The organism is Synechococcus sp. 1G10 (assembly GCF_002252625.1).
GTDB lineage: Bacteria > Cyanobacteriota > Cyanobacteriia > PCC-6307 > Cyanobiaceae > Regnicoccus_A.
Genome location: NZ_NQKW01000010.1, coordinates 1 through 87,286 on the forward strand (window position 1 = coordinate 1; position 87,286 = coordinate 87,286).

General features: G+C 66.8%; 97 protein-coding genes and 5 tRNA genes. 53 read left to right on the forward strand and 49 right to left on the reverse strand.

Going from position 1 to position 87,286, the window contains the following annotated elements:
• Window positions 1–376 precede the first annotated feature (376 nt).
• Together CJZ82_RS10325 and CJZ82_RS10330 are read left to right on the forward strand one after the other, a co-directional pair.
• The gene (locus CJZ82_RS10325; protein WP_233130189.1) at window positions 377–706 is read left to right on the forward strand and encodes an alpha/beta family hydrolase; all 330 of its coding nucleotides are present in this window, start codon (window positions 377–379) and stop codon (window positions 704–706) included.
• A 90-nt stretch (window positions 707–796) separates the two neighbouring features.
• Window positions 797–1,429, forward strand: coding sequence for a flavin reductase family protein (locus tag CJZ82_RS10330; protein ID WP_094555703.1), 633 nt, complete (start codon window positions 797–799; stop codon window positions 1,427–1,429).
• A gap of 460 nt (window positions 1,430–1,889) precedes the next feature.
• Here the strand turns inward: CJZ82_RS10330 and CJZ82_RS10335 are convergent, their stop codons facing one another.
• The 9 genes from CJZ82_RS10335 to hisF all read right to left on the reverse strand — a co-directional run bounded on the left by CJZ82_RS10335 (window position 1,890) and on the right by hisF (window position 8,270).
• The gene (locus CJZ82_RS10335) at window positions 1,890–2,078 is read right to left on the reverse strand and encodes a hypothetical protein (RefSeq protein ID WP_094555704.1); all 189 of its coding nucleotides are present in this window, start codon (window positions 2,076–2,078) and stop codon (window positions 1,890–1,892) included.
• 207 nt (window positions 2,079–2,285) lie between these two features.
• A tRNA-Ser gene (locus CJZ82_RS10340) sits at window positions 2,286–2,370 on the reverse strand.
• Window positions 2,371–2,460: 90 nt separating this feature from the next.
• Window positions 2,461–4,530, reverse strand: coding sequence for a ComEC/Rec2 family competence protein (locus CJZ82_RS10345; protein ID WP_094555705.1), 2,070 nt, complete (start codon window positions 4,528–4,530; stop codon window positions 2,461–2,463).
• 89 nt (window positions 4,531–4,619) lie between these two features.
• Entirely contained in the window at window positions 4,620–4,799 is a 180-nt protein-coding gene (locus CJZ82_RS10350) for a hypothetical protein (RefSeq protein WP_094555706.1), read from the reverse strand.
• A gap of 24 nt (window positions 4,800–4,823) precedes the next feature.
• Window positions 4,824–5,732 carry a glycine--tRNA ligase subunit alpha gene (gene glyQ, locus CJZ82_RS10355; protein WP_094555789.1) on the reverse strand — a complete coding sequence of 303 codons (909 nt, stop codon included), beginning with the start codon at window positions 5,730–5,732 and terminating at the stop codon, window positions 4,824–4,826.
• A 58-nt stretch (window positions 5,733–5,790) separates the two neighbouring features.
• On the reverse strand, window positions 5,791–6,255 hold the full coding sequence (lysM, locus tag CJZ82_RS10360; protein WP_094555707.1) for a peptidoglycan-binding protein LysM: 465 nt from the start codon (window positions 6,253–6,255) through the stop codon (window positions 5,791–5,793).
• Window positions 6,256–6,282: 27 nt separating this feature from the next.
• Entirely contained in the window at window positions 6,283–6,996 is a 714-nt protein-coding gene (ubiE, locus tag CJZ82_RS10365; RefSeq protein WP_094555708.1) for a bifunctional demethylmenaquinone methyltransferase/2-methoxy-6-polyprenyl-1,4-benzoquinol methylase UbiE, read from the reverse strand.
• Window positions 6,997–7,020: 24 nt separating this feature from the next.
• The gene (locus tag CJZ82_RS10370) at window positions 7,021–7,365 is read right to left on the reverse strand and encodes a hypothetical protein (RefSeq protein ID WP_094555709.1); all 345 of its coding nucleotides are present in this window, start codon (window positions 7,363–7,365) and stop codon (window positions 7,021–7,023) included.
• Window positions 7,366–7,406: 41 nt separating this feature from the next.
• On the reverse strand, window positions 7,407–8,270 hold the full coding sequence (hisF, locus tag CJZ82_RS10375; RefSeq protein ID WP_233130190.1) for an imidazole glycerol phosphate synthase subunit HisF: 864 nt from the start codon (window positions 8,268–8,270) through the stop codon (window positions 7,407–7,409).
• Window positions 8,271–8,315: 45 nt separating this feature from the next.
• Between hisF and CJZ82_RS10380 the strand changes: the two genes are divergently transcribed.
• The 3 genes from CJZ82_RS10380 to CJZ82_RS10390 are packed head-to-tail and all read left to right on the forward strand — an operon-like array spanning window position 8,316 to window position 11,668.
• The gene (locus tag CJZ82_RS10380) at window positions 8,316–8,549 is read left to right on the forward strand and encodes a DUF2862 domain-containing protein (protein ID WP_094555710.1); all 234 of its coding nucleotides are present in this window, start codon (window positions 8,316–8,318) and stop codon (window positions 8,547–8,549) included.
• 1 nt (window position 8,550) lies between these two features.
• A complete protein-coding gene (gene chlG, locus CJZ82_RS10385) occupies window positions 8,551–9,534 on the forward strand; it encodes a chlorophyll synthase ChlG (protein ID WP_094555711.1) in 984 nt (327 codons plus the stop codon).
• Between the two features lie 7 nt (window positions 9,535–9,541).
• A complete protein-coding gene (locus CJZ82_RS10390; protein WP_094555712.1) occupies window positions 9,542–11,668 on the forward strand; it encodes a PBP1A family penicillin-binding protein in 2,127 nt (708 codons plus the stop codon).
• A gap of 19 nt (window positions 11,669–11,687) precedes the next feature.
• Here CJZ82_RS10390 and CJZ82_RS10395 read toward each other — a convergent pair whose 3' ends face one another.
• Both CJZ82_RS10395 and CJZ82_RS10400 read right to left on the reverse strand, forming a co-directional pair.
• Window positions 11,688–13,058 carry a 16S rRNA (cytosine(967)-C(5))-methyltransferase gene (locus CJZ82_RS10395; RefSeq protein WP_094555790.1) on the reverse strand — a complete coding sequence of 457 codons (1,371 nt, stop codon included), beginning with the start codon at window positions 13,056–13,058 and terminating at the stop codon, window positions 11,688–11,690.
• Window positions 13,055–13,393: an MGMT family protein gene (locus CJZ82_RS10400; protein ID WP_094555713.1), complete on the reverse strand. Its 339-nt coding sequence runs from the start codon at window positions 13,391–13,393 to the stop codon at window positions 13,055–13,057. The genes CJZ82_RS10395 and CJZ82_RS10400 overlap by 4 nt, the downstream gene beginning before the upstream one ends.
• A 132-nt stretch (window positions 13,394–13,525) precedes the next feature.
• On the opposite strand from CJZ82_RS10400, the gene CJZ82_RS10405 reads away from it, so the two are divergent.
• The gene (locus tag CJZ82_RS10405; RefSeq protein WP_094555714.1) at window positions 13,526–14,671 is read left to right on the forward strand and encodes a S1C family serine protease; all 1,146 of its coding nucleotides are present in this window, start codon (window positions 13,526–13,528) and stop codon (window positions 14,669–14,671) included.
• A gap of 43 nt (window positions 14,672–14,714) precedes the next feature.
• Window positions 14,715–15,404, forward strand: coding sequence for a tRNA (guanosine(18)-2'-O)-methyltransferase TrmH (trmH, locus tag CJZ82_RS10410; protein ID WP_094555715.1), 690 nt, complete (start codon window positions 14,715–14,717; stop codon window positions 15,402–15,404).
• 63 nt (window positions 15,405–15,467) lie between these two features.
• On the opposite strand, the gene CJZ82_RS10415 is transcribed toward trmH, so the two are convergent.
• Entirely contained in the window at window positions 15,468–15,728 is a 261-nt protein-coding gene (locus CJZ82_RS10415) for a hypothetical protein (protein WP_094555716.1), read from the reverse strand.
• Between the two features lie 253 nt (window positions 15,729–15,981).
• On the opposite strand from CJZ82_RS10415, the gene CJZ82_RS19480 reads away from it, so the two are divergent.
• Window positions 15,982–16,605, forward strand: a complete 624-nt coding sequence (locus CJZ82_RS19480) for a prepilin-type N-terminal cleavage/methylation domain-containing protein (protein ID WP_304442170.1) — start codon at window positions 15,982–15,984, stop codon at window positions 16,603–16,605.
• 54 nt (window positions 16,606–16,659) lie between these two features.
• Here the strand turns inward: CJZ82_RS19480 and CJZ82_RS10425 are convergent, their stop codons facing one another.
• Window positions 16,660–17,541: an ABC transporter permease gene (locus CJZ82_RS10425; protein ID WP_094555717.1), complete on the reverse strand. Its 882-nt coding sequence runs from the start codon at window positions 17,539–17,541 to the stop codon at window positions 16,660–16,662.
• 148 nt (window positions 17,542–17,689) lie between these two features.
• Between CJZ82_RS10425 and CJZ82_RS10430 the strand changes: the two genes are divergently transcribed.
• The gene (locus CJZ82_RS10430) at window positions 17,690–17,887 is read left to right on the forward strand and encodes a hypothetical protein (protein WP_233130191.1); all 198 of its coding nucleotides are present in this window, start codon (window positions 17,690–17,692) and stop codon (window positions 17,885–17,887) included.
• A 124-nt stretch (window positions 17,888–18,011) separates the two neighbouring features.
• Here CJZ82_RS10430 and CJZ82_RS17895 read toward each other — a convergent pair whose 3' ends face one another.
• The 6 genes from CJZ82_RS17895 to CJZ82_RS10460 all read right to left on the reverse strand — a co-directional run bounded on the left by CJZ82_RS17895 (window position 18,012) and on the right by CJZ82_RS10460 (window position 21,209).
• Entirely contained in the window at window positions 18,012–18,215 is a 204-nt protein-coding gene (locus tag CJZ82_RS17895; protein ID WP_143593629.1) for a hypothetical protein, read from the reverse strand.
• 136 nt (window positions 18,216–18,351) lie between these two features.
• Entirely contained in the window at window positions 18,352–18,804 is a 453-nt protein-coding gene (locus tag CJZ82_RS10440; protein ID WP_255380889.1) for a transposase, read from the reverse strand.
• A gap of 287 nt (window positions 18,805–19,091) precedes the next feature.
• A complete protein-coding gene (locus tag CJZ82_RS10445) occupies window positions 19,092–19,754 on the reverse strand; it encodes a type II secretion system protein J (RefSeq protein ID WP_143593630.1) in 663 nt (220 codons plus the stop codon).
• Window positions 19,755–19,759: 5 nt separating this feature from the next.
• Window positions 19,760–20,299: a GspH/FimT family pseudopilin gene (locus CJZ82_RS10450; protein WP_094555722.1), complete on the reverse strand. Its 540-nt coding sequence runs from the start codon at window positions 20,297–20,299 to the stop codon at window positions 19,760–19,762.
• Window positions 20,296–20,721 (reverse strand): hypothetical protein, encoded by a 426-nt coding sequence (locus tag CJZ82_RS10455; RefSeq protein WP_094555723.1) that lies wholly within the window; start codon window positions 20,719–20,721, stop codon window positions 20,296–20,298. Before CJZ82_RS10455 ends, CJZ82_RS10450 begins: the two co-directional genes overlap by 4 nt.
• Entirely contained in the window at window positions 20,718–21,209 is a 492-nt protein-coding gene (locus tag CJZ82_RS10460; RefSeq protein WP_233130192.1) for a hypothetical protein, read from the reverse strand. The genes CJZ82_RS10455 and CJZ82_RS10460 overlap by 4 nt, the downstream gene beginning before the upstream one ends.
• Window positions 21,210–21,657: 448 nt before the next feature.
• Between CJZ82_RS10460 and CJZ82_RS10465 the strand changes: the two genes are divergently transcribed.
• The gene (locus CJZ82_RS10465; RefSeq protein ID WP_094555725.1) at window positions 21,658–21,855 is read left to right on the forward strand and encodes a type II toxin-antitoxin system VapB family antitoxin; all 198 of its coding nucleotides are present in this window, start codon (window positions 21,658–21,660) and stop codon (window positions 21,853–21,855) included.
• Window positions 21,852–22,208 carry a type II toxin-antitoxin system VapC family toxin gene (locus tag CJZ82_RS10470; protein ID WP_094555726.1) on the forward strand — a complete coding sequence of 119 codons (357 nt, stop codon included), beginning with the start codon at window positions 21,852–21,854 and terminating at the stop codon, window positions 22,206–22,208. The genes CJZ82_RS10465 and CJZ82_RS10470 overlap by 4 nt, the downstream gene beginning before the upstream one ends.
• Here the strand turns inward: CJZ82_RS10470 and CJZ82_RS10475 are convergent.
• From CJZ82_RS10475 to lepA, 9 genes are all read right to left on the reverse strand, one after another.
• The gene (locus tag CJZ82_RS10475) at window positions 22,202–22,564 is read right to left on the reverse strand and encodes a nucleotidyltransferase domain-containing protein (protein WP_198949732.1); all 363 of its coding nucleotides are present in this window, start codon (window positions 22,562–22,564) and stop codon (window positions 22,202–22,204) included. The genes CJZ82_RS10470 and CJZ82_RS10475 overlap by 7 nt on opposite strands.
• A 40-nt stretch (window positions 22,565–22,604) precedes the next feature.
• Window positions 22,605–23,234, reverse strand: coding sequence for a Uma2 family endonuclease (locus tag CJZ82_RS10480; protein ID WP_094555728.1), 630 nt, complete (start codon window positions 23,232–23,234; stop codon window positions 22,605–22,607).
• Between the two features lie 66 nt (window positions 23,235–23,300).
• Window positions 23,301–23,702, reverse strand: coding sequence for a type II toxin-antitoxin system VapC family toxin (locus CJZ82_RS10485; RefSeq protein WP_094555729.1), 402 nt, complete (start codon window positions 23,700–23,702; stop codon window positions 23,301–23,303).
• 177 nt (window positions 23,703–23,879) lie between these two features.
• Window positions 23,880–24,188: a hypothetical protein gene (locus CJZ82_RS18405; protein ID WP_158218550.1), complete on the reverse strand. Its 309-nt coding sequence runs from the start codon at window positions 24,186–24,188 to the stop codon at window positions 23,880–23,882.
• The gene (locus CJZ82_RS10495) at window positions 24,185–25,066 is read right to left on the reverse strand and encodes a TauD/TfdA family dioxygenase (RefSeq protein ID WP_158218551.1); all 882 of its coding nucleotides are present in this window, start codon (window positions 25,064–25,066) and stop codon (window positions 24,185–24,187) included. The genes CJZ82_RS18405 and CJZ82_RS10495 overlap by 4 nt, the downstream gene beginning before the upstream one ends.
• A 23-nt stretch (window positions 25,067–25,089) precedes the next feature.
• Entirely contained in the window at window positions 25,090–26,295 is a 1,206-nt protein-coding gene (locus CJZ82_RS10500; protein WP_094555731.1) for a cytochrome P450, read from the reverse strand.
• Window positions 26,292–26,780 carry a hypothetical protein gene (locus tag CJZ82_RS17900; protein ID WP_143593632.1) on the reverse strand — a complete coding sequence of 163 codons (489 nt, stop codon included), beginning with the start codon at window positions 26,778–26,780 and terminating at the stop codon, window positions 26,292–26,294. The genes CJZ82_RS10500 and CJZ82_RS17900 overlap by 4 nt, the downstream gene beginning before the upstream one ends.
• Window positions 26,773–28,680: a hypothetical protein gene (locus CJZ82_RS10510; RefSeq protein ID WP_158218552.1), complete on the reverse strand. Its 1,908-nt coding sequence runs from the start codon at window positions 28,678–28,680 to the stop codon at window positions 26,773–26,775. Before CJZ82_RS10510 ends, CJZ82_RS17900 begins: the two co-directional genes overlap by 8 nt.
• A 65-nt stretch (window positions 28,681–28,745) precedes the next feature.
• Window positions 28,746–30,554 carry a translation elongation factor 4 gene (lepA, locus tag CJZ82_RS10515; protein WP_094555734.1) on the reverse strand — a complete coding sequence of 603 codons (1,809 nt, stop codon included), beginning with the start codon at window positions 30,552–30,554 and terminating at the stop codon, window positions 28,746–28,748.
• A gap of 166 nt (window positions 30,555–30,720) precedes the next feature.
• On the opposite strand from lepA, the gene CJZ82_RS18410 reads away from it, so the two are divergent.
• From CJZ82_RS18410 to CJZ82_RS10555, 8 genes are all read left to right on the forward strand, one after another.
• Window positions 30,721–31,086 carry a UPF0175 family protein gene (locus CJZ82_RS18410; protein ID WP_158218553.1) on the forward strand — a complete coding sequence of 122 codons (366 nt, stop codon included), beginning with the start codon at window positions 30,721–30,723 and terminating at the stop codon, window positions 31,084–31,086.
• Window positions 31,050–31,610, forward strand: a complete 561-nt coding sequence (locus tag CJZ82_RS10525) for a DUF3368 domain-containing protein (RefSeq protein WP_143593634.1) — start codon at window positions 31,050–31,052, stop codon at window positions 31,608–31,610. The genes CJZ82_RS18410 and CJZ82_RS10525 overlap by 37 nt, the downstream gene beginning before the upstream one ends.
• A gap of 80 nt (window positions 31,611–31,690) precedes the next feature.
• Window positions 31,691–31,948 carry a NifU family protein gene (locus tag CJZ82_RS10530; RefSeq protein ID WP_094555736.1) on the forward strand — a complete coding sequence of 86 codons (258 nt, stop codon included), beginning with the start codon at window positions 31,691–31,693 and terminating at the stop codon, window positions 31,946–31,948.
• Between the two features lie 65 nt (window positions 31,949–32,013).
• Window positions 32,014–33,306 (forward strand): serine--tRNA ligase, encoded by a 1,293-nt coding sequence (serS, locus tag CJZ82_RS10535; RefSeq protein ID WP_094555737.1) that lies wholly within the window; start codon window positions 32,014–32,016, stop codon window positions 33,304–33,306.
• Between the two features lie 68 nt (window positions 33,307–33,374).
• Window positions 33,375–34,463, forward strand: a complete 1,089-nt coding sequence (gene rseP, locus CJZ82_RS10540) for an RIP metalloprotease RseP (RefSeq protein WP_094555738.1) — start codon at window positions 33,375–33,377, stop codon at window positions 34,461–34,463.
• A 1-nt stretch (window position 34,464) separates the two neighbouring features.
• Window positions 34,465–35,151: an endonuclease III gene (gene nth / locus CJZ82_RS10545; RefSeq protein WP_094555739.1), complete on the forward strand. Its 687-nt coding sequence runs from the start codon at window positions 34,465–34,467 to the stop codon at window positions 35,149–35,151.
• A 34-nt stretch (window positions 35,152–35,185) separates the two neighbouring features.
• Window positions 35,186–35,488 (forward strand): 30S ribosomal protein S14, encoded by a 303-nt coding sequence (rpsN, locus tag CJZ82_RS10550; protein ID WP_094555740.1) that lies wholly within the window; start codon window positions 35,186–35,188, stop codon window positions 35,486–35,488.
• Window positions 35,489–35,611: 123 nt separating this feature from the next.
• On the forward strand, window positions 35,612–37,735 hold the full coding sequence (locus tag CJZ82_RS10555) for a polyribonucleotide nucleotidyltransferase (protein ID WP_094555741.1): 2,124 nt from the start codon (window positions 35,612–35,614) through the stop codon (window positions 37,733–37,735).
• Window positions 37,736–38,005: 270 nt separating this feature from the next.
• Here CJZ82_RS10555 and CJZ82_RS10560 read toward each other — a convergent pair whose 3' ends face one another.
• On the reverse strand, window positions 38,006–38,941 hold the full coding sequence (locus CJZ82_RS10560) for a 3'(2'),5'-bisphosphate nucleotidase CysQ (RefSeq protein ID WP_094555742.1): 936 nt from the start codon (window positions 38,939–38,941) through the stop codon (window positions 38,006–38,008).
• On the opposite strand from CJZ82_RS10560, the gene rsmI reads away from it, so the two are divergent.
• Window positions 38,940–39,824, forward strand: coding sequence for a 16S rRNA (cytidine(1402)-2'-O)-methyltransferase (gene rsmI / locus CJZ82_RS10565; RefSeq protein WP_094555743.1), 885 nt, complete (start codon window positions 38,940–38,942; stop codon window positions 39,822–39,824). The two genes, CJZ82_RS10560 and rsmI, sit on opposite strands and share 2 nt — an antisense overlap.
• Before the next feature lie 81 nt (window positions 39,825–39,905).
• A complete protein-coding gene (locus CJZ82_RS10570; RefSeq protein ID WP_094555792.1) occupies window positions 39,906–40,148 on the forward strand; it encodes a hypothetical protein in 243 nt (80 codons plus the stop codon).
• Here the strand turns inward: CJZ82_RS10570 and CJZ82_RS10575 are convergent.
• Window positions 40,127–40,954, reverse strand: coding sequence for a helix-turn-helix domain-containing protein (locus CJZ82_RS10575; RefSeq protein WP_094555744.1), 828 nt, complete (start codon window positions 40,952–40,954; stop codon window positions 40,127–40,129). The genes CJZ82_RS10570 and CJZ82_RS10575 overlap by 22 nt on opposite strands.
• Window positions 40,955–40,994: 40 nt before the next feature.
• On the opposite strand from CJZ82_RS10575, the gene CJZ82_RS10580 reads away from it, so the two are divergent.
• Window positions 40,995–41,068: transfer RNA gene (locus CJZ82_RS10580), tRNA-Arg, on the forward strand.
• Between the two features lie 143 nt (window positions 41,069–41,211).
• Window positions 41,212–41,700, forward strand: a complete 489-nt coding sequence (locus CJZ82_RS10585; RefSeq protein WP_094555745.1) for a cupin domain-containing protein — start codon at window positions 41,212–41,214, stop codon at window positions 41,698–41,700.
• On the opposite strand, the gene CJZ82_RS10590 is transcribed toward CJZ82_RS10585, so the two are convergent.
• Both CJZ82_RS10590 and CJZ82_RS10595 read right to left on the reverse strand, forming a co-directional pair.
• Complete coding sequence (locus tag CJZ82_RS10590) at window positions 41,615–42,412, reverse strand: acyl-CoA desaturase (protein WP_233130193.1); 798 nt, start codon at window positions 42,410–42,412, stop codon at window positions 41,615–41,617. The genes CJZ82_RS10585 and CJZ82_RS10590 overlap by 86 nt on opposite strands.
• Window positions 42,413–42,520: 108 nt before the next feature.
• Window positions 42,521–43,294 (reverse strand): Coq4 family protein, encoded by a 774-nt coding sequence (locus tag CJZ82_RS10595; protein WP_094555747.1) that lies wholly within the window; start codon window positions 43,292–43,294, stop codon window positions 42,521–42,523.
• A 262-nt stretch (window positions 43,295–43,556) separates the two neighbouring features.
• Between CJZ82_RS10595 and CJZ82_RS10600 the strand changes: the two genes are divergently transcribed.
• The 14 genes from CJZ82_RS10600 to hypE all read left to right on the forward strand — a co-directional run bounded on the left by CJZ82_RS10600 (window position 43,557) and on the right by hypE (window position 59,587).
• A complete protein-coding gene (locus CJZ82_RS10600; RefSeq protein WP_094555748.1) occupies window positions 43,557–44,105 on the forward strand; it encodes an NAD(P)H-dependent oxidoreductase subunit E in 549 nt (182 codons plus the stop codon).
• Window positions 44,102–45,709, forward strand: coding sequence for a NuoF family protein (locus tag CJZ82_RS10605; protein ID WP_094555749.1), 1,608 nt, complete (start codon window positions 44,102–44,104; stop codon window positions 45,707–45,709). Before CJZ82_RS10600 ends, CJZ82_RS10605 begins: the two co-directional genes overlap by 4 nt.
• The gene (gene hoxU / locus CJZ82_RS10610; RefSeq protein ID WP_094555750.1) at window positions 45,706–46,425 is read left to right on the forward strand and encodes a bidirectional hydrogenase complex protein HoxU; all 720 of its coding nucleotides are present in this window, start codon (window positions 45,706–45,708) and stop codon (window positions 46,423–46,425) included. Before CJZ82_RS10605 ends, hoxU begins: the two co-directional genes overlap by 4 nt.
• Window positions 46,422–47,054 carry an oxidoreductase gene (locus CJZ82_RS10615; RefSeq protein WP_094555751.1) on the forward strand — a complete coding sequence of 211 codons (633 nt, stop codon included), beginning with the start codon at window positions 46,422–46,424 and terminating at the stop codon, window positions 47,052–47,054. The genes hoxU and CJZ82_RS10615 overlap by 4 nt, the downstream gene beginning before the upstream one ends.
• Window positions 47,055–47,083: 29 nt before the next feature.
• Window positions 47,084–48,523, forward strand: coding sequence for a Ni/Fe hydrogenase subunit alpha (locus CJZ82_RS10620; protein ID WP_094555752.1), 1,440 nt, complete (start codon window positions 47,084–47,086; stop codon window positions 48,521–48,523).
• Window positions 48,520–48,993: a hydrogenase maturation protease gene (locus tag CJZ82_RS10625; protein ID WP_158218554.1), complete on the forward strand. Its 474-nt coding sequence runs from the start codon at window positions 48,520–48,522 to the stop codon at window positions 48,991–48,993. Before CJZ82_RS10620 ends, CJZ82_RS10625 begins: the two co-directional genes overlap by 4 nt.
• Window positions 48,986–49,351, forward strand: a complete 366-nt coding sequence (gene hypA / locus CJZ82_RS10630) for a hydrogenase maturation nickel metallochaperone HypA (protein WP_094555754.1) — start codon at window positions 48,986–48,988, stop codon at window positions 49,349–49,351. Before CJZ82_RS10625 ends, hypA begins: the two co-directional genes overlap by 8 nt.
• A 122-nt stretch (window positions 49,352–49,473) precedes the next feature.
• A complete protein-coding gene (gene hypB, locus CJZ82_RS10635; RefSeq protein WP_094555755.1) occupies window positions 49,474–50,196 on the forward strand; it encodes a hydrogenase nickel incorporation protein HypB in 723 nt (240 codons plus the stop codon).
• Window positions 50,193–52,700, forward strand: coding sequence for a carbamoyltransferase HypF (gene hypF / locus CJZ82_RS10640; RefSeq protein WP_094555756.1), 2,508 nt, complete (start codon window positions 50,193–50,195; stop codon window positions 52,698–52,700). Before hypB ends, hypF begins: the two co-directional genes overlap by 4 nt.
• Complete coding sequence (locus CJZ82_RS10645; protein WP_094555757.1) at window positions 52,636–52,872, forward strand: HypC/HybG/HupF family hydrogenase formation chaperone; 237 nt, start codon at window positions 52,636–52,638, stop codon at window positions 52,870–52,872. Before hypF ends, CJZ82_RS10645 begins: the two co-directional genes overlap by 65 nt.
• Window positions 52,869–56,471, forward strand: coding sequence for a pyruvate:ferredoxin (flavodoxin) oxidoreductase (nifJ, locus tag CJZ82_RS10650; RefSeq protein ID WP_094555758.1), 3,603 nt, complete (start codon window positions 52,869–52,871; stop codon window positions 56,469–56,471). Before CJZ82_RS10645 ends, nifJ begins: the two co-directional genes overlap by 4 nt.
• Window positions 56,468–57,523: a dihydroorotate dehydrogenase-like protein gene (locus CJZ82_RS10655; RefSeq protein WP_094555759.1), complete on the forward strand. Its 1,056-nt coding sequence runs from the start codon at window positions 56,468–56,470 to the stop codon at window positions 57,521–57,523. The genes nifJ and CJZ82_RS10655 overlap by 4 nt, the downstream gene beginning before the upstream one ends.
• Complete coding sequence (gene hypD / locus CJZ82_RS10660) at window positions 57,520–58,590, forward strand: hydrogenase formation protein HypD (RefSeq protein ID WP_094555760.1); 1,071 nt, start codon at window positions 57,520–57,522, stop codon at window positions 58,588–58,590. Before CJZ82_RS10655 ends, hypD begins: the two co-directional genes overlap by 4 nt.
• Complete coding sequence (gene hypE, locus CJZ82_RS10665; RefSeq protein WP_094555761.1) at window positions 58,583–59,587, forward strand: hydrogenase expression/formation protein HypE; 1,005 nt, start codon at window positions 58,583–58,585, stop codon at window positions 59,585–59,587. Before hypD ends, hypE begins: the two co-directional genes overlap by 8 nt.
• Window positions 59,588–60,161: 574 nt before the next feature.
• Here hypE and gluQRS read toward each other — a convergent pair.
• The 3 genes from gluQRS to CJZ82_RS10680 form a co-directional block, all read right to left on the reverse strand.
• Entirely contained in the window at window positions 60,162–61,121 is a 960-nt protein-coding gene (gene gluQRS / locus CJZ82_RS10670) for a tRNA glutamyl-Q(34) synthetase GluQRS (protein ID WP_369820047.1), read from the reverse strand.
• A gap of 3 nt (window positions 61,122–61,124) precedes the next feature.
• Entirely contained in the window at window positions 61,125–61,400 is a 276-nt protein-coding gene (locus tag CJZ82_RS10675; RefSeq protein ID WP_094555763.1) for an HU family DNA-binding protein, read from the reverse strand.
• A gap of 202 nt (window positions 61,401–61,602) precedes the next feature.
• On the reverse strand, window positions 61,603–62,298 hold the full coding sequence (locus CJZ82_RS10680) for an MBL fold metallo-hydrolase (protein WP_233130194.1): 696 nt from the start codon (window positions 62,296–62,298) through the stop codon (window positions 61,603–61,605).
• Window positions 62,299–62,361: 63 nt separating this feature from the next.
• Between CJZ82_RS10680 and CJZ82_RS10685 the strand changes: the two genes are divergently transcribed.
• The gene (locus CJZ82_RS10685) at window positions 62,362–64,437 is read left to right on the forward strand and encodes a glycogen-debranching protein (RefSeq protein ID WP_094555765.1); all 2,076 of its coding nucleotides are present in this window, start codon (window positions 62,362–62,364) and stop codon (window positions 64,435–64,437) included.
• A gap of 7 nt (window positions 64,438–64,444) precedes the next feature.
• On the opposite strand, the gene CJZ82_RS10690 is transcribed toward CJZ82_RS10685, so the two are convergent.
• A tRNA-Gly gene (locus CJZ82_RS10690) sits at window positions 64,445–64,515 on the reverse strand.
• 99 nt (window positions 64,516–64,614) lie between these two features.
• On the opposite strand from CJZ82_RS10690, the gene CJZ82_RS10695 reads away from it, so the two are divergent.
• From CJZ82_RS10695 to plsY, 5 genes are all read left to right on the forward strand, one after another.
• Entirely contained in the window at window positions 64,615–66,027 is a 1,413-nt protein-coding gene (locus CJZ82_RS10695; protein ID WP_094555793.1) for an MFS transporter, read from the forward strand.
• On the forward strand, window positions 66,024–66,773 hold the full coding sequence (locus CJZ82_RS10700; RefSeq protein WP_094555766.1) for an ABC transporter permease: 750 nt from the start codon (window positions 66,024–66,026) through the stop codon (window positions 66,771–66,773). The genes CJZ82_RS10695 and CJZ82_RS10700 overlap by 4 nt, the downstream gene beginning before the upstream one ends.
• 78 nt (window positions 66,774–66,851) lie before the next feature.
• Entirely contained in the window at window positions 66,852–67,307 is a 456-nt protein-coding gene (locus CJZ82_RS10705) for a DUF3119 family protein (RefSeq protein ID WP_094555767.1), read from the forward strand.
• On the forward strand, window positions 67,304–68,257 hold the full coding sequence (locus tag CJZ82_RS10710; RefSeq protein WP_094555768.1) for a DUF3086 domain-containing protein: 954 nt from the start codon (window positions 67,304–67,306) through the stop codon (window positions 68,255–68,257). Before CJZ82_RS10705 ends, CJZ82_RS10710 begins: the two co-directional genes overlap by 4 nt.
• Window positions 68,254–68,895: a glycerol-3-phosphate 1-O-acyltransferase PlsY gene (plsY, locus tag CJZ82_RS10715; RefSeq protein WP_094555769.1), complete on the forward strand. Its 642-nt coding sequence runs from the start codon at window positions 68,254–68,256 to the stop codon at window positions 68,893–68,895. Before CJZ82_RS10710 ends, plsY begins: the two co-directional genes overlap by 4 nt.
• Window positions 68,896–68,923: 28 nt before the next feature.
• Here plsY and proC read toward each other — a convergent pair whose 3' ends face one another.
• The 7 genes from proC to CJZ82_RS10750 all read right to left on the reverse strand — a co-directional run bounded on the left by proC (window position 68,924) and on the right by CJZ82_RS10750 (window position 74,376).
• Window positions 68,924–69,697, reverse strand: a complete 774-nt coding sequence (gene proC / locus CJZ82_RS10720; RefSeq protein WP_233130195.1) for a pyrroline-5-carboxylate reductase — start codon at window positions 69,695–69,697, stop codon at window positions 68,924–68,926.
• 35 nt (window positions 69,698–69,732) lie between these two features.
• Entirely contained in the window at window positions 69,733–70,332 is a 600-nt protein-coding gene (locus CJZ82_RS10725; protein ID WP_094555771.1) for a cell division protein SepF, read from the reverse strand.
• Window positions 70,333–70,426: 94 nt separating this feature from the next.
• On the reverse strand, window positions 70,427–71,074 hold the full coding sequence (locus CJZ82_RS10730; RefSeq protein ID WP_094555772.1) for a YggS family pyridoxal phosphate-dependent enzyme: 648 nt from the start codon (window positions 71,072–71,074) through the stop codon (window positions 70,427–70,429).
• A 6-nt stretch (window positions 71,075–71,080) separates the two neighbouring features.
• A complete protein-coding gene (locus CJZ82_RS10735; protein WP_094555773.1) occupies window positions 71,081–71,359 on the reverse strand; it encodes a PipX family protein in 279 nt (92 codons plus the stop codon).
• A gap of 22 nt (window positions 71,360–71,381) precedes the next feature.
• The gene (locus tag CJZ82_RS10740) at window positions 71,382–72,314 is read right to left on the reverse strand and encodes a CbiQ family ECF transporter T component (protein WP_094555774.1); all 933 of its coding nucleotides are present in this window, start codon (window positions 72,312–72,314) and stop codon (window positions 71,382–71,384) included.
• Window positions 72,315–72,327: 13 nt separating this feature from the next.
• Complete coding sequence (der, locus tag CJZ82_RS10745; RefSeq protein ID WP_094555775.1) at window positions 72,328–73,695, reverse strand: ribosome biogenesis GTPase Der; 1,368 nt, start codon at window positions 73,693–73,695, stop codon at window positions 72,328–72,330.
• A 159-nt stretch (window positions 73,696–73,854) separates the two neighbouring features.
• Window positions 73,855–74,376, reverse strand: a complete 522-nt coding sequence (locus CJZ82_RS10750) for a DUF1823 family protein (protein ID WP_094555776.1) — start codon at window positions 74,374–74,376, stop codon at window positions 73,855–73,857.
• Here CJZ82_RS10750 and dusB point away from each other — a divergent pair.
• Entirely contained in the window at window positions 74,375–75,394 is a 1,020-nt protein-coding gene (gene dusB, locus CJZ82_RS10755; RefSeq protein WP_094555794.1) for a tRNA dihydrouridine synthase DusB, read from the forward strand. The two genes, CJZ82_RS10750 and dusB, sit on opposite strands and share 2 nt — an antisense overlap.
• Here dusB and CJZ82_RS10760 read toward each other — a convergent pair.
• Both CJZ82_RS10760 and CJZ82_RS10765 read right to left on the reverse strand, forming a co-directional pair.
• Window positions 75,307–76,050: a DUF4079 domain-containing protein gene (locus CJZ82_RS10760; protein WP_094555777.1), complete on the reverse strand. Its 744-nt coding sequence runs from the start codon at window positions 76,048–76,050 to the stop codon at window positions 75,307–75,309. The genes dusB and CJZ82_RS10760 overlap by 88 nt on opposite strands.
• Complete coding sequence (locus CJZ82_RS10765; protein WP_233130199.1) at window positions 76,047–76,844, reverse strand: precorrin-2 C(20)-methyltransferase; 798 nt, start codon at window positions 76,842–76,844, stop codon at window positions 76,047–76,049. The genes CJZ82_RS10760 and CJZ82_RS10765 overlap by 4 nt, the downstream gene beginning before the upstream one ends.
• A 147-nt stretch (window positions 76,845–76,991) precedes the next feature.
• On the opposite strand from CJZ82_RS10765, the gene CJZ82_RS10770 reads away from it, so the two are divergent.
• A complete protein-coding gene (locus tag CJZ82_RS10770; RefSeq protein ID WP_094555779.1) occupies window positions 76,992–77,558 on the forward strand; it encodes an acireductone dioxygenase in 567 nt (188 codons plus the stop codon).
• Here the strand turns inward: CJZ82_RS10770 and CJZ82_RS10775 are convergent.
• The gene (locus CJZ82_RS10775; protein ID WP_094555780.1) at window positions 77,555–78,160 is read right to left on the reverse strand and encodes a tRNA-(ms[2]io[6]A)-hydroxylase; all 606 of its coding nucleotides are present in this window, start codon (window positions 78,158–78,160) and stop codon (window positions 77,555–77,557) included. The two genes, CJZ82_RS10770 and CJZ82_RS10775, sit on opposite strands and share 4 nt — an antisense overlap.
• Entirely contained in the window at window positions 78,157–78,597 is a 441-nt protein-coding gene (aroQ, locus tag CJZ82_RS10780) for a type II 3-dehydroquinate dehydratase (RefSeq protein ID WP_094555781.1), read from the reverse strand. Before aroQ ends, CJZ82_RS10775 begins: the two co-directional genes overlap by 4 nt.
• Window positions 78,598–78,634: 37 nt before the next feature.
• Between aroQ and CJZ82_RS10785 the strand changes: the two genes are divergently transcribed.
• The 4 genes from CJZ82_RS10785 to CJZ82_RS10800 all read left to right on the forward strand — a co-directional run bounded on the left by CJZ82_RS10785 (window position 78,635) and on the right by CJZ82_RS10800 (window position 81,620).
• A tRNA-Tyr gene (locus CJZ82_RS10785) sits at window positions 78,635–78,716 on the forward strand.
• An 11-nt stretch (window positions 78,717–78,727) separates the two neighbouring features.
• Window positions 78,728–78,799: transfer RNA gene (locus tag CJZ82_RS10790), tRNA-Thr, on the forward strand.
• Window positions 78,800–78,963: 164 nt separating this feature from the next.
• Entirely contained in the window at window positions 78,964–80,421 is a 1,458-nt protein-coding gene (locus CJZ82_RS10795) for an aldehyde dehydrogenase family protein (protein ID WP_094555782.1), read from the forward strand.
• Window positions 80,422–80,513: 92 nt separating this feature from the next.
• Complete coding sequence (locus CJZ82_RS10800; RefSeq protein WP_233130196.1) at window positions 80,514–81,620, forward strand: LysM peptidoglycan-binding domain-containing protein; 1,107 nt, start codon at window positions 80,514–80,516, stop codon at window positions 81,618–81,620.
• Window positions 81,621–81,640: 20 nt separating this feature from the next.
• On the opposite strand, the gene CJZ82_RS10805 is transcribed toward CJZ82_RS10800, so the two are convergent.
• Together CJZ82_RS10805 and CJZ82_RS10810 are read right to left on the reverse strand one after the other, a co-directional pair.
• Window positions 81,641–83,134, reverse strand: coding sequence for an ATP-dependent DNA helicase RecQ (locus CJZ82_RS10805; RefSeq protein WP_094555783.1), 1,494 nt, complete (start codon window positions 83,132–83,134; stop codon window positions 81,641–81,643).
• 5 nt (window positions 83,135–83,139) lie between these two features.
• The gene (locus CJZ82_RS10810; protein ID WP_094555784.1) at window positions 83,140–84,162 is read right to left on the reverse strand and encodes a hypothetical protein; all 1,023 of its coding nucleotides are present in this window, start codon (window positions 84,160–84,162) and stop codon (window positions 83,140–83,142) included.
• Between the two features lie 135 nt (window positions 84,163–84,297).
• Between CJZ82_RS10810 and CJZ82_RS10815 the strand changes: the two genes are divergently transcribed.
• The 4 genes from CJZ82_RS10815 (at window position 84,298) to mtnC (ending at window position 87,030) form a co-directional block, all read left to right on the forward strand.
• Window positions 84,298–84,507, forward strand: a complete 210-nt coding sequence (locus tag CJZ82_RS10815) for a photosystem I reaction center subunit IV (RefSeq protein WP_094555785.1) — start codon at window positions 84,298–84,300, stop codon at window positions 84,505–84,507.
• 135 nt (window positions 84,508–84,642) lie between these two features.
• The gene (locus CJZ82_RS10820; protein ID WP_094555786.1) at window positions 84,643–85,488 is read left to right on the forward strand and encodes a DNA-formamidopyrimidine glycosylase; all 846 of its coding nucleotides are present in this window, start codon (window positions 84,643–84,645) and stop codon (window positions 85,486–85,488) included.
• Window positions 85,489–85,537: 49 nt separating this feature from the next.
• Complete coding sequence (locus CJZ82_RS10825; RefSeq protein WP_094555787.1) at window positions 85,538–86,239, forward strand: class II aldolase/adducin family protein; 702 nt, start codon at window positions 85,538–85,540, stop codon at window positions 86,237–86,239.
• A complete protein-coding gene (gene mtnC, locus CJZ82_RS10830; RefSeq protein ID WP_094555788.1) occupies window positions 86,236–87,030 on the forward strand; it encodes an acireductone synthase in 795 nt (264 codons plus the stop codon). The genes CJZ82_RS10825 and mtnC overlap by 4 nt, the downstream gene beginning before the upstream one ends.
• Window positions 87,031–87,286: the final 256 nt, after the last annotated feature.

The window sequence follows — 87,286 nt, forward strand, 5'->3', positions numbered from 1 at the left end:
CAGTCTCTGCCTGAGATGCAATCGGGAATCACGCCGACGTCAAGGGTTCAGCCGTAGCGATGTTCGCTGCGAGCTGTCCTGCCCCCTGAACGCATACAGTTGCTTTTTGCCCTGGCAAACCTTTGGATGGTTCGGGAACGAATACCTGATCCAGCGTAGTACAAGGGTTTAGTGAGTCTTAAAGGTCGACATTCATCCAAATATCAAAACAAAATGCATGCTGGAAACTGCCTGAACGTCTCTGCAAGGACTGGAGTGAGTGAATGGGGGCAAATTCTGCTCAGCATCGTCTCATTGACGAGAATGAGACTAGGTTTTATGGGTTAAGCCGTCTTGATCAGAGTTTCCTTAAGACGCTGGCGTAGCCAGCCTGCTGGTGGATGAGCTGGCTGCCAGTGATGGGGTGCGCGGCTGCATCTGTCTGGGCTATCCCTTCCACCCGCCCGGCAAGCCACTGCAGCTGCGCACCGAGCACTTGGCCGCCCTGCAGACCCCGACCCTGATCCTGCAGGGGGAACGCGACACGTTCGGCCGCCGCGATGAGGTTGAGACCTACAGCCTCTCGCCGCAGGTGCAGCTGCGCTGGATCCCGAGCGGTGACCACAGCTTCAAGCCCACCCGCAGCTCCGGCCTCAGCGAGGCGGACAACTGGGCCATGGCGGCGGCCCTGAGCGATCAGTTCCTGCGGCAGCTGCTCAGCTGCTGAGCACTGGCTTCCCAGAAGAAGATCATCGTCAGCAAGGGCCAGTTGGGGGTGGTTGTTGCAGCATGAAGTGCCCCTGATCTCGGCCCGTCGATGCCCGGACCCGAGCCGATTCGCTCCATTGACCCCGGCACCCTGGATAGCGGAGCGCTCTACCGGCTCTGCACCAGCCTGGTGGTGCCGCGGCCGATTGCCTGGGTGAGCACGATCAGCAGCGAGGGGCAAGCCAACCTGGCGCCGTTCAGCTTCTTCAATGCCGTGAGTGATCAGCCGGTGGTGCTGATGGTCTCGATCGGTGCCCGGCGAGATCGGGAGAAGGACACCCTGCGCAACATCCGCCAGACCCGCTGCTTTGCCGTGCATGTGGTGGATGACCGGCTCGTCGGGGCGATGAACATCACTGCCACCGACTACCCGCCTGGCACTGATGAATTTGATGCCGCCGGGCTGGCTGCTGTGCCCTGCAGCCGGATCGCGGCGCCACGTGTGCGGGATGCTGCCGCCTGCCTCGAGTGTGAGCTGCTCGAGCTGATCCCCGTGCCCGACACCACGTTCACGATGGCTCTGGGCCAGGTGGTGATGGTGCACGTACAGGAGCGTTGCCTGGGCGCCTCGGGTACTGCTTCGGCGGAAGCACTCCGCCCCTTGGGCAAGTTGGCCTCGAACGACTACACCCGCCTGGGGGAGGTGTTCGAGCTGGTGCGCCCCAGGATGGGGCAGGCATGACAAAGCCCGGTGACGAGGCCACCGGGCTTTGAAGCAATTTAGTTGGTGGGGGCAGAGCTGCTGACGCTGGCACCTGGGGCCAGTTGACAAGTGGGACTTCCCGTTTGGTCCTGGGCACCTGAGGCAGAGCCGTTAACGGTGCAATGGACGGCGTTGCAGTAAATCAAACAGCCGCGTCACACGCCGGGGAAGTCAGTGATCCGTAGAAAGTGTTGGAGCAGGGACCGGATCGTCAGCGCGCTCCTGGCTGATGCTCAGGTGGGGCGTCTTCCATGCTTTGGAGCCTCCCGGTGGTCGATGCATTCACAATCGGACGGCCAGCTGCTGCCGGCACGTGCTGCAGCTCGATCGACAACGCTCTTCACCGGGGGCAACTGGTCTTCATGAAGAGGGCTTCATCGCTCCGCAACTGGCCCACTCGGCAGGCCTGGCAACACTTCCAAGGCTTGCAGGCTGGCGCTCATCTCTGGGTGTCCGTCGGTTCTGGCGGCAGCCGCCGCTCCACCTGCAGAAACACGAGCCAGGCCACCCCGGCGCTGATGCCGCCGGTCCAATCGCTGCGCAGCAGCTCCACGATCGAGATCGTGCTGGCACCGATGCGGAGGCCGCGCAGCAGAAAGCGGCCCAGCTTCTCAAGGTTTGGGGGCATGGTCAGGGGCTGCGGCTGGAGCTTCAGGTTGGCGGGAGGGTAGATCCCGCCAGCTGCTTGGCGATCAGCACCCCTTGCTGCTCCAGTCGATCGAGGCGTTGCTCCAGGTGCTGCAATGCAGCCCCGCCGACCCTGATCCCAGCTTGGATCAGGGGAAGTTGTGGGGCGCAACGAGACCTGCCGGGAAGAGCAGTTTTGACCGAAAAACGGAGAGGGTGGGATTCGAACCCACGGAAGGTTTCCCTTCAAACGATTTCGAGTCGTTCGCTTTCGACCACTCAGCCACCTCTCCAGGACCGACCTTCCGTGCCCACAGGCACCGATGGCTCAGCCACGCGGCACTCTACGGATTCATCAGCACGAATTCATAAGCGGGTATGTGTCAGCCTGCTGCTCCCTCAAGCGATCCACTCGTACCGCTGGCGCTCCAACCCCTGGGCAGGCCAGGGGCTTCGCCGCTGAGCCACACCTGCCCGGGGCCAGAGGCGCTCAGCAGTTGCTGCTGGCGGGGGCTGGGCCGAAAACCCAGCCACACTCCCGCCAGCGATTCAGCATTGGGCTGGCCGCGATCGCTCCATGCCTCAAGCGACTGGGGATCGGGCAGCAGCCACCAGCGGTGGCGGCCGATGCCGAGATGGAGGGCCTGGCTATCGCCGCTGAGGGGAGCAAGGCTGAGGCCGGGGCTTTCCAGGCGCTGACCAGGCTGCAGGCCGCTCTGGCCATCGTGACTGGAGACCAGCAGTGAGGTCTGGCCGCTCCAGCAGGCCGGATCGGTCGGAGCGACCGGATCAAGCAGCGTGATCCAGTCGTAGCGCTCCAGGCCGAGGCCACTGGCGAGCTTGCGGGCATCGGCGCAGCTGAAGTCATCGGCGCGGCCACTCACCAGGGCGCCGCGCCCCCGGTGGCGGGCTACCAGCAGATCGCCGCTCCAGCGGTGCACCAACAGCAGGGCATCACCGCCGAGCAGGGCCAGATGCACCGTCAACACCAGAGCCAGCCCCGCCGCCCCCAGCCGCCGCGGCCAGGCGCCGGCACCCGGCAGCAGCCAGGGCAGCAGTGAAAGACCGAAGAGCAGCACCAGGGCGGGCAGGGGGCGGCCCAGCTGCCACTGGGCCATCGGCAGGGCCGCGAAGCCGCGGGTGATCGCCAGCAACAGGCTGCACAGCGGCAGCAGCGGCCAGGCCAGCAGCGGCAGCAGGGGCGGCAGCAGCACCGCCGTCAGCGCCATCGCCATGGCGCCGAGTGTGAGCGGGGTGAGCAGGGGCGCCACCACCAGGTTGGCGGGCACGGCATACAGGGGAACGATGCCGAAATGGTGCAACTGCAGCGGCAGGGTCCAGAGCGAGGCGGCCACGGGCACCGCCAGCCCCGCCGCCGCCCAGGCCGGCAGGCACCTGGTCAGGGCCGCCTCCAGGGGGCTAGCGGTGAGGATCAGTCCGGCGGTCGCCGCCACCGAGAGCTGGAAGCCCACGTCCTGAAGCCACCAGGGCTCCACCAGCAGCATCAGCAGAACGCTCAGCAGGAGCACCCCCAGGGGCCGGCTGCGGCCGCCGCTCTCAAGCACCGCAAATGCCACCCCACCCATCAGCACTGCTCGCACCACCGAGGGCTGGGGGCCCGCCAGCAGCAGGAACAGCAGCATCGCCCCCAGGGCCAGGAGGCAGCGGGGCAGCCGCGGCAGCCGTCGACCCAGGGTCATCACCGCCCCGAGCAGCACCGTGAGGTGGAAGCCGGAGGCGGCCAGGGCGTGGGAGAGGCCGGCGGCGCGGAAGCTGGCGCCCACATCCGCCGGCAATGGCACCACGGCGCTGCCAAGTACGAGGGCCGCGAGAATGCCCCCCTTGCGCTCCCCGCCCTGCTGGATCAGGGCGGCGGCCATGCGGCGGCGTAGATCGGCGATGGGGGTGGCCGGGCGCGCCAGCACCCTCAGATCCGTGGCGGCCCCCAGGCGCAGCTGGCTCCAGATGCCGCGGCGGGCGAGGCGTTCCGCCGGACCGCTCAGCAGCGGATGGGGGCCGCTGACCGGCCGCCGCAGGCTGCCGCTGGCCTCCACCAGCCAGCCCTGGCGCAGGGGCGGGCAGGGTTCCAGCAGCAGCTCAGTGTGGCCACCGGCCGTGCGCAGGGGCAACGAGCAGCCCCCCGCATCGCCCCGAGGGCGGGGATCGCTGGCGAGCTGACCGCGCAGCACCTGCTCACGGCCACTCTCGCCCTCCAGCAGCTGCACCGGATCGCCCGGGCCTGGCTGGGGCTGGCGCCAGAGCGACCAGAGCAGCAGCGACGGGGCAATCACCAGCAGGGCCAGCGTCGGCAGCGGCCTGGCCCCCAGCTGCCGTGCCCGCCAGCAGCCGGTAGCCCCGAGCAGGAACAGGATGACCAGCCGGGACATGGCTGCCAGGGGCACGGTGCCGAGCGCCAGCCCCGCCAGGGCGAGTGACACCACCAGAAAGGGCATGGAACCAGCGCCAGTCCCCGAAGGATTCCCAGCTCAAGCAACTCTGGTCGTCATCAGGTCGTCATCTATGCGTCATCTGGTCGCCAGCGTCAGCCGGGCAGGCTGAGCATCAGCTCACAGAGCTGGGGGCTGGGCAACTCCTGACCCAGCAGCGGAGCCACCAGGGCCGCCAGCGGCCTCAGCCGGCAGGGCCAGATCGCCCGCTCGGTGAGCCGGCCCGCCTGGTAACTGCCAGCGATCAGCACCAGCGCCAGCAGGTTGCGTTTCATCAGCGGAGCCTCCCTGAAGTGACCTCAGGCCAGAGCCGGTTCAGCCGCCAGGGCGCGGCGCTGGTCGTCGCTGAGCAGGGGAAAGCCCAGGGCCTGCCGTTCCTGCAGCCAGGCCTCGGCCACCTGGCGCGCCAGATGGCGGATGCGGCCGATGGTGGCGGTGCGCTCCGTGACCGAGATCACGCCGCGGGCCTCCAGCAGATTGAAGGTGTGGCTGCACTTGAGCACGTAATCCAGTGCCGGGGCGGGCAGACCAGCCGCCACCAGATCGCTGGCTTCCGCCTCATAAAGAGCAAAGAGCTGCTGCAGACGTGCGGGCTTGGAGGCCTCGAAGTTGTAGGTGCACTGGCCCTTCTCCGAGGCCAGCCAGAGATCGCCGTAGCTGCGCTGGCCGTTCCAGCTCAGGTCCCAGATGCTCTCCACATCCTGGAGGTACATGGCAAGGCGTTCGAGCCCGTAGGTGATCTCGATCGACACCGGCCGGCAGTCGAGGCCGCCGCACTGCTGGAAATAGGTGAACTGGGTGACTTCCATGCCATCGAGCCACACCTCCCAGCCCACACCCCAGGCACCGAGGGTGGGCGACTCCCAGTTGTCCTCCACGAAGCGGATGTCGTGGTCGCGCTGGCGGATGCCGAGGGCTTCGAGGGAGGCCAGGTAGGTCTCCTGGATGCCGTCGGGGGAGGGCTTGATCAGCACCTGGTACTGAAAATAGTGCTGGGCGCGGTTGGGGTTGTCGCCGTAGCGGCCGTCGGTGGGGCGGCGGCAGGGTTCGGGGTAAGCCACGGCCCAGGGCTCGGGGCCGATTGCCCGCAGCACCGTGTGGGGGCTCATCGTGCCGGCGCCCTTTTCCGTGTCATAGGGCTGCAGCAACAGGCAGCCCTGGTCGGCCCAGAAGCTGTTCAGGGCGGCGATGATGTCCTGGAAGTGCACGCTGCCGCTCGCCGATGGCGCCATGGGTTCGGGCCATTGTGGGACCGCAGCCGCACCCTCACCCTTTGGGAATGCGCAGCTTCTGGCCAGGGAAGATGAGGTCGGGGTCCTCGATCACCTCCTTATTGGCGGCGAAGATCTCGGTGTAACGGGCCCCGTTGGCGTAGGCGCGCTCGGCGATGCCCCAGAGGGTGTCACCCTCCTCCACCAGCACGAAAGTGGAAGGCTCCGCCGGTTTGGCGGTGGCGGCTGGAGCGGGCACCTTCAGGTCGGCAGCCTCCACCTTGCTGACCCCCTCCACATTGCCGGCGATCAGCACGGCCTTCTCGAAAGCCGCCTGGTCCTTGGCGTTGCCGGAGACCGTGGCTGCGCCGTTGGCGACGGACACCTTCAGGTCGGTGAGGCCAGGGTTGTTCTTCTCGATGTGCTGCTTGAGCTTCTCGCCGGTCTTGGCGGGATCTTCGCCATGGTTGAAGACTTTCTTGCCGATGTTGGCGGCGAAATCGAAGAGTGGAACGCCCATGACGCAGCAGGCAACTGACTGACCCAGTTAAGCCACCAGAGCGAGCAGCCCCATCAGGCCGCCGGCCAGCGGACGGTGCCGTGCCCAGGCGAAACCGGCCTCGTGAGCCAGGTTCTCCTGCTCGCCGCCGCGGGGAAAGCGCTCCAGGCTGGCTTCGAGGTAGGCGTACTGCTCGGGCAGATCGAATAATCGCGCTGTGGGCACCACCAGCCGGCGCAGATAGAGGCGCTGGAAGGCCGCCGCCATTGCCCCTGTGGGGGAGCTGGGGTCGGGGCGGTTGAAATCCAGCAAAGCCGCCCGCCCTCCCGGGCGCAGCAGCCGGCGCAGCTCCCTGAAGCCCTCGGCTGGATCAGCCAGATTGCGCAGTCCGTAGGCCATCACCGCCCCATCGAACGACTGGGGCGGCAGCCCTGTGGCCAGGGCATCGCCCTGGTGCCACTGCAGCGGCAGCCAGGGCTGGCGGGCGCCGCGGGCGGCGGCCACCTGCAGGGGAGCATTGGCGGCATCCAGGCCGATCACCTGCCCACCTGGCCGCACCTTCGTGGCCAGCACCAGTGCCAGATCACCGGTGCCACAGCAGAGATCAATCAGGCGCTGTCCCGGCCGCGGGCGCAGCCACAGCACCGCCTGACGTTTCCAGAGGCGGTGAAGCCCGAAGGAAAGCAAGTCATTGAGCTGGTCGTAGCGAGGGGCGATGGCCTCGAACAGCTCTCGCACCGCCTGGGGATCACCGGGCTTCAACGGCGGAGATGGAGCGGGGGACGCTCAAGACGATCGCAGGGCGGAGCAACGGCTGGGATCCACCAGGCAATCAAGGGATCCATCCCAGGGGAGCTTGACCGAATCGAGGCTGACGCCTGGATCCTCAATGGGCTGGGGCAACCAAAGTGCGCGGCCGGCGAGGCGATTTGGACCTGTGAGGGTGAGCACCATCACAGTGGCCAGCCCGACGGCGGCCGAGCAGACCATGCAACCGGCGAGCATCAGCGAAAACTCGCGGCGGTCACTTGCCGACTGCATCAACTGAAGAGCCCAGGCAACCAAAGCAACCACCACAAACACCATCAGTAGGCCGAGGGCTGTGGAAAGAGGTGGCTGCAGGGCCGGCACGGGGAGAAAGGCGAGTGAGAGCCTAAATGAAGGCGTTTTAATCAATGTAACGAGAGTTTGCGATCGGCTGTGATTGCATCACCTCCGCCGGCCAGGGAAGGGCACTCAGCTTCCAGCGACCAAGCCTGCAGCGATTCAGCCTCCAGCGGCCGCAGCTCCAGGCCCCGCGCCAGCAGCTCGCTCTTGATCGCCTGCACCGTGAGCACGCCGTCGTGGAGCAGGGAGGCCAGCAGCGCCGCTGAGGCCTGGCCCTCATCAAGGGCGGCGGCGATGTGATCGATGCTGCCGGCACCACCCGAGGCGATCACCGGCACCTCCACCGCCTCAGCCACGGCACGGGTGAGGACCAGGTCGTAGCCGGCCTGGGTGCCATCGCCATCCATGGAGGTGAGCAGGATCTCACCGGCACCGAGGGCCACGGCGCGCTTCGCCCAGGCCACGGCATCGAGGCCGGTGTTATGCCGCCCGCCCTTGACATACACGTCCCAGCCGCTGCCATCCGGGCGGCGCCGGGCATCGATCGCCACCACGATGCACTGGCAACCGAACTGGCGGGCCCCTTCGCTGATCAGCTCCGGCCGCGCCACCGCCGAGGAGTTGAGGCTCACCTTGTCGGCGCCGGCCCGCAACAGCTCGGTGATGCCCTCCACAGCGCTGATGCCGCCACCCACGGTGAAGGGAATGGTGACGGCCTCGGCGGTGCGGCACACCAGGTCAACGAGGGTGCGGCGACCCTGGTGACTGGCGGCGATATCGAGGAAGACCAGCTCATCGGCACCGGCGACGTCGTAGCGGCAGGCGAGCTCCACCGGATCACCGGCATCGCGCAGACCGATGAAATTGACCCCTTTGACCACCCGGCCGTCGGCCACGTCAAGACAGGGAATGATGCGCCGGGCCACCATGGTCTCGCTGTTAAGGTTGCGCCACCCGATCCAGTCGCGCCGGTCATGTCCCAGGCTGCCACCTCAGGCCCCTCGAGCGCCGTAGTGATCGGTTCGAAGGTCAGGATCACGCGGGTGCGTGACCAGATCCCCGCCGAGCTGGTCGAAATGCTTCAGAGCGATGCCACCGGCACCGTCCGCGATTTCAAGATGACCGATGGCAGCGGCATCGGGGTGGTGGTGGAACTCGCCAACGGCAGCACCGGCTGGTTCTTCGACGACGAAATCGCTGCGGTCTGATTTGAGCGACGCCCCCGAGACCAGCAACAGTGGCGGCGGCGCCCGTCAGCTGCTTGGCATGAAAGGTGCCAGCGGCACCAGCTCCATCTGGAAGCTGCGCCTTCAGCTGATGAAGCCGGTCACCTGGATCCCCCTGATCTGGGGTGTGATCTGCGGTGCGGCGGCTTCCGGCAATTTCCACTGGACCCTGCCGGAAGTAGGCGCGTCCCTGGCCTGCATGGTGATGAGCGGGCCGCTGCTGGCCGGCTACACCCAGACGATCAACGATTACTACGACCGCGAAATCGACGCGATCAACGAGCCCTACCGGCCGATCCCATCGGGCGCCATCTCCCTGCCCCAGGTGAAAGTGCAGATCTGGTTGCTGCTGATCGCCGGCCTGGCGGTGGCCTGGGGCCTGGACCTCTGGGCCGGCCACACCACCCCGGTGGTGCTGCTGCTGGCGCTCGGTGGCTCACTGGTGAGCTTCATCTATTCAGCACCGCCGCTGAAGCTGAAGCAGAACGGCTGGCTGGGCAACTACGCCCTCGGCGCCAGCTACATCGCCCTGCCCTGGTGGGCCGGTCAGGCCCTGTTCGGCCAGCTCACCTGGACCACGGCCCTGCTGACCCTGGCCTACAGCCTGGCGGGCCTCGGCATCGCCGTGGTGAACGATTTCAAGAGCGTGGAGGGCGACCGGGCCCTGGGGCTGCAGAGCCTGCCGGTGGTATTCGGGATCAAGCGGGCCAGCTGGATCAGCGCCGGAATGATCGATCTGTTTCAGCTGGCGATGGTGGCCGTGCTGATCGTCATCGGTCAGAACTTTTCGGCCGTACTGCTGGTGCTGCTGATCATTCCCCAGATCACCTTCCAGGACATCTGGCTGCTCCGCGATCCAGTGGCCTTCGATGTGAAGTACCAGGCAAGCGCCCAGCCGTTCCTGGTGCTGGGGATGCTGGTCACGGCGCTGGCGATCGGGCACAGCAGCCTGACCGTGGTGATGTGAGGGACCTGTGAGCAAACGCAGGCGGCGCTTGCTGTTGGTCGCTGCCTTCGCAGTCACCGCTGGAGGCGCCACGGCCCTGGGGGTGAACGCCCTGGTCAAGGGGATGGACAGCCTGTTGCCCGACGCTCGCCGGATCAGCACCTTCAACCGTCCGGGCACGGTGACGATCCTCTCGGCCGACGGGGAGGTGCTGCAGAAACTGGGCCCGGCCACGCGCGAGAAGGTGGCCAGCGGCAAGATGCCAGAGCTGGTGAAGGAGGCCTTCATCGCCGCCGAAGACCGCCGCTTCTATCAGCACGAAGGCATCGACCCCACCGGCATCGCCCGGGCGATGCTGCGCAACCTGCGCCGGGGCTCGGTGGAGGAGGGGGCGAGCACGATCACCCAGCAGCTGGCGCGCACGGTGTTCCTCAGCCAGGACCGCACGCTGATCCGGAAGCTGAAGGAAGCGGCCCTGGCCGGAAAGCTGGAGCGGCAGCTGAGCAAGCAGCAGATCCTCGAGCAATACCTCAACTATGTGTATCTGGGCTCCAGCGCCTACGGCGTGGCCGATGCCGCCTGGATCTACTTCTCCAAGACCCCCGACCAGCTGACCCTGCCGGAGGTGGCCATGATCGCGGGGCTGCCGCCAGCGCCCTCGGTGTATTCGCCACTGGTGAACCCGGAGCTGGCTCTGCAGCGTCGCAGCGTGGTGCTGGAGCGGATGGCCCAGGCCGGCTTCATCGATGCCGGGGAGCTGGCCGACGCCAAGGCCACACCGCTGCAGCTGAAGCCGGCCCTGCCTAAGTACTGGAACAGCCGCGCCCCCTTCTTCACCGGCTGGGTGGCACAGGAGCTGCCCAAGGTGCTGAGCGCCGAGCAGCTGGAAGTGGGCGGACTGACGATCCGCAGCAGCCTGAATCAGGCCTGGCAGGAGGAAGGCCAGAAGGTGATCGATTCCAGCGCCTACGGCGGCCTGGAGGGGGCGCTGGTGACGGTGGAGCCGGGCACCGGTCTGGTGCGGGCGATGGTGGGCGGCAAGGACTTCAACAAGAGCCAGTTCAACCGCGCCACCCAGGCGCTGCGCTCACCCGGCTCCACCTTCAAGCTGTTCGTGTATCTCTCTGCCCTCAAGGCCGGCATGAAGCCGGAAGACACGGTGCTGGATGCCAAGCGCTGCTTCGCGGGGTACTGCCCCAAGAACTTCAGCGACCGCTACCTGGGCAGGGTCTCACTGGCGACGGCGCTGCAGAACTCGCTCAACACCGTGGCCGTGAGCCTGTTGCAGCAGGTGGGCTTCGACAAGGTGATCGCCACGGCCCAGAGCCTGGGCATCACGCGGGAGCTGGGGCGCTTTTACCCGATGGCCCTCGGCGCCTATGAGCAGACCGTGCTCGACATGACCACGGCCTATGCGGCGGTGATCAACCGCGGGGTGTACGTGCCGGCCACCCCGTTCGAGGAGATCAACGGACCGAATGGTGAGCTGCTCTGGAGCCGGCGCGTGGATGGCGACAAGGGGCGGCGGGCGGTGGACAGCGACATCGCCGATGCCATGGTGTGGATGCTGGAGAGGGTGGTGAGCGGCGGCACCGGCGGCGCGGCCTCCCTTTCAGGGCGTCCCGTGGCGGGCAAGACCGGCACCTCCGAGGGGGCGCGCGACCTCTGGTTCATCGGCGGCATTCCCCAGCTCACCACCGGCGTCTGGCTGGGCTACGACAACAACCGCAAGACCGGCAGCGACAGCGGTTCGGCCGCCGCAGCCTGGGGCCGCTACATGTCGGTGGTGGTGAAGGACCTGCCCGTGAAGCAGTTCGCGCCCAAGCCCGTGCTCACCGGCACGTTCAAGCCCACCAGGGCGGCCAGATCAACCTTCCAGCAGGGCCGTCCCAGCGACCTGCCCACCCCCGGCGAAGACCGCGACCGGACAGAACCATCGCAGACGCCGCCACCGAGCGAGCGCGGCAGCGACCTGCCTCCCCTTCCCGATCTACCCACGCTGCCGCCGCCGAGCCAGCCACCCCAGGAGCGTCAACCAAGCCCCGAACCCCTGCCCGCTCCGGAGCCCGCACCAGCCCCGATTGCGCCCTCTTTCCCGGTGGCACCCCCGCCCGTGGCACCGCCTCCCCCGGTGGCACCTCCTCCCGTTCCCTGAACCGGCTCGCCCGCGTGCTTCAGCCGGGCGCCTGCAGCACTGCGGCATAGAAGCCATCTCCACCCTGGGGACCAGGCCAATGCTGCTGTTGCGACAGCAGCCGCCAGCCAGGATGGTGTTCCAGGAAAGCGGCGATCAGGTCGCCATTTTCGCTCGGGTGCACGGTGCAGGTGGCGTACACCAGGCGGCCGCCGGGGACCAGCAGCGGCAGCATCGCCTCCAGCAGGTTGCGCTGCAGGTCCACCAGCTCGCGGATGCCCCCTGGGGTCATGCGCCAGCGAGCATCAGGGTGGCGCGCCAGAGTGCCCAGCCCCGAGCAGGGGGCATCGAGCAGGATGCGATCGAAGGGTGGTCCGGGGAGGGCGCCGGAGAGGGCGGCATCGGCGGTGAGCGGCTCGATCGCGCTGAGCCCCAAGCGGCGGGCGTTGTCGCGCAGGCGGCGGAGACGGCCCTCGGAGCGATCCACCGCCAGCACGGTGCCGGCATCACCGATCAATTCGGCCAGGTGGGTGCTCTTGCCGCCGGGGGCGGCGCAGGCATCGAGCAGGCGCTCCCCGGGCTGGGGGTCGAGCAGGGGGGCGATCACCTGGGCGGTGCGGTCCTGCACGCTCCAGTGGCCTTCGGCATAGCCGGGCAGGGCACGCAGATCACCGCTGCGGCCGCCGAGGCTGAGGCCCCAGGGCAGATCCGGCAGGGGTTCGGCGTTCACGCCAGCAGCGGCGAGGGCCTCGATCACCCCCTCGCGAGTGGCGCGCAGGCGGTTCACGCGCAGATCGAGGGCGGGCGGCTGGTTGGCAGCCAGGGCGAAGGCCTCGGCGCCCGCGCTGGGCAGCCACTTCAGCAGCCCATCAGCCAGCCAGGGGGGCAGGGAACCGCGCAAGGCCAGGCTGGCGGCGGGATCAGCGGGAAGGGGCAGGGGCTCCCAGGCGGCGGCAGTGGGGGGGAGGGCCTGCCGGCGGCGCAGACAGGCCCGCAGCAGCCCATTCACCACCGGCGCCAGGCGGACGAGGCCGTCGCGCTTGGCCAGCTCCACCGTTGTGCTCACCGCCGCCGAGGCCGGCACCCGGGCGGTGAACAGGAGCTGATAGAGACCGAGGTGCAGCAACCAGCGCAACGGCGGCGGCTGGCGCTCAGCGCGCACCTTGCCGAGGGCGTCGATCCAGCCGTCAAGCAGGCCTCGCTGGCGGATGGCACCGCAGGCCAGCTCGGTGGCCAGGGCGCGATCGGCCGGCGCCAGGGGGGAGCGGCGCAGCTCCCGCTCCAGAGCCAGATCGGTGTAAGCGCCGGCCGCCACGGCCTGCAGCACCCGCCAGGCCACGCGCCGGGCCTCGAGCCCGATGGCGCCCTGGTCTGGTGCCGGCGGGGCTGGGGTGGCGGGGGAGGCGCTCAAACGGCAGGGGGCGGCGGCCTCCACAGATAGCGCCGCAGGGGCAGCCGGCCCTGCTCGTCCACGGGGATGCCCTCAGCGAGCAGCAGCTGGCGCTGCATCCAGTCGCTGCCTTCGCGCGCCAGGCTGAGGCTGATGCAGCCGCGGGCATTGACGATCCGATGCCAGGGCACCTCCGAGGGCAGGGGCAGACGGCGCAGCGCCCAGCCCACCTGACGGGCGCAGCCGTAGGCACCGATCAGCTCAGCGATCTGCCCGTAGGTGGCCAGCCGGCCGGCGGGAACCAGACCAACCGCCGCCCACACCCGCTGATCGAAGCCGGGAGTGCCATCAACCATGACAAGGGCTGACCGGAAGCAGCGGCAGAAAGATCCTGTCATCAGCGCTGGCGGAAAGCCGATCGAAGCCGACAAATCGCGGCCATAGAACGGAGTTCACAACTCCTTTGAGCCCCCCAACGGGCCACCACGATGCGAAGCACCAGCAGGATCAAGAGGGCCGCCTGGGGGCTGACGGCAGGGGCCGCCGGCCTGGCGCTCACGCTCAGTGGCTGCGGCCTGGTGCGCGCCACTGCCGAGGCACCGTCGGCACGGGCCGCGGCCGCCACCCTGCCGGCTCCAGTCGCCAGAGCGGATGCTGCAGATTCTGATGCAGCCAGTGCCTGTGCAACAGGCCGACAGAGCGCCGAGGAGGTGTTCCGCTCGGCCCGGGAGGGGGTGGCGGTGGTGTCCACGGGCAGCGGCATGGGCAGCGCCTTCGTAGTGGCCCAGCAGAACGGCCTCACCTACCTGGCCACCAATGCCCATGTGGTGGATGGCAGCGAGGTGGTGCAGCTGAAGTGGGTGGATGGCAGCAGCGACCGGGCCAGGGTGGTAGCGCGCGGATCAGGGGAGGAGCCCACCAGCGACCTGGCCCTGCTGGCGGTCGAGGGCACGCGGGGCAAGGTGCTGCGCCTGCGCGATCAGGCCTCTGCCGTGGGTCAGGAGGTGTTCGTGATCGGCGCCCCGAAGGGCCTGGAGTTCAGCCTCAGCCGCGGAGTGGTGAGCAGCCTGCGCGGCAACGAGCAGATCCTGCAGATCGACGCGGCGGTGAATCCCGGCAACTCCGGCGGCCCGGTGCTGGATGCGGGCCAGTGCGTTGCTGGTATCGCCACCTTCAAATTCGGCGACAGCGAGGGGTTGAATTTCGCGGTGTCATCGCAGGTGGTGCGCGAGTTCCTGGCGCAGCTGCCGGCCGCTGGCCAGCCTGCGGCGGAGCCTCCTGGCCAACGCCAGGCCCGGCGGCCGCAGCTGCCGCAGCCGCCTGATCTGAAACCCAGTCAGGATGGGCTCTGCCTGTTCCGCGCCGCCGGTGGCAGCGATGAACAGATCCCCTGCCGCATCAGCCGCGTGCGTGGCCGCAGCGGCGGCACCCTCTACGACCTGGCCTGGGCCGACGGCTCCCGCAACGCCTATGCCTTCTTCGCCGATGGGCGCGTGGCGATTCGCGCCGAGGACGGCAGCGGCCAGACCCAGGAGGACGAGGGCAGCTTCCGGCGGTTGCAGGGTGGGGTGGCGGTGCTCAGCAGCGGCAACAGCCTCGCCTTCATCCCCGGACTGGATCCGGTGCTGAACTGAGGCGCGGCAGGCGGCCTACGGTCGCCCTTGCCGCGCCGCGCCCATGCCCCTGCTGCCCCGCCGCTTCGAGCGGATCCGCTCCGTGCTCGATCGGCGCATGGCCGATCTCAGCGTGGTGCTGGAGGCGGTGGACAAGCCCCACAACCTCTCGGCGATCCTGCGCAGCTGCGATGCGGTGGGGGTGCTGGAAGCCCATGTGGTGAGCCTGAAGGGCCGTCCGCGCACGTTCAACAGCACGGCCCAGGGCAGCCAGAAGTGGGTGCCCCTGCGTCCCCACGACACGGTGGAGGAGGTGCTGGGCCAGCTGAAGCAGCAGGGCTTCCGGCTCTATGGCACCCAGCTGGGCACAAGCGCCGTGGATTACCGCCAGTGCGACTTCCGCGGCCCCACAGCCTTCGTGCTGGGGGCTGAGAAATGGGGCCTGAGCGAGGCGGCGGCGGCGATGGTGGATCAGGCCCTGTTCATCCCCACCGGCGGCATGGTGCAGTCGCTGAATGTGTCGGTGGCGGCGGCGGTGCTGCTGTTCGAGGCGCTGCGGCAGCGTCAGGCGGCGGTTCTGGTGCCGCAGGCCGGCGAAGGCTTGCCGAAAGGAGCGCGCGACAAGCTGCTGTTCGAGTGGTCCTACCCCCAGGTGGCGGAGTGGTGCCGTCGCCAGGGGCGCCCCTACCCAGCGCTCACAACGGAGGGGGAAATCAGCGAAGAGCTGCCGCGAACCCTGAAACTGCGCTACTGAACTATTGAGCTACTGAGCCCGCCCAGGATTCAGATAAGCAAGATGCTCACAGGAATGGAATCTTCAGAGGAACGGGATCAGCACGTCGTTGTGGTTCGGCAGCGGCGGAGGCGCCTGGCCGCTGCGGGCCCTCGGTAACCAGAGGGCCAGGCCCACCCCGAGAACTTCCAGCAGCACGGGCCGTGCCACCAACAAGACCACGGCCAGCGCCCCAAGGGCCAATATGCGCTCAAGCAGGCCGATCACGTCGTCGCTGTTGGCCGTGCCCAGCAACCAGAGCAGCGCTGAAGCTGCCAGCAGGAGTGTCATGACCCAGATGGGCATTAAAGGGGGCAGAACTGTTAATCAGTCTTACTAAGAACCGGAGCCCCACGCAGCGGGCCAGCAGGGTTGGCCAGGAAACCAACAAATCAGGCCGCTTGGCGAGGCCCAGGAGCTTGTCAGCGGTTGCTGAGCAGCGCGTGAGGAGCTTTTCAAGGCAAATATGACGATGAAGGGTCCGTCTTGCCTGGAAAAGAGCGGGCAAAGCATTAGAACTTCATTAAAGAATAATTAAAGCTTGACAAGGAACACCCTTTTGGGGCACGAGCTGACCCTTGTCCACGCCAAGGCTAAGAAAGCAGCAAACACATTGCTACGAGCAGAGTTTGCCTTGAAAGCCATAAAACGCAATGGCTTATGTGAAGAGATTGCAGCCAAGCGGCCCATGACCGCCAAGAGGGGAACGCTCATAGGCGTCAACTTGAAATCTCTGACCATGAGCACCAACATGAAAATCGCCATCATCCGACAGCTGAGACAGCATCAGGCCAGTGCCAACAGGTTCACCAAGGGATTCACTCTGGTGGAGCTGATGATTGTGGTTGCTGTTATCGGCATTCTCTCCGCTGTGGCACTCCCGCAGTACCTGCAAGCCCGCAACGCAGCCCAAGCAGGAGCAGCCATTGGTGAAGCCCTTGGACTGGCTAAGGAGTGTGCGACATTTGCCGCCTCGGACATTGGCGGCGCACCTAATCCACCTGCCGCTGCTGGAGTTGAAAATCCAAAACCCTGTGAGGCTGCTACCGGGGGAACGTATACCGCCAAGTGGACAGCAGGTCCGGTAGGCATTCGTTGTCTTGCTGGAACTTCAACCTCAGCAAACACCACGGCAACGATCACTATCGACGGGAATGGGACCATTGGCTGTGCCTTGTCCTGACATGGAGCAAGCCATCTCCACCTCCCTTATTTGCGGGCATGACGTGAGGACCCGTCACCCTCCGCGTCCTCCATCCCCTCCACTCACCCAGGCCTCCAGCCCTTCCCCCAAGAACGAAAGCCCCAGCACCAGCACGAACATCGCCAGGCCGGGGTAGAGGGCGGTCCACCAGATGCCGGTGGGTAGGGCGGTGAGAGCCTGCTGGAGATCGCCGCCCCATTCCGGAATCGTTTCCGGCAATCCGAGACCAAGAAAACCCAGACCGCCGAGCACCAGCACCGCATCGGCGGCATTGAGGGTGAGCAGCACCGGCACCGAGGTGATCACATTGCGGAAGAGATAACGGCGCAGGATCCAGATTGGCCCGGCCCCCAGGGTGCGGGCGGCCTCCACGTAGAGCTCGGCCTTCACCTGCGCCGTCTGGTTGCGCACCACCCGGAAGTACTGTGGGATGTACACCACGCAGAGGGCGGCAGCGGCATTGGGCAGGCCGCGGCCGAGCAGGAAGGCCAGCACCACCGAGAGCAGCAGCACCGGCAGGGTGTAGAGCGTGTCCATCAGCAGCACCAGCACCCGGTCGAACCAGCCGCCGAGGTAGCCGCTGAGCATCCCCAGGGGCACCCCGATCACCAGGGCCACCACCAGTGCCAGCAGCACCACCTGCAGGGCCACGCCAGCGCCTGAGAGGGTGCGAACGCACACATCACGCCCGAGGCGGTCGGTGCCGCACCAGTGCTGCAGCGACGGGGTTGAGTAGATCGGATTCTCCAGGCCGGTGTTGGGGTCGGCCAGCAGGCCCAGATGGATCAGCAGCGGCGTTAGCAGGGCGATCAGCCCGTAGATCAGCACGATCACCAGCCCCCAGCGGGCCATGCGGCCGGAGAGGTCGGTGGGGCGCCAGCGGCGCAGCAGCCCGGAGCGCGGCAGGGTGGTCATGGGCGGCGGGGGCTCGGCGCGTCCAGTTTGGGGCAAGCGTCTGTGGTCCGCAGGGGGACCGCTGATGCGCCGCGAGAGCCGGCCCCTTGACGCGCTCCCCACTGCGACCCGAGATCGGTTCGATCGAGAGAATGCTGCTGGGCAAGGAGTGGCGATGAAGCTGGGGCTGACGCTGGATGCGGGGCTTGACGCCAGGGCACTGCTGGCGCTGGTGCTGCTGCTGGATCCATTGGGGTCGCTGCCGGCGCCGGAGGATCGGGCGGCCGAAACGGGGCAGAGCGCCGATATCGATCCAGGCGGCATCGCTTGGCTGGCCGACAACGACGCCCCGCTTCTGCGTCGGTAGCTGGCAACGGGGCGAGCGGTCACTGGAAGAGGACATGACCCCGTTTCCGCCGGAAGAGGATCCGTCAACCCAGCTGTGGCTGATCGAGCCGAGCCGGTTCGCGGCTGTGCTTGGGGATGGGACCTCACGGGCTCCGGCCAGCGGAGATGAGTCCCTGCGGCTGCCCCCCGGCGGCGATCTGCTGTTGCCGAGGCAGGCTGCAGCGGCGCAACCGGCGCTGGCCACCGATAGTGACTTGGCTGATGCGGAGATCGCCCACAGCTGCCGTTGGCTCGGCGGTGAGGTACTTGCCACCTTCGATCGCAAGGCTGCAGCGCTGCTTCCTCACTACAGCCTTCAGCTTGGGGTGCCTTGGCATTTCTACTTGGCGATCGTCAGGAAGCTGGCACGAGCTTTTTCACGGTTGCAATGGAGGCTATGGCAACCAAATCCTGGGACTGTAGGCAAAGATCATCGATGATACTTTAGGTGCTTTGCCTCGGCTCATTGAGTAACTTCCAATCCGTGGGGGAGTCGATATCTGCCGAGTTGCAGGAAGCATCAATGCTGACGGCTCCCCAGTTCTTGCCCTCTCGCCAGCCAGCAGGCTTGACAATTGAGTCAAGTGAGAGCTGCTCGACACCGTCTCCATCGGGATCACCTGCTTCTTCGTTATCATCCAGCCCGGCAGCTACGGCCTCAACCAGCATCTCTTTGCCTCGCGATACGATCAGCTCATTGATTGCGCGCAGCTCTTCATCTGATAGACGCTCACGAAACCGGGCATTCATTGATGGGTCGAACAATGCTTTACTTGAGTGGCAAGAGAATCCAAGAGAGCAAGGCATAAAGGCATTCTTCTGAAACTGCCTGACGGCCTCATCATCACTCAGCCCAAGTCTCTGCTTGATGCAAAGGGCGCAAAATGCCAAGCGCACCGATTGTGCAAGAGCTCCGATCGTGGCACTGAATTGTAGCGTTTAGGACATCTCAAGCTGCTCCCACGGCATCAACCGCGAAAGGATCACCTAGCGCTGTTACGGATCAAGTGTGCCACCACAAGGAAGACGGGATTCCTCGATGCAGAGTCATCCATTCATAGACACGATGTAGAGCAAGGACTCGCCGGTTTTGCGCACGCTTAGCAGATTTTCACGGCACAAACCAGCTGCGATTGAATGGATTTGGGATATTTCATGAAGCCATAATTAGTGAGCGCATCCCCTCACCCCATCCCAGCCACCGCCTCGCTGCGCACACGCCGCGCCGGGCCGTTGGCCACAGCCGAGCTTTGCTCCAGCCGCATCGCCACCAGCCCGCTCACCGGATCAAGGCAGGCTGAGAAGGGCAGCGCCGCGGAGCTGTTCAGCACCTGGCCGCCACTCAGCTGGCCGCAGCCGCTCCAGGGGGTGGGGTCGCCAGCGAGGCCATCGAGCACCACCAGGCTCTGGAAGGTGCTGGCTGGGTTCACCGATCCATCGAGCCGATAGGCCGGTCCGCAGCGCATCAGCACCCGGCCCCGCCAGATGCCGCTTGGCGCTGCTCCCACCGAGTAGGTGATCGTGGCCACACCCGTGCTCACCGGCACCCGCAGCTGCAGCACCGGCGTGCGCCCCGCCAGACCGCAGCTCACCGCATCCGGCGCCACTCCCGCGCCCACCACCGCCGTAGCCCGCTCCAGATCGTCGCGGATCAGCGCCATTGCCCGCCGCTGGTGCGCCCGCTCCCGCACCATCCAGCTGAAGCGCTGGGCGTTCTGCCCCTCCCCCACCAGCGCCTGGATCATGCCGCCGCAGACCATCAGCCCCAGAACCATCGCCAGCAGCAGTTCCACCAGTCCGAAACCTGCCGCAGAGGGTGGCGCCGATCGCCACAGTTGCCGTGCCATCGCTCTCATAACGCAAGGTCCGGGCGGCAGGCGCTGCTATCGGGTGCCCCAACCTCGGCGCCTCCGTAGCGGCCCAGCCGCACCACCCCCAGCGGCAGGGCCATCACCAGGCAGCGGCGCAGCTCGGTGCCCTCACTGCTGAGCACCACCGTGCCGCCATCCAGCACCAGGCCGTTGCTGCTGAAGCGCAGCGCCGCCGGCAGGTTGTGGCGCACCTGCACCGATCCGCTGTCCACTCCATCATCAAGGCGGCGCAGGCCCTCGCCGCAGGCGGGTGGCGCTCCGCCGCTGCCCGGCGCCTCCCAGCCCGTGGCACCCAGGCTCATCGCGCAGGGCTGCCCCTGCTCCGCCGCCTGGGCACGTCCCCGCTCGATCCCCTGCGCCAGCCTCCGCGTGGCGGCCTCCAGCCGCTGGATCGCCAGGTTTTCGCCCCAGGCCATCAGCGCCATCGCCGCCAGAACCCCCAGCACCGTGATCCCCACCAGCAGCTCCGGCAGCGTGAAGCCAGCTCCAGGGCTGGGGTGGCAGGCATTCAGGCTCCTCATGCCCCCACCTCCGTTTCGGTGGCTGGCGGCTGGCACAGCCCATGGGCCGCCGCCATGAACAACCGCCGCCGCTCGATCGCTTGATGCTCGCTGCGAAGCACCAACCAGAGTCCGCCGGCCGCGTTGTTCTGTTCGCGCTGCAGCGTGGCCGTCACCTCCGCCGGCAGCTCCGTGGCAGCCGCCTGCAGCTGGGCCTCCATCCAATCGCCCGCCACCGCGCAATCCTTTGCTGGTGCCACCGCCAGAGTCGCTCGGCGCAATCCATTCTCCCGCCGCAGCAGGTCGGCATCGAGGCGGCGCAACAGCTCCTGCCGCTGCTCGGCGCGCTGGCTCCAGAGCGCACTCGACGCCCACAACTGGGCCGAGGCATTGGCCGCGAGGCCGAACACCACCGCCGCCACCATCACTTCCACCAGATTCATCGCCCCAGCCCCCGCACACTGCGCACCAGCGGCGCCCCGTCGCCGGGCACCACCGCCAGGGCATAGAGCCGCTGGCTGCCTGCATCGCTCAGCTGCAGCCGCAGCTGACCGGGCCGGGCCGCCTCGCCATCCAGAGCCGGTGTCCAGCCCACCACCCGGTAGTCGTTCTCTCCCACCTTGCCCGCCGCCACCATCGCCGGATTCAGCCCCGGCGCACAGCCAGCCACCGGCATCACCCAGGCCGCGGAAGCCTGCGGCAGCAGACAGGCATAGGCGCCGCTCAGCTGGGCCGCCACCCGCTGCGCCGCTGAATCCAGCGCATCCTCCTGCTGGCGTTGCTTCAGCTCCGCCGCCGCCAGGGCCGATCCCTGCAGCGCCGCCGTCTGCACCGACAGGCTCGTGAGCAGCAGCACCAACGCCGCGCCGACCGATAGCGGCAGGACAAAGCCAGCGGCAGACGCCGGGCCTCTCGTCCGGGCAACCGGCACCGCCCCCAGGCGGCACCACAAAACAGATCGAGGCACCATTGGCGGCCCCCTTCAGCAACAACTCCCCCAGCGTTCCCAGCCAGTGAGTGATTACCTCCCGATTCCAACGGCCCTGGGCGATGGCTTCAACAAACTTTGCGTGGGCTCAGAGCAGCGCCTCTGAATTGAGAAGATCGAGTCAGAGCGCCTCCGCCTGGGTCTGGGTTTGGCGCAGCCAGGTTGACTTCCCATTCCGGTGCGGCCCGAACAGGAAGAAACTGCCAGCTGGCTCCTTGAAGAAATCGCCCTATCGCCGCCAAAAACGCAGGCAATCTGGCGCTTGCGTCGCCATTTCTGCATGCTTTGGAGGTCTCCTCAGGTCTGGCGGCGCCGGCGGGGCTCAGCAGCGCCATTAATCGCATCATCTGATGACAGAATTGATGCCACACCAGCCTGGACTGAATCGAGCATGCGCACCACCCTCAACCTCGACGACGATCTCCTCAGCCAGGCCCAGCAGCTCAGTGGCATCAACGAGCGTCCAACGCTGATCCGCGAAGCGCTCAAAGCTCTCGTGCAACGTGAAAGCGCCCGCCGCCTAGCCGCTCTGGGTGGCTCTGAGCCCCAGCTCCAGTCCATCCCCCGGCGCCGCAGCGATCCGGCGTGATCCTTGTCGACACCTCGGTCTGGATCGAGCACCTCCGCGGAACTCTGCCGGAGCTGTCGCAGTGCCTTGAGCAAGGGACGATCGCCATCCACCCCTGGGTGATCGGGGAGTTGGCATGCGGCAATCTCCAGAACCGCCAGCTCGTGCTGGATCTGCTCAAGGCCTTGCCTCCCGTGGCGATCGCGACGGATCATGAGATTCTGCTCATGATCGAGAGCCGGCAGCTGATGGGACGGGGGATCGGATACATCGATGCCCACCTGATCACCTCCGCCCTGCTCAGCCAGGCCATCCTCTGGACACGAGACCGACGATTGGCCGCCGTGGCCGGTGAACTCCACCTCTCCTACTGATTCAGCTTCGCCTCCAGCGGCGACGGAGCGATCAGCCAGCGCAGGTCGCGATCAAGCGTTGCCGCCAGCTTCGGGTTCCACTGGGGGAGGCTTTCCCACTCCCGGCGGCTGTAGACGAGCAGATCGGTGGCCAGCGGAAGATCGGCCGTGTCCCAGGGGCGCAGGCGCTCCCAGATCGGCAGCTCGCACTGACGCAGCACCAGCAGCAGATCCAGGTCGCTGCCCACACCGGCATCGCCGCGCCCGTAGGAGCGGAACACACCCACCGCCTCCAGCTCCGGTTGGGCCGCCGCCTGGCGCTGGGCCCACTGCCCTGCCGCCTCAAGCACGCTCTCGGAACTGGGCCAGCGCAGCACGGACCCATTCAATGATCGCTGTGGCACGAAACAGGCCCTCTCAAACGTCCCAGATCGGAGCCAGATCCAACACCAGGCCCGCGAACAGCTCGCCACCATCGAGCTCCTTGGCGTCGTCGTGGCGCTCAGGGGTGGCGGCGGCCCCAGCGCGCCAGACCTCCACGGCTCTCTCCTCGGACAGCAACAACCAGCCCAGCTGCGCCCCGTTGGCCTGATAGGTGTCCATCTTCTGGCGGAGTGCACTCACGCCACGGGGCCCTTCGTCGGACGCGCTGGCCATTTCCACCACCAGATCGGGGCAGAGGGGCGCGAACCCACGGCGCTGCTCCGGGCTGAGAGCCTGCCAGCGATCCAGGCGCACCAGGGAGGCATCAGGGCTCAGCACCGAGCCATCCGGCAGCCGAAATCCGCTGGAGCTGTCGAACCCCTTCAAGGGCAGGCCACTCCGGCGAACCGCCCACCACAGCAATGCACCAAGGGCCTGGTTGCGGGCGCCGGCTTCGCTGCCGGTGGGGGTCATGGCAATCACCTGGCCATCGGCCGCCAGTTCGAGCACCGCATCGGGATTGGCCTGGCACACCAGCTCGAACTGATCAGCGTTGAGCCGTAGGTCCCAGGGCAGCTGCAGCGGCTGCACGCCAGGCGTTGGGCTTGGAGGTGCCAGCGTCATCGACCTTCCGCCTGCTGAACTCCACCGTAACGAGATCACTCAGGCCAGGCCGCAAGCCCTGCTGATTCAGGTGGTGGCCTGATGCAGGGGATATGCCAGATCAGGGAAAGCTCTCAGCACAGCGCGATCCGCCGTGATCAGCGGTATGCCCAGCTGTTGAGCAGCGACCACGAATTCACAGTCGTAAGCGCTGCAGCCACTGGTGGCCGCCAGCCGGAGCACAGCGTCAGAACACACCGGTTCCTCATGGCGAATCACCAGGTCTTCTGCCTGCTGCTGCAGGCTGAGCACTTGATCGAGGCTCAGGTCGCCGCGTCGCAGGTATCCGCTCAGCACGTTGCGCCATTCGCTGCGCCACAACGGCGGAGACGCCCAGTTGGGTTGATCCATCAGCAAGGCTTCCGCCAGTGCTGTCTGCGGGCCGGGCAGCAGCAGATAGGTCACCACGTTGGTGTCCACAGCGATCACGGGCGGCCCTCACGCTTGAAAGCGTCGCTGTCGGCGGGGGCAAAACTGGTGCGCGGCAAGGTCTCGCGTAGGCCGTCAGGCGTTCCTCCGCCCCGGCTGGTGCCAGCATCAGCCCAGCTTCCAGGCACACGATCGCCTCGCTGTTGAGGCTGCGGCGATGCTGCCTGGCCGCAGCGCTCAGTCGGGCGTGGAGTGCGTCCGGCAGGTTCTTGAGGGTGAGGCTCTTGGCCACGGCAGCCACCAGTTCATCAACGCGGCATCCATTCTGCAACCGTTTTGGTTTCTGTGAGCTTCGCTGGCGAGGTTCTGGGCAATTTCCCTGATCTCCGCAATCCAGTGTTCAGGGGTCTTCGATGCGTTCAGGGGAGCATCGGGGCTCAGCAGGACGAATCTCTCCGCCACGAGCTTGCTCACCTGCGGGCCACCACACCAGCTGCAGGCCGCAGCCTTGACGTCGCGGCCCTGATCCAAGAGGAACGGATTCAAGGTTGTTCAGAACGTCTCATTCCAAAACATCCAACCACGCTTCTAGATGCCGGTGGGCATAACAACCTGCGTCCATGCATAACGCGCGTGTTGTCGACGACGAGGATCTCGCCAGTGCGCCAGGGTGGCGCCATCACACAGCGCTCGTGGGCAGCAATCAACTGACGGAGATAGCTCGCATTCATCAATTCGCCAGAACCCCAGAATACTTTGTTTGTAGGGTGGCAGTAAGTCTGCTGGGCAGCAAGCTCAGCATCGGGGATGGAAGGGAGGTGGGCAAGAATGCCGTTTGCAAACGCTTCCTTGCCGTTCGACCAGGATTTAAGAAACGGAGACGTTCGCCAGCGAAGGGACAGGCGATCTCCTTCCAGGCGAAAAAACACCTCGCAAACAGACTTCAAAAGCGAGATAAGTTCATCCCGACTGGTGACATCAAACTCCTGTCGCCATCTGTCAGGCCCCCATTCCATGGTGTAGATCACACCCTCGTTACGAAAGCGCGCCAACAACCTGGGCGGGATCTCCCCCATCAGCCGTTGTCCATCCACAAGGGTGGTTGCACCACCATCAGACTCGCAAGCAGGTGCTTCCAGGCAGAGGAAGAGGGCGTAGTCTGGTAGTGGTCTGCAGGGACGATAGGCCCGCTCGGAATGACCCAGCAACGTGAAGTTTCCTGCAGGAGTGTGGTGAACCGCATCCAACGGCAGGCCTTCACCATCCTGCTGCAGTGCCTCACGACCAATACTGGGAATAAACTCCACGCATAGGCCCTTGCACAGAGTCTGAAAGGTCTGAAGAGCAGACGCACGTGGTGGCAAGATCCGTGCAAATCCATTCAAACGAACGGCTTCACGAACCTCCTTCAGCAAGCTGGTCAACCCCATCGACAACTGCAAACCGCCTACGCTTCCAGCACCACTGGCAGGGAAGCGAGGCAGCGGAAGAAGCCGTTCCGATGCCAGTGGGGGGAATCAGCAAGCCCTGCTGCGGGATAACGATCAAAGAAACGCTGCACGGCAATCCGAGCTTCCAGCCGAGCCAGGTGGCGGCCAAGGCAATGGTGCCGACCGATGCCAAAGGCCAGATGCGGGTTGGGTTGCCTGGTGATCAGAAACTCATCGGCACGGTCGAACACTATGCCATCTCGGTTGGCAGAACCGAGAATGACAGACAGCTGTTCCCCCTGCTCGAAACGATGGCCGCAGATCTCGATCACATCCGTCGTGATCCGAAACGTGCTTCTCTGCTCCGGACTTTCAAACCGCAGAACTTCCTCCACGGCTCCATCAATCAAGCCGGGTTCTAGCCGCAGTTTCTGCATCTGCAGGGGATGGGTGATGAATAGCAAAATCGCGCTGCCGATCAGAGAAATCGTGGTTTCATGGCCGGCAAACATCAACAGGAACAGCATGCTGATCGCTTCTTCAGAGTTGATCACAGAACTGGCCTGCGCCCTCTGCAGATGACCGAGCAGAGTATCCGCTGGCAAGAGCTCAGCTGAAGCGAGGGAATGAGCGATGAACTCATGCATCTGCCGGTATCCATCCAGCCTGGCAACAATCTCACCTGTCGAGACCACAACATCATCTGCCGCAGCGGCAATCATCAGGGACCACTCACGTATCTGTGCCATGCTGGTCATCGGCAAACCCATCAACGCCGCCAATACCCTCAGAGGTATGGCTTCGGCATAGTGGCTTATCAGGTCTGCGTTGCCATAAGGCTGAAGGTTGCTGAGAAGCTCGGAAGCTGCATCATCAATAAGACTCTGATAGCGTTGAACAGTCTGAACCCTGAAGAAATCAGCCACAATGGATCGAAGGCGACGATGATCCGGTTCATCCTGAAACAACATGCTGAGATCAAAGCCCATCGCACGTCCCCCCGGTCTCGTCAGATCGCTGCGCTTGGAGATCGCGGTGGGCTGACGCAGAAGAGCAACGGCTTGCTCATACGTACTCAACAGCCACTTGCCTTGCGAACGATTGGGTTCATCCGGATGGTGGGCAAGATAGATGGGCTCCTTTCGCAGCCGTAGGGCGGCATAGGCGGTATAGGGATCATCCCTCAACAATTGGTACAGCCGATCCGTAGAGTTGGTGGTCATGAGGTAAGCTCTCCTCGCTGAATCCGGAAGAAACCCTTCAGTTCGATCTCAAACAAACCGTCCATCGCATCGGTAACATGGAATTCACCATGGCAGTAGGCGGTTCCCTGAATGAAGCGAAATGATCTGGCCCGCATCTCCACGGAGATCCCCTCATAGGTCCTGATCGGTCGGATCAGGTGGCATTGGCACTCCTTCATCCAGGCTTCCTCTGCCTTCAAGGGCAATGCCAACGTAGTATATGCATGAACGAGAATAACTTCCGAACAGAACTCCATCGCAGTATAGACAGAGAGATGAAAAGTGCGCTGATCTGTAGGCGAGAGAAAGGGATTTTGAATGTCTACCAAAGCACTGGAATGATCGCCTTGGACTGTGATCCGCGGGATACTCCAGATCTCACGAGCCTTACCCCCATGCAGATAGACTGACTGAAAAGGACTGAGTTCAGCTCCGCAGTAGGTCCGAGGACTGGCATCACCCATGACGGTGCTCAATGGAGCAAATATTTGCTGCCATGATATCAGCAAGTTGCTCATAGTGATCCAATCGCTTGAATCGACCAGCCGTTCGCTTCAGCTGAGCCTCAAAAGCAGCTGAATTGCGAGGCGAATAACAGTAGATCTCAGGCTTGCAAAGACGAGCCAGCAACTGTGCCATGCGCAGCAGAGAAGTTGATTCAGAAGCTGCATTCGGTCCCGCTTCGGAAGCCTCGGCAATAAAAAGCCTTTCAAATCGATCCACAGGAGAACCACGACCAAGAAAGCTGCTGTCCCACGGGGCAATCACAACACGGCGAAGTTCATGATTGGCCAGGAGGTGTAGCGTGGTTGAGAAACTGTCGCTGACGATATTCTCGATCTTCCGTGACCCGAGAAACACGCCGTCAGCCCCCACCAGTCCAACCCCTTCTTCCAAGGCAACGCCACGCTTCTGAAGAGCCTCTGAAAGTGCAGCGACACCAGGTAAGCCCAGCACGATGTCGACAGGAATCCGACCCTGATCAACCAACAGCTGACTGAGAACGTGATGCTGAAGATGACCCGACATCTGTGGCTGGGCATTCACCTCGCAGATCACGGCTCCAATGTCCAGCCAAGATATTCCAATATCGGCAATCAGCAGATCAATGCCAGCAATATTGAGCGAGAAAGTATCGGCGGCACGAATAGCCAAGTCAATGTTGTCTGGATGGACCTTCTCCATAACCGGCATGGGCACCCCTCCAAGACTCACGTTGGCGGCACGTCGCAGCCGAACGAATCTGCCCGCAACAGGCACATCCGATGGCAACAGCCCCTGCTCATGGAGAAGCCTCTGTGCTTCTTCATCCAATGGAATCCGTGCCAGTGGTCGACCACTGCCTTTGACACCACGATCGGGGTCACGATTGAGCTCGTCGAGAAGCTCGTTCACATTTCTGGTGCCATCCCCCGTGATCCCACCAGGCACCCGCTCAACAGCCCAGTAGACCTGCCGGTTAAGCACTTGAAGTCGATAGTCTCTGGCCTCAACATACTTCTCCACCAGAATGCCCCTGGAACGCGAAAGCACCGCCTCTGCGGCCTTCCGTACCTCTGATTCGGTTGTCAGAAAGACATGCACTTCTATTCCACCTTCGGTATCCACAGGCTTCACAACGACCGGCACACCGAGCTTGGTCGCCGCCGGCCAGGCCTGCTCCGCCGCCGATACGAGCAGCCCCGGTGTTATGGGCAGACCGGCAGTAGCAAGCATTTGCTTGGCATACAGCTTATGGCGCGCGAACTTACAGCCTATCGCGCTGGTGGCGTCACTCATCGAGCTGTCGAGCAACAGGGAACGGCAACCCCAGCCAAAGCGATAGAGATTGGCCACGACTCTTCGGCATGGCACTTGCAGGGTATCGGCAGCCTGAATGAATTTGATTGTATTCACTCCAAAAGGCACCGCCGCCTTCAGGCTTATCATGGACTGTTGAAGGACATCAACCTGTGCCTCAATCAGCTCAGGAAAACCCACCCCTGCCATGACCTTTATCCAGGCGCTAAGTGCAGAACTCAATGGCTTCACCGCCAGGTCGGTGGATGGAATAATCAATCTGAAGGTGTCGCTGGCGATGCGGCGATGACTGCCCTTTCCGAAGATCGGCAATCTCAGCTGCGCCTGCATCTCGGTTAGCAGTAGCAAGTACTGCTGGCTCCAATAAACTGGTGCATCCGGTAGATTGCAATGATTGGAACCGGGGCCTGTGGTCAGTGGCCCCAGGCCAAGCCGCTGCCAGACGTTGTCAAGAGTTTCCTGCCAGTGGCTGCAACTGGGGAGGAATTCTGGATAAATACGGAGATCGCAGATCAGGGAATAGGGCAGCACGCCTGGTAGATAGCCCTCAATCACCGCTTGCATCAGCAATGAACAGGGCCCAGCAGACGGAGATGCCAGGGGGGTGGACTCAGTCTTCATATTGAAACCTACTGATTCAGCTTCAGCACCGCCATGAAGGCCTCCTGGGGCACATCCACCTTGCCCATGGCCTTCATGCGCTTCTTGCCCTTGGCTTGCTTTTTAAGGAGCTTCTTCTTGCGGGAAATGTCGCCGCCGTAGCACTTGGCCAGCACATCCTTGCGGATGGCGCTGATGCTTTCGCTGGCGATTATGCGGCTGCCGATCGAGGCCTGGATCGGAATCTTGAACTGCTGCCTGGGAATCAGCTCCTTCAGCTTCTCCACCAGGCCCTTGCCCACGTTGTAGGCCTTGTCGCGATGCACGATCGTAGTGAGCGGATCGGCCTTCTCGCTGTTGATCAGCACATCGAGGCGCACCAATTCATTCTTGCGGTAGCCGATCAGGCTGTATTCCATCGAGGCATAACCCTTGGTGCGGCTCTTCATCTGATCAAAGAAATCCGTCACCACTTCCGCCAGTGGCATCTCGTAGTGCAGCGTCACCCGGTCAGTGGTGATGTACTTCATGTCGATGAACTCACCTCGCCGTTCCTGGCACAGCTCCATCAGGGCACCGTTGTAGCTGTTGGGCGTGTAGATCTCCAGCTTCACATAGGGCTCCTCGATCGATTCACGCTTCTGCGGATCCGGCAGGGTGGCGGGATTGTCCACCATCAAGGTGCTGCCGTCGATCATGTTCACCTGATAGATCACTGACGGCGCCGTCACGATCAGGTCGAGGTCGTACTCGCGCTCCAGACGCTCCTGCACGATCTCCATGTGCAGCAACCCGAGGAAGCCACAGCGGAAGCCGAAGCCCATGGCACTGCTGGTTTCCGGCTCATACTTCAGCGCCGCATCGGAGAGCTGCAGCTTGTCGAGCGCGTCGCGCAGATCGGGGTACTGATCGGCGTCGGTGGGGAACAGGCCGCAGAACACCATCGGCTTGGCTTCGGCGTAACCCGGCAGCGGCTCCGCCGCCGGATTGGCGGCAAGGGTGATCGTGTCGCCCACCCGCGCATCAGCCACCGCCTTGATCGAGGCCGCCATGTAGCCGACCTCACCGGCATGCAGGCTGGGCACCTGGCGCTGGTCGGGCGCCATCACGCCCACCTCATCGAGCTCCACGGTCTTGCCGCTGGCCATCAGCAGCACCTTGTCCTTGCGGGCGATCACACCGCTGATCACCCGGAAATAGACGATCACACCCCGGTAGGGGTCGTAATAGGAATCGAAGATCAGCGCCCGCAGTGGTTCGTCCACTTGGTCCGCCGGCGGCGGCACCCGCTCCACCACCGCTTCGAGGATCTCGGGAATGCCCAGGCCGGTCTTGGCGGAGCAGGCGATCGCTTTGGAGGTGTCGAGGCCGATGATCGCTTCGATCTCTTCCTTGATGCGCTCGGGATCGGCGCCGGGCAGATCGATCTTGTTCAGCACCGGGATGATCTCCAGATCATTCTCCAGCGCCAGGTACACATTCGCCAGCGTCTGCGCCTCCACCCCCTGGCTGGCATCCACCACCAGCAACGCACCTTCACAGGCCTGCAGGCTGCGGCTCACCTCATAGGAAAAGTCCACATGGCCCGGCGTGTCGATCAGGTTGAGGATGTACTTCTCTCCATCGGCGGCCGTGTACTCCATGCGGGCGGCCTGGAGCTTGATCGTGATCCCCCGCTCCCGCTCAAGTTCCATGTTGTCGAGGAACTGGGCCTGCATGTCGCGCGCCGCCACGGTGCCGGTGTCCTGCAGCAACCGATCGGCCAGGGTCGATTTGCCGTGGTCGATGTGGGCAATGATGCAGAAGTTGCGGATCCGTGAAACGGGAACGTCGGTCATCGGGGCTGGGGATCTGGCGGCGCGGTGGGCCCGGCCGGATCCCGGGGGCCTGGCAGGTCAGGCGATCCTAAGGAGAGACGGCCTGCGCGCCACGACCTGGGCTCCTCAGTGCACGGGCCAGCGGCGGCAATGTTCCTACACTCCGAGAGAACGCGCCGGGGAACCTATGCAGGCCTTCACGATCCGCCAGCTCAAGAGCAATCCCTCCACGGTGATCCGCGCGGCTGAGGCGGATGCCATGGCCGTTGTCACCAACAGGGATCAGCCCACGGCGCTGGTGGTCGCCCTCGATCGACTCGGGGTGGCCGACACTGCCGCCGTCCGCTCCGGCCTCGCCCTCACACTGATCCAGTCCGGTTCGATCTCCACCGCCGCGGCAGCGCGCATCGCCGGCCTCGAGCTGCCGCGCTTCCTCGAACTGCTCTCCAGCCTGAAGATTCCCCTCACCTCCAGCGATCCGGCCGACACCAGCTCCGACCTGGAGGCCGCCCGGCGTTGGCTCGGGCTCGACGCCGCACCCGCCAACGCTTGATGCCAGCGGTGATCGCCGATGCCGGACCGTTGATCGGACTCTCCCGGATCGGTCGGCTCGCTTTGCTGTGCGAGGTGTTCGGGCAAATCCTTATCACCCCTGCCGTAGCGGCGGAACTGCGGATCACTGGGCACAACTCAGGACTTGTTGCTTATGACGGCCAGGAGGCACTCGCCGAGGCCATGGTGGAGGGATGGCTCCGCCTCAGCGAACCGGCGAACCCAGGCGATTACAGACCACTCAACCCAGGTGTCGATGCAGGCGAAGCCAGCTGCATAGCCCTGGCGCTCTCATTGAGGCAGCGGGGGCTGGCGTCACTGCTGATCCTCGACGATCGCGCCGGGCGTGCGGAAGCCCGCCGGCTGGATCTCGAGCTCACGGGTACGGCAGCGGTAGTGGCGATGGCCCGCCTGCGCGGACTGATCCCCGCGGCCGGCCCGGTTCTGCACGACTTGCGCAGCAACGGCTACTTCCTCAGCGAGGCCACGATCGACACCGTGCTGCTGGCCCTGAGTGAAGGCTGATCGCCCCTGAACTACCTCAACTGAACCCAGGCGCTCCCCTGACCGCATCCCTAAGCTCAATCCATAGTCCTGAGCCCTCCATGAGCACCGACACCGTCAACGACCCCCGCGCCCTCACGATCGAGAACGTCGAGCGGGTGCTCGATGAACTGCGCCCCTATCTGATGGCCGATGGCGGCAACGTCGAGATCGTCGAGATCGACGGCCCCACCGTCAAGGTGCGTCTGCAGGGAGCCTGCGGCAGCTGCCCCAGCAGCACCATGACTCTCAAGATGGGCATCGAGCGCAAGCTGCGCGAGGCCATCCCCGAGGTGAACGAAGTCGTGCAGGTGCTCTGAGCCCTTCCCACGCGGCCTGCTCCAGCATCAGTCCGTAGGCTGCACGCGCCTTTGCACCTGGAGCCGTGCTGGATCAGCGCCTGCTGCGCGACAACCCCGAGCTGATCGTCGAGCAGCTCGGGCGTCGAGGCATGGCTCTCGATCTCACGGCCCTGCAGTTGATTGCCCGCCAGGAGCGTGATCTCGAGCAGCAGCGCAGCGATCTGCAGGCCGAGGGCAACCGCATCGGCCGCCAGGTGGGCGAGCTGATCCGAGCCGGGGAGGCCCCCCACAGTCCCGAAGTTCAGACCCTGCGCGACCGGGGCAACACCATCAAGCACCAGGTGTCTGTGCTCGAAGAGGAGGAGAAAGCCCTCGAAGCACGCCTGCGCGAGCAACTGCTTGCCTTCCCCAATCTCCCCTCCCCCCTCTGCCCAGCGGGTGCCGGCGAAGCCGAGAACGTGGAGCGACGCCGCTGGGGCACGCCCCGGGTGCCGGTTGCCGATGAAGCGCCGCTCGAGGAGCACTGGCAGATCGCCGAACGTCTCGGCCTGATCGACAGCGAGCGCTCGGTGCGCATCGCCCAGAGCCGCTTCGTGACCCTGCTCGGAGCGGGCGCCCGGCTCGAGCGCGCCCTGATCAGCTTCATGCTCGATCAGCACAGCCGCCGCGGCTACCGCGAAGTGCTGCCGCCGATCCTGGTGAACAGCGCCAGCCTCACCGCCTCCGGCCAACTGCCCAAGTTCGCCGAAGAAAGCTTCCGCTGCGCCGACGACGACCTCTGGCTCACCCCCACCGCCGAGGTGCCGATCACCTCCTTTCACCGCGATGAGCTGATCCCCGCCGAGCAGCTGCCCCTGCGCTACGCCGCCTACACCCCCTGCTTCCGCCGTGAGGCCGGCTCCTACGGCCGCGACACCCGCGGCCTGATCCGCCTGCACCAGTTCAACAAGGTGGAGCTGTACTGGTTCTGCCACCCCGATCAATCGGACGCGGCCCACGCCCAGCTCACCGCCGACGCTGAAGCGGTGCTGCAGGCTCTGGAGCTGCCCTACCGGGTGATCGAGCTCTGCACCGGTGATCTCGGCTTCTCGGCCGCACGCACCTTCGATCTGGAGGTGTGGCTGCCGGGTGCCGGCGCCTATCGGGAGATCTCCAGCTGCAGCACCTGCGGCGATTTCCAGGCGCGGCGCTCCTCGATCCGCTTCAAGGAGGGCAAGAAAACCCGCCTGCTGCATACCCTCAACGGCAGCGGCCTGGCGGTGGGCCGCACCATGGCCGCCCTGCTCGAAACCGGCCAGCAGGCCGACGGCAGCGTGCGCCTGCCCCAGGCCCTGGTGCCCTACATGGGCTGCGATCGCCTCATCAGCGAATCCTGAGCGCCGCTTGAAGGAAACGCCCCACGGCTGAAAGCCCCAGAATGGGTGTCTTGCGCAACACAGCCTGAATGGGCGTTCTCACCGCACTGGCGATCCTGGCGGGCCTGATCGTGGTGCACGAAGCCGGCCACTTCTTAGCGGCCACCTGGCAGGGCATCCGCGTCAGCGGCTTCTCGATCGGCTTCGGGCCGGCCCTGCTGCAACGCCAGCGCCGCGGCGTGCAGTTCGCCCTTAGGGCGATCCCGCTCGGCGGCTATGTGTCCTTCCCCGACGACGACGAGGACAGCGGCATCCCCAGCGACGATCCCGACCTGCTGCGCAACCGGCCCCTGCCCCAGCGCGCCCTGGTGATCGCCGCCGGGGTGATCGCCAACCTGCTGCTGGCCTGGGCCGTGCTGTTCGGCCAGGGCTTGGTGGTGGGCGTGCCCGCCGGCTTCAGCGCAACCCCCGGCGTGCTGGTGGCCGCGGTGCAGCCGGGCCAGGCCGCCGCCGCCTCCGGCCTGATCGCCGGTGATCGCATCCTCAGCCTCGGGGGTGTGCCGGTCGGTGGTGGCTCCCAGGCCGTGGTCGATCTGGTGGCCGACATCCAGCAGGCACCCGAGCGCACCCTGCTGATCGAAGCCGAGCGCGGCGGTGAAGCCCTCAGCCTGCGGCTCACCCCCTCCGAGCGCGACGGCATCGGCCGCATCGGCGCCCAGCTCCAGCCCAACGGCAGCGAAGTGTTCCGCCCCGCCAAAGGGCCCCTGGAACTGCTCGGTCAGACCAATCGCGTCTTCGTGCAGCTGATCCGCCGCACCGTCGATGGCTTCGTGGCCCTGGTCACCCACTTCGGTGAAACCGCTCCCCAGGTGTCGGGGCCGGTGAAGATCGTCGAGATGGGCGCCAGCCTGGCCCGCCAGGGCGGCAGCAGCCTGTTCGTCTTCGCCGCGCTGATCTCGATCAACCTGGCGGTGCTCAATGCCCTGCCCCTGCCCCTGCTCGATGGCGGTCAGTTCGCCCTGCTCCTGCTCGAAGGCCTGCGTGGCCGCCCCCTGCCCGACCGCCTGCAGCTGGCCTTCATGCAATCTGGCTTCCTGTTGCTGATGGGGCTGAGCGTGGTGCTGATCGTCAAGGACACCAGCCAGCTCTCGGTGGTGCAGCAACTGCTCGGCCGCTGAGGTGCCCCGGTTTGCCACAGCCCGCCAGCGGACTCCCCTGATCCTGGAGCGCCTCGAGCTCCACTACCCACACGCCACCTGTTCCCTCAACTGGCGCACCCCCTGGGAGCTGCTGGTGGCCACCATGCTCTCGGCCCAGTGCACCGACGAGCGGGTCAACCTGGTCACCCCGGCCCTGTTCGAGCGCTTCCCCGATGCCGCCGCCGCCGCCGCGGTCAGCTCCAGCGAGGTGGAGCCCTACGTGAAATCCACGGGCTTCTTCCGCAACAAGGCGAAGAACATTGTTTCTGCCTCACAGCTGTTGATCGAGCGCCATGGCGGCGCGGTGCCGGCCTCGATGGAGGAGCTGCTGGAGCTGCCGGGGGTGGCGCGCAAGACGGCCAACGTGGTGCTGGCCCATGCGTTCGGCATCAACGCCGGCGTCACGGTCGACACCCATGTGCGGCGGCTGAGCAACCGGCTCGGGCTAACCCGCCAGAGCGAACCGCGCCAGATCGAGCCCGACCTGATGAAGCTCGTGCCCCAGCCGGAATGGGAGAACTTCTCGATCCGGCTGATCTTCCACGGCCGCGCCATCTGCAACGCCCGCAAGCCCCTGTGCGCGGGCTGCCCCCTCGCCGATCTCTGCCCCAGCCATCCCGACCACGGCCCCAGCGGCCGGCGGAGAGCTCCACCCTTCACGCGCTAAGCTTGTCCCTCACCGAAAGAAGTGCAGCAGCCGCATGGCGAAGAAGTCGATGATCGCGCGCGATGTGAAGCGCAAAAAAATCGTGGCTCGCTTCGCCGACAAGCGCGCTGCCCTCAAGGCCGCCTTCGAAGCTGCTGCCGATCCGATGCAGCGCCTGGAGATCCACCGCAAGATCCAGGGCCTGCCCCGCAACAGCGCCCCCACCCGCGTGCGCAACCGCTGCTGGGCCACCGGCAAGCCCCGCGGCGTCTACCGCGATTTCGGTCTCTGCCGCAACCAGCTGCGCGAGCGCGCCCACAAGGGTCTGCTGCCAGGCGTCACCAAATCCAGCTGGTAAGCCTGCCTGGCTCAGGTCTGCAGCATCGCGAGGGTGGCCAGGCGCCACCCTTTTTTGTGCATTCAGGCCCCCGCAGGCCCGAATGCGAGAATGGATGGTGATAAAAAACGGACATAAGACGACGTGCCAGGAAAGATTCAGACGATCTCCTTCGATGGTCGGGAGATCAAGCTGACCACAGGCTTGTATGCCCCCCAGGCCGGGGGTTCGGTATTGGTCGAATGCGGTGACACCGCCGTGCTGGTCACGGCCACCCGCGCCAAGGGCCGCGAAGGCATCGACTTCCTGCCCCTCACCTGTGACTACGAAGAGCGCCTCTACGCCGCCGGCCGCATCCCCGGCAGCTTCTTCCGCCGTGAAGGCCGCCCCCCCGAGCGGGCCATCCTCACCACCCGCCTGATCGATCGCCCCCTGCGGCCCCTGTTCCCTTCCTGGCTGCGCGACGACCTGCAGGTGGTGGCCACCTGTCTGTCGCTGGATGAACGGGTACCGCCCGATGTGCTGGCGGTCACCGGCGCCTCGATCGCCACCCTGCTCGCCAGGATCCCCTTCAACGGCCCGATGGCCGCAGTGCGCGTCGGCCTGCTCGGCGACGACTTCGTGCTGAACCCCAGCTACCGCGAGATCGAGCGCAGCGAGCTCGACCTGATAGTGGCCGGCACCCCCTCCGGTGTGGTGATGGTGGAAGCGGGCGCCAACCAGCTGCCCGAGCAGGACGTGATCGAAGCGATCGACTTCGGCTACGAAGCCGTGGGTGAACTGATCAAGGCCCAGCTGACGCTGCTGGCCGAACTGGGCATCGAGCAGGTGTTCCCGGAAGCACCGGTGCAGGACCCCGCCCTGCCGTCATTCCTGGAGCAGGAATGCGGCGCCGGCATCGGTGAAGTGCTCAAGCAGTTCTCCCTCACCAAGGCCGAGCGCGACAGTCAGCTCGATGCGATCAAGGCAGAGGTGGCAGGCAAGATCGCCGCCCTCTCCGACGACGACCCCATTCGCGTGGCCGCCGCCGGCAAGGCCCTGGGCAACACCTACAAGGGCATCACCAAGAAGCTGATGCGCGCCCAGATCCTCACCGAGGGCAAGCGGGTCGATGGCCGCAACCTGGATGAGGTGCGCCCGATCAGCGCTGCCGTGGGCGTGCTACCCAAGCGGGTGCATGGCTCGGGCCTGTTCCAGCGCGGGCTCACCCAGGTGCTCTCCACCGCCACCCTCGGCACCCCCAGTGATGCCCAGGAGATGGACGATCTCAACCCCATGGGCGAGAAGACCTACCTGCACCACTACAACTTCCCCCCCTACTCCGTCGGTGAAACCCGGCCGATGCGCTCCCCCGGCCGCCGCGAGGTGGGCCACGGCGCCCTGGCCGAGCGGGCGATCATTCCCGTGCTTCCCCCCAAGGAATCCTTCCCCTACGTCCTGCGGGTGGTCTCGGAGTGCCTCAGCTCCAACGGCTCCACCTCGATGGGCTCGGTCTGCGGCAGCACCCTGGCCCTGATGGATGCCGGCGTGCCCCTCAAGGCTCCCGTGAGCGGCGCCGCCATGGGCCTGATCAAGGAGGGCGATGAAGTGCGCATCCTCACCGACATCCAGGGCATCGAGGATTTCCTCGGTGACATGGACTTCAAGGTAGCCGGCACCGAGAAGGGCATCACCGCTCTGCAGATGGACATGAAGATCAGCGGTCTGGCGGTGAGCACCATCGCTGAGGCCGTTAACCAGGCCCGCCCCGCCCGGCTGCACATCCTCGAGAAGATGCTCGAAGCGATCGACAAGCCCCGTGACGTGCTCTCCCCCCATGCCCCACGCCTGCTCAGCTTCCGCATCGACCCGGAACTTATCGGCACCGTGATCGGTCCCGGCGGCCGCACGATCAAAGGCATCACCGAGCGCACCAACACCAAGATCGACATCGCCGATGGCGGCATCGTCACGATCGCCAGCCATGACGGCGCCGCCGCCGAGGAAGCCCAGCAGATCATTGAGGGGCTCACCCGCCGCATCAGCGAGGGCGAGATGTTCAACGGCTCCGTCACCCGGATCATCCCGATCGGTGCCTTCGTGGAGATCCTCCCCGGCAAGGAGGGCATGATCCACATCTCCCAGCTCTCCGAAGCCCGGGTCGAGAAGGTGGAAGATGTGATCAAGGTGGGCGATGCCGTGACCGTGCGAGTGCGCGAAATCGACAACCGCGGCCGCATCAACCTCACCCTGCGTGGCGTCGCCCAGGAAACCGTGCCGGTGGCCTGATCCACCCATTAACGATTAACGCTCAAACCGCTTTCAGCTGAGCTGAAGGCGGTTTTTTTTATGGACTGAACATCCGCCGTTTTGAGCCGGTAGCTATCACTGCTGGTTTCGAGGTGATGGCTGGGGGAGGTGGAATGATCAGGCGAAAAAGAAACGCGTAATAGGCCATGGAAAGCCCTCGGTCATTGAATAAACCGTAATCACCCGCTTACCAACAGGCGGTCTCACTTGCTGCAGGCAAGCTTGCTTTTATTCATCCGCAGGCGAGCTTCACACCACGAAGCCCGGATCGATCCGCGCCATGGCGGCAACAGCCCGTTCACACAGTTCTGAGTGGGACAGGCCATGGCTGGCGATCAGGCAGCCCGCCTGCAGTCCGTCGCCGTTGTTGTAGCGGAGGGGGCGGCCATCGGCATGGCTGAACGCACCGCCTGCCGCCCGCAGCACCGCCTCCGGCGCCGCCATGTCCCAGTCCTTGGGGGCGCTGCGGCCGGAGAGAGAGAGGTAGAGGTCGGTTTCACCGCGCAGAATTGTGGCCACCTTGCAGCCCACACTGCCCACCGCCAGCGAGGAGCCCAGGTTCAGGGCCTGAATCAACTGCTCCAGCCGCTGATCGCGGTGGTTGCGGCTGGCCACCAGCACCAGCTCAGCCGGTTCGCGGCGCTCGCTCAGCTGGGGCGCAAAGCGCTCACCGGCTGGATTCTCCCGCCAGGCACCCCCGATCAGCTCCTCAGCCGCCGCCCCCACCAGGCCGAACCAGAGCTCCTCCTTCTCGGGCAGCAGCACCACGCCGAGCACCGGCTGGCGCTGGTGCACCAGCGCCAGATGCACCGCATATTCGCCGGTGCCCTGCAGAAAATCCCTTGTGCCATCGAGCGGGTCAAGGATCCAGAGCCAGTCGGCTTCCAGGGGAACCCCCGCGCTGAGCTGCTCCTTGGCGGTCTCCTCACTCAGCAGAGTCCAGGGGGCGTCGGGGAAGGCCTTGGCGAGGCCATCGAGCAGGTGCTGGTTCACCGCCAGATCGGCCGCCGTCACCGGCCCCTCGCCCCCCTCATCCACGCTCAGCGCCGCTCCGTAGCCGAAGGGGGGCTGTTCACCGCGCGCGTAGGCCCTCAGAATCGCTGCCGACTCCCAGCACAGGCGCCGCAACTGCGTCAGCAGCTCCTCCAGATCCAGGCCGGCGGGCAGGCAGGGGGCAGCCATCATGGACACGGCCAGGGTCAGACAGAGCCGCATTGTGGAGCAAGCCAGCGAGCCCGCCGCCGGGGTGCTGTATCTGGTGGGAACACCGATCGGCAACCTCGGCGATCTCTCCCCCCGGGCACGGCGGGTGCTGGAGGGGGTCGACCGGATCGCCTGCGAAGACACCCGCCACAGCGGCCAGCTGCTCGCCGGCCTGGGCATCCGCAGCCGCCTGCTCAGCTTTCACCAGCACAATCAGACCGCCCGCATCCCCGAACTGCTCGCCGCCCTGGCCGCAGGGGAAAGCCTGGCGGTGATCAGCGATGCGGGTCTGCCGGGCATCTCCGATCCGGGCGAGGCCCTGGTGGCGGCCGCCCGCGCCGGCGGCCATGCGGTGATCTGCGTGCCCGGCCCCTGCGCCGTGACCACGGCCCTGGTGAGCAGCGGCCTGCCCAGCGGCCGCTTCTGCTTCGAGGGGTTCCTGCCGGCCAAGGCCGGCCTGCGCCGCCAGCGGCTTCAGGAGCTCGCGGCAGAGCAGCGCACCCTGGTGCTCTTCGAGGCACCTCACCGGCTGATCGAGCTGCTCGACGACCTGCTCAGCACCCTGGGCGACAGGCCGTTGCAGGTGGCGCGGGAGCTGACCAAACGCCATGAGCAGCAGATCGGGCCCAGCGTCAGCGCCGCCCTCGAGCACTTCCGGCGGGTGCCGCCACGGGGCGAGTGCACCCTGGTGCTGGGCGGCGCGGCACCGGAGCAACCGCCCCTGCTCAGTGACGCCGAGCTGACCCAGGAGTTGCGCGAGAAAGTGGCCTCAGGCCTGAGCGCCAGTGATGCGGCCCGCCAGCTCGCTGCTGAAACCGGCCTCTCCCGCCGCAGCCTCTACGCCCTGCTGCACCAGCCGGAGTGAGAGCGGGCGCCGCCTGCGCTGGGCCTGCCCTGAATGGTTCATGCTGAAGGCCGAGCTGCCCCACTCCCCTCCGCCTTGGCCATGCTGCTGCGCCTGCGCCTGTTGCTCACCAGCCTCGGCGGCGGGCTGCTGATGCTGCTGATCCTCTGCCTCGGCGCCCAGAACCTGGAGGAGCGCCCCAGCCTGCGGCTGGGCATCGGCCGCAGCGCGCCCCTGCCTAGCGGCTTCCTGGTGGGGCTGGCCCTGGCGGTGGGGGTGATCAGCGGCGGCAGCGCCACCGCCCTGCTGCTGCCCCGCAGGGATCAGCCGCCGGGGAGGGCGTAGAGCGCCCCTTCCAGCACCACACGGGTGATGCCCTGCCCCACCAGAAAGGTGGCCGTGCGCTGAATCACCTGGCTGTCAGGCATCTTGATCACCCGCTGGGTGCGGCCGCACTGACGCTTGGCCTGGCGTGGATTGGCAAACACCACCAGGGCCTGGCGCGCCTGCTCGTCGTCGGGGAGGGCGCCGAGCTCGGGGAAATCACTGAGGGGGCGAGCCTGCAGCTCCACCGTCTTGTCCACCAGCATGTACAGGCTGGCGGGCAGGGGAGCGCTCTCCAGCGGTTGGCAGACCACTGCCGCACCTTCCTGCACCCCCGAGCTGAGGTTCACGCCTGCCATCACCGGCACCATGGTGAAGACATTGCCTTCGGCGTCGGTGTCATCACCGTCGCCGTCGTCGCTATCGCCGTCGTCAGACTCGACGTCGTCGCCCTCGGCCTCCTCACCGAAATCATCAGCGTCATCGATCGCCAGCACACCGGGGCCGGAGCCGTCCTCGTCAGTGTCGGGCTCTATCTCCACCAGTTCGAAGTCGGCTTCCGCCTCAAACAGCTCAGCCTCTGAAAGTTCGGCGGCGTCAGGCTCCAGGGGCAGGGGCATCTCCTGCTGATCCAGCAGCTCCACGGGGCGGCCGCGCTCCTTTTTGAGCTGCTCGTAGAGCTCGGGGGTGAAGGCACCCTTCACCACCCGAGTCACCGTGTTGGGGCTGCAGCCGAAGCTGTCGGCGAGGGCCGCGCTGGACTCACCAGCCCGCCACCGCTGCACCAGCTCCTGTTTCTGGGCGTCACTGAGCCGGGAGGCCGCCATCGAGCAAGTTGCGCAGCAGCCCAATCTAGGCTGATGCAGTGGGCCGTTAGCTCAGCTGGATAGAGCATGCGACTTCTAATCGCACGGTCGCTGGTTCGAATCCAGCACGGCCCGTTCCCCAACCCAACGGCTTCTGGGGCTCCAGAAGCCACACCAGCATTCCCTGACCGGATCCCATTTCGGTAGCAGCAGCGCCGACCGCTCCGGCGATTTGTCAACAATCTTGACAAATCCATTGAATCCGAGAGGCCGGCCCCATGGCCCTCACACGACGCGTCGAACTGGTGCCGCTGCAGCGCACTTCCTCAGGCAATGCCCTCTTCAGCCAGGCCCAGCCCAGCGACGAAACCCTGATCGCCGATCTGGCCCCCCATCAGCCCGTCTCGCTCTTCTGCCACCGCCGCCAGACCGATCAGCTGATCCTCCTGCGCGGTTCGCTCGAGCTGGTGGTGCTGGAGGACGGCCGACTCGTGCGCATTCCCCTGCGGGAAGACGAACCCCTGCTGGTGCGCATCCCGCCTGGCGTTCCCCACGGGGCAGTCAACAGCAGCCGCCACTACGCCACGGTGGTGAATGCCGTACTGCGTCACGGCCCTCCCGACCCACGCGACTACAGGCCGCGGCCACTGCCCCACAGCCTGCGGGCTCAGTGGCAGCAACTCATGGGCGTGCCCGCGCCAGCAGATCCTCCGCAGGCGGCAGGCGCAGCCGATCTGCCCAGCCCAGGCGCTCGAGGCCGCGGATGAAAACGTAGGTGGGATCGGGCAGCTGCCTGATGCGGCCCCCTCGCACCCCGTAGCCCTGCCGCACCGACCACTGGCAGGCGTGATGCAGGTTGTGCCAGCCCTCACCGAGGGTTATCAGCGCCACCCAGCCGTTGTTGCGGCTCATGTCGTCGGTGATGAACGGCCGCTCCCCGGCCAGGTGGGCCAGAGAATTCACCGTGGCCACCCCGTGGAAGAGCACGGTGGTGCTCAGGAAGAAGGACGCCAGCCACTCCGGTCCGCCCAGGGCATAGGACAACCCGCCCAGGGCCAGCAGCGGCACGAAATGCAGGCGATCGATCAGCCTGAGCACCGGATCGGCCTCCACGTCGGCGGGCAACCGCTCCGGGAAGAACGAGGGCGCCAGCAGCCAGCCCACCTGCGAGCGCCAGAACCCACCCAGGCCCGCCTGGGGCTTCAAGGGCGAATGGGGATCGAAGTCGGTGTCCACATGGCGATGGTGGGCCAGGTGATGGGCCTTCCACCAGCTCGGTCCCATCTGCCCCGCCGAGGCCCCCACCAGGGAACCGATCCAGTGCACCGGCCTGGGCGCCCGATAGCTGCCATGGGTGATCAGGCGGTGATAGATAGCGGTGATGGCCAGCATCCGGATCATGTAGAGCGCCAAGGCCCAGGCCGCGGCCGCCAGGCTCAGCCCGGTGACCAGCAGCAGCAGGCAACCGAGGTGCGACACCACGATGAAGGCCGGCCCCAGTGCATAGAGAAAGCGAGTACGACCGCTGTTCAGGGGGAACTTCTGAAAAGGAACTTCACACTAAGTGCTGGCCCCTGCGTCGGAGGCTCAGGCTGCCAGAGCTGCGGCCACCACAGGGTTGCTGTACCAGCTGCGCACACCCTCACGCACCGGGACCAAGCCCAGTTCGGCGCGCAACTCCTCGAGGTCCTGCCCCATGCGCTCCTCCCAGATCACCGGGAAGAGTCGCTGGGCGGCGGCACCGGTATCGAGGCCATCCACGATCAACCGCAGAATGGCCCTGGCCGTGCGTGCCTGGTCCTCAACGGTACTGAGTTCGGCAGCGGGGGTGCTGCCCAACAGCCAGCTGAGCATCAACGACACCAGATCGGTGAAGCCCAGACCGGGGTGGTTGAACTGGCCCACGCTGATGCTGATCACCCCGATCTCCCCGTAGTTGTCGAGGCTGTAGCCGCTTATGATGTGGTGCAGATCGTGGGTGGCGAACACCCGGTAATTGATGTAATCGGCTTCGGTCTCAAGGTTGTTGTAAAAGGCCGGATCAGGGAAGAAGTTGATGTCGTAGCCGTGGGCGTTCAGCACCGTGGCGTAGGTGTGCCCGAGCGTGCCCTTGGGCAGGGCGGCCAGGGCCTCCACGTCGTAGGGGCCGCAGAGCCGGCGTTCCTTGATCAGGGCGGCGGAGGCCGGGTCCTGCTCCAGGATCCGGGTGCACAGCTTCATCGGATTCGACTCCCGCAACCGGTGCGACAGCAGAAACACATTCCCCGCGTCCTTGCCGCCCCCCACCGCCAGGTCGACGAGTTCGAGGAAGTCCTGCAGGTTGTGCTGGGCGGCGATCGAGTTGAGGTAGCGGAAACCCATGGCGTGTGGCCGAATGTGGAACTTTGAAGCTGTTGAACTGTGAAGCTGTTGAGCTTTAGAGCAGGCCGGCGGTCGTGGCGAGCACGCCTGGTGTGGAGATGACGGCCTGATCTGGCCTACCAGTCGCGATCCTGATCGATAGGGTTGCGGCCGGTAGCGCGGGCGGCATCGGGCCGATGTCAGCAATCCCCCGCACGCCCCTCCGGCCGAATGCCTGCGGCCGAAACCGTGGCTAACAAAGGGTTGGAGTGCGGAAAAGCGCATGACCGCAACCAGCCCGGCCCGACCCGCCGCATCCAAGCCATCTCCTTCGGCCGAGGAGATCGCCAACCGCAAGATCGCCCAGGTCATCCGCCGGCATGGGGCCCAGCCCGATGCCCTGATCGAGGTGCTCCACCAGGTCCAGGAGATCCATGGCTATCTCCCGAAGCAAGCTCTCGACCAGGTGGCCCGCCAGCTGCGAATGCCCCTGAGCCGGGTCTACGGGGTGGCCAGCTTTTATCACCTCTTCACGCTGGAGCCGCCCACCCCCCACCGTTGCGCCGTCTGCCTGGGTACAGCCTGTTTCGTCAAAGGGGGGGCCGACGTCGCGGCCCGCCTCGAGCAACGGCTCGGGGTCAAACTCGATGACGCGGCCGGCAACGGCACCTGGGCTGTCCAGCATGTGAGCTGCCTTGGTGCCTGCGGCCAGGCGCCGGTGCTGGTTGTCGACGGTGTGCTGCTCACGAAGCTGCCGATCGATCAGCCTGAGGCCCTCGATGCCGTGTTCGAGAGCGCGGGCATGCCGTCAGCAGGAGCGGTGCCCGCATGAGCAGCTCAGCCCAGACCAAACCTGCCCGTCAGCTGCGCTGCTGCGGGGCCAGCGGCTGCCGCAGCGCCGGCAGCGAGGAGCTGCAGGCCGCCCTGGAGGCGGCCCGGGATGCCGCAGGCCACACGGCCCAGGAGCTTGCGATCAAACCGGTGGGCTGCCTGCGGCTGTGCGGCAGGGGGCCACTGGTGGCCTGCGACGGCCCCGGCGGCACCACCCTCTATGGCGCTGTTCCACCCACCGAAGCCGGCGCCCTGATCGAGGCCACCCGCAACTACGACCACGCCAGCGACACGCTTCAGGCCAGCCGGCTTGACCCCCAGCTGCCTTTCTTCGCTCTGCAATCGTCCGTGGTGCTGGAGGGGTGCGGCCAGGTGGACCCCGAATCGATCGACGATGCGATCGCCTTCGGGACCTACAGCCAGCTGCGCCGCTGCCTGCACGAACTCACCCCTGAGGAGGTCCGGGAGCAGGTGAAGCGCAGCGGTCTGCGCGGACGGGGAGGCGGGGGTTACCCCACGGGCCTGAAGTGGGACACGGTGGCCCTGCAGCCGCCCGGTCCCCGTTATGTGGTCTGCAACGCAGACGAAGGCGATCCCGGTGCCTTCATGGATCGCAGTGTGCTCGAGAGCGACCCTCACCGGCTGCTGGAGGGTCTGGCCATCGCCGCCTACGCCGTCGGTGCCGACCGGGGCTACGTCTATGTCCGCGCTGAATACCCCCTGGCGGTCGAGCGGCTGCGCAAGGCCCTGCAGCAGGCCCGGCGCGCCGGGCTGCTCGGCAGCGGCATCGACGGCACCTCCTTCGCTCTGACGATCGAGGTGCGCGTCGGCGCCGGCGCCTACGTCTGCGGCGAAGAAACCGCCCTGCTGCAGTCGATCCAGGGGCAGCGAGGCATGCCCAGGCCCCGCCCCCCCTACCCGGCCCAGTCCGGGCTATGGGGCGCGCCCACCCTGATCAACAACGTCGAGACGTTCGCGGCCGTGCCGGTGATCCTGCGCGAGGGCGGCGACTGGTACGCCTCGATGGGAACGGCCGGCAGCAAGGGCACCAAGGTGTTCGCGCTCTCCGGCGCCGTGACCAACACCGGCCTGGTGGAGGTGCCGATGGGGACCACTCTGCGCAGTGTCGTGGAGGTGATCGGCGGCGGCGTCCCCGACGGCACGCCGATCAAGGCGGTGCAGACCGGCGGCCCCTCCGGGGGCTGCATCCCCGCCGAGCTGCTCGATACACCGGTCGACTACGAAAGCCTGCTGGAACTGGGTTCGATGATGGGCTCGGGCGGCATGGTGGTGATGGGAGAAACCACCTCGATGCCGGAAGTGGCGCGCCACTTCATGCGCTTCAGCGTCAACGAAAGCTGCGGCAAATGCGTGCCGTGCCGCGCCGGCACCGTGCAGCTCGCCCAGCTGCTCGAGCGATTCGTCGAGCGTCGCGCCAGCCCCGCCGACATGGCGAAGCTCGATGCGCTGTGCCGCATGGTGAAGGCCACCAGCCTCTGCGGCCTCGGGCAGTCAGCTCCCAATCCGGTGCTCAGCACCCTCCGCTACTTCCGCCACGAGTACGAAGCGGCCTGCCGTCAGCCCGCCCTGTGTGACCGGCCATGAGCGTCATCACTCTCAGCGTGAACGGCAAGGACGTCGCCATCCCTGAGGGAGGCAGCCTCCTGGAGGCCACCCGGGCCGCCGGGGTGGAGATTCCCCTGCTCTGCCACCTCGACGGGCTCGAGCCGGTGGGGGCCTGCCGGCTGTGTCTGGTGGAGGTGGAGGGAAGCAACCGGCTCATGCCCGCCTGCACCACCGCCGCCAGCGAGGGGATGGCGATCCACACCCACACCCACCAGCTGCTCGACTACCGCCGCATGGCCGTGGAACTGTTCTTCGCGGAAGGCAACCACATCTGCGCCTTCTGCGTGGCCAACGGCAACTGCGAACTGCAGAACGTGGCCGTGCAGGTGGGCATGGACCACTCCCGCTTCCCCTATCAATACCCCCAGCGCGTCGTCGACGCCTCCCATCCGCTGTTCGCCATCGACCACAACCGCTGCATCCTCTGTACCCGCTGCGTGCGGGTCTGCGATGAGATCGAAGGGGCGCATGTCTGGGACGTGGGCAGCCGCGGCAGCCATTGCCACATCGTGGCCGGGCTGGATCAGCCCTGGGGAGAGGTGGACGCCTGCACCAACTGCGGCAAGTGCGTCGACGTGTGTCCCACCGGGGCCATCTTCCACAAGGAAGACACCACCGCCGAGAAGCTGCGCCACAGCGACCGCCCCGCCCTGCTCAAGGCCGCCCGCGACGAGCACGTGTGGAGAAACCAATGACCACACCCGAGCAATCCACGCCTGAGCCAGCCGCGCCCGAGACCTCCGCCGCAGGGCTCCCGGATCGACCCAAGCTGCGGCTGGCCACGGTCTGGCTGGCGGGCTGCTCGGGCTGCCACATGTCGTTTCTGGATCTCGACGAATTTCTCTTCGATCTGGCCGCTGTGGCCGATGTGGTCTTTTCACCCGTGGGGATCGACACCAAGACCTACCCAGAGAACGTCGATGTGTGCCTGGTGGAGGGCGCGGTAGCCAACGTGGACAATCTCGAGCTGGCCCGCATCGTGCGCCAGCGCACGCGGCTGGTGATCTCGTTCGGTGACTGCGCCGTCACCGCGAACGTGCCGGGTCTGCGCAACCTCTGCGCCAGCCCCAATGGCAGCAGTCAGCAGGCGGTTCTGGAGCGGGGCTATCTCGAACTGGCTGACACCGGAGCCCAGCTCCCCTTCGCCCCCGGCATCGTGCCCGAGCTGCTGCCACGGGTGCTGCCCCTGCATGAGGTGATCGCCGTCGACCTGTTCCTGCCCGGCTGTCCGCCCTCGGCCCAGCGGATCAAGGAGGCGATCGCCCCGCTGCTGGCCGGAGAGCGGCCGGTGATGGAAGGGGCCGAGATGATCCGATTCGGCTGATGGCGTCCCGTCCCCCCGCTGCTGCTGCCATGACCCGCACCGTCGTCATCGATCCGGTCACCCGCATCGAAGGGCACGCCAAGATCACCCTCCACCTCGATGCCGCCGGCCACCTGATCGACACCCGCTTCCACGTGGTGGAATATCGCGGCTTCGAGAAGTTCTGCGAGGGCCGCCCGTTCACCGAGATGGCGGGCATCACCGCCCGCATCTGCGGCATCTGCCCGGTGAGCCACCTGCTCTGCGCCGCCAAGACCGGCGACAAGCTCCTGGCGGTGGAGATTCCCCCGGCCGCCGACAAGCTGCGGCGCCTGCTCAACTTGGCTCAGCTCACCCAGAGCCACGCCCTCTCCTTCTTCCATCTCAGCAGCCCCGACTTCCTGCTGGGCTGGGAGAGCGATCCGGCGAAGCGCAATGTCTTCGGTCTGATGGCGGCCGATCCCAATCTGGCCCGGGCCGGCATCCGCCTGCGGCAGTTCGGCCAGCAGATCCTGGAACTGCTCGGCGGCCGCAAGATCCACGCCGCCTGGGCGGTTCCCGGCGGCGTGCGCACGCCCCTCAGTGTTGAAGCGAGGGACTGGATCCTGGATCGCCTCCCCGAAGCGAAGGCCACCATCACCCTGGCGCTCGGTCTCTACAAGACCCTCCTGGATGGCCCGTTGCGGAAGGAGCAGCGGGTGTTCGGTGATTTCCCCAGCCTGTTCATGGGTCTGGTCACCCCCGATGGCAGCTGGGAACACATCGATGGGATGCTCCGCTTCCGCGCTCCGGACGGCACGATCGTGGCGGATGGCCTCAGCGAGGACGACTACGCCTCCTTTCTGGGGGAAGCGGTGGAACCCTGGAGCTACCTCAAGTTCCCCTACTACAAACCCCTGGGATACCCGGATGGGATCTACCGGGTGGGCCCCCTGGCCCGGCTCAATGTCTGCGATTCGATCGGCACCCCCTGGGCCGACAGGGAACTCGAGGAGTTGCGCGACCGCAGCGGCCGGGTGGCAACCAGCTCCTTCGCCTATCACCATGCCCGGTTGGTGGAGATCGTGGCCTGCCTCGAAGCGATCGAGCAGCTGGTGAATGATCCGGAGTGCAGAAAGAGCCGGGTCCGGTCCCGCGCCAGCCTCAACCGCAACGAGGCGGTGGGGGTGAGTGAGGCGCCGCGCGGCACCCTCTTTCACCACTACCAGGTGAACGACGACGGCCTGCTGACCCGGGTCAACCTGATCATTGCCACCGGCCAGAACAATCTGGCGATGAACAAGACCGTCCACCAGATCGCCAGGGAGTACATCCCTGATCCGGTGCCGGCCGGCACCGAGATTCCCGAGGCGATGCTCAATCGGGTCGAGGCGGGCATCCGCTGCTTCGACCCCTGCCTCTCCTGCTCAACCCATGCGGCGGGGCAGATGCCCCTGCACCTGCAGCTCCTGGCCGCCGACGGGCAGATCCTGGCCGAACGCCGGCGTTGAGCAGGCTGGTGATCGGCATAGGCAACCCCCTCCGCGGCGACGATGGCGTGGGCTGGCACCTGGCGGAATCGCTGGCTGATCATTCCGATCTGGTTGAACACTCCGATCTGACCGTCGCGATGGTGCATCAGCTCACGCCGGAGCTGGCCGCCGACCTGGTTGACCGCAGCGGCGTGCTGTTCATCGATGCCTGGCTGGCTGCCGCGGCGGACCCAGCGGAGGCTGCCCGACCGCAGCTGTGTCCGCTGGCCTCCGCAGCCACGGGGCCTGGCAGCAGCAGCCATCACCTGGAGCCGGGCGCCCTGGTGGCGCTGGCCGACCTGCTGTTCGGCAGCCGGCCTGCAGCCACGATCCTGCTGGTGCCGGCCTTCGCGTTTCCCCATGGAACGGCGATGAGTGCCTCCCAGGCAGCCCTGCTGCCCGAGGCCCGGCGCCTGCTCCGCACCTGGCTGGACCACTCCCTTGCATGAACTGAGCCTGATGGAAGCGGTGCGTGATCTCGCTCTCGAGCAGGCGGGGGAGCATCACGCCCGCCGCATCAGCACCATCACCCTGCGGATCGGCAGCCTGGCGGGCGTGGAGCCCGACGCACTTCGTTTCGCCTTCGACGTGGTCATGGCGGGAACGCTTGGGGAGGGGGCCGCCCTGGTGATCGAAGACGTCCAGGCCCACGCTTTCTGCGACGTCTGCCAGCAGACGTTCCCGGCCCATGACGGGGTCTGTGAATGTCCTGACTGCGGCGCGATCAGCCGCGACCTGGTTCAGGGTCGGGAGCTGCAGCTCGCCTCGCTGGATCTCGACTGCGACGACGATCCGCTTCAGTCATGAGGTCGCACCGCGATGGCACTTCCTCAGTGAATGGCAGCTCCTGCATGCGCTGACTAGCGTCTGATCAGGCTCTGTATCGCTGCGAGCCCTTCACCGTCCGCCGCCTGGGGAGTCCGCCGCCGATGTGCATCGACTGCAACTGTGGCGTCCCCACCCATGCCCACACGCACGCCCACACCCATCTGGAACTGGGACAGGATCTGCTGAGCCGCAATGACACCCAGGCCGCGGCCAACCGATCGCGCTTCAAAGCAGCGGGCGTGCCGGTGATCAATCTGCTGTCGTCGCCGGGTTCGGGCAAGACCGCTCTGCTGGAGCGCATGGCCCGCGACTGGGGCGCCAGCCATCGGATCGCGGCGGTGGTCGGTGATCTGGCGACCGACAACGATGCCAGACGCCTGCAGAACGCGGGACTGCGGGCTATTCAGATCACCACCGGCCAGGCCTGCCACCTGGAAGCGGGGATGGTGCAAAAAGCCCTGGCGACGCTCGAATCGGACGGCATCGATCTGGCCGCGCTGGATCTGCTGGTGATCGAGAACGTGGGCAATCTGGTCTGCCCCTCGGCCTACGACCTGGGCGAGAGCCTGCGGGTGGTGATGCTTTCGGTGACGGAAGGGGAGGACAAACCCCTGAAATATCCGGCCACCTTTCATGCCGCCGACGTGGTGGTGATCAGCAAGATCGACCTCAGTGCCGCCGTGGGCTTCGAGCGCAGCCAGGCTCTGCGCCACATCGCCCAGGTGGCGCCCCGGGCACGGGTGGTGGAGGTGTCGGCCAAGTCGGGGGCCGGCATGGGCGAGCTTCTGGCCGTACTGGGACTTCCGATCCTGTCGCCCCTGTGAAGCCAAGGGCACGGCTTCAGCTGCGCTGCAGCGGGATCGTGCAGGGGGTCGGCTTCCGTCCTTTCGTCCACCGACTGGCCATGGCTCTGGAGCTGGCCGGTGAGGTGGAGAACGTACGCGGTTCGGTGCGCATCGATCTGGAGGGCGAGCGGGATCGGCTGGAGTCTTTCCTGGAGCGGCTGCCCCGCGAGGTCCCCCCGCCGGCACAACTGGAGCCGCTGGAGCCGTGCTGGTTGCCAGCCACAGCCATCACCCCTGCCGCGACGGTGCGGATCACCGCAGGCGCCGCCACCCCTTTGGGCATCGGCTTGGTGGCGCCATCGCTGGCGGCCGATCGGGCGCCCTGCGCAGCCTGCCTGGCGGAGCTCAGCAACCCTGCCGATCACCGCTTCGGCTACCCCTTCATCAGCTGCTGCAGCTGCGGACCTCGTTTCAGCATTGCCACCGCCGAGCCGTTCGCCCGCGCCCACACCAGCCTGGCCAGCTTCGTGCTGTGCCCGAGCTGTACAGACGACTTCAACGATCCCCACAACCGCCGCTTCCACGCCGAAACGATCGGCTGTCCCGCCTGCGGCCCCCGTCTGAGCCTGCGGATCGGGGCGCAGGCAGCCCAGCCCCCAACCTCAAGGAGTCCGCGAAGAGAGGACAGCGCGACCCTGATCCAGCGCGCCTGCGAACTGCTCGGCGACGGCCGGATCGTGGCCCTGCAGGGGATCGGCGGCTTCCAGCTGCTGGTCGACGCCGGCAATGCCGCTGCCGTGGCCCGGTTGCGGCGACGCAAGCAGCGACCCGCCAAGCCCTTCGCACTGCTGGTCGGCGATCCCGCCTGGATCTCAGCCCACTGCCTGCTCGATGCCGACGAACTGGAGGCCCTGCAGCATCCCGCCGCGCCGATCGTGCTCCTGCGGCGGCGAGCGCCAGTGGCGGAGGCGGAGTCCTTCCCCGGTGTCGCCCCAGGCAGTCCGGCCCTGGGGGTGATGCTGTCGGCCTCGCCCCTGCACCACCTGCTGATCCGCGCCTTCGGCCGGCCGCTGGTGGCCACCAGCGGCAACCGCAGCGGCGAAACGCTCTGCACCGATCCGGCCGAAGCGCTCGAACGCCTGGCGGGAATCGCCGATGCCTGGCTCTGCCACAACCGCCCGATCGCCCGCCCCCTCGATGACTCGGTGCTGCAGGTGATCGACGGCAGACCGGCCCTGATCCGCCGGGCGCGGGGCCTGGCACCCGAGGCCCTGCCCCTGCCGAGCGGGCCTGGCGCCGAAGCCACCAGCTCGGAGTTGGCGCAGCAAGTGGTGGTGGCGCTCGGCGGCGATCTGAAAAGTGCTCCTGCCCTAGCGATCGGGGGCCGGGTCTGGCTGGCCCCCCACCTCGGCGACCTGGCCGAGGGGCCGTGCCAGCAACGGCTGGTGGAGGGGGTCGCGGAGCTGCTGGAACGCCATGGAGGTGGCGGCGCCCTGCTCGTCAGCGACGCCCATCCGGGCTATCTCAGCCATCAACTGGCCGCCACCCAGCCGTTTGAACACCGTGAGGTGCCCCACCACCTCGCCCACGCCCTGGCGGTGATGGCGGAGCACCGGCTAGCCGCTCCTGTGCTGGCCTTCTGCTTCGACGGACTGGGCTACGGCCGCGACCCCGTGGCGCCCCTCTGGGGCGGGGAACTGCTGCAGATCGATGGCGACGGCTGGCGCCGACTGGCCAGCCTGCGCCCATTTCCACTACCGGGGGCCGAGCGCGCCATGGCCGAACCGCGTCGCGCCGCCCTGGGCCTGCTGGCCGCGGCCGGATCCGCCGTGCTCCACCATCCGGGCGCCCGCCACACGCTGGCTGCTTTCTCCCAGGACGAACGACACCTCCTCCTGCAGGCGATCGCCAGTCGCTGCAACAGCCCGCTGACCTCCAGCGTCGGACGACTGTTCGATGCGGTGGCCTCGCTGCTGGGTCTCGCTCAGGTGCTCAGCCACGAAGGCCAGGGAGGCCTGCTGCTGGAGGGGGCCGCAGCGCAGGCCCCTGCTGATGCCGGGGCCTATCCGTTGCCGCTCAGGATGGCGGCCGCCAAGGGAAAGGACGGACTGCCGGCGATGGGCCGGCTCGACTGGCAGCCACTGATCGAGGCGTTGCTGGCCGACCGGAACGCAGGAGTCCCCACCTCGGTCTGCGCCGCCAGATTCCACAACGGCCTGAGCCAGGCCATCCAGGCGCTGGCCGTGTCGGCATCCCGGCACACAGGAGCGGCCAGGGTGGTCCTGGCAGGCGGGTGCTTTCAGAACCGGATCCTGCTCGAAGGCGCCATCGGTGCCCTTCGGGCCGGCGGTCTCACCCCCTTCTGGGGCGAGAGGGTGCCCGCAAACGACGGCGGACTGGCCCTCGGCCAGGTCTGGGCGGTTCGTTGCAGCCTGCCTATAAACCAGAGGGAAGACCTTCCATCCCAGAGTCCGCTCCATGTGCCTGGCCGTTCCCGGTCTCATCCTCTCGATCACGAGCCGGCCACCGCAATCGGCGCCTGAGCAAAGCGGCCAAGGCGACTGCAACGACGACATCTGGCGCATGGCCGATGTCGACTTCGGCGGCGTTCGCCAGCAGGTGAGCCTGGCCTGCCTCCCGGACGCCCAGGTGGGCGATCAGGTGCTGGTGCACGTGGGGATGGCGCTGAGCCTGGTCGAGGAGGAAGAGGCATGAGCACCCTCACGATCGACGGCAACGAGGCCACCGCCCGGGTCTCCTATCGCCTCAACGAGGTGATCGCCCTCTACCCGATCACGCCGGCGTCGCCGATGGGGGAATGGGCCGATGCCTGGAGATCAGAAGGCCGCCCCAACCTCTGGGGAACGGTGCCCGAGATCGTGGAACTGCAGAGCGAAGCGGGGGCGGCCGGCACGGTGCACGGGGCCCTGCAGGCCGGCAGTCTCACCACGACCTTCACGGCGTCGCAGGGATTGCTGCTGATGATCCCCAACCTCTACAAGCTGGCCGGGGAACTGACGCCAGCAGTGCTGCACGTGGCGGCCCGTTCCCTCGCCGCCCAGGGACTCTCGATCTTCGGCGACCACTCCGACGTGATGGCGGTGCGGGGAACCGGCTGCGCCATCCTCTGCGCCAACAACGTTCAGGAAGCGGGAGACCTGGCCGCCATCGCCACCAGAGCCAGCCTCCATTCACGGCTGCCGTTCCTGCACATGTTCGACGGCTTCCGCACCTCCCACGAGATCCAGAAGGTGGAGGCGATCGAGGACGAGGTGCTGCGGCAGCTGATTCCCGAGCAGGCGATCGCCGCCCACCGCCAACGGGCCCTCAGTCCCGATCACCCGGTGCTGCGCGGCACGGCCCAGAACCCCGACGTCTACTTCCAGGCGCGGGAGACGGTGAACGGCTTCTACGACGCGGCACCGGCCGTGGTGGCCGAAGCGATGGACGCGTTCGCCGCCCTCACCGGCCGCTCCTACGCCCCCTATGACTACGTCGGGCCGACCGACGCCGAGCGGGTGCTGGTGCTGATGGGCTCCGGTTGCGAGACGGCGGTTGAGACCGCCGAGGCCCTGCAGGCCAACGGGGAGAAGGTGGGAGTGCTGAAGGTGCGCCTTTACCGCCCCTTCAGCAATGCACTCATGATCCAGGCGCTGCCGGCCAGCACCCGGGCCATCGCGGTGCTCGACCGCTGCAAGGAGCCAGGAGCGGGGGGAGAGCCTCTCTACCTCGACGTCGTGGCGGCGGTGGCCGAGGAATGGGAGCGGCAGCACGGCGGCGGCGCACCGCTGCCCAGGGTGGTGGGTGGCCGCTACGGACTTTCCTCGAAAGAATTCACACCGGCGATGGTGAAGGCGGTCTTCGACCACCTCTGCGGGGAGGATCCGCTCAACCACTTCACGGTGGGAATCCACGACGACCTCACCCACCGCTCCCTGCCCTGGGAGAACGACTTCGTCACCGAAGCGCCGGGAGAAGTTCGTGCCGTGTTCTACGGCCTCGGCTCCGACGGCACCGTGGGCGCCAACAAGAGCACGATCAAGATCATCGGCGAGAGCACCGACCTCCACGCCCAGGGGTACTTCGTCTACGACTCCAAGAAGTCGGGGTCGGTGACGGTGTCGCACCTGCGCTTCGGCCCCCGGCCGATCCGCTCCACCTACCTGATCCAGCGCCCCACCCTGGTGGCCTGCCATCAATGGGATTTCCTGGGCCGCTTCGACCTCCTGGCCGGCCTCGAGACCGGCGGCATCCTGCTGCTCAACAGTCCCTATCCGGCCGAAGAGAGCTGGCGGCGGCTGCCGGAGGCGATGCGCACCACGATCCGGGCGAAGCAGCTGAAGGTCTGGATCATCAACGCCAGCCAGGTGGCCATGGAGGCGGGCATGGGCTTCCACATCAACACCGTGATGCAGGCCTGTTTCTTCGCGGTGAGTGGGGTGCTGCCGCGGGAGGAGGCGATCGAGCGCATCCGTACCGCGATCGTCAAGACCTATGGCCGCAAGGGGGAGGCGGTCGTGGCCATGAACCTCAGGGCCCTCGATGCGAGCCTCGACCACCTGGAGGAGCTGGCCTACGCCCACCTTCCGGTGGTACTGGCAGAGGGCGGAGTGGAGGTCGGATCCGGGAGCGAACGTCTGGCAGGTTCGCCGGCCTTCGTGCGAGACGTCATCGTGCCGATGCTGGAGCGCCGTGGCGACGAGCTGCCGGTGAGTGCCCTGCCCTGTGATGGCACCTTCCCGGTGGGCACGTCCCAGTGGGAGAAGCGCAACATCGCCGAGTCGATCCCGGTCTGGGAGGACGATCTCTGCGTGCAGTGCGGCAAGTGCGTGATGGTCTGCCCCCACGCCGTGATTCGCGCCAAGGTGGTGGAGCCGGACGCACTCGCCACCGCGCCCGAGGGTTTCCGCCGCGCCCCGGCCCGCGACCACGACTTCGAGGGGCAGTCCTTCACTATTCAGGTGGGGGCTGAAGACTGCACCGGCTGCGCCCTCTGCGTGGAAGTGTGCCCGGCGCGGGATCGCACCGAGCCGAAACGCAAGGCCATCAACATGGCTCCACAGCGGCCCCTGCGGGAGCAGGCCCGGGGGCACTGGGACTTCTTCCTCAGCCTGCCGGAGGCCCCGCGCGCCGCTCTGAATCTGCGCAAGATCGGCCAGCAGCAACTGCAGCAACCGCTGTTCGAGTTCTCCGGAGCCTGCGGGGGCTGCGGCGAGACCCCCTATCTCAAGCTCGCTACCCAGCTGTTCGGTGATCGGATGATGATCGCCAACGCCACGGGCTGCTCTTCGATCTACGGAGGCAACCTGCCCACGACCCCCTGGACCACCAATGCGGAGGGGAGAGGGCCGTCCTGGAGCAACTCCCTCTTCGAGGACAACGCCGAATTCGGCTTCGGCATGCGGGTGGCGGTGGATCAGCAGCGGCAGATGGCGGACGAACTGCTGTCCCTGCTGGCACTGCCGGTGAAGCTGGTGGAGGCCATCCTCGGCGCCGACCAGAGCGATGAGGCCGGCATCTTTGCCCAGCGCCAGCGGGTCGCCCAGCTCAAGACCCTGCTGCAGGAGCAGGAAGCGGCGTCAGGCTCGCCGGCGGCCCGTCTGCTGAGCGTGGCCGACGCGCTGGTGAAGCGGAGTGTGTGGCTGGTGGGCGGCGACGGCTGGGCCTACGACATCGGCTTCGGCGGGCTCGATCATGTGCTCGCCAGCGGCCGCGACGTCAACGCCCTTGTGCTCGACACGGAGGTTTACTCCAACACCGGAGGCCAGGCCTCCAAGGCCACGCCACGGGCTGCGGTGGCGAAGTTCGCGGCTGCGGGGAAGGCCGCACCCAAGAAGGATCTCGGGCTGATGGCGATGACCTACGGAACCGTGTACGTGGCCAGCGTGGCCATGGGCGCACGCGACGAACACACGGTGAGGGCGTTTCTGGAAGCCGAGAGCTATCCCGGACCTTCCTTGATCATTGCCTATTCCCACTGCATTGCCCACGGCATCACGATGGCCAGGGGCATGGCCCATCAGCAGGCGGCGGTCGATTCGGGGCGCTGGCTTCTCTATCGCTACGACCCCCGGCGGGCGGAACGGGGCGAGAATCCTCTCCAGCTGGATTCACGGGCCCCGAGCCGCCCGCTGGCCGAGACGATGGCGGAGGAAAACCGCTTCCGCATGCTCAAGTTCAGCCAGCCCAAGCTGGCCCGTCAGCTGGAGCGACAGGCCCAGCTTGAGCTCGATCGTCGCTGGGCCCTCTACCGGGCCCTGGCCTCCCAGGACTGCGGCCCAACCACGACCGAAGCAGGGAGGGCGAAGCCATGAGCCCCGATCTGTCCACCACTTACCTCGGCCTGGAGCTGCGCTCTCCCCTGGTGGTGGGCGCCGCGGCACCCCTGAGTGAGGACATCGACCAGCTGGTGGCACTGGAGCAGGCGGGGGCCGCCGCCGTGGTGCTTCATTCGCTCTTCGAGGAGCAGATCGAGCGCGACCAGCTCGATCTGCATCAGATGGGGATGCAGGGCGCCGAGAGCTACGGCGAAGCTCTCAGCTACGTACCGGAGCAGGCCCTGTTCCATGTGGGATACGAGCTCTATCTCAACCACGTCAGCGAAGCCCGTGAACGTCTGTCGATTCCGGTGATCGCCAGCCTGAACGGCACCAGTCCCGGCAGCTGGGTGCGTTGCGCCCGCCAGCTGGAGGACGCCGGTGCCCAGGCCATCGAACTGAATCTCTATGCGATCCCCACCGATCCGGACCTCTCCAGCGCCGCGATCGAGAACCAGGTGGAGGAGGTGGTGGCTGAAGTGCGGGCCGAGGTGAAGCTGCCCCTGGCGGTGAAGCTCAGTCCCTTCTTCACCAACTTCAGCGCCATGGCACGGCGGCTTGCGGCTGCCGGGGCGGATGGTCTTGTGCTCTTCAACCGCTTCTACCAGCCGGACATCGACATCGAGACGCTCGAGGTCCGCCCCAACCTGCTGCTCTCCACCCCCCACGACCTGCGCCTGCCGCTGCGCTGGATCGCCCTGCTGCACGGCCGCCATCCCCTCGACCTGGCGGCCACCAGCGGCGTCCAGAGAGGAACCGACGTGGTGCGTCTGCTGATGGCCGGAGCCTGCGTGACCCAGATCGTGGCAGCCCTGCTGCGCCATGGCCCCCAGCGTCTAGCCGTGATCGAAGCCGAGCTGAGCCAGTGGCTGGCGGATCACGACCACGCCACGGCGCGGGAGCTGATCGGCTGCATGAGCCAGCAACGCTGTCCTGATCCAAGCGAATACGAGCGTGCTCAATACATGCGCGCCATCCAGACCTTCCACCCCATTGGCGAGGCCGACCGGCCCGACGGGGAGCTGATCACCACGGCTCCGCTGCCATGACCGGCGGGGTGAATGGGCTGGCGACCCGGCTGGCCGCCATCACCACCAGACCCTGGACCCTGATGGAGGTCTGCGGTGGCCAGACCCACGCCATCGTGCGCTGGGGTCTCGACCAGCTGCTGCCTCCCGGTCTGCGCCTCATCCATGGCCCCGGCTGTCCGGTGTGCGTGACACCGGCGGCCACGATCGATGCCGCCCTGCAACTGGCCCGGCGGCCGGAGGTGATCCTCTGCTCCTATGGCGACATGCTGCGGGTTCCCGGCAGCGGCAGCGACGACCTGCTGGGGGTGCGGGCGGCCGGCGGCGACGTGCGCCTGCTCACCTCGCCCCTGCAGGCGCTGGAGCTGGCGCGCAGCAATCCCCAGCGCACCGTGGTCTTTCTTGCGGTGGGCTTCGAGACCACCGCTCCGGCCACCGCCCTGCTCGCCCGCCAGGCCCTGCGCAGCGGGGTGCGGAACCTTTTGCTGCTCACGGCCCATGTGCGAGTGCCCCCGGCGATGGAGGCGATCCTCAGCGCCGATGGCAACCAGGTGCAGGGCTTCCTGGCGGCGGGGCACGTCTGCACCGTGATGGGCACCGGTGAACTGAACGAGCTGGTGCAACGGCATCGTGTGCCGGTGGTGGTGACGGGTTTTGAGCCGATCGATCTGATGCGTGGCCTGCTGCGCTGTGTGGAGCTCCTCGAGGCCGGACAACCCCAGCTGGCGAATGCCTATCCAAGGGTGGTGAAGCCGGAGGGCAATCCGGCGGCACGGGCGCTGCTTGAAGAGGTGTTCGCTGTGGTGGATCAGCCCTGGCGTGGCTTCGGGATGATCCCTGGCGGCGGGCTTGCCCTGCGCGAGGCCTACGCCAGCCTCGATGTCCGGCGCCACGTCTCCCTGGGCGGCAGCACAGCCGGCGATCCCGGCAACCCCTGCATCAGCGGCCTGATCCTGCAGGGCCGACGCAGTCCGCGGGATTGTCCGGCGTTCGGCACTTCCTGCACACCCGAGCATCCTCTGGGGGCGCCGATGGTGTCGAGCGAGGGAGCCTGCGCCGCTTACCACCTCTACCGCCGCCATGACTGAAGCGACGGCCGGAGCGCGGATCCGGCTGGCCCATGGCGGCGGCGGCACGCTGATGCAGCAGCTGATCGACCAGGAGCTGCGCCCCCTCTACAGCGATCCCACCCAGGTGCTCCACGACGCGGCTCGCCTGAAGCTGCCCCATGGCGATCTGGCCTTCACGACCGACAGTTATGTGGTGCAGCCCCTGGAATTCCCCGGAGGAGACATCGGCAGCCTTGCTGTCACCGGGACCGCCAACGACCTCGCCATGGCCGGCGCCCGCCCCCTTCACCTCAGCGTGGGACTGATCCTGGAGGAGGGGCTGGAGCTGGCCGTTCTCCGGCGCCTGGTCGTGTCACTGGCGAACACGGCGCGGCAGTGCGGCGTCACGATCGTGACGGGCGACACGAAGGTGGTGGAGAGGGGCAAGGGTGACGGGGTGTTCATCAACACCAGCGGCATCGGCCTGCTGGCGACCGACCTGGCCATCGATCCGCTGGCGATCGAGCCGGGCGATCAGATCTTCGTCAGCGGCGATCTCGGTCGCCACGGCGTGGCGATCCTGGCGGCCCGCCATGGCCTGGATCTGCACCCCCCCCTGGCCAGCGACTGTGCGCCGCTGTGGCCCGTGGTGGAGTCCCTGCTGACGGCGGGGGTGCAGCTTCACTGTCTGAGGGATCTCACCCGGGGCGGGCTGGCCAGCGCCCTCGCAGAACTATCCGGCGCGAGCAGACTGGAGTTCCTGGTTGAGGAGGAGGCGATCCCAGTGGCGCCGCCGGTGGCCCGCACCTGCGAGCTGCTTGGCTTCGAGCCCCTGCATCTGGCCAACGAGGGACGGTTGGTGGCGGTGGTGCCTGAACGGTCAGCCGCGGCGACCCTGCAGATCCTGGAACCTCTCGGTGGAGCTTTGATCGGGGAGGTCCGGGCTAATGCCGCTCGGGTCCTGCTGCGCACTCGCTTCGGCAGTGAGCGGGTGCTGGTGCCACTGAGCGGCGAACTGCTGCCGCGCATCTGCTGAGGGCCAGGGCACCTGGGGGCAGGGATGATGGGATCTGTTCCCTTGATGCAGTCATGTACACCGACTGGACCTCCGTGATCCTGCTGCTGTTGACCGCCTTGCCGCTGGGGGTGGTGGTGGCCACGGCGGCCTTCTTCATCTGGCGCCAGAAAAAGCTCAAGCAGCGCTGATGTCGCGGCGGGCAGCCCCATGATCAACAAGGCTGCCCTGGCCGAGGCATTCAAGGCAGGTGCGGAAGCTGTTGGAACCCATGCGCAGAACACCGCTGCCTCCGCAGTGGCTGCAGCGCTTCAGACCCATCTGTGCTGAGCCCCTCACCGATGGCGACAAACGAGCTGGATGGGTGAGAACGTGGGGATATCTAGAAGAAGTTGAGAGCTCAGGATCTGTTTCAAGGGCGCTGGGGAACGACACCACAACCCGAGATGACTCTCCATCACGGGTCGAGCGGTACTGACTTATCAATCGTTCGGTGCTGGAGCTGGACACGTGGAGATGCTCCAGGGGTTCGTCTTGAAGTCTGAACCGAAAGGCAGACCTTGATCCCGAAACCTTCCTTAAGAGATCCCGGGGCTCAACTCCATCGTCGCAACTGAGTCTTAAGGCGCGACAGATCCAGATCCTGCAGCAGCTCCGTCGCGCTCAGGCGGCTGCCGGCGGGCACCAGATCCAGGCTGGCCGCCATCCGGCCGATCACCGCAGCCGCATCCAGTCCCGCCTGCCGCAAGGGTTCAAGCCCAATGGCATCCTGCCGCTTGGCCAGCCGCTCCCCAGCCTCATCCAGCCAGAGGGGCACATGCCAGGTATCAGCAAACGGTCGCCCCAACCGCTCGCTCACCGCCAGCTGCGGTGCCGTTGAGCGCCAGAGGTCGGCTCCTCGCACCACGGTGGTCACCGCCAGCAACAGGTCGTCCACGGCTGAGGTCAGGTGGTAGGCGAGCAAACCATCGGCGCGGCGCAGCACCACATCGCCCACCTCGGTGGCAGCGTCCAGGCAGCCCTCCGGACCGATCTCCTCACGCCAACGCAAGGTCCCAGGCTCGAGCCTCAGCCGCCAGCTGGGCAGCCGCCCCTGCTGGGGCCCCCAGCCCATGGCCTGATCACGGCAGGTCCCCGGATAGAGCGGCCAGCCGCCGTGGGGAGCTGAGAGATCCGCCAGCATCCGGCGGCTGCAGCGGCAGGGATAGAGGGCCCCGCCGCGGCGCAACGCCGAGAGCACCGAGCCGTACAGGCCCCTGCGCTCGCTCTGGCGCAGGGACGGGCCATCCCAGCTGAGGCCCAGCCAGACCAGGTCTGCCTCGATGGCCTCGATGGCCCCCGGCCGCTGACGCGGGCCATCGAGATCGTCGTGGCGCAACAGAAAACGCCCGTTGCTGAGGCGTGCCTGCAGCCAGGCCAGCAGAGCTGTGCGCAGATTGCCCAGATGGAGCGGGCCGCTCGGGGAGGGGGCGAATCGCCCCGTGGGCCCCTCGAGCCGACGTCGATCGGCCGACTCGATCAGCCGCTCCAGCTGGGCGGGGAGGGGAAGCCCCAGGGCTCAGCTCTGGACCTTGTCCTTGAACTGCTTACCGGCAGTGAAGGCAGGTACCCGCTTGGCCGGGATCTTGATTTTTTCGCCGGTCTTGGGATTGAGGCCCTGACGGGCGGAGCGCTCGCGGGGCTCGAAGGAGCCGAAGCCCAGGATCGAGACCTTCTTCCCTTCAACAACGGAATCCACGATCGTCTCGATCGCGGCGTCGACGACCTTAGATACTTCGGTCTTGGTCAGTTCGGTGCGAACCGCAACGAGGTTGACGAGATCAGCTTTGTTCATCGGAGGCGAAAACCTTCAGGAGAATGCGGGAGCTGGACGGAGCGGAAAAACACCCTCTCGCCGGCGCCGGAACGGTACAGCGCGCCAATCGTATGGGGGAAGGGCGGTTCGGGCAACCAAAAACCCCTGCTGAACAATGGTTTGGAGCCGAATCGGCCCCGATCCCGCCCGATCCTGACTCCATGGGCCGCCCACCGAAGCCTCAGGGAGGATCGAGCAGACCATCCTGGAAACCATCCACCAGGTCATCGAGCAGACCGCGGCCGCCGTCGATCAGCTTCTCCCCTTGCAGTGCCCCCAGACCCGCTCCGCTGGCGATCCAGCGGGGAGAACCGGGCGGCAGCCAGCGGTGCAGGGCTTTGAGGCTGCGCCGCTGCCGGTCCCAGTGAAAAGTGCGGGTCGTGCGCAGCGGACGGGCCTCCCCCCGCGCGGTCGGCACCAGCAGGCGCCCGCAGAAGAGCACGTCGAGTTCCCCGGCCGCATGGACCACGCAGGCCCCTGGGGTCGGCCCCGGTGTCCAGAGCGCCCGCAGGCCCCCACCCAGATCAAGTTCATCGCCGAACGGGGCCAGCTCCGCCACGCCGGGCAGGAGATAGGCCTCCTGCTCCTGCACCCGCACCGGCCAGCCCAGCGCCTCCTGCCAGCGGCGGCAACGCCCATGGCCCTCCCGGCTGGTGAGCAGGATCATGCCGCCACCGGCACCCCGCAGAGCGGCGAGATTGGCGGCGGTGTAGGCCGGCATATCGATCAGCAGCGGCGCCTGATCCCGGGGCGCCAGCAGCCAGGAGGTCCCTCCCATGCTGTCGCGGTTGGGGGCGAACACCCACAGTCCGGGGAGCACGGGCGTGGGCGGTCGCCCAGCCTCCATGGTCGTCTCGCCACTCTCCTCAACCGGCATCGAGCCTCCCGAGGGCCAACGCCCCGCACAGCACTAGCTTGTAGCGACGGGTGACCCGAGTCCTTGTCTTCGATCCAGCTCGGACATCCCTGGCCCCTCGGGGCAGCGATCACCGCCCGGGGAGTGAATTTCTCCCTGGTGGCACCAGCAGCCACCAGGGTGGAGCTCCTGCTGTTCGCCCGCGGCAGCTCGCCTGAACCCTTCCGGATCATTCCGCTGGATGCGCGCCATCGCTCCGGCGACCACTGGCATGTGGAAGTGGAGGGCATCGGCGAGGGCACCTGCTACGGCTACCGGGTATATGGGCCATTGATGCCCGGGGGACACGGCTTCACCCCCTCCAAGGTGCTGCTTGATCCCTGCGCCAGGGCGATCAGCGGCTGGGATGTCTACCGCCGCCGTGATGCCATCGGCGCCATCCCAAACACGGCCAGCTGCTTGAAGGGAGTGGTCACGGAGCGGGATCGCTTCGATTTCGTGGCCGCGCCGAGGCCCCGCCACAGCTGGCAGACCACGGTGATCTACGAGCTGCACGTGGGCGGGCTCAGCCGGGGCCAGGGCAGCCCCGTTGCAGCCGAGCACCAGGGCAGCCTGCTGGGCGTGATCGACGCCCTGCCCTATCTGCGCAGCCTGGGTGTCACCGCGCTGGAGCTGCTGCCGGTGATGGCCTTCGATCCCCAGGACGCCCCCCACGGGCGACAGAACTACTGGGGCTACAGCCCCCTGAGCTGGATGGCTCCCCACCAGGGCTATCTGGTGGGCGACGACCCGCTGGCGGGGCGCCAGCAAGTGCGGCAGCTGGTCACCGCCTGCCACCAGGCCGGAATGGAGGTGCTGCTCGATGTGGTCTACAACCACACCAGCGAAGGCAACCAGGACGGGCCGACCCTGAGCTGGCGCGGCCTGGCCGACCACCTTTATTACCACCAGAACAGCCGTGGCGACTACCAGGACGTCACCGGCTGCGGCAACACCATCGCCGCCAACCGCCCCCTGGTGAGGAGGCTGCTGCTGGAGTCGATGCGCTGCTGGGCCCTGGAGCTGGGCATCGACGGCTTCCGCTTCGATCTCGGCATCGCCCTCAGCCGTGGCGAGGAGCTGGCCCCACTCGACCAGCCGCCGCTGTTCGAGGAGATCGAGGCCGACCCTGAGCTGAGCGACCTCAAGCTGGTGAGCGAACCCTGGGATTGCGGCGGTCTCTACCGGCTCCATGATTTTCCGGCGCGCCGCATGGGCACCTGGAACGGCCGCTTCCGCGACGACGTGCGCCGCTTCTGGAAAGGGGACGACAGCCTCTGCTGGTCGATGGCCCAGCGGCTATCAGGAAGCCCCGATCTCTATGGCGGCAAGCCGGCAAAGGCTGGCCGCAGCATCACCTTCATCACCGCCCACGACGGCTTCACCCTCGCCGATCTGGTCAGCTACGGCGTCAAGCACAACCTGGCTAACGGCGAGGACAACCGCGACGGCGACAACCACAACAACAGCTGGAACCACGGGGTGGAGGGGCCCTGCAGCGATCCGCAGATCAGCGAGCTGCGCAACCGCCAGATCCGCAACCTGCTGGGCACCCTGCTGCTGGCGCCCGGGGTGCCGATGCTGCTGATGGGCGATGAAGTGCGCCGCAGTCAGGGGGGCAACAACAACACCTGGTGCCAGAACAATCCCCTGGGCTGGATGCACTGGCGCCCCGACGATGACGACCAGGCCCTTCATCAGTTCGTGAGCCGGCTGGTAGGCCTGCGCCGCCGCCTCGAAGGCCTGCTGAATCCTGAGAGCCCCCATGCCGACACCCCCCCGTCCAGGCCGGGCGAGCGGGATCTGATCTGGCGCGAGTGGCACGGGTTGGAGCTGCTGCAACCCGACTGGGGCAGCTGGTCCCACAGCCTGGCCTGGAGCCTGCACGACCTGCGTCACGGCCCCCTGCTCTGGTGCGGCATGAATGCTTACTACCAGCCGATGACCTTCAAACTTCCGGAGCCCAGCGAGGGCTGGCTACGGCTGATCGACACCGGCCAGATCGCTGGCGAGGAACTGCTGGTGTCGCCCCAGCCCTTGAACGCCGAGACAGCAGCTTTGCAGGGCCGCAGCCTCATGCTTCTGGTGGCTCCCCACCTGATCGAGGCGACGGGGCTTTGAAGAAATAAGCGGGCGGCGGGAATCGAACCCGCATCATCAGCTTGGAAGGCTGAGGTTTTACCACTAAACTACGCCCGCACCAGTACAAGCGTACCGTCGGTGGGCGCCCAGCCTGGCCCTACGACCGCGGCGAACGCTTGCCTGCAGCATTATGACCTGCGCCTGGGACAGCCCTTCTTGACCTCTCCCGAGACCACGCTGAGCCCCCAGGCGTCCACACCGGTGAGAGATGCCTCCAGCCTCAGCGGCGCGGCCCGCCGTCGCATGCTCTGGTCCTACAGCCTCGGTGACGCCGGCACCGGCATGGCCGCCACCCTGCTCGGGTTCTACCTGTTCGTCTTCTACACCGGTGTGGCGGGCCTCCCGGCCTGGATGGCCGGCCTGGTGCTGATGGTGATCAAGGTCTGGGACGGCATCAACGACCCGATCGTCGGCTTCCTCAGCGACCACACCAAGAGCCGCTGGGGGCCGCGCATTCCCTGGATCGCCTTCAGTGCCGTGCCGCTCGGGCTGAGCATGGCGGCGCTGTGGTGGGTGCCCCCCGGCAGCGACTGGCAGAAGTTCACCATCTTCGTGCTGATCCAGCTGGTGGCGATGGGGCTCTACACCTGCGTCAACCTGCCTTACTCGGCTCTGGCCTGCGAGCTCACCACGGACACGCCCCTGCGCACCCGGCTCAACGCCCTGCGCTTCACCGGCTCGATCATCGCCGGCCTGAGCGGGCTGGTGCTGGGAGCCCTGCTGGTGAGCGGCGGCGCCGAGGGGTACCAGCGCATGGGCCTGATCTCCGGCACGCTGATCGCCATAACCAGCCTGGTCTGCGCCTGGGGACTGGCCCCCTTCGCCCGCCACTGCCAGCGCCCCAGCGGCCATCCCGAACCTCTCGGCAAGCAGCTGAGGCGGATCAGCCACAACGGTCGCTTCCTGCGGGTGCTGGGGCTCTACCTGCTGCTCTGGTGCGCACTGCAACTGATGCAACCGGTGTCGCTGATCTTCCTAACGGTGGTGATGCGCATACCAGAGAGCTGGAGCACCTGGATTCTGATTCCCTTCCAGCTCAGTGCCCTGGCGGGCCTGCAGCTCTGGAGCTGGGTGGCCTACTGGCACGGCAGGGTCCATGCCCTGCGCTGGGGCGTGGGGCTCTGGGTAGTGGGCTGCATGGCGGCGATGGTGCTGGTGCCGCTCAATCCGGACATCTCCCCCACCGGCTCAGCCGGAAACCTGCTGAATCTCTCATTGCTGGTGGTCACGATCATGCTGGTGGGCCTCGGCGCCGCCACCGCCTATCTGATCCCCTGGGCCCTGCTGCCTGATGCCATCGATGCCGATCCCGACAAACCCGCCGGCCTCTACACCGCCTGGATGGTGATCACCCAGAAGCTGGGCATCGGCGTGGCCGTCTTCGCGCTTGGCAACGTCCTCAGCTTCAGCGGGTACAAGGCCGCCAAGGGGCTGCTCCAGCCCGACTCGGCCCTGCTGACGATCCGGCTGTGCATGGGCATCATCCCGGTCGTGCTGATCGTTATGGGTCTGGTGGTGATGCGGCGCTGGCCGGAGCGGCGGCGGCGGCGTCCTGCACTGCAACCATGAGGCTTCCCCGCTACATCCAGCGGCTCGGCAGCAGCTGCCTGATCGGCGGGCAGGTGATCTCCGCCCTGGCCAAGGGCCGCATCAACCTCAACGACCTGTTCGAGCAGATGCTCGAAGCCGGTCCCGGCAGCTTCCTGATCGTGTTGATCGCTGCCGTGGCCGGCGGAACGGTATTCAACATCCAGGTAGCCGCGGAGCTCACCCGCCAGGGTGCCGGTTTCTCCGTCGGCGGCATCCTGGCCCTGGGGCTGGCCCGGGAGATCGCTCCGCTGCTCACGGCCACCCTGCTCACCGGAAAGGTGGCCACGGCCTATGCCGCCCAGCTGGGCACGATGAAAGTGACCGAGCAGATCGACGCGATCACGATGCTGCGCACCGATCCGGTGGAATACCTGGTGGTGCCCCGCGTGCTGGCGCTGGTGGTGATGGCGCCGGTGCAGTGCCTGCTGTTCTTCGTGGTGGGGATCTGGTCGGGTCAGGTGAGCAGCACCTTCCTCTATTCGATTCCACCCTCAGTGTTCTGGAATTCCGTGCGCACCTGGATGGAGCCTTCCGACCTGCCCTCGATGCTGGTCAAGGCCGTGGTGTTCGGTCTGCAGATCGCGGTGATCGCCTGTGGCTGGGGCCTCACCACCCGGGGCGGCCCCAAGGAGGTGGGCACCAGCACCACCGGCGCCGTGGTGATGATCCTGGTGACTGTGAGCCTGGTGGATGTGGTCCTCACCCAGGTGCTCTTCGGTGGCTGAGTCATCGGGCCGGCTGCCGGCGGGGTCCCGAGCAGCAAGCGCTGGCCAACGGGGGGGCAGGCGCTGCAGCATGGAGCGATGACGACTCCCACGAGCTCTCCAGGCAACGATCCGACGGGCAGTCAGCTGCCTCCCCCGAGCGGTCCCGATCCAGCCAACGGTGTCATTCTGGCGCCCCGCCCCTGGGTGCCCCTGGGGTTCATCGCCCTGGGCGTGGCGCTGCTGCTCCTCCAGCACGTCTGGAGCTGGATCCCGATCACCGCCGGGGTGGTCGGGCTGCTCGGGTTGGTCCTGCTGCTGCAGACCCTGCTGTTGCGGCTGCAGTTCAGCGGCGATGCCCTGCTGGTGTGGAGCCGCTCCACCCTGCTGCGCCGCTTCCCCTACAGCGACTGGATCGGCTGGACGCTGTTCTGGGGGCCCCTGCCGGTGCTGTTCTATTTCCGTGAACGCCGGAGTCCCCATCTGCTGCCGGTGCTCTTTGATGCCAACGCCCTGCGCCAGCAGCTGGAGCTCCACCTGAGCGGCCTGCCATGAGCGACATCACCCCCATTCCCGAACCGGAACCGGCCGCTACCGGTTCCGCTGCAGCCGAACCGATCGCCTCGGCTCAGCCGGCGGTCCATGGCGAGCTGCTGGAGCTGGCCCTGAACGATCTGCGCGAGCGCCGAGCGGCCCTGCTGAGCGAGATCCAGGCCCTGGAGCAGCGGCGTAAGCAGCTGGACGCGGATCTCGACGGGAGCCTCAGCGGCCGCGCCGACGGCATCGCCCGCCGGCTCAAGGGTTTCCAGGACTACCTGGTGGTGGCCCTGCAGGATCTGGCCAGCCAGGCGGAACTGATGGACCTGGTGGTGCAGCCCCTGCAGGTGCAGCCCTCACCTCTGGATCCTCAGCCTGAGGCCATTCCGACAGCGGTGGTCCAGCAGATTGCACCGGCGGCGGCGGGCCAGTTCAGCCAGGACGCCGAACTGATCCGCGATCGCCTCGCCAGCTTCCAGGGACAGCCCGATTTCTATGCCGATCCCTGGAAGCTGCGCCGTAGCCTGGAGCCCGCTGCTGCCGGCCTGCTCGAAGACTGGTTCCTCAACCAGGGCGGGCGGGGTGCCCAGGCCAGCACCGGCAGCCGCAACCGCAATGCCCTGATCACTGCCGGGGCGGTGGCGATCCTGGGGGACCTTTACGGCGACCGCTTCCAGACCCTGGTGCTGGCCGGAGAGCCCGAGCGGCTCGGAGAGTGGCGCCGCGGCCTGCAGGATTGCCTGGGGCTGGCCCGGGAAGACTTCGGCCCCAACAGCGGCATCGTGCTGTTCGAGCGGCCCGATGCCCTGATCGAGCGGGCCGACCGGCTCGAGGAGCGCGGCGAACTTCCCTTCATCGTGATCGATGCCGCCGAGCAGGTGGTCGACATCCCGGTGCTTCAGTTCCCCCTCTGGCTGGCCTTTGCCGCCACCGCCAACGAACTGGCCCTGGAGCAGGACCTGTCATGAGCCAGCCCTTCCTGCCCCTGCTGGTGCTGGCGGCGGGGTACCTGCTGGGCTCGCTGCCAACGGGCTGGCTGGCAGGCCGCTGGCTTGCAGGCATCGACCTGCGCCAGCTGGGCTCCGGCTCCACCGGGGCCACCAATGTGCTGCGGCAGCTGGGCAAGGGCCCCGCCCTGGTGGTGTTTCTGGTGGATGTGCTCAAGGGCACGGCCGCGGTGCTGCTGGCCAAGGCCCTGCTGCAGCCCAGCGGGTTCACCCCCAGCACCGACTGGTGGGTGGTCGCGGCCGGTCTGGCGGCCCTCGCAGGGCATATCTGGCCCGTTTGGCTGGGCTGGAAGGGGGGCAAGGCGGTCGCCACAGGGCTGGGCATGCTGCTGGGCCTGGTACCGGCCGTGGGCCTGGCCTGCTTCGGGACCTTTCTGGCCTGCCTCACGATCAGCCGGATCGTCTCACTCTCCAGCGTCGTGGCGGCCCTGAGCCTGCCCCTGCTGATGCTGGGAGCCTTTGCCGGAGCCGGCACCGGCCTCAGGCCGGCCTACCTGGCCCTGGCGGTGCTCACCACCGTGCTGGTGGTCTGGCGGCACCGCAGCAACCTGAAGCGGCTGCAGGCGGGCGAGGAACCGCGGCTGGGGGAGAAGACTTAGCTGGGTAGCCGGCTGGCCAGCGCGACGCCTAGCCGGCGTTGAGGGCCCTGCTGCGCTCCGCCGCTGCCAGCACCGCCTCGATCAAGGCGCTGCGCACCCCCGCCTGCTCCAGCTGACGCAAGGCCGCGATCGTGGTGCCAGCCGGACTGGCCACCATGTCCTTGAGCTGCGCCGGATGCAGCCCCTGCTCCTGCAGCAGTTTCAGCGAGCCAGCCATCATGCCCAGGGCCAGCTCCAGGGCCAGGGGCCGGGGCAGGCCCGAGGCCACACCACCATCAGCGAGCGCCTCCAGCAGAACCGCCGCAATGGCAGGGCCTGAGGAGGCCAGGGCCAGCAGACCATCCAGCTGGCTCTCGGGCAGCTCCTTGACCACCCCGACGTGGGCGAAGAGATCGAATACCCACTGGCGCTGATCGGCTGGCAGGTCGTCGCCCCAGGCCAGACCGGTGATGCCGGCGCCCACCAGGCAGGGAGTGTTGGGCACGGCCCGCACGCAACGCCAGCCGGGAAAAGACAGCTCCAGCCGTTTCAGGGTCACGCCGGCCAGCACTGAAATCAGCAGTGGCGCGTCGTCGCCAGGGGGCGGCGGCGGCGCGCCAGCCGCCACCGCTGCGAGCAACTGGGGCTTGACCGCCAGCAGCACGGCAGGGCAAGCCCAGGCCCGAGCCGGGTCACGACCCACTGCCACACCGAGCTCCGCCTGGAGGCGCCTGGCCGAGTCTGCGGTGGCGACCACGGCCTGAACCTGATCACGGGGGATCACCGCCTGATCAAGCAGAGGCAGCAGAAGTGCCCGGGCCATGCGGCCCAGGCCGATCACACCAAGGCCGGAGGGCTTCAGAGGCTGAAACCGGAGGCGGAATCCTGACGGCCCCAGGCAGGGCTTGGGGCGGCCGGGTCGCTCTCGCTGCCGGCGGGTTCGCGGCTGGACACGATCGTGGGCGAGGAGGGTTCTTCGCTGCTGGCGGTGGTGACCGTGACACAGCTGGGGGCGAACAGGAAGATGCTCTCGCCCACCCGCTCCTGGTGGCCATCGATGGCGAAGGTGCCGCCCGCCACGAAGTCGACCGCACGCTGGGCCTGGTCGGGCTCCATCATCGTGAGGTTCAGGATCACGGTCTTGCGGTCACGCAGGGCCTGTATCGCCCGGGGCATCTCATCGAAGCTCCTAGGCTCCATCAGGGTGACCTCCGCCGCCGAGGAGGAAAGCCCCGGCATGCCGATGACATTGCTGGAGGAGCTGACTGAGCCGAAGGGATCGTCGCTGCTGAAGTCGCTGGTCAGGGCGAGGGCACTGCCGCTGGAAAGGGCCGGACGGCCGGGGGGTGACGAGCTGGCAGGCGAATCGCCGGGGTCGTAATCCAATTCGTCGTCGTAGTCGCCGTCGAGATAGTCGTCTCCGGAAACGACGGCACGCAGGCGGGAGAACAACGACACCGTGGGCACCTTCGGTTGGAGATGTACTTACTTAGCGTCCCATGCCTTCGGTTGCAACTGGACACAACCTGGATACCGATTTACGAAACAAGGTTCAGAGCCTTTCGCCGAACAAAGCCGACCCGATCCGCACCCAGGTGCTGCCGGCCCGCACCGCCTCGGGCCAGTCGTTGCTCATGCCCATCGAGAGCTCCCCAAGACCCAGGCTCGCTGCCAGCGCAGCACAGTCCTGGAACAGCCTCAAGCGCTGATCAGCCTCCAGCCCCAGGGGAGCGATCGTCATCAGACCCACTGGCACCAGGGGCTCCAGCGCCCGCAACCGGGGCCACAGCTGCTCCAGCTCCCGCGGCTCGAATCCCGTCTTGCCGGGATCGCTCCTCAGCTTCACCTGAAAGAACAGCCGGGGGCTGAGTTGCTCCTCAGCGGCGATCCGCTGCAGCCGCTCGGCCAGGGCAAGACCATCGACGGAATGGATCGTGCCGAAATGGCGCAGCACCCCCCGGGCCTTGTTGGCCTGCAGCCTGCCGATGAAATGCCAGTCGAGCGGCTCGAGATCGGCCAGTTCCACCTGCTTGGCCTGCGCCTCCTGCAGGCGGCTCTCGCCGAAGCTGCGCAGCCCCAGGGCCACCGCCTCGCGCAGACGGACCGCCGGCTGCCCCTTGCTGACTGCCAGCAGACGAGCCTGGGGGGGCAACTGCCCCTGCAGGGCCTTCAGCCGCTGGGCAAGGTCGTCAGCGGGCATCTCCGATCAGATGAAAGTCTGATCGAACAGCTGGCGCCAGCGGGGCAGATGCACACTGCCATCACGTCGGGCCCGCGCCAGGTTCTGCTCCGCCACATGGCGGGCATCCATCAGCGGAATCACCTCGAACTGGGCCCCGCGTGGCTGCAGGGTCACCAGGAAGAACATCCGCTGGGCGTAGAGGGTGGCGAATAGATCGCGACCTTCACCCGCTGGAGCCACCCGATACAGGAGGCCGAATGTCGGATGATTGAGATAACGCTCTGTGGTCGCGTCGACGCTCACTGACGGCTGCAATGGCTACCAATTACAGCGCACCGTACTGCCAGCGCAGACCGAGGAACACCACCAGGGCTCCAGCCGCCACCAGGTTGAGCCAGCGAGCCGCCCGCCGGGCCAGCCGCATCTGGGCCGGCGGCACCCACTGCCCGCCCCTGGCCATCAGGGCTTCGGCCCCCTGCTCCGAGCGCAGCAGCAGGTTGGCGAGCAAGCGCTCCGCCACGGAAAGCAGCAGTCCGAGCCCACCCTTCCAGCCCAGGCTCTTGAGGTTCACGGCCCGGGTGGCGATCGAGCGCAGCAGGTTCTGGAACTCCTCCTGCACCAGCGGCAGAAAACGCAGGGAGAGGAGCAGGGTGAAGCCCAGCCGCTCCACCGGCAGCCCCAGGGCACCGAGCGGCGTGATCACCCAGCTCAGCGCCCACACCAGTTCCTCCGGCGGGGTGGAGAGCAACAGCAGGTTGGCGCTGTGCAGGAGGGTGAACAGCAGCGTGGCGCTGTTCAGGCCGAGCTCGGCGGAGCGGCGGTTCACCACCAGCGGCCCGATCGGCAGGGGCCCGAGCTGGATCGGCCCCAAGCGCAGCACCTCCCAGGGCAGCCCTTGACGCTGGGGAGCTGGCTCGCCTGCAGGGGGCGGGGCCAGGAGGATTTCCCGGGGGGAGCGCATCGCGCTGGCGGAGGCCACCACCCCCACAGGCACCAGGGAGGCCAGCAGGCCCACCAGCAGGCAGAGGGCCAGCAACACCGGCAGGTTGCGCCGCCAGAGGCGCCAGGGAAGACCGCAGACGGCCGTGATCAGCAGCAGCAGCGCCACCAGGGCAAGCCGCCACTGGGGGCCTGCCAGGACCGGCGTGGCCAGGAAAGCCAGGGTCCAGCCCAGCTTGAGTCGGGCATCGAGCCGCCGCAGCCATCCCCGCTGCCCATCCACGTACTGGCCGATGGGCAGCTGACGCAGCCAGTCCATCAGGAGCGCACCATCAGGAGGCGGAGCGGCTCTGCTGCCTGGCCAGGTCCTTCTCGGCGTCGCGCTGCTGCTTGCCGCGCCAGAACAGCCGGATCGGAGAGCCATCGAAACCCAGACCTTCGCGGATCTGGCGCTCCACATAGCGGCGGTAGGTTTCGCCGAACAGCTTCGGGTCGTTCACAAACAGGGTGAAGCTGGGCGGCCTGGTGGCCACCTGGGTGCCGTAGTAGATGCGGCCCTGGCGCCCGCCGCGACTGGTGGGAGGCGAACGCCAGCTCACAGCCTCCTGCAGCACCTCGTTCACCACCGAAGTGGTGACCCTGCGGCGGTGCTGCTCCACCGCCATCAGGGCCAGGGCAAAGATGCTCTCCACCCTCTGGCCGGTGAGGGCGGAGGTGAACAGCATCGGCGCCCAGTCGAGGAAATAGAGCTTGGCGCGCAGCTCCTTCTCCATCGCCGCCATGGTGTGGCTGTCCTTCTCGATCGCGTCCCACTTGTTGACCACGATCACGCAGGCGCGACCGTCCTCTTCAATGCGCCCAGCCACCCGCTGATCCTGTTCGGTGACGCCATCGAGGGCATCGATCACCAGAACACACACGTCACTGCGCTCCACCGCCTTGAAGCTGCGGTTGATGCCGAAGTATTCAGGGCCGTAGCTGACGCTGCGACGGCGGCGGATTCCGGCGGTGTCGAGCAGCTTCCAGGTCTTGCCTTCCCGCTCGATCGTGGTGTCGATCGTGTCGCGGGTGGTGCCGCGGATCGGGCTCACGATCGCCCGCGCCTCGCCGCAGATCGAGTTGAGCAGGCTGGATTTGCCCACATTTGGCCGCCCGATGATCGCCAGCTGGATCGGCTCCTCCGTCTCCTCCTCAGGAGTGGTGGGCAGAAAGCCGATCACCTTGTCGAGCAGTTCCCCGGTGCCGGCCCCGTGGATGGCCGAGACGGCAAAGGGCTCACCCAGGCCCAGACCCCAGAAATCGGCGGCCATGGCCAGGCCCTGATCCGGCGATTCGCACTTGTTCACAGCCAGCAGCACGGGCACCTTCTGGCCGCGCAACCAGTCAGCGATGGCCTGATCAGCGGCGGTGAGCCCCTGCTGGCCATCGACGATCACAACGGCCACGGCGGCTTCCGCCAAAGCCAGGTTGGCCTGCTCCCGGATCTCCGGCAGAAACTCACTGTCGTCATCAAAGACAAGACCGCCGGTGTCGACCACCCGGAAGCGACGATCTCCCCAGTACCCCTCCTGATAGGTGCGATCACGGGTGACGCCCGGCTGATCGTGAACGATTGCCTCACGGCTGCGGCAGAGCCGATTCACAAGTGTGGATTTGCCCACATTGGGCCGCCCGATGATGGCGACGACTGGAAGCGCCAAGAACTGTTATCTCAACAACGATTACCTGGTTCAACCCTACAGACTGAAGCCGCTTTGATAAAACGCCTCGATTGGCGGCGGAAGCACTCGGGTTCCTGCGTCTTGCGTGAGCCCTCATCAGTGCTTGATCTTCAGTGAGCCGGCTTCAGCCCACCGGCTTCAGTGCACCGGTGGATCGCCGGGGTGCCCCTGAAGCGGCGACTCTGGTGGCACCAGCGGCTCAGGCAGCGGCCCCTGCTCGGGCAGATCCTCCCCACGGGCCGCCAGATCGGCCAGCAGCCAGTTCACCGCCGTGGCCCGGCGTGTGCGGCGCGGCACCAGCTCGCCGATCCGGTAGCCGGCGAAGCCGAGCTGGCCTTTGAGCAACTGCTTGTGCTCCGCGGGGATGGAGCGGGTCAGGCGCACGCTGGCGGGGCGCGTGGCGATCAGCTCCGGTGCCTGAGGGAAGGCCTCGGCCCAGGCGTTCGGCGTGGCTGGTGTGGCCAGCCAGGGCTCGCTGGTGCTTGTCTTGTTCACAGGATCGCTGACCGCTCCGGCCTGGGGCCGATAGCCCAGCCGCCGCCAGATCAGCTCACAGACGAAGCGGTCGCTGAGGCGGTCATCCAGGATCATCATCAACAGAGCGCGGCTGAGGGGCTGGGGATCTGGGCCGCCCTCCGGCTGCGACGCTGACATGGCCATGGCTTTCAGCTTCTTCAACGATGCACCCCTGAGCCTGCCGGGTCGCGGAACGCCGCGGAGCCTGCGCTGCCGGGTGCTGCAGTCACCCCTGGCCGGCGTGAGCGACCGCATCTTCCGTGGCTTCGTGCGCCGCTGGGCGCCCGATGCCCTGCTCTTCACCGAGATGGTCAACGCCACCAGCCTGGAGCTGGGCCACGGCAGCGACAAGATGGCGGGACTGGGGGCTGAAACCGGGCCGATCGCCGTTCAACTGTTCGACCACCGGCCCGGTGCGATGGCGGAGGCGGCCCGGCGGGCCGAGGGGGAAGGCGCCTTCCTGATCGACATCAACATGGGTTGCCCGGTGCGCAAGATCGCCCGCAAGGGAGGCGGCAGCGGGCTGCTGCGCGACCCCGCCCTGGCCTGCCGGATCGTCGAGGCCGTAAGCGCGGCCGTCACGGTTCCGGTCACCGTCAAGACCAGGCTGGGCTGGTGCGGCGACTCCTCCGATCCGGTGGGCTTCGCCCTGGCCCTGCAGGCGGCTGGAGCCCAGGCCCTGACCCTGCATGGCCGCACCCGCGAGCAGGGATTCTCCGGATCAGCCGACTGGGACGCCATCGCCCGGGTGAAGCAGGTCCTCTCCATTCCCCTGATCGCCAACGGCGACATCACCGGCCCCGAGCAGGCCCTCGACTGCCTGGAGCGCACCGGCGCCGACGGCGTGATGGTGGGCAGGGGCACACTCGGAGCCCCCTGGCTGGTGGGCCGCATCGACGCCGCCCTGAGCGGCAGGCCGCTGCCGCCGCTTCCGGGCACCCCTGAACGGCTTGCCCTGGCACGGGAGCACCTGGAGGCCCTGGTGGCGGCCCGGGGCGAGCAGGGGCTGCTGATCGCGCGCAAGCACCTGGGCTGGACCTGCCAGGGCTTTGCCGGCGCCGCCCGGCTGCGCCATCAGCTGATGCGGGCACCCAGTCCATCGGCGGCGCTGGAGCTGCTGGCCGGAGCTGGGCAGATGCGCTTCTCGAAGTCGCAGGAGTAGATCGCCGACCTCTGCCAGCTCACCGGAATTTCAAGCAGGTCGCGGCTGCCGGTGATCGCCTGAACCGCCAGCAGCACCGCCACCAGGATGTTCACGCTCACGTGCAGGCGACGCATCTTCAGGGAGCGGAAGATCTCCGGCTTGGCCGACATCGAGAACAGCATCAAGCCGGTGAGCAGCACACCACTCCAGTAATGGGAGGCCCAGAACGCACCCTCGAACGGGTTATCACTCAGGCGCCAGATCTCCGGCTGACTGCCCAGCCCCAGCAGACCCGCCCAGGTGAGCAGCGCGAAGCAGGCCCGCAGGTTGGTGGACTTCACCCGCCAGAGGGCCAGCAGGCTGGCGAAGGTGCCCGCGCTCACCACCAGCAGCAGAGCCAGGCGCTGGACGCCACCGGCGAAAGGGGGCTCGGGCGTGATGAATTTGCTGGTGAAGGAGTAGATCAGGGCCACCAGCACCGCCACCACCATCCCCCCGGTCAGCCAGCGACCGTGATCGGCGTGCTCCACCCCCACCGTGGGCGGCTGGGGGTGGATCTTCAGCCGACGCTCCCTGGCCAGGATTCCCAGGCGAATGGTCGCCCCCACCACCGGATACACGAACAGAATCACCAGGACCGGGTGGAGCAGGGCGAACCAGTCGATTGGATTCATGGGCCTCCAGGCGGTTCACTCAGGCAAGCATCCTGGCCGTGATCAGCCCAGGCCGCCCCGGTGTCGGGGAGCACCTCGGGCCAGCCGCAGCGGATCAGCAGCAGGGAGAAGTACGAGGAGGCTCCATCGCCATCGGACGGCACCGCCGAGGCCGGCGCCACCGTCTGCTCGGGCCAGCCCACCCGGCGGGCGAAGAGGGCACCCTCCAGCAGCCCCATTCGATCCAGCAGGGGCCGCACCCAGCTCCAGCGGGCACCCAGCTTGAGCAGGGCCAGCACCGGCCGCTGGCCTTCAGGGCCTGCCAGAGCAGTCTCAAGCAGCGCCTGCAGTTCGGCGGGATCATCCGGGGTGGGCAGCACCTGCAGGGTCTGGCGCTGCAGGGCCAGGGGCCAGGCGCCCGCCGCCGCCGCCGCCGAAGCCGCTGTGATCCCGGGGATCAGGCGCAGCGGACAGCCCGGGTGGCGCTCCAGCAGCTCGAGCAGCACGTAGGAGGCACTGGCGAACAGGGAGACATCGCCCTCACACAGCAGCACCACCCGCTGGCCGGCCGCCACCTCCATGGCCAGGGCCTCGGCGGCCTGGCGCCAGGCGCGGCGGCGCGGGGCCGGCTCCACCACCATCGGAAACAGCAGCGGCAGGCGCCGCTGCTGCTGCCTCAGCCAGGGAGAGACGATCCGGGCGGCCATCCCCTCGGCCTCCAGCCGCGCCACCGGGTAAGCCACCACATCGGCCGCCTGGATTGCCCGCACCGCCGCCACGGTGCAGAGCTCGGGGTCCCCGGGGCCGACCCCCACCAGCACCAGACCCGGGCCGGAGTCCGAACCGGAGGCTGAGTCCAGCACCGAGGCTGCTTCAAAGCGATCGATCACAGGGGTGCTCCTGGCGGCGCCTGCCAGCACGCTTTCTAGGCTGAAGAGCGATCCCCTCGCCGCTGCGCCGCCGTGAGCCGCCTGCAGATCCACCCCGTCAATCCGCCAACGCCAGGCCAGAGCAGCCCGGCGAGTGCCCCGTTCAGCAGCGACGACGGCGAGGTGATCGCGGCCGAGCTGGCCGCCCGAGGCCTGCGCTTCGAGCGCTGGCCGACCCGGGGTGAGCTGGCGGACGGCGCCGATCAGGAGGCCATCCTCAGCGCCTATGCCAGCGAGGTCGCCCGCATCCAGTCTCAGGGGGCCTACCCCAGGGTCGATGCGATCCGGCTCGGCCCGGACCACCCGGAGCGGCAGGCCCTGCGGCAGAAGTTCCTGGCCGAGCACACCCACGCCGAAGACGAGGTGCGCTTCTTCGTGGAGGGGCAGGGGCTGTTCTGCCTCCACATCAGTGAGGAGGTGCTGCAGGTCCTCTGCACCAGCGGCGACCTGATCAGCGTGCCCGCCGGCACCCGCCACTGGTTCGACATGGGCGCGGCCCCCCACTTCACCGCCCTGCGCTTCTTCAATAACCCCGACGGCTGGGTGGCCCGGTTCACCGGCGATGACATCGCCTCCCACTTCCCCCTGCTCGACCCCTAACTGTGCATCCGGGGCTGGGGGTGGAGCTGGGCCAGCAGCTCGGCTTCCCGGGCGGCCAGCTGCTCCAGCCGCTCCATCACCACAGATCGGGGCCAGCGGCGCTCACACAGCACCCAGTAAAGGCCGAAGTGACGCGCCTCACTGGCCAGCAACTCCCCATAAAGCTGCCGCAGCTCAGGGTCAGGGCTGTGGGCCGCCAGCAGGGCCATGCGTTCGTGACTGCGGGCTTCGATCAACCCCGCCACCAGAAAGCTGTCGAGCATGCGCTCCGGTTCCGGGCGCCGCACCAGCTTGGCGAGGGCCGCGCCGTAAGGGGGCGCCGCCAGCGGACGCAGGGCCTGACCCCGGCTCCCCAGCAGAGCCAGCACCCGCTCGAAATGCTCCAGCTCCTCCCGCGCCAGGGGGCTGAGAGCCGCTGCCAGGGCCTCGTCGGAGGGGTAGCGGAACATCAGCTGCAGGGCCGCCCCGGCCGCCTTGCGCTCGCAGTGGGCGTGATCGATCAGCAGTTCGAGCGGATGGGCCAGGGCCTGCTCCAGCCACTCGGGGCCGGTGGGCGCCGCCAGCCAGCGCACCCGTGCCACCGCAGCCGCCGGGGCAGTCACGGGCGGCTGCGCAGGTGGTCGAGCAGGCCTTCGAGAGCCAGCCGGTAGCTGGTGGGCCCGAAGCCGCAGATCACGCCCACGGCGCGGTCGGCGAGGAAGGAGTGATGGCGGAAGGGTTCGCGGGCATGGGTGTTGCTCAGGTGCAGTTCCACGTAGGGGATGGCCACGGCCAGCAGGGCATCGCGCAGGGCGATGGAGGTGTGGGTGTAGGCGGCGGCATTGATCAGGATGCCGGAGCTCTGGCCGCGAGCCTCCTGGATGCGGTCCACCAGGGCTCCTTCGTGGTTGCTCTGGAACCAGGCCAGCTCAACACCCAGCGCCATGGCCCGCTCAGTGAGGTCGTCGCGGATGGCCTCAAGGCTTGAGGTGCCGTAAAGACCAGGCTCGCGGCTGCCCAGCAGGTTCAGATTCGGACCATTGAGGACGAGCAGCTGCATGAGGGAGGTCGGCTGGTAAGTTGTCGAGGTGTGGTTCGGGTCGGTGCCCGAGTGGTTAATGGGGGCGGACTGTAAATCCGCTGGCTCTGCCTACGTTGGTTCAAATCCAACCCGGCCCACCTTTCCACATGCCCTTGTAGCTCAGCGGTAGAGCACTCCCTTGGTAAGGGAGAGGTCACGAGTTCAAGTCTCGTCAAGGGCTTTTCAACTCACCGTTGTGCTGCTTTTTCTGCAGCTGATTCTGGCCTGTTGATGAATACCAAGGCTGCTGGACTCTCTTCTCAATCTGGGCGCTGATACATCTCGATCCGTCGTCGCGGCCAGACTCCGTCTCTGGCCAGACTTGATCTGATTGCCCCCCAGTCGATGAGCCAGACCTCCATTTCCCCCTCCGCCACCGCTGCTGGCGCAGGCGGGCCCGATGACCCCAGCGGGCAGTTCTCGACAACCGCCCTGAGGGAGCTGGTGAGTTCGGGGACCACCAGGCCGCTCGCCTGGCGTCGTGCCCAGCTCCAGGCGCTCGACTCACTGCTCGCGGAAAACGAGCCAGCCATCATCGAGGCGCTGAACGCCGATCTCGGCAAACCGCCGGTGGAGGCTTATTTCGAAGTAGTGGCCGTGCGGCAGGAGCTCCGCCTGGCCCAGCAGAAGCTGAAGCGCTGGATGGCGCCGCGGCCAGTTGCCGTTCCCCTCTCCCAGCGGCCCGGAAGGGCGGAGCTGGTGGCTGAACCGCTCGGCTGCGTGCTGATCATCGGCCCGTGGAACTATCCCTTCTCGCTCACGCTCCAGCCCCTGGTGAGCGCCCTGGCGGCGGGCAACACCGCCGTGCTCAAGCCCTCGGAGCAAGCGCCCCACACCTCCGCTCTGATCGCCCGGCTGGCGGGCCGCCACCTCGATCCCCAGGTGGTCGTGGTGCGGGAGGGCGGCGCCGAGGTGGCTGGCGAACTGCTCGATCTCCCCTTCGATCACATCTTCTTCACCGGCGGCGGCCGGGTGGGCCGGCTGGTGATGGCAGCAGCGGCCCGGAATCTGACGCCGGTGACCCTCGAGCTTGGAGGGCGCAGCCCGGCGATCGTGCTGGCCGATGCTGATCTGGAGGTGTCCGCTCGGCGGCTGGCCTGGGGCAAGGGACTCAATGCCGGGCAGACCTGCATCGCCCCCGACCACCTGCTGGTGGAGGAAAGGGTACGGCCGGCCCTGATCGAGCGGCTGCGGGGTGAATTCCAGCGGGCCTACGGAGACGATCCCCTCGCCTCCCCCGACCTGGCCCGAATCATCAACCAGGCCCAGTTCGAGCGGCTGCTGGCCCTGCTGGAGGGCGCCAGGCGGGATGGCCGGGTGCTCAGCGGTGGCCAGGTGGATCCCCAGACCCGCCGGATCGCTCCCACCTTGATTGCCTGCGAACCTGCCTCCGAACTCCTCTCCGGCATCAACGATCCGCTCCTGGCCGGCGAGCTGTTCGGCCCCTTGTTGCCAGTGGTCAGCATCATGAGGCTGAACGAGGCCATCGACCTGATCCGCCAAGGACCCAAACCGCTGGCTCTCTACCTGTTCAGCCGCAGCCGCACGGCCCAGGACCAGGTGCTGGCCAGCACCAGTTCCGGCGGCGTCTGCCTCAACGACGTGGTGATGCAGGTGGGGGTGCCTGAGCTGCCCTTCGGTGGTGTCGGAGAGAGCGGCATGGGCCGCTACCACGGCCAGGCGGGCTTCGACACGTTCTCGCACCTGCGCAGCGTGCTGCGCCGACCCTTCGGCTTCGATCTGCCCTTCCGCTACCCGCCCTACGGAGATCGGCTCAGCCTGATCAAGCGGCTGCTGGGCTGAGTGCCGAAACGAAGTGGGCCGGGGCTGGAGATGAAGCGGGGGCTGGCGTTCCGGGGAGGTCTCCGTAAGGTTCACCCAGCCGAACGCCTTCCATGAGCAGCTCGCAACCCTTGCGCCGTGTCCTGGCCGCCCTGGTCCTGGCCCTGGTTCTGCCCTTGCCTGCCCTGGCGGCCCCCCAACACGTGGTCAAGTCGGGGGAAACCCTCTCGGAGATCGCCGAGCGCTACGACGTATCGGTGCAGAAGCTGATGCAACTCAACGGCATCAAGGATCCCGATCTGGTCGAGGCTGGCACCAAGCTCAAGCTGCCCGATGGGGCCAAGCCAGCGCCGCGGGCCGGTTCGGGTTCTTCAGGGACCGGCAGCCACACCGTCAGCGCCGGTGAAACCCTCTCAGAGATCGCTGAGCGCTATGGCCTTTCAGTGCAGAGGCTGATGGAGCTCAATGGCCTCAAGGAGGAGGATCTGCTGCAGGTGGGGCAACGCCTGAAGGTGCCCCCGGCGAAGAACGCGGCCAAGCCCACCAAACCCACCAAGCCCGCCGCCAAGCCAGCGCCCCCCGCGGCGGCAGGAGCGAAGGCCGCTCGGGTGCACGTAGTCAAATCCGGTGAAACCCTCTCGGAGATCTCCGAGCGCTACGACGTGCCGGTGGCCCGGCTGGTGAGTCTGAACAAACTCGAAGCTCCCGAAAACCTGCAGGTGGGCACAAAGCTCAGCCTTGGGCCCGCCAGCGGAACCCCAGCCACCCAACCAGCAGCTGCCAAACCTGCAGCAGCCAAACCAGCGCCGGCTAAGCCAGCCGCCACCAAACCAGAGCCAAAACCAGCGCCGAATCCGCCCGAGCAAACCAAGCAACCAGAGCCCCAGGCCAAACCGGCCACCACACCTGCGGCTGCAGCCAAACCCGCTGCTGTGCAGCCCAAGCCCCAACCCAAGCCCGACCCCAGCAACACCGCCGCCCCGGACTGGCGCACCTACGGTCCGCTGCAGGTGGATTTCTCCAACTTGCGGCCGATGGGCGGCAGCCAGGTGGCTCCGGCTCTCAACAGCGGCGGGCAGCCGGTGTTCGTGGCGATCAACTGCGCCGCCCGCAAGATCAATGCCACCGGCGCCGCGGGCGCCTGGACCACCTGGGAAGATCCCACCACCGATTACGAGGAGCAGCTGATCAAGGACGTCTGCAAGCAGACCTCAGGCTGAAGCTCAACCCAGCTGCGCAGTCAGGCCGCCCAGCGCAGGGGCCAGGGCTGGCTGAGGTAGTGACGTCCAGCGGTGCGCAGCCACAGACGCTGGCTGCCGTCGTCGCTTTCGCTGATCAGCTCCTCCTGCACCAGACGGCGAGTCAGCCATCCCCAGCGCTGCTCATCGCCGGCATGGGCCTGCTCCAGGGCCCCGGCCAGCCGGCGCAGATCCACCCCGTCCTTCTGAGCCAGGGCCTCCAGCACCCGCGCCGCATCCAGCGACCAGTCGCTGATCGAGCGGGGCCGCCGGCAGACATCGCAGCGGCCACAGGGCGGCACCAATTCCCCCACCGTCAGCAGCAGGGCCTGTTCACGGCAGCCGCTGCCCTCCGCCACGGCCTCCATCCGCCGCAGCTGCTGCTGGGCGATGTCACGGCGCGGGCGCTCCTGGTCCTGGAGTTCCGGACTCATCTGCCGCGCCGAGGCCCGCATCGCCCAGCCCAGGGAGAGCCGATCAGCCGGATCGAACAGCACCAGGCAGCGGGCGGGAAGCCCGTCACGGCCGGCCCGGCCCGACTCCTGCAGATACCCCTCGGCGCTGGCGGGCAGATCGAGGTGCAGCACCAGGCCCACATCCGGCCGGTCCACCCCCATCCCGAAGGCCACGGTGGCCACCAGCACCGGCGTCGGACTCTCCTGGAAATGCTCCAGGGCCAGCTGGCGACTCTCGGGGTCCATGCCCGCGTGGTACGCGATCGCCTCACGGCCAGCGGCAGAAAGGCGGGCGGCCCAGTGCTCCACCGAGCGGCGGGTGCGCGCGTAGATCAACACGGCACCCCGCGCCCGCTCCAGCGCCTCCAGCACCAGGGCCATGGGGTCCTCTGGACGCCGCTCCATGGCATAGGTCAGGTTGGAGCGCCTGGCTGAACGCACCTGCACCAGGGGACGCCGCAACTGCAGCAGGCGGATGATGTCGGCGCGCACCCGGGGGGCCGCCGTGGCACTGAGGGCGACCAGCGGCACCCCGGGGCAGAGGCTGCGCAACTGACCCAGCCGCCGGTAATCGGGCCGGAAGTCGTGGCCCCAGGCACTGATGCAATGGGCCTCATCCACCGCCAGGGCCACCAGGCGCCCCTGCTCCAGCACCTCCTCCAGCAACTGGCGGGTGGCCTCGGCCTGCAGACGCTCCGGAGCCAGGTAGAGCACCCGCAGACGATTCTCCTCCAGGCGGCGCAGCAGGGCACGGCGGCTGGGCAGATCCAGGCCCTGGTGCAGGCTGGCCGCCGGGATGCCCCGCCGTTGCAGCTGGCTCACCTGGTCCTGCATCAGGGCCACCAGGGGGGAGACCACCAGCACCAGGCCCTGCCGTACCAGGGCCGGCAGTTGAAAACACAACGACTTACCAGCACCGGTGGGCATCACCGCCAGGCAATCCTGACCGGAGAGCAACGACTCCACCACCTGCCGCTGCCCCGGGCGGAAGGCGGTCCACCCGAAATGACGCTGGAGCTCCGATTCGAGCGGATCCGTCATGGCGCTCAGGGCAAGGGCGGAGGCGTCATCTGGTCGGGGTTCTCCTCAACCAGCTGCAGGCGCACCCGCTTCCCCCCCGAGAGCTCGCCGAGGGACACCCGCAGTGTGGTGCCGCTCAGACTCTGCAGAACGGTGAGCAGCTCGCGCAGATGGGGTGTGCTGCTGCCGCTCTCCACCCAGAGGCGTTCCTGCAGCCCCCCCAGCCGCCGCCAGCTGGTGTGCAGTTTGAGCACAGCGCTCTCCAGCTGCTGGGCCTGACCGACGGCATCGGCTAACAGGCCGAGGGCATCGAGCCGCTGGGCCTCCTGCAGGGCCTTCTCGAGGTTGAGGCTCCCCTGCTGAAAGGCGCGCACGGCCAGGCCGGCCTCGGCCGCCTTGCTCAGCCAGCGGGCGGTGCTGGTCACATCCTTGACCCGCTCCAGCTCCGGTTCCTCCCGCAGGGCCCGGCGCAGGTCGTCCTGCTGGGGTTCGGGCAGCTTGGCCAGCTCTCGCACCAGTGGGGCCACCACCCGCGGGGGGAGCAGGTTCTCCTGGGTGCGCTGGCGGATCTCCTCGGGCAACAGCGGGCTGGTGGCGGCGGTGAATTCATCGCTGAGGCGACGCACCTGCTTCCGGGTGATCTGCTGGCCATCATTGGCGGCTTCACTGATCATCTGCTGAACCTCCGGATCGGCCAGGGCCGTGTCGAGGAAGGCACGCTTGGAGAAGTTGTTCACGCTGCCCTGCTCCAGCAGTCCGTCCCCGACGAGGTTGTCGGCGGAATCGGCGAGCTGGATCAATCCATAGGCCCGGGTCTTGCTGATCTCCCGCTCCCTGAGCCATTGCAGGAAACCGGTGCCGCGGCCCTCGCCGCCCCGCTTCTCCCGGTCCCGCACCGCCCGCAGAATCCGGCCACGCCAGATCTCCGTCTGCAGATCGAAGCGGTCACAGACAGCCCAGGCCTCCTCCAGGCGGGAGAGGAACTCCATCGTGCTGATGTCGTCCCGCTCCGGATCGGGCAGCTCCAGGCTGAGGACGGGTGCCTGCATCGACGACCAGCGGTGCAATCGCTGATGCTGCCACGCAGACCCGTGACAGCGAACGACGAAACGTGACGCCCGCGGTTCAGAGCCCCTCTGGGGCAGGTATCTTCCGACTGGCAGTCACCCAACAACAGCGCAGCGATGGCGATCTCCCGCGGCGACAAGGTGCGCATCAAGCGGCCTGAGTCCTACTGGTTCAACGAAGTCGGCACGGTGGCGTCCGTCGACACCTCCGGCATCCGCTACCCCGTGGTGGTGCGCTTCGAAAAGGTCAATTACAGCGGCTACAGCGGCTCGGAAGGCGGCATCAACACCAACAACTTCGCCGAAAGGGAACTCGAGTCGGCCTGAGCCCTCTTACGAGCCAGCTCGTTCGGAATCCACCGCAACTGATCCGCCATCCGCCGGGAGTCCAGCTTCCGGCGGATTTTCTTTGGTCACGGCGAGCCCTCTGCCTGGCAGGCTGCCCGGATCGATGCTGAGCGGATGCCCGAGCTGCCTGAAGTGGAAACGGTTCGGCGCGGGCTGGAGCGTCAGCTCTCCTCGTTCGAGATCGGGCAGGTCGAGGTGCTCAGGCAGCGGGCCATCGCCGCTCCAAAGGAGATCGATCAGTTCCGGGCCGGGCTGATCGGTGCTCGTGTCGGGGCCTGGAGCCGTCGGGGCAAGTACCTGATGGCTGAGCTCAGCCGCGGCGGCCTGCCGGCAGGCCACTGGGGCGTTCATCTGCGCATGACCGGGCAATTTCTCTGGCTGGAGGAGCCCCGCGAGCCCTGCCGCCATACCCGGGTGCGGTGCTGGAGCCGGCAGGGGCAGGAACTGCGCTTCATCGATGTGCGCAGCTTCGGGCAGATGTGGTTCATTCCATCCGGCCACGAGTGCTCCAGCGTGATGACAGGCCTGCAGAAGCTGGGGCCTGAACCCTTCAGTGCGGCCTTCAGCGGCACCTACCTGATGCAGAAACTGAAGGGCTCCGTGCGGCCCATCAAGAACGCCCTGCTCGATCAGGCGCTGGTGGCTGGGGTCGGCAACATCTACGCCGATGAATCCCTGTTCGCAGCGGGTGTGGCCCCCCAGCGCCGAAGCGGCAGTCTCAGCCTCGTGGAACTTGAGCGTCTACGCCAGTCGCTGATCGAGGTGCTCGAAACCAGCATCGGATCCGGCGGCACCACCTTCAGCGACTTCCGGGATATCAGCGGCACCAATGGCAACTACGGAGGCATCGCCTGGGTGTATCGCCGCGGCGGTCAACCATGCCGGCGCTGCGGCCAACCGATCCAGCGGGAGCGCCTGGGCGGTCGCAGCAGCCACTGGTGCCCCAACTGCCAGCGTTGAACAGGATCTGGGCGGTGCGAGAAGATAGGTCTACGCCGTTGAAGGGTCCGTGCCCACATCCGCCCCCGGGGAGCAGGCAAGGGCACTGTGCGCGGTCATCGCAGCGATCCATGCCAGGGGCTGGTGCGACGGTACCGGCGGAAACTTCAGCTGCGTTAGCCGGCTGGAGCCCCTGGAGCTGCTGATGGCCCCCAGCGGAGTCGACAAAGGCTCGATTCGCCCCCAGGACCTGATCCTGGTGAATGCACAAGCCCAGGTGATCGACGGCAGCGGAGCGGCCAGCGCCGAAACCCTGCTGCATCTGGAGATCGTCAAACGCACGGGAGCCGCTGCTGTACTCCACACCCATTCACAGGCCGCCACCCTGCTCTCCCGCCGCGCCCTGCAAGCCGTGCTGCTGCGGCCTGTAGGGAGTGCAGCAGAAGCAACGAATCCAGCCGAAGCGGCGAACGCCGTCAACGCGGCCGTGCGGATCGACGGCCTGGAGATGCTCAAGGGCCTTACAGGCATTCGCAGTCACGACACTTCCATTGCCATTCCGGTGCTGGCCAACGATCAGGATCTGCGCCGCCTCAGCTCTGCCGCATCACCACACCTTGACGAAGCACCCCACGGCTTGCTGATCGCCGGACACGGTCTCTATGCCTGGGGCCACGACCTGTTCAGCGCCCGCCGACATCTGGAAATTCTGGAGTTCCTGCTGGAGCAGAGCTGGCGTGAGTTGCTGCTGCCGCCCCTCCCCAACCCATGACGTGTCCAAAACCGTTGCTGGCTGACATCAGCCATGTGCTTCTCGATATCGAAGGCACCACATGCCCCGTGAGCTTCGTGGCCGACACCCTGTTTCCCTATGCAAGGGCTCGTCTGGAGTCCTATCTGATGAAACACGGACAGGATCCGGATCTGAAGCGGTTGCTATGCGACCTGCAGGAGGCCTGGCATAACGACAAAGTCGACGCAATCAACGACACTTTTCAAAGCGAAAGCATTCCTTGGCATCAGCAGAAATCTCGACAGCCACCAGCCCAGCAACCCAGCATTCATCAACTCTGCACCTATCTCCAGTCCCTTATAGATAACGACCGGAAGCTCACCGCTCTAAAAGAACTGCAGGGATTGATCTGGAGAGAAGGCTATGCCAATGGCTCGCTTCGCGCTCCCCTGTTTGCCGATGTCGCGCCAGCCCTGAAGCGATGGCACGCTGCAGGGCTTCAACTGGCGGTGTACTCATCAGGATCTGTAGCGGCTCAGCAACTCCTCTACGGTCACTCAGATGCAGGAGATCTGCGCCAGCTATTCTGCGGGTGGTTTGACACCCGTGTCGGGCCTAAAAAGGATCCCGCCAGCTATCTCAGGATTGCCGACACTCTAGGTACACCAGCCGACAAGATCCTGTTTATCAGTGACTCCCTGTCAGAACTCAACGGCGCCCATCTCAGCGGCCTGCCCGTGATCCACAGCAGCAGACCAGGCAATCCAGAAGATAACCCAGGCCCCCATTCCCAGATCACAACCCTTGAGCAGATTCCTTTCCTATCCTAAAAGGCACCGATTCCACCACAAGCGTCTACTACTGCTGCTTATAGACCGGCGACGACCACATCACAAATAAAGCCGCCGACGAGTACAACCCCAGCACCCGCGACGACACCATCACCACCAGCGCCAACGGATACAGCGCCAGCCCAGCAGCCACCGGACGCTACGCACAAAAAAAGCCACCCTGAGGTGGCTTTTCAGTACATCTAGCCTCAGCAGCGCTGAGGTTAGATGTAGAGCGATTAGATTGTTTTATCCT

Bases quoted from the DNA above. Each gene is read 5' to 3' on its own strand.
- CJZ82_RS10350 (WP_094555706.1), bottom strand. From the start codon at position 4,799: ATGAAACGCAACCTGCTGGCGCTGGTGCTGATCGCTGGCAGTTACCAG.
- CJZ82_RS10740 (WP_094555774.1), bottom strand. From the start codon at position 72,314: ATGGACTGGCTGCGTCAGCTGCCCATCGGCCAGTACGTGGATGGGCAG.
- aroQ (WP_094555781.1), bottom strand. From the start codon at position 78,597: ATGCAGCTGCTCGTCCTCAATGGTCCGAATCTGAACCTGCTGGGCAGC.
- CJZ82_RS10405 (WP_094555714.1), top strand. From the start codon at position 13,526: ATGCGAAGCACCAGCAGGATCAAGAGGGCCGCCTGGGGGCTGACGGCA.
- CJZ82_RS10455 (WP_094555723.1), bottom strand. From the start codon at position 20,721: ATGAATCTGGTGGAAGTGATGGTGGCGGCGGTGGTGTTCGGCCTCGCG.
- CJZ82_RS10380 (WP_094555710.1), top strand. From the start codon at position 8,316: ATGTCCCAGGCTGCCACCTCAGGCCCCTCGAGCGCCGTAGTGATCGGT.
- CJZ82_RS10815 (WP_094555785.1), top strand. From the start codon at position 84,298: ATGGCGATCTCCCGCGGCGACAAGGTGCGCATCAAGCGGCCTGAGTCC.
- CJZ82_RS18410 (WP_158218553.1), top strand. From the start codon at position 30,721: ATGCAGGCCTTCACGATCCGCCAGCTCAAGAGCAATCCCTCCACGGTG.
- CJZ82_RS10760 (WP_094555777.1), bottom strand. From the start codon at position 76,050: ATGAATCCAATCGACTGGTTCGCCCTGCTCCACCCGGTCCTGGTGATT.
- CJZ82_RS10510 (WP_158218552.1), bottom strand. From the start codon at position 28,680: ATGCAAGCGGTGATTGAGGGCTATCTACCAGGCGTGCTGCCCTATTCC.
- CJZ82_RS10750 (WP_094555776.1), bottom strand. From the start codon at position 74,376: ATGGCCATGTCAGCGTCGCAGCCGGAGGGCGGCCCAGATCCCCAGCCC.
- CJZ82_RS10710 (WP_094555768.1), top strand. From the start codon at position 67,304: ATGAGCGACATCACCCCCATTCCCGAACCGGAACCGGCCGCTACCGGT.
- CJZ82_RS10620 (WP_094555752.1), top strand. From the start codon at position 47,084: ATGACCCGCACCGTCGTCATCGATCCGGTCACCCGCATCGAAGGGCAC.
- CJZ82_RS10585 (WP_094555745.1), top strand. From the start codon at position 41,212: ATGGCCCTCACACGACGCGTCGAACTGGTGCCGCTGCAGCGCACTTCC.
- lepA (WP_094555734.1), bottom strand. From the start codon at position 30,554: ATGACCGACGTTCCCGTTTCACGGATCCGCAACTTCTGCATCATTGCC.
- CJZ82_RS10400 (WP_094555713.1), bottom strand. From the start codon at position 13,393: ATGGTTGATGGCACTCCCGGCTTCGATCAGCGGGTGTGGGCGGCGGTT.
- CJZ82_RS10675 (WP_094555763.1), bottom strand. From the start codon at position 61,400: ATGAACAAAGCTGATCTCGTCAACCTCGTTGCGGTTCGCACCGAACTG.
- hoxU (WP_094555750.1), top strand. From the start codon at position 45,706: ATGAGCGTCATCACTCTCAGCGTGAACGGCAAGGACGTCGCCATCCCT.
- trmH (WP_094555715.1), top strand. From the start codon at position 14,715: ATGCCCCTGCTGCCCCGCCGCTTCGAGCGGATCCGCTCCGTGCTCGAT.
- rsmI (WP_094555743.1), top strand. From the start codon at position 38,940: ATGGACACGGCCAGGGTCAGACAGAGCCGCATTGTGGAGCAAGCCAGC.
- CJZ82_RS10425 (WP_094555717.1), bottom strand. From the start codon at position 17,541: ATGACCACCCTGCCGCGCTCCGGGCTGCTGCGCCGCTGGCGCCCCACC.
- CJZ82_RS10450 (WP_094555722.1), bottom strand. From the start codon at position 20,299: ATGAGGAGCCTGAATGCCTGCCACCCCAGCCCTGGAGCTGGCTTCACG.
- hypD (WP_094555760.1), top strand. From the start codon at position 57,520: ATGACCGGCGGGGTGAATGGGCTGGCGACCCGGCTGGCCGCCATCACC.
- rseP (WP_094555738.1), top strand. From the start codon at position 33,375: ATGGGCGTTCTCACCGCACTGGCGATCCTGGCGGGCCTGATCGTGGTG.
- CJZ82_RS10480 (WP_094555728.1), bottom strand. From the start codon at position 23,234: ATGACGCTGGCACCTCCAAGCCCAACGCCTGGCGTGCAGCCGCTGCAG.
- CJZ82_RS10595 (WP_094555747.1), bottom strand. From the start codon at position 43,294: ATGGGTTTCCGCTACCTCAACTCGATCGCCGCCCAGCACAACCTGCAG.
- CJZ82_RS10820 (WP_094555786.1), top strand. From the start codon at position 84,643: ATGCCCGAGCTGCCTGAAGTGGAAACGGTTCGGCGCGGGCTGGAGCGT.
- CJZ82_RS10465 (WP_094555725.1), top strand. From the start codon at position 21,658: ATGCGCACCACCCTCAACCTCGACGACGATCTCCTCAGCCAGGCCCAG.
- lysM (WP_094555707.1), bottom strand. From the start codon at position 6,255: ATGGGCGTTCCACTCTTCGATTTCGCCGCCAACATCGGCAAGAAAGTC.
- hisF (WP_233130190.1), bottom strand. From the start codon at position 8,270: ATGGTGGCCCGGCGCATCATTCCCTGTCTTGACGTGGCCGACGGCCGG.
- CJZ82_RS10600 (WP_094555748.1), top strand. From the start codon at position 43,557: ATGACCGCAACCAGCCCGGCCCGACCCGCCGCATCCAAGCCATCTCCT.
- CJZ82_RS10530 (WP_094555736.1), top strand. From the start codon at position 31,691: ATGAGCACCGACACCGTCAACGACCCCCGCGCCCTCACGATCGAGAAC.
- CJZ82_RS10810 (WP_094555784.1), bottom strand. From the start codon at position 84,162: ATGCAGGCACCCGTCCTCAGCCTGGAGCTGCCCGATCCGGAGCGGGAC.
- CJZ82_RS10415 (WP_094555716.1), bottom strand. From the start codon at position 15,728: ATGCCCATCTGGGTCATGACACTCCTGCTGGCAGCTTCAGCGCTGCTC.
- CJZ82_RS10655 (WP_094555759.1), top strand. From the start codon at position 56,468: ATGAGCCCCGATCTGTCCACCACTTACCTCGGCCTGGAGCTGCGCTCT.
- CJZ82_RS10330 (WP_094555703.1), top strand. From the start codon at position 797: ATGCCCGGACCCGAGCCGATTCGCTCCATTGACCCCGGCACCCTGGAT.
- CJZ82_RS10500 (WP_094555731.1), bottom strand. From the start codon at position 26,295: ATGACCACCAACTCTACGGATCGGCTGTACCAATTGTTGAGGGATGAT.
- CJZ82_RS10645 (WP_094555757.1), top strand. From the start codon at position 52,636: ATGTGCCTGGCCGTTCCCGGTCTCATCCTCTCGATCACGAGCCGGCCA.
- CJZ82_RS10345 (WP_094555705.1), bottom strand. From the start codon at position 4,530: ATGCCCTTTCTGGTGGTGTCACTCGCCCTGGCGGGGCTGGCGCTCGGC.
- dusB (WP_094555794.1), top strand. From the start codon at position 74,375: ATGGCTTTCAGCTTCTTCAACGATGCACCCCTGAGCCTGCCGGGTCGC.
- rpsN (WP_094555740.1), top strand. From the start codon at position 35,186: ATGGCGAAGAAGTCGATGATCGCGCGCGATGTGAAGCGCAAAAAAATC.
- mtnC (WP_094555788.1), top strand. From the start codon at position 86,236: ATGACGTGTCCAAAACCGTTGCTGGCTGACATCAGCCATGTGCTTCTC.
- CJZ82_RS10700 (WP_094555766.1), top strand. From the start codon at position 66,024: ATGAGGCTTCCCCGCTACATCCAGCGGCTCGGCAGCAGCTGCCTGATC.
- hypB (WP_094555755.1), top strand. From the start codon at position 49,474: ATGTGCATCGACTGCAACTGTGGCGTCCCCACCCATGCCCACACGCAC.
- CJZ82_RS10560 (WP_094555742.1), bottom strand. From the start codon at position 38,941: ATGATGGCTGCCCCCTGCCTGCCCGCCGGCCTGGATCTGGAGGAGCTG.
- CJZ82_RS10805 (WP_094555783.1), bottom strand. From the start codon at position 83,134: ATGACGGATCCGCTCGAATCGGAGCTCCAGCGTCATTTCGGGTGGACC.
- CJZ82_RS17900 (WP_143593632.1), bottom strand. From the start codon at position 26,780: ATGGGTGATGCCAGTCCTCGGACCTACTGCGGAGCTGAACTCAGTCCT.
- plsY (WP_094555769.1), top strand. From the start codon at position 68,254: ATGAGCCAGCCCTTCCTGCCCCTGCTGGTGCTGGCGGCGGGGTACCTG.
- hypE (WP_094555761.1), top strand. From the start codon at position 58,583: ATGACTGAAGCGACGGCCGGAGCGCGGATCCGGCTGGCCCATGGCGGC.
- CJZ82_RS10335 (WP_094555704.1), bottom strand. From the start codon at position 2,078: ATGCCCCCAAACCTTGAGAAGCTGGGCCGCTTTCTGCTGCGCGGCCTC.
- CJZ82_RS10795 (WP_094555782.1), top strand. From the start codon at position 78,964: ATGAGCCAGACCTCCATTTCCCCCTCCGCCACCGCTGCTGGCGCAGGC.
- nifJ (WP_094555758.1), top strand. From the start codon at position 52,869: ATGAGCACCCTCACGATCGACGGCAACGAGGCCACCGCCCGGGTCTCC.
- CJZ82_RS10680 (WP_233130194.1), bottom strand. From the start codon at position 62,298: ATGCCGGTTGAGGAGAGTGGCGAGACGACCATGGAGGCTGGGCGACCG.
- CJZ82_RS10575 (WP_094555744.1), bottom strand. From the start codon at position 40,954: ATGGCGGCCTCCCGGCTCAGTGACGCCCAGAAACAGGAGCTGGTGCAG.
- CJZ82_RS10605 (WP_094555749.1), top strand. From the start codon at position 44,102: ATGAGCAGCTCAGCCCAGACCAAACCTGCCCGTCAGCTGCGCTGCTGC.
- CJZ82_RS10705 (WP_094555767.1), top strand. From the start codon at position 66,852: ATGACGACTCCCACGAGCTCTCCAGGCAACGATCCGACGGGCAGTCAG.
- CJZ82_RS10570 (WP_094555792.1), top strand. From the start codon at position 39,906: ATGCTGCTGCGCCTGCGCCTGTTGCTCACCAGCCTCGGCGGCGGGCTG.
- proC (WP_233130195.1), bottom strand. From the start codon at position 69,697: ATGGCCCGGGCACTTCTGCTGCCTCTGCTTGATCAGGCGGTGATCCCC.
- CJZ82_RS10615 (WP_094555751.1), top strand. From the start codon at position 46,422: ATGACCACACCCGAGCAATCCACGCCTGAGCCAGCCGCGCCCGAGACC.
- CJZ82_RS10445 (WP_143593630.1), bottom strand. From the start codon at position 19,754: ATGGCACGGCAACTGTGGCGATCGGCGCCACCCTCTGCGGCAGGTTTC.
- CJZ82_RS10730 (WP_094555772.1), bottom strand. From the start codon at position 71,074: ATGCCCGCTGACGACCTTGCCCAGCGGCTGAAGGCCCTGCAGGGGCAG.
- CJZ82_RS10800 (WP_233130196.1), top strand. From the start codon at position 80,514: ATGAGCAGCTCGCAACCCTTGCGCCGTGTCCTGGCCGCCCTGGTCCTG.